The 114,577-nt window shown below is 59.2% G+C and carries 110 protein-coding genes and 1 tRNA gene (1 of these 111 running past the window's edge); 44 read left to right on the forward strand and 67 right to left on the reverse strand.

The window, feature by feature from the left end; genetic code table 11:
• Positions 1-37: 37 nt before the first annotated feature.
• Positions 38-343, forward strand: a complete 306-nt coding sequence (locus tag L8H52_RS18535; RefSeq protein WP_242208237.1) for a PepSY domain-containing protein — start codon at positions 38-40, stop codon at positions 341-343.
• Positions 344-608: 265 nt separating this feature from the next.
• Here L8H52_RS18535 and L8H52_RS18540 read toward each other — a convergent pair whose 3' ends face one another.
• Together L8H52_RS18540 and L8H52_RS18545 are read right to left on the reverse strand one after the other, a co-directional pair.
• On the reverse strand, positions 609-1,055 hold the full coding sequence (locus L8H52_RS18540; protein ID WP_242208236.1) for a hypothetical protein: 447 nt from the start codon (positions 1,053-1,055) through the stop codon (positions 609-611).
• A 110-nt stretch (positions 1,056-1,165) separates the two neighbouring features.
• Positions 1,166-2,788 (reverse strand): methyl-accepting chemotaxis protein, encoded by a 1,623-nt coding sequence (locus L8H52_RS18545; protein ID WP_242208235.1) that lies wholly within the window; start codon positions 2,786-2,788, stop codon positions 1,166-1,168.
• A 277-nt stretch (positions 2,789-3,065) separates the two neighbouring features.
• On the opposite strand from L8H52_RS18545, the gene L8H52_RS18550 reads away from it, so the two are divergent.
• Entirely contained in the window at positions 3,066-4,088 is a 1,023-nt protein-coding gene (locus L8H52_RS18550) for a transporter (RefSeq protein ID WP_064119987.1), read from the forward strand.
• A gap of 248 nt (positions 4,089-4,336) precedes the next feature.
• Positions 4,337-5,950, forward strand: a complete 1,614-nt coding sequence (locus tag L8H52_RS18555) for an inorganic phosphate transporter (RefSeq protein ID WP_242208234.1) — start codon at positions 4,337-4,339, stop codon at positions 5,948-5,950.
• Positions 5,951-6,073: 123 nt separating this feature from the next.
• Here the strand turns inward: L8H52_RS18555 and L8H52_RS18560 are convergent, their stop codons facing one another.
• Complete coding sequence (locus L8H52_RS18560; protein ID WP_242208233.1) at positions 6,074-6,970, reverse strand: LysR family transcriptional regulator; 897 nt, start codon at positions 6,968-6,970, stop codon at positions 6,074-6,076.
• Between the two features lie 125 nt (positions 6,971-7,095).
• Here L8H52_RS18560 and L8H52_RS18565 point away from each other — a divergent pair, with 125 nt between their 5' ends.
• On the forward strand, positions 7,096-7,854 hold the full coding sequence (locus tag L8H52_RS18565) for an SDR family oxidoreductase (RefSeq protein WP_242208232.1): 759 nt from the start codon (positions 7,096-7,098) through the stop codon (positions 7,852-7,854).
• A 47-nt stretch (positions 7,855-7,901) separates the two neighbouring features.
• On the opposite strand, the gene L8H52_RS18570 is transcribed toward L8H52_RS18565, so the two are convergent.
• Positions 7,902-8,339: a multidrug/biocide efflux PACE transporter gene (locus L8H52_RS18570; RefSeq protein ID WP_242208231.1), complete on the reverse strand. Its 438-nt coding sequence runs from the start codon at positions 8,337-8,339 to the stop codon at positions 7,902-7,904.
• A gap of 89 nt (positions 8,340-8,428) precedes the next feature.
• Between L8H52_RS18570 and L8H52_RS18575 the strand changes: the two genes are divergently transcribed.
• Positions 8,429-9,283: a LysR family transcriptional regulator gene (locus tag L8H52_RS18575; RefSeq protein WP_242208230.1), complete on the forward strand. Its 855-nt coding sequence runs from the start codon at positions 8,429-8,431 to the stop codon at positions 9,281-9,283.
• 228 nt (positions 9,284-9,511) lie between these two features.
• Here the strand turns inward: L8H52_RS18575 and L8H52_RS18580 are convergent, their stop codons facing one another.
• Genes L8H52_RS18580 through L8H52_RS18590 form a run of 3 tightly spaced genes read right to left on the reverse strand, consistent with a single transcriptional unit; the run spans position 9,512 to position 11,556 of the window.
• Entirely contained in the window at positions 9,512-10,753 is a 1,242-nt protein-coding gene (locus tag L8H52_RS18580; RefSeq protein WP_242208229.1) for an RNA polymerase sigma factor, read from the reverse strand.
• The gene (locus tag L8H52_RS18585; protein ID WP_242208228.1) at positions 10,746-11,090 is read right to left on the reverse strand and encodes a YciI family protein; all 345 of its coding nucleotides are present in this window, start codon (positions 11,088-11,090) and stop codon (positions 10,746-10,748) included. Before L8H52_RS18585 ends, L8H52_RS18580 begins: the two co-directional genes overlap by 8 nt.
• 40 nt (positions 11,091-11,130) lie before the next feature.
• Positions 11,131-11,556 carry an SgcJ/EcaC family oxidoreductase gene (locus L8H52_RS18590; protein ID WP_242208227.1) on the reverse strand — a complete coding sequence of 142 codons (426 nt, stop codon included), beginning with the start codon at positions 11,554-11,556 and terminating at the stop codon, positions 11,131-11,133.
• Positions 11,557-11,696: 140 nt separating this feature from the next.
• On the opposite strand from L8H52_RS18590, the gene L8H52_RS18595 reads away from it, so the two are divergent.
• On the forward strand, positions 11,697-12,182 hold the full coding sequence (locus tag L8H52_RS18595; protein ID WP_242208226.1) for a GNAT family N-acetyltransferase: 486 nt from the start codon (positions 11,697-11,699) through the stop codon (positions 12,180-12,182).
• Between the two features lie 18 nt (positions 12,183-12,200).
• Positions 12,201-12,806, forward strand: coding sequence for a pyridoxamine 5'-phosphate oxidase family protein (locus tag L8H52_RS18600; RefSeq protein ID WP_242208225.1), 606 nt, complete (start codon positions 12,201-12,203; stop codon positions 12,804-12,806).
• A 136-nt stretch (positions 12,807-12,942) separates the two neighbouring features.
• Here the strand turns inward: L8H52_RS18600 and L8H52_RS18605 are convergent, their stop codons facing one another.
• The 3 genes from L8H52_RS18605 to L8H52_RS18615 form a co-directional block, all read right to left on the reverse strand.
• Positions 12,943-13,431, reverse strand: a complete 489-nt coding sequence (locus tag L8H52_RS18605) for an N-acetyltransferase (RefSeq protein WP_064389186.1) — start codon at positions 13,429-13,431, stop codon at positions 12,943-12,945.
• 117 nt (positions 13,432-13,548) lie between these two features.
• A complete protein-coding gene (locus L8H52_RS18610; RefSeq protein ID WP_242208224.1) occupies positions 13,549-14,043 on the reverse strand; it encodes a GyrI-like domain-containing protein in 495 nt (164 codons plus the stop codon).
• A gap of 68 nt (positions 14,044-14,111) precedes the next feature.
• On the reverse strand, positions 14,112-14,774 hold the full coding sequence (locus L8H52_RS18615; RefSeq protein ID WP_242208223.1) for a LysE family transporter: 663 nt from the start codon (positions 14,772-14,774) through the stop codon (positions 14,112-14,114).
• A gap of 139 nt (positions 14,775-14,913) precedes the next feature.
• Here L8H52_RS18615 and alaC point away from each other — a divergent pair, with 139 nt between their 5' ends.
• Positions 14,914-16,131: an alanine transaminase gene (gene alaC / locus L8H52_RS18620; RefSeq protein WP_242208222.1), complete on the forward strand. Its 1,218-nt coding sequence runs from the start codon at positions 14,914-14,916 to the stop codon at positions 16,129-16,131.
• 178 nt (positions 16,132-16,309) lie between these two features.
• Here alaC and L8H52_RS18625 read toward each other — a convergent pair whose 3' ends face one another.
• Both L8H52_RS18625 and L8H52_RS18630 read right to left on the reverse strand, forming a co-directional pair.
• Positions 16,310-17,665, reverse strand: a complete 1,356-nt coding sequence (locus L8H52_RS18625) for a GntP family permease (protein ID WP_242208221.1) — start codon at positions 17,663-17,665, stop codon at positions 16,310-16,312.
• An 82-nt stretch (positions 17,666-17,747) separates the two neighbouring features.
• Positions 17,748-18,281, reverse strand: a complete 534-nt coding sequence (locus L8H52_RS18630) for a gluconokinase (RefSeq protein ID WP_007917804.1) — start codon at positions 18,279-18,281, stop codon at positions 17,748-17,750.
• A 215-nt stretch (positions 18,282-18,496) separates the two neighbouring features.
• Between L8H52_RS18630 and L8H52_RS18635 the strand changes: the two genes are divergently transcribed.
• Complete coding sequence (locus L8H52_RS18635; protein ID WP_242208220.1) at positions 18,497-19,528, forward strand: LacI family DNA-binding transcriptional regulator; 1,032 nt, start codon at positions 18,497-18,499, stop codon at positions 19,526-19,528.
• A 139-nt stretch (positions 19,529-19,667) separates the two neighbouring features.
• Here L8H52_RS18635 and L8H52_RS18640 read toward each other — a convergent pair whose 3' ends face one another.
• Positions 19,668-20,540: a LysR family transcriptional regulator gene (locus L8H52_RS18640; protein ID WP_242208219.1), complete on the reverse strand. Its 873-nt coding sequence runs from the start codon at positions 20,538-20,540 to the stop codon at positions 19,668-19,670.
• Positions 20,541-20,661: 121 nt separating this feature from the next.
• Between L8H52_RS18640 and L8H52_RS18645 the strand changes: the two genes are divergently transcribed.
• From L8H52_RS18645 to L8H52_RS18655, 3 genes are all read left to right on the forward strand, one after another.
• Positions 20,662-21,102, forward strand: a complete 441-nt coding sequence (locus tag L8H52_RS18645; RefSeq protein WP_242208218.1) for a PACE efflux transporter — start codon at positions 20,662-20,664, stop codon at positions 21,100-21,102.
• 125 nt (positions 21,103-21,227) lie between these two features.
• Positions 21,228-22,652: an MFS transporter gene (locus L8H52_RS18650; protein WP_242208217.1), complete on the forward strand. Its 1,425-nt coding sequence runs from the start codon at positions 21,228-21,230 to the stop codon at positions 22,650-22,652.
• Positions 22,653-22,805: 153 nt separating this feature from the next.
• Positions 22,806-23,357 (forward strand): hypothetical protein, encoded by a 552-nt coding sequence (locus L8H52_RS18655; protein ID WP_242208216.1) that lies wholly within the window; start codon positions 22,806-22,808, stop codon positions 23,355-23,357.
• Between the two features lie 136 nt (positions 23,358-23,493).
• Here the strand turns inward: L8H52_RS18655 and L8H52_RS30445 are convergent, their stop codons facing one another.
• The 5 genes from L8H52_RS30445 to L8H52_RS18685 form a co-directional block, all read right to left on the reverse strand.
• Positions 23,494-24,813 carry a PAS domain-containing methyl-accepting chemotaxis protein gene (locus tag L8H52_RS30445; RefSeq protein WP_277930442.1) on the reverse strand — a complete coding sequence of 440 codons (1,320 nt, stop codon included), beginning with the start codon at positions 24,811-24,813 and terminating at the stop codon, positions 23,494-23,496.
• A 566-nt stretch (positions 24,814-25,379) separates the two neighbouring features.
• Positions 25,380-26,393, reverse strand: a complete 1,014-nt coding sequence (locus tag L8H52_RS18670) for an ABC transporter substrate-binding protein (protein WP_242208215.1) — start codon at positions 26,391-26,393, stop codon at positions 25,380-25,382.
• The gene (locus L8H52_RS18675; RefSeq protein WP_242208214.1) at positions 26,390-26,917 is read right to left on the reverse strand and encodes a sigma-70 family RNA polymerase sigma factor; all 528 of its coding nucleotides are present in this window, start codon (positions 26,915-26,917) and stop codon (positions 26,390-26,392) included. Before L8H52_RS18675 ends, L8H52_RS18670 begins: the two co-directional genes overlap by 4 nt.
• 189 nt (positions 26,918-27,106) lie before the next feature.
• The gene (locus L8H52_RS18680; protein WP_242208213.1) at positions 27,107-27,898 is read right to left on the reverse strand and encodes a PhnD/SsuA/transferrin family substrate-binding protein; all 792 of its coding nucleotides are present in this window, start codon (positions 27,896-27,898) and stop codon (positions 27,107-27,109) included.
• A 142-nt stretch (positions 27,899-28,040) separates the two neighbouring features.
• A complete protein-coding gene (locus L8H52_RS18685) occupies positions 28,041-28,982 on the reverse strand; it encodes a fatty acid desaturase (RefSeq protein WP_242208212.1) in 942 nt (313 codons plus the stop codon).
• 324 nt (positions 28,983-29,306) lie between these two features.
• Between L8H52_RS18685 and L8H52_RS18690 the strand changes: the two genes are divergently transcribed.
• Positions 29,307-29,726 (forward strand): GNAT family N-acetyltransferase, encoded by a 420-nt coding sequence (locus L8H52_RS18690; RefSeq protein ID WP_242208211.1) that lies wholly within the window; start codon positions 29,307-29,309, stop codon positions 29,724-29,726.
• A gap of 129 nt (positions 29,727-29,855) precedes the next feature.
• On the opposite strand, the gene def is transcribed toward L8H52_RS18690, so the two are convergent.
• The 3 genes from def to L8H52_RS18705 form a co-directional block, all read right to left on the reverse strand.
• Positions 29,856-30,395 (reverse strand): peptide deformylase, encoded by a 540-nt coding sequence (gene def, locus L8H52_RS18695; RefSeq protein WP_242208210.1) that lies wholly within the window; start codon positions 30,393-30,395, stop codon positions 29,856-29,858.
• 2 nt (positions 30,396-30,397) lie between these two features.
• A complete protein-coding gene (locus L8H52_RS18700) occupies positions 30,398-31,348 on the reverse strand; it encodes a YihY/virulence factor BrkB family protein (RefSeq protein WP_242208209.1) in 951 nt (316 codons plus the stop codon).
• A 165-nt stretch (positions 31,349-31,513) separates the two neighbouring features.
• Positions 31,514-31,705 (reverse strand): CsbD family protein, encoded by a 192-nt coding sequence (locus L8H52_RS18705; protein WP_008082339.1) that lies wholly within the window; start codon positions 31,703-31,705, stop codon positions 31,514-31,516.
• A 197-nt stretch (positions 31,706-31,902) separates the two neighbouring features.
• On the opposite strand from L8H52_RS18705, the gene L8H52_RS18710 reads away from it, so the two are divergent.
• A complete protein-coding gene (locus tag L8H52_RS18710; protein ID WP_007917843.1) occupies positions 31,903-32,280 on the forward strand; it encodes a hypothetical protein in 378 nt (125 codons plus the stop codon).
• A gap of 175 nt (positions 32,281-32,455) precedes the next feature.
• Here the strand turns inward: L8H52_RS18710 and fadD1 are convergent, their stop codons facing one another.
• Both fadD1 and fadD2 read right to left on the reverse strand, forming a co-directional pair.
• Positions 32,456-34,153, reverse strand: coding sequence for a long-chain-fatty-acid--CoA ligase FadD1 (gene fadD1, locus L8H52_RS18715; protein WP_242208208.1), 1,698 nt, complete (start codon positions 34,151-34,153; stop codon positions 32,456-32,458).
• A 370-nt stretch (positions 34,154-34,523) separates the two neighbouring features.
• A complete protein-coding gene (gene fadD2, locus L8H52_RS18720) occupies positions 34,524-36,212 on the reverse strand; it encodes a long-chain-fatty-acid--CoA ligase FadD2 (RefSeq protein ID WP_242208207.1) in 1,689 nt (562 codons plus the stop codon).
• Between the two features lie 200 nt (positions 36,213-36,412).
• On the opposite strand from fadD2, the gene L8H52_RS18725 reads away from it, so the two are divergent.
• Positions 36,413-37,357: an alpha/beta hydrolase gene (locus L8H52_RS18725; protein ID WP_242208206.1), complete on the forward strand. Its 945-nt coding sequence runs from the start codon at positions 36,413-36,415 to the stop codon at positions 37,355-37,357.
• A gap of 42 nt (positions 37,358-37,399) precedes the next feature.
• Entirely contained in the window at positions 37,400-37,870 is a 471-nt protein-coding gene (locus L8H52_RS18730; RefSeq protein WP_242208205.1) for a MaoC family dehydratase, read from the forward strand.
• 265 nt (positions 37,871-38,135) lie between these two features.
• Here the strand turns inward: L8H52_RS18730 and L8H52_RS18735 are convergent, their stop codons facing one another.
• Positions 38,136-38,603, reverse strand: coding sequence for a PA2169 family four-helix-bundle protein (locus L8H52_RS18735; RefSeq protein ID WP_064391705.1), 468 nt, complete (start codon positions 38,601-38,603; stop codon positions 38,136-38,138).
• A 205-nt stretch (positions 38,604-38,808) separates the two neighbouring features.
• Here L8H52_RS18735 and L8H52_RS18740 point away from each other — a divergent pair, with 205 nt between their 5' ends.
• Together L8H52_RS18740 and L8H52_RS18745 are read left to right on the forward strand one after the other, a co-directional pair.
• Positions 38,809-39,045 carry a DUF3820 family protein gene (locus L8H52_RS18740; protein WP_003227425.1) on the forward strand — a complete coding sequence of 79 codons (237 nt, stop codon included), beginning with the start codon at positions 38,809-38,811 and terminating at the stop codon, positions 39,043-39,045.
• Between the two features lie 30 nt (positions 39,046-39,075).
• Positions 39,076-40,257, forward strand: coding sequence for an aminotransferase class V-fold PLP-dependent enzyme (locus L8H52_RS18745; RefSeq protein WP_242208204.1), 1,182 nt, complete (start codon positions 39,076-39,078; stop codon positions 40,255-40,257).
• On the opposite strand, the gene L8H52_RS18750 is transcribed toward L8H52_RS18745, so the two are convergent.
• The 4 genes from L8H52_RS18750 to zwf all read right to left on the reverse strand — a co-directional run bounded on the left by L8H52_RS18750 (position 40,254) and on the right by zwf (position 43,863).
• Complete coding sequence (locus L8H52_RS18750; RefSeq protein ID WP_242208203.1) at positions 40,254-40,829, reverse strand: hypothetical protein; 576 nt, start codon at positions 40,827-40,829, stop codon at positions 40,254-40,256. The genes L8H52_RS18745 and L8H52_RS18750 overlap by 4 nt on opposite strands.
• Before the next feature lie 187 nt (positions 40,830-41,016).
• The gene (locus L8H52_RS18755) at positions 41,017-41,682 is read right to left on the reverse strand and encodes a bifunctional 4-hydroxy-2-oxoglutarate aldolase/2-dehydro-3-deoxy-phosphogluconate aldolase (RefSeq protein ID WP_008082815.1); all 666 of its coding nucleotides are present in this window, start codon (positions 41,680-41,682) and stop codon (positions 41,017-41,019) included.
• A gap of 17 nt (positions 41,683-41,699) precedes the next feature.
• Entirely contained in the window at positions 41,700-42,410 is a 711-nt protein-coding gene (gene pgl / locus L8H52_RS18760; protein ID WP_242208202.1) for a 6-phosphogluconolactonase, read from the reverse strand.
• Entirely contained in the window at positions 42,397-43,863 is a 1,467-nt protein-coding gene (gene zwf, locus L8H52_RS18765) for a glucose-6-phosphate dehydrogenase (RefSeq protein ID WP_007917863.1), read from the reverse strand. Before zwf ends, pgl begins: the two co-directional genes overlap by 14 nt.
• Positions 43,864-44,089: 226 nt before the next feature.
• On the opposite strand from zwf, the gene L8H52_RS18770 reads away from it, so the two are divergent.
• Positions 44,090-44,950, forward strand: a complete 861-nt coding sequence (locus L8H52_RS18770; protein WP_169842436.1) for a MurR/RpiR family transcriptional regulator — start codon at positions 44,090-44,092, stop codon at positions 44,948-44,950.
• Positions 44,951-45,175: 225 nt separating this feature from the next.
• Here the strand turns inward: L8H52_RS18770 and L8H52_RS18775 are convergent, their stop codons facing one another.
• From L8H52_RS18775 to edd, 11 genes are all read right to left on the reverse strand, one after another.
• Positions 45,176-46,030: a D-hexose-6-phosphate mutarotase gene (locus L8H52_RS18775; RefSeq protein ID WP_242208201.1), complete on the reverse strand. Its 855-nt coding sequence runs from the start codon at positions 46,028-46,030 to the stop codon at positions 45,176-45,178.
• A gap of 112 nt (positions 46,031-46,142) precedes the next feature.
• Positions 46,143-47,492, reverse strand: a complete 1,350-nt coding sequence (locus L8H52_RS18780) for a carbohydrate porin (protein WP_242208200.1) — start codon at positions 47,490-47,492, stop codon at positions 46,143-46,145.
• A gap of 131 nt (positions 47,493-47,623) precedes the next feature.
• On the reverse strand, positions 47,624-48,784 hold the full coding sequence (locus tag L8H52_RS18785) for an ABC transporter ATP-binding protein (protein WP_242208199.1): 1,161 nt from the start codon (positions 48,782-48,784) through the stop codon (positions 47,624-47,626).
• 2 nt (positions 48,785-48,786) lie between these two features.
• Positions 48,787-49,632: a carbohydrate ABC transporter permease gene (locus L8H52_RS18790; protein WP_038369190.1), complete on the reverse strand. Its 846-nt coding sequence runs from the start codon at positions 49,630-49,632 to the stop codon at positions 48,787-48,789.
• On the reverse strand, positions 49,625-50,533 hold the full coding sequence (locus L8H52_RS18795; protein ID WP_007917874.1) for a sugar ABC transporter permease: 909 nt from the start codon (positions 50,531-50,533) through the stop codon (positions 49,625-49,627). The genes L8H52_RS18790 and L8H52_RS18795 overlap by 8 nt, the downstream gene beginning before the upstream one ends.
• A 156-nt stretch (positions 50,534-50,689) precedes the next feature.
• Positions 50,690-51,991: an ABC transporter substrate-binding protein gene (locus L8H52_RS18800; protein ID WP_242208198.1), complete on the reverse strand. Its 1,302-nt coding sequence runs from the start codon at positions 51,989-51,991 to the stop codon at positions 50,690-50,692.
• 118 nt (positions 51,992-52,109) lie between these two features.
• Positions 52,110-53,369, reverse strand: coding sequence for an AGE family epimerase/isomerase (locus tag L8H52_RS18805; RefSeq protein WP_242208197.1), 1,260 nt, complete (start codon positions 53,367-53,369; stop codon positions 52,110-52,112).
• Between the two features lie 310 nt (positions 53,370-53,679).
• Positions 53,680-55,149 (reverse strand): ATP-binding protein, encoded by a 1,470-nt coding sequence (locus L8H52_RS18810; RefSeq protein ID WP_242208196.1) that lies wholly within the window; start codon positions 55,147-55,149, stop codon positions 53,680-53,682.
• Entirely contained in the window at positions 55,139-55,870 is a 732-nt protein-coding gene (locus L8H52_RS18815) for a response regulator transcription factor (protein ID WP_242208195.1), read from the reverse strand. The genes L8H52_RS18810 and L8H52_RS18815 overlap by 11 nt, the downstream gene beginning before the upstream one ends.
• 179 nt (positions 55,871-56,049) lie before the next feature.
• Positions 56,050-57,009, reverse strand: coding sequence for a glucokinase (locus L8H52_RS18820; protein ID WP_242208194.1), 960 nt, complete (start codon positions 57,007-57,009; stop codon positions 56,050-56,052).
• Positions 57,006-58,832: a phosphogluconate dehydratase gene (gene edd / locus L8H52_RS18825; protein WP_242208193.1), complete on the reverse strand. Its 1,827-nt coding sequence runs from the start codon at positions 58,830-58,832 to the stop codon at positions 57,006-57,008. The genes L8H52_RS18820 and edd overlap by 4 nt, the downstream gene beginning before the upstream one ends.
• Before the next feature lie 220 nt (positions 58,833-59,052).
• Here edd and gap point away from each other — a divergent pair, with 220 nt between their 5' ends.
• From gap to L8H52_RS18865, 8 genes are all read left to right on the forward strand, one after another.
• On the forward strand, positions 59,053-60,054 hold the full coding sequence (gene gap, locus L8H52_RS18830) for a type I glyceraldehyde-3-phosphate dehydrogenase (RefSeq protein WP_242208192.1): 1,002 nt from the start codon (positions 59,053-59,055) through the stop codon (positions 60,052-60,054).
• Between the two features lie 199 nt (positions 60,055-60,253).
• The gene (locus L8H52_RS18835) at positions 60,254-60,772 is read left to right on the forward strand and encodes a sigma-70 family RNA polymerase sigma factor (protein WP_242208191.1); all 519 of its coding nucleotides are present in this window, start codon (positions 60,254-60,256) and stop codon (positions 60,770-60,772) included.
• Positions 60,773-60,897: 125 nt separating this feature from the next.
• The gene (locus L8H52_RS18840) at positions 60,898-61,863 is read left to right on the forward strand and encodes a FecR domain-containing protein (protein WP_242208190.1); all 966 of its coding nucleotides are present in this window, start codon (positions 60,898-60,900) and stop codon (positions 61,861-61,863) included.
• Positions 61,864-61,985: 122 nt separating this feature from the next.
• Positions 61,986-64,571, forward strand: a complete 2,586-nt coding sequence (locus L8H52_RS18845; RefSeq protein WP_242208189.1) for a TonB-dependent receptor — start codon at positions 61,986-61,988, stop codon at positions 64,569-64,571.
• A 111-nt stretch (positions 64,572-64,682) separates the two neighbouring features.
• A complete protein-coding gene (locus L8H52_RS18850) occupies positions 64,683-65,279 on the forward strand; it encodes a biliverdin-producing heme oxygenase (protein WP_242208188.1) in 597 nt (198 codons plus the stop codon).
• A gap of 163 nt (positions 65,280-65,442) precedes the next feature.
• Positions 65,443-65,838 (forward strand): YbaN family protein, encoded by a 396-nt coding sequence (locus L8H52_RS18855; protein ID WP_242208187.1) that lies wholly within the window; start codon positions 65,443-65,445, stop codon positions 65,836-65,838.
• 243 nt (positions 65,839-66,081) lie between these two features.
• Complete coding sequence (locus tag L8H52_RS18860) at positions 66,082-68,220, forward strand: methyl-accepting chemotaxis protein (protein ID WP_242208186.1); 2,139 nt, start codon at positions 66,082-66,084, stop codon at positions 68,218-68,220.
• Between the two features lie 191 nt (positions 68,221-68,411).
• Positions 68,412-69,761 carry a CoA transferase gene (locus L8H52_RS18865; RefSeq protein WP_242208185.1) on the forward strand — a complete coding sequence of 450 codons (1,350 nt, stop codon included), beginning with the start codon at positions 68,412-68,414 and terminating at the stop codon, positions 69,759-69,761.
• A gap of 330 nt (positions 69,762-70,091) precedes the next feature.
• Here L8H52_RS18865 and L8H52_RS18870 read toward each other — a convergent pair whose 3' ends face one another.
• Together L8H52_RS18870 and arcD (L8H52_RS18875) are read right to left on the reverse strand one after the other, a co-directional pair.
• The gene (locus tag L8H52_RS18870; RefSeq protein WP_242208184.1) at positions 70,092-70,955 is read right to left on the reverse strand and encodes a DNA-3-methyladenine glycosylase; all 864 of its coding nucleotides are present in this window, start codon (positions 70,953-70,955) and stop codon (positions 70,092-70,094) included.
• Positions 70,952-72,379, reverse strand: coding sequence for an arginine-ornithine antiporter (gene arcD, locus L8H52_RS18875; protein WP_242208183.1), 1,428 nt, complete (start codon positions 72,377-72,379; stop codon positions 70,952-70,954). The genes L8H52_RS18870 and arcD (L8H52_RS18875) overlap by 4 nt, the downstream gene beginning before the upstream one ends.
• 437 nt (positions 72,380-72,816) lie before the next feature.
• Between arcD (L8H52_RS18875) and arcD (L8H52_RS18880) the strand changes: the two genes are divergently transcribed.
• From arcD (L8H52_RS18880) to L8H52_RS18935, 12 genes are all read left to right on the forward strand, one after another.
• Positions 72,817-74,244, forward strand: coding sequence for an arginine-ornithine antiporter (gene arcD, locus L8H52_RS18880; RefSeq protein WP_008086807.1), 1,428 nt, complete (start codon positions 72,817-72,819; stop codon positions 74,242-74,244).
• Positions 74,245-74,277: 33 nt separating this feature from the next.
• Complete coding sequence (arcA, locus tag L8H52_RS18885) at positions 74,278-75,534, forward strand: arginine deiminase (RefSeq protein ID WP_008086806.1); 1,257 nt, start codon at positions 74,278-74,280, stop codon at positions 75,532-75,534.
• A 69-nt stretch (positions 75,535-75,603) separates the two neighbouring features.
• Positions 75,604-76,614: an ornithine carbamoyltransferase gene (locus tag L8H52_RS18890; protein ID WP_008086805.1), complete on the forward strand. Its 1,011-nt coding sequence runs from the start codon at positions 75,604-75,606 to the stop codon at positions 76,612-76,614.
• A 141-nt stretch (positions 76,615-76,755) separates the two neighbouring features.
• The gene (gene arcC, locus L8H52_RS18895; protein WP_064119120.1) at positions 76,756-77,685 is read left to right on the forward strand and encodes a carbamate kinase; all 930 of its coding nucleotides are present in this window, start codon (positions 76,756-76,758) and stop codon (positions 77,683-77,685) included.
• Between the two features lie 62 nt (positions 77,686-77,747).
• Positions 77,748-78,110 (forward strand): DUF5064 family protein, encoded by a 363-nt coding sequence (locus L8H52_RS18900; RefSeq protein WP_085689376.1) that lies wholly within the window; start codon positions 77,748-77,750, stop codon positions 78,108-78,110.
• A 261-nt stretch (positions 78,111-78,371) separates the two neighbouring features.
• Positions 78,372-79,880: a sigma-54-dependent transcriptional regulator gene (locus L8H52_RS18905; RefSeq protein ID WP_242208182.1), complete on the forward strand. Its 1,509-nt coding sequence runs from the start codon at positions 78,372-78,374 to the stop codon at positions 79,878-79,880.
• Positions 79,881-80,316: 436 nt separating this feature from the next.
• On the forward strand, positions 80,317-80,700 hold the full coding sequence (gcvH, locus tag L8H52_RS18910) for a glycine cleavage system protein GcvH (protein ID WP_242208181.1): 384 nt from the start codon (positions 80,317-80,319) through the stop codon (positions 80,698-80,700).
• A gap of 11 nt (positions 80,701-80,711) precedes the next feature.
• Entirely contained in the window at positions 80,712-83,564 is a 2,853-nt protein-coding gene (gene gcvP / locus L8H52_RS18915) for an aminomethyl-transferring glycine dehydrogenase (RefSeq protein WP_242208180.1), read from the forward strand.
• A gap of 205 nt (positions 83,565-83,769) precedes the next feature.
• Positions 83,770-85,146: an L-serine ammonia-lyase gene (locus L8H52_RS18920; protein ID WP_242208179.1), complete on the forward strand. Its 1,377-nt coding sequence runs from the start codon at positions 83,770-83,772 to the stop codon at positions 85,144-85,146.
• A 142-nt stretch (positions 85,147-85,288) separates the two neighbouring features.
• On the forward strand, positions 85,289-86,413 hold the full coding sequence (gene gcvT, locus L8H52_RS18925) for a glycine cleavage system aminomethyltransferase GcvT (protein ID WP_242208178.1): 1,125 nt from the start codon (positions 85,289-85,291) through the stop codon (positions 86,411-86,413).
• 403 nt (positions 86,414-86,816) lie between these two features.
• The gene (locus L8H52_RS18930) at positions 86,817-87,029 is read left to right on the forward strand and encodes a cold-shock protein (protein WP_003227496.1); all 213 of its coding nucleotides are present in this window, start codon (positions 86,817-86,819) and stop codon (positions 87,027-87,029) included.
• Between the two features lie 96 nt (positions 87,030-87,125).
• Positions 87,126-87,614 (forward strand): RDD family protein, encoded by a 489-nt coding sequence (locus tag L8H52_RS18935; RefSeq protein ID WP_242208177.1) that lies wholly within the window; start codon positions 87,126-87,128, stop codon positions 87,612-87,614.
• 134 nt (positions 87,615-87,748) lie between these two features.
• Here the strand turns inward: L8H52_RS18935 and nadA are convergent, their stop codons facing one another.
• The 19 genes from nadA to L8H52_RS19030 form a co-directional block, all read right to left on the reverse strand.
• The gene (gene nadA / locus L8H52_RS18940) at positions 87,749-88,807 is read right to left on the reverse strand and encodes a quinolinate synthase NadA (protein ID WP_213026402.1); all 1,059 of its coding nucleotides are present in this window, start codon (positions 88,805-88,807) and stop codon (positions 87,749-87,751) included.
• A gap of 271 nt (positions 88,808-89,078) precedes the next feature.
• Positions 89,079-89,154: transfer RNA gene (locus L8H52_RS18945), tRNA-Lys, on the reverse strand.
• A 62-nt stretch (positions 89,155-89,216) separates the two neighbouring features.
• Entirely contained in the window at positions 89,217-89,909 is a 693-nt protein-coding gene (gene queC / locus L8H52_RS18950) for a 7-cyano-7-deazaguanine synthase QueC (RefSeq protein WP_242208176.1), read from the reverse strand.
• Position 89,910: 1 nt separating this feature from the next.
• A complete protein-coding gene (queE, locus tag L8H52_RS18955) occupies positions 89,911-90,558 on the reverse strand; it encodes a 7-carboxy-7-deazaguanine synthase QueE (protein WP_007912722.1) in 648 nt (215 codons plus the stop codon).
• 165 nt (positions 90,559-90,723) lie between these two features.
• On the reverse strand, positions 90,724-91,557 hold the full coding sequence (ybgF, locus tag L8H52_RS18960) for a tol-pal system protein YbgF (RefSeq protein ID WP_242208175.1): 834 nt from the start codon (positions 91,555-91,557) through the stop codon (positions 90,724-90,726).
• Positions 91,558-91,563: 6 nt separating this feature from the next.
• A complete protein-coding gene (pal, locus tag L8H52_RS18965) occupies positions 91,564-92,061 on the reverse strand; it encodes a peptidoglycan-associated lipoprotein Pal (protein ID WP_003178634.1) in 498 nt (165 codons plus the stop codon).
• Positions 92,062-92,113: 52 nt separating this feature from the next.
• The gene (gene tolB / locus L8H52_RS18970) at positions 92,114-93,394 is read right to left on the reverse strand and encodes a Tol-Pal system beta propeller repeat protein TolB (protein WP_171057245.1); all 1,281 of its coding nucleotides are present in this window, start codon (positions 93,392-93,394) and stop codon (positions 92,114-92,116) included.
• A gap of 17 nt (positions 93,395-93,411) precedes the next feature.
• On the reverse strand, positions 93,412-94,494 hold the full coding sequence (gene tolA, locus L8H52_RS18975; RefSeq protein ID WP_242208174.1) for a cell envelope integrity protein TolA: 1,083 nt from the start codon (positions 94,492-94,494) through the stop codon (positions 93,412-93,414).
• Positions 94,494-94,946 carry a protein TolR gene (tolR, locus tag L8H52_RS18980; protein ID WP_161806672.1) on the reverse strand — a complete coding sequence of 151 codons (453 nt, stop codon included), beginning with the start codon at positions 94,944-94,946 and terminating at the stop codon, positions 94,494-94,496. Before tolR ends, tolA begins: the two co-directional genes overlap by 1 nt.
• Before the next feature lie 23 nt (positions 94,947-94,969).
• Positions 94,970-95,665 carry a protein TolQ gene (gene tolQ / locus L8H52_RS18985; RefSeq protein ID WP_008080223.1) on the reverse strand — a complete coding sequence of 232 codons (696 nt, stop codon included), beginning with the start codon at positions 95,663-95,665 and terminating at the stop codon, positions 94,970-94,972.
• Complete coding sequence (ybgC, locus tag L8H52_RS18990) at positions 95,655-96,122, reverse strand: tol-pal system-associated acyl-CoA thioesterase (protein WP_064391775.1); 468 nt, start codon at positions 96,120-96,122, stop codon at positions 95,655-95,657. Before ybgC ends, tolQ begins: the two co-directional genes overlap by 11 nt.
• A gap of 127 nt (positions 96,123-96,249) precedes the next feature.
• Positions 96,250-97,311 (reverse strand): Holliday junction branch migration DNA helicase RuvB, encoded by a 1,062-nt coding sequence (gene ruvB, locus L8H52_RS18995; protein ID WP_016983825.1) that lies wholly within the window; start codon positions 97,309-97,311, stop codon positions 96,250-96,252.
• Positions 97,312-97,920 carry a Holliday junction branch migration protein RuvA gene (gene ruvA / locus L8H52_RS19000; RefSeq protein ID WP_003227522.1) on the reverse strand — a complete coding sequence of 203 codons (609 nt, stop codon included), beginning with the start codon at positions 97,918-97,920 and terminating at the stop codon, positions 97,312-97,314. It lies immediately after the preceding gene.
• Between the two features lie 115 nt (positions 97,921-98,035).
• Positions 98,036-98,563 carry a crossover junction endodeoxyribonuclease RuvC gene (gene ruvC / locus L8H52_RS19005; protein ID WP_007962095.1) on the reverse strand — a complete coding sequence of 176 codons (528 nt, stop codon included), beginning with the start codon at positions 98,561-98,563 and terminating at the stop codon, positions 98,036-98,038.
• Positions 98,564-98,721: 158 nt separating this feature from the next.
• Complete coding sequence (locus L8H52_RS19010) at positions 98,722-99,468, reverse strand: YebC/PmpR family DNA-binding transcriptional regulator (RefSeq protein ID WP_016983823.1); 747 nt, start codon at positions 99,466-99,468, stop codon at positions 98,722-98,724.
• A gap of 129 nt (positions 99,469-99,597) precedes the next feature.
• Complete coding sequence (gene aspS, locus L8H52_RS19015) at positions 99,598-101,373, reverse strand: aspartate--tRNA ligase (RefSeq protein WP_016983822.1); 1,776 nt, start codon at positions 101,371-101,373, stop codon at positions 99,598-99,600.
• Positions 101,374-101,481: 108 nt separating this feature from the next.
• Complete coding sequence (locus tag L8H52_RS19020) at positions 101,482-101,703, reverse strand: zinc ribbon domain-containing protein (protein WP_242208173.1); 222 nt, start codon at positions 101,701-101,703, stop codon at positions 101,482-101,484.
• A gap of 131 nt (positions 101,704-101,834) precedes the next feature.
• On the reverse strand, positions 101,835-102,173 hold the full coding sequence (locus L8H52_RS19025; RefSeq protein WP_242208172.1) for a ribbon-helix-helix domain-containing protein: 339 nt from the start codon (positions 102,171-102,173) through the stop codon (positions 101,835-101,837).
• Positions 102,174-102,362: 189 nt separating this feature from the next.
• Positions 102,363-102,833 carry a Dps family protein gene (locus tag L8H52_RS19030; protein WP_187679770.1) on the reverse strand — a complete coding sequence of 157 codons (471 nt, stop codon included), beginning with the start codon at positions 102,831-102,833 and terminating at the stop codon, positions 102,363-102,365.
• Between the two features lie 312 nt (positions 102,834-103,145).
• Here L8H52_RS19030 and L8H52_RS30450 point away from each other — a divergent pair, with 312 nt between their 5' ends.
• On the forward strand, positions 103,146-103,748 hold the full coding sequence (locus L8H52_RS30450; protein ID WP_008080216.1) for a cold-shock protein: 603 nt from the start codon (positions 103,146-103,148) through the stop codon (positions 103,746-103,748).
• A 70-nt stretch (positions 103,749-103,818) separates the two neighbouring features.
• Here L8H52_RS30450 and L8H52_RS19040 read toward each other — a convergent pair whose 3' ends face one another.
• On the reverse strand, positions 103,819-104,025 hold the full coding sequence (locus tag L8H52_RS19040; protein WP_034153424.1) for a SlyX family protein: 207 nt from the start codon (positions 104,023-104,025) through the stop codon (positions 103,819-103,821).
• Between the two features lie 3 nt (positions 104,026-104,028).
• Positions 104,029-104,454 carry an HIT domain-containing protein gene (locus L8H52_RS19045; RefSeq protein ID WP_242208171.1) on the reverse strand — a complete coding sequence of 142 codons (426 nt, stop codon included), beginning with the start codon at positions 104,452-104,454 and terminating at the stop codon, positions 104,029-104,031.
• Between the two features lie 896 nt (positions 104,455-105,350).
• On the opposite strand from L8H52_RS19045, the gene L8H52_RS19050 reads away from it, so the two are divergent.
• Positions 105,351-106,709 carry an OprD family porin gene (locus tag L8H52_RS19050; protein WP_242208170.1) on the forward strand — a complete coding sequence of 453 codons (1,359 nt, stop codon included), beginning with the start codon at positions 105,351-105,353 and terminating at the stop codon, positions 106,707-106,709.
• Between the two features lie 118 nt (positions 106,710-106,827).
• On the opposite strand, the gene L8H52_RS19055 is transcribed toward L8H52_RS19050, so the two are convergent.
• Both L8H52_RS19055 and L8H52_RS19060 read right to left on the reverse strand, forming a co-directional pair.
• Positions 106,828-107,670, reverse strand: coding sequence for a mechanosensitive ion channel family protein (locus tag L8H52_RS19055; protein ID WP_034153426.1), 843 nt, complete (start codon positions 107,668-107,670; stop codon positions 106,828-106,830).
• A 181-nt stretch (positions 107,671-107,851) separates the two neighbouring features.
• Positions 107,852-108,337, reverse strand: a complete 486-nt coding sequence (locus L8H52_RS19060) for a YajQ family cyclic di-GMP-binding protein (RefSeq protein ID WP_007912755.1) — start codon at positions 108,335-108,337, stop codon at positions 107,852-107,854.
• Between the two features lie 140 nt (positions 108,338-108,477).
• On the opposite strand from L8H52_RS19060, the gene L8H52_RS19065 reads away from it, so the two are divergent.
• Genes L8H52_RS19065 through L8H52_RS19075 form a run of 3 tightly spaced genes read left to right on the forward strand, consistent with a single transcriptional unit; the run spans position 108,478 to position 112,065 of the window.
• Positions 108,478-109,395, forward strand: coding sequence for a putative 2-dehydropantoate 2-reductase (locus L8H52_RS19065; protein ID WP_242208169.1), 918 nt, complete (start codon positions 108,478-108,480; stop codon positions 109,393-109,395).
• 45 nt (positions 109,396-109,440) lie between these two features.
• Positions 109,441-111,477, forward strand: a complete 2,037-nt coding sequence (locus L8H52_RS19070; protein ID WP_242208168.1) for a HAMP domain-containing sensor histidine kinase — start codon at positions 109,441-109,443, stop codon at positions 111,475-111,477.
• Between the two features lie 3 nt (positions 111,478-111,480).
• Entirely contained in the window at positions 111,481-112,065 is a 585-nt protein-coding gene (locus tag L8H52_RS19075) for a cob(I)yrinic acid a,c-diamide adenosyltransferase (RefSeq protein ID WP_242208167.1), read from the forward strand.
• 113 nt (positions 112,066-112,178) lie between these two features.
• Here L8H52_RS19075 and L8H52_RS19080 read toward each other — a convergent pair whose 3' ends face one another.
• From L8H52_RS19080 to argJ, 3 genes are all read right to left on the reverse strand, one after another.
• The gene (locus L8H52_RS19080) at positions 112,179-113,126 is read right to left on the reverse strand and encodes a Nudix family hydrolase (protein WP_242208166.1); all 948 of its coding nucleotides are present in this window, start codon (positions 113,124-113,126) and stop codon (positions 112,179-112,181) included.
• Complete coding sequence (locus tag L8H52_RS19085) at positions 113,123-113,755, reverse strand: glutathione S-transferase family protein (protein WP_242208165.1); 633 nt, start codon at positions 113,753-113,755, stop codon at positions 113,123-113,125. The genes L8H52_RS19080 and L8H52_RS19085 overlap by 4 nt, the downstream gene beginning before the upstream one ends.
• Before the next feature lie 154 nt (positions 113,756-113,909).
• Positions 113,910-114,577 carry the 3' portion of a bifunctional glutamate N-acetyltransferase/amino-acid acetyltransferase ArgJ gene (gene argJ, locus L8H52_RS19090; RefSeq protein ID WP_242208164.1) on the reverse strand. It continues 550 nt past the right edge of the window, so the window shows 668 of its 1,218 coding nt (coding positions 551-1,218); its start codon lies beyond the right edge, outside the window; it ends in the stop codon at positions 113,910-113,912.

The following is a 114,577-nucleotide window of genomic DNA, read 5'->3' on the forward strand; positions in this document are numbered from 1 at the left end:
GAGGCCACTTAAACGAATCACCCCAAGGAACGAACCGATGAAAACTTTGACTGCCCTGTTTACCGCCGCTGCCCTGACTCTTACCGCTGGCCTGGCCCAGGCTGATGTTCGCGTTGACCAGATCCCTGAACTGGTTAAGTCGGGCAAGATCAAGTCGCTGGAGTCGATGAACGCCGAAGCGCTGAAACTGCATCCGGGTGCGACCATTACTGACACTGACCTGGATAACCACTTCAATGGTTATGAGTATGAAGTTGAGTTGAAGACGGCTGATGGTAAAGAATTTGATGTGGACTTTGATGCGACCACTGGCAAGGTGTTGAGCAACAAGCAAGACCACTGATACAGCGCACAAGCGAAAGCCGCACGATTGAAAGATCGTGCGGCTTTTTCATGTCTGGTGTTTGGCTTAGTTGATGTGTTGTCAGTGAGATTTTCTCCCCCTCACCCCAGCCCTCTCCCCCAAGGGGGCGAGGGGGAAAGGGAGCAGACCGCGGGCTATTCAAGACCTGAGCACGACTCGATATTTCAGGTCGGCGTACCTCAAATAGTCACCACGGTCAGTCCCCTCTCCCTCTGGGAGAGGGCTAGGGTGAGGGAAAAGAGCATCACGCCGAGGTGCTGACCAACGAGCCAGAAGTGCTCGAGTCGGAATCCTGCAACGCCTGCAACAATGAGGCTGTGGCGGTGGACAGCGAGGCCGAGGTGGCAGTGATCTGCGCTTGTGCGGAGGCTACTTCGGCAGCCTTGGCATCCGAACTTTCCTGCTTCGCCTGAGCCGCTTGCAACGCCTGTTGCTCTTCCTGCAATTGCTTCTGCAACTCGGCAATCTGCTTGCGCAGTTCTTTCACCGAATCCGATTCTTCGCTGCTGCTGGAACTGCTGTCACCCGCCGGAGCGGCCCCACCACCGGTGGCAACTTTACCGGTATCGGCCGTCGCGCCCGTGCTGGCGGTTGCTGAGGTAGACGTGTCGTCACCAACGTCACTGATCGACGTTTTGCTGGTGGGTGTGGTGACGGTCTGATTGATCGAGACAGAAGTGATGCTGACCATGGAAAGGCTCCAATGCCGGTTATGGATAACCGGTCATCGACCACGTCCGCATCGATTTGAGATCGACTGTGTACCGACTCGGTATCCGAACCGGTACACGTCCGATAGCGTCAGGCGCTCAGGCGAGCGGTGACTTCATTGAGTTGCCCCGACAGGCTATGCAGGTTCTGGCTGGCGCTTTCGGTGCGCTGCACGTTGTCGAGGTTGGTGCTGGCGATCGAGGTGATCTCGGTGAGGTTGCGCGAGATGTCTTCGGCAACCGAGGTCTGCTCTTCAGCAGCGGTAGCGATCTGACGGTTCATGTCGCGGATCGCCTCCACGGCGTGAGTGATGCGCTCCAACATCGCGCCGGCCTGAGTCACTTGCTCGACACTTTCATCGCTGCGCGTCTGGCCGCTGTCGATGGCTTGCGCCGCATCCACCGCACCGGTCTGCACGCTCTGAATGATCTGATTGATCTCGATGATCGACTCGGCCGTACGCTGCGCGAGGTTGCGCACTTCATCGGCGACCACGGCAAAACCACGCCCGGCTTCACCGGCGCGCGCCGCTTCGATCGCCGCGTTGAGCGCCAGCAGGTTGGTCTGTTCGGCGATACCACGAATCACCTCCAGCACTTTACCGATACGACCGCTGTCGGCTTCCAGACGACGGATCACCGTGGCGGTGTTGGCGATTTCGCCGCGCATTTGGGTGATCGAGTGGATGGTGCTCTGCATGACCTTTTCACCCTGTTGGGCGGACTGGTCGGCATCGTCGGCAGCACGTGCGGCATCGGCCGCATGACGCGCCACTTCCTGCGCGGTCGCGGACATTTCGTTCATCGCCGTGGCCACCTGATCGGTGCGGTTGAACTGTTCGTTGGTGCCGCCGGCCATGGTCGTGGCAATCGCATTCAGCTCGCCACTGGCGCTGTCCAGATCCGACGCGCTGCGTTGCAAACGGGTGAAGGTGTCGGCGAGGAAATCACGCAGGGTGTTGGCCGCTGCGGCGAGATTGCCCAGTTCATCCTGACGGTCGCTGACCACACGTTCGGCGAGTTTGCCGCGACTCAACTGCGTGACGTAATCGATCAGTTTGCGGATCGGCTCGACCAGATTGCGGTTGACCAGCCACAGGCTGAGCAGGCCGATCAGCAGGCCCGACGCAAGCATCACCAGCAGACCGAACAACACCGTGCGATCGGCTTCGGCACTGATCAGCGCCGACTGCTCTGTTCCTTGCTTGCGCAATTCGGCGACCAGTTCGCTCATCTGATCGCTGGTGGCGCGATCGACGCCTTTGACCGCTGTGTCACCCGCCGTCGGATCGCCACCGGCCGCCACGTAGGCGTCGCGGCCCTTCTGGTAAGCGGAACCGAGTTGACGATGCTCATCACGCAAACGTTCGATGCGGTTTTTCAGGCTCGGCTCGAGGCCTTTCTGGCCGGCCAGTTCGCCGAGGATGTTCTGCACGTCGCGCTGACGGTCTTCGAACTGCCCCCAATATTTGCTCAGATCCGCCGGTTGCTTGCCGCGCAGCAGGACGTTTTTCCATTCCTGCACCTGCACCTTGAATTGCAGGTTGGCCTCGTCGATCAGTTGCGAGGTGTGCAACGGGCCGGCGATCAACTGGCTGTAGCTTTGCACGCCGTTGGAGAGGAAATGAAAACAGGCCAGCGCGATCAACAGCATCGCCAGCAGGCTGCCGCTCAGCAGGGCGAGAATTTGCGCTCTCAGGGATTTTTGCAGCATCGAAAGATACTCAGGACAAGGATGAGGCACGCCCGGTAAGGCGTGAAATTGTGCCGGACATCCATGTCGGCGAGCCTTGGCTCATGGCCAAGCGCGCGCAACGTAACCTAAGCGTGATCGGCGCACCAGAGCGCTTCTTGAAGAAAATCCGACCGCCGGTAAGCTGCTGATTTGACGTCATTTTGCTGTCACACAAACGTCATGTGACATTGCGATGATGCGGCTCAGTGAACCTGCCATTTGCGCGACCGACGCCCCCTCTTCGCAGCGAGCCTTCATGAACCACAGCCTCGATATCAGTCATCGCGATCCTGATCTGTTTGGCCTGCTCTACGGCTTTCGCTTCCTGCCCGGCGAACGTGGCCGCGAAGTCGATTCGGCCACGGCATTGCGCTGTTTGCAGGACGACAGCGACACTGGCGAGTTCCTCTGGCTGCACCTCAATCTGGCGCATGCGGCGTGCGAGCGCTGGATGAAAAGTCACCTGCAATTGCCCGAAGAGTTTTTCGAGGCGCTGCACGAAGGCTCGCGGTCGACGCGCATCGAGCACGTCGACTCGGCGTTGCTGGCGGTGGTCAACGATGTGGTGTTCAACCTCAGCAGCATGGTGTCTTCGGATGTGTCGACGCTGTGGGTCTGTGTGCGCAGCAAACTGATCGTCAGTGCGCGTTTGCAACCGCTGCATTCGGTGGACAAATTGCGTTCGTCGGTGAAGGCCGGCGAGCGTTTTCGTTCACCCTCGGAACTGCTTGTGCACCTACTGCGCGATCAGGGCGAAGTGCTTACGCAGATCGTGCGCAAGACCAGCCTCAGCGTTGATCAGGTCGAGGACGAATTGCTTTCCTCGCGGCTGTCGACCAACCGCGCCGAACTCGGTGCCAACCGCCGGGTGCTGGTGCGTCTGCAACGGCTGTTGGCGCTGGAGCCGGGTTCGTTGCTGCGCCTGCTCAATCGGCCGCCGCCGTGGTTGCAGAAGGAGGACGTCAAGGAGCTGCGCAAATCCACCGAGGAGTTTGCGCTGATCATCAACGACCTCACCGCCCTCGGCGAGCGGATCAAATTGCTCCAGGAAGAGATCGCCGCCAACCTCAACGAACAGAGCAACCGCACGCTGTTTACGCTGACGGTGGTGACGGTGCTGGCGTTGCCGATCAACATCATTGCCGGTTTTTTCGGGATGAATGTGGGCGGGGTGCCGTTGTCGCAGGATCCGGAAGGGTTCTGGATTTTGGTTGCGCTGGTGGCGACGTTTACCGTGATTGCCGGGCGTTGGGCGTTTCGCAAGAGAGGCGATTACTGACCACAAAATGCGCTAGCACCGCAGTTCCAATGTGGGAGCGAGCCTGCTCGCGAAAGCGATCTGTCATTCAACAATGATGGTGACTGACACTCCCTCTTCGCGAGCAGGCTCGCTCCCACAGGGATCCTCTTCAGTCTTCGGATCAGCGGTGGAGCTAAAACCGCAAACACTGACCTGACGCAGTCTCTCTGTAACATTCTGCAATGATCATGAGCGACACTCCTTCCCTCGCTCAGGATTGTCCGCTCATGGCTACTCCCTCCCTGACCGCCAGCCCCGCGTCCGCCGCCAGCGGCAGGCCAGCCCTCGACAAGAAAACCGGCCCGTTTACCTACGTGATCTTTTTCGCCGTGCTGGCGATGGGGATGTTGTTCACCGCCTACAGCCTGATGCACGACATGCACGAACTCGGCACGGTGGTGACCACCTGGACGCCGTTCCTGCTGCTCGGCGTGGCGCTGTTGATTGCGCTGGGCTTCGAGTTCGTCAACGGTTTCCACGACACCGCCAATGCGGTCGCGACGGTGATCTACACCCACTCGCTGCCGCCGAATGTCGCGGTGGTCTGGTCGGGCTTCTTCAACTTCCTCGGCGTGCTGCTTTCGAGTGGTGCCGTGGCGTTCGGCATCATCGCCTTGCTGCCGGTAGAGCTGATTCTGCAGGTCGGTTCGTCCGCCGGTTTCGCGATGATTTTCGCCCTGCTGATCGCGGCGATTCTGTGGAACCTCGGCACCTGGTGGCTGGGTTTGCCGGCCTCGTCATCGCACACCTTGATCGGTTCGATCATCGGCGTCGGCGTGGCCAATGCCTTGATGCATGGCCGCGACGGTACCAGCGGTGTCGACTGGGCGCAGGCGACCAAGATTGGTTACGCCTTGCTGCTGTCGCCGCTGGTGGGTTTCGGTTGTGCGGCGCTGTTGCTGTTGGCACTGCGGGCGTTCGTGAAAAACCGTTCGCTGTACAAGGCACCGGAAGGCAACACCCCGCCGCCATGGTGGATTCGCGGTTTGCTGATTCTGACTTGTACCGGCGTGTCCTTCGCTCACGGTTCCAATGACGGCCAGAAAGGCATGGGCCTGATCATGTTGATTCTGGTCGGCACGCTGCCGATGGCCTACGCCTTGAACCGCACGATGCCGGAAGAACAATCGCTGCAGTTTGCCGCTGTGGCGCAGGTCACCCAGCAAGCGCTGGTGAAAAGTGCACCGCTGCCGGCACCGGCCGATCCGCGTCCCGTCCTCTCCGACTACGTACGCAGCAAGGAAGCCACACCGCAACTGATTCCCGCCCTCGCCGCCCTCACCGGGCACATTGGTGAAGAAGTCAAAGGCTACGGTTCACTGGCGAAAGTCCCGGCTGAAGCCATGGGCAACGTGCGCAATGACATGTACCTGGCCAGCGAAAGTATTCGCCTGATGGACAAGAACAAGGTCGGCAATTTCGACGCCGACACCAGCAGCAAACTGCAATTGTTCAAGCAGCAGATCGACAACGCCACGCGATTTATTCCGCTGTGGGTGAAGATCGCCGTGGCCATTGCGCTGGGCTTGGGCACCATGGTCGGCTGGAAGCGGATTGTGGTGACGGTTGGCGAGAAGATCGGCAAGACTCACCTGACGTATGCGCAAGGTGCATCGGCGGAAACCGTGGCGATGCTGACCATTGGCGCGGCGGACATGTTTGGCTTGCCGGTGTCGACGACGCATGTGTTGTCCTCCGGTGTGGCCGGGACCATGGTTGCCAATGGCGGTGGATTGCAGATGAAGACCATCCGCAATCTGCTGATGGCGTGGGTGCTGACGCTGCCGGCCGCGATCCTGCTGTCGGGCAGCCTTTACTGGCTGTTCACCCAGATCTTCTAATCAGCAAAAATCTCCTTGTGGGAGCGAGCTTGCTCGCGAAAGCGGTGGATCAGTCAACTCTGAATTGACTGACACTCCGTCTTCGCGAGCAAGCTCGCTCCCACATTGGCTTAGTGATCAGGTTCAGAGCGCAGAGCGAATCAGATCGCCGAGCCAATCCATAAACACCCGCACCCGCAACGGCAAATGCCGCTGCCTGGCATACAGCAATGAAATGCCCATCGCCGGCGCCGTAAATTGCGGCAACACCGTCAGCAGTTCGCCGTTATCCAGATGCGGTTGCATGCCGGTACGCGGCACCTGAGTCAGACCGAAGCCGCCGAGGCACGCCGACTCGTAAGCCTCAGTGCTGTTGACCGTAATGCTGCCTGCCATCGGCAAGCGCTTAACCTGCCCGCCCTCCTCGTACACAAACCCTTCCGAACGCGAACCCAGCACGCCGACATAATGCACCAGTCGATGCTGCGCGAGATCTTCCAGCGACTGCGGCACACCGTAGCGTTCGAGGTAGGCGGGGCTGGCGCAATTGACCATGGGGAAGTCACCGAGGTGTCGCGCGACCACCGATTGATCCGGTTGCGCGCCAATCCTCACCACGCAATCGAAGCCCTCGCTGAGCAGATCGACGCGGCGGTCGGTGCTGCTGATTTCCAGTTCCAGATTCGGGTGCCGATCCATGAACTGCGGCAGGTGCGGCATGACCAGGCGCCGCGCCAGAATGTTCGGCAGGTCGACACGAATGCGCCCGGTCAGCGACGCCTCATCCTGGCGGAACAAGCCTTCGATCTCGTCCATGTGCGAGAGCAGATCCTTGCTGCGTTCGTACAGCACCAGACCATCCTGAGTCGCCTGCACTTTGCGCGTGGTGCGTTGCAACAGGCGCGTGCCGAGCAGCGCTTCGAGCGCTTGCACATGCTCGGAAACGGTCGATCGCGGGAGACCGAGATTTTCCCCGGCGAGGGTAAAACTCGACAGTTCGCTGACACGGACGAAGGTGCGCAGCAGTTCCAGTTTGTTCATGGGCCACCCGTTGATTGTTCGGCTCAAGCGATCAGTGATTCCGCTTTCAGTCTGTTTATCACCACAGGGCGGACAAATAAACTTTGATCCATCACCTGATCATTCACGGCAATCGAGAAAAAACCATGAATCGCAAAATCGCATTGATCACCGGCGCCAGTCGTGGCCTGGGCAAAAATGCCGCCCTGCACCTTGCTGCGCAAGGCATCGACATCATTGGCACCTACAACAGCCGCGCTGATGAAGCCCAAGCGCTGATCACCGAAGTGCAGGCTCTCGGCGGCAAAGCCGTGATGCTGCAACTGGACGTTGGCCGCAGCGACAGCTTTGCCGATTTCGCTACACATGTTGAGCAAGCGTTACAGCAAACCTTCGACCGCCAGCGCTTTGATTTCCTGATCAACAACGCCGGGGTCGGCTTGCATGCCGGTTTCGCCGAGACCACCGTCGAGCAATTCGACCTGCTGATGAATGTGCACCTCAAAGGGCCGTTCTTCCTGACCCAACAACTGCTGCCATTGATCAACGACGGCGGGCGGATCATCAACATATCCAGCGGCCTCGCCCGCTTCACCATTGCCGGCGCCAGCGCTTATGCCGCAATGAAAGGTGCGATTGAAGTGCTGACCCGCTATCAGGCGAAAGAGTTGGGCGCACGGCAGATTGCCGTGAATACCCTGGCGCCAGGTGCGATTGAAACCGACTTTGGTGGCGGTACCGTTCGCGACAACGCGGCAGTGAATGCGGTGGTCGCCGACAACACTGCGCTGGGTCGTGCCGGTCAGCCGGATGACATTGGCGGGGCGTTGGCGCTATTGCTGTCGCCGGGTGCGCAGTGGATCAACGGTCAGCGTGTCGAGGCATCCGGCGGGATGTTTCTCTAAATACCGGGCACAAAAAATCGCAGCCTTTCGGGCTGCGATTTTTTTGTTTAGCCCTGACACGCATTACGCATCATCACGCGCTCACGCACCACGTCATAACCCCAGTGATACACATAGGTGTACGGCAGGAAAAACAGCAACACGCCGATGTCGAGCAAAAACGCCTGCCATAGGCTGACCGACAGCCACCAGGCAATCAGCGGCACACCCATCACGATCAAACCACCCTCGAACAGCAGCGCGTGCACCACCCGTACCCAGGCATTGTGCGCAACGTTCATCCGCGCCAGCAGGCGATCGAAGAAGCGGTTGAACACCACGTTCCAACCCAGCGCCAGCATGGCGATCAATACTGTCACCGCGCCCATTTCAAGCATCGGTTTTTGCATGATCCACGCCAGCAACGGGGTGCAGATCAGAATCGCCAGCAGTTCGAAACCGATGGCCTGGAAAAAACGTTCAGTGATGGATTTGTTGGCAGTCATGGCCTGAGTCCTTGAGTGAAGATGGTTGCCATGATCTATGCTCGCATCGATACTTCATAACCAATAACCATCGATCAAGGCGATAGTTGATGATTTCCCAAGAAGTGCTGCTGGCATTTGTCCAGGCTGCCACCCAAGGTTCGTTTTCAGCAGCGGCGCGCAAGCTCGGGCGCAGCCAGTCGACCATCAGCGCGGCGGTGGCCAGTCTTGAGATCGATCTGGATCTGCAGCTGTTCGATCGCAGTAGTCGCAAACCGACCCTGACCCAGGCCGGGCATGTGATGCTGCAACGCGCCGAGGCGATTCTGGCGGCCAGCAATCGCCTGGAAATGACTGCGCGGCAGTTGTCCCAAGGCGTCGAGCCGAAACTGACGGTGGCGATTTCCGATACTTATCAGTCGTACCGTTTTGAAGCGGCGCTGGTCGGGTTCGAGCAGCGTTATCCGGATCTGGAGCTGGAATGTCTGATCGCCGAATGCGATGACCTGGTCGAGTTGGTGCAGCGTGGTCGCGCGCATCTCGCGTTCGCGGAAATGCAAGAGAGCTATCCGCCGGATCTGGTCACCTCGACCGTGGCCGAGCGCACGGAGATCGCCTTGTTCGTTAATCGCAACCATGCGCTGGCCAAGCTTGATCACATTGATCAGCACATCCTCGAGCAGCATCGCGAGTTGCGTCTGGCGACGATCGTCAATCCGTATGACAGTCGTGGCAAAGGTCGGGTGTGGTCGGCGCCGAGTTACCTGATGCTGCTGGAAATGGCCGAGAAAGGTTTTGGCTGGGCGCCGTTGCCGCGCTGGCTGGCACAGCGTTATGGCAATGATTTGCTGGTGGAATTGAAGGTGCGTGGGTGGCCGAAACCGGTGTTTGTCGATGCGTTGTGGTCGCGCCTGTATCCACCGGGGCCGGCGGGCAGTTGGTTGTTGAGCAAGATGCTGGAATAGCGGTGAAGATAGAGCCACCCTCACCCCAGCCCTCTCCCCGAGGGAGAGGGGGCCGACCGAGGTGTCTTGCGTCAGACATCGACCTGAGAGACCGAGTCGATTATGGATTGATTGCTGCGGTATATATGGTCGTGAAATTTGGGTCGATTATGGATTCACCGCTGAGCGTTCAGGTCGGCGTACTTCTACAGCATCCCCCAATCGGTCCCCTCGCCCTCTGGGAGAGGGCTAGGGTGAGGGCAATTCCAGCGCCGAAAGCCGACCTTCAATAAACCGCCGCTCCGGCTCCTGCCGCGTCAATTCCAATGCTCGAAGATACGCCGACCGCGCCTCCGCCACCCGACCCAACTGCCGACAGAACTCCGCCCGCGCCGAATGCGCCAAGTGATAATCCTGCAACTCGCCGCGCGCCAAAATCCCCTCAATCAGATTCAGCCCCGCCAGCGCCCCATCACGCTTGGCCACCGCCACCGCCCGGTTCAACTCGATCACCGGCGAAGGCACTGCCCGCAACAGCACGTCATACAAGCCAACGATCTGCTCCCAATCCGTCTCCCCCGCCGACGGCGCCTCGGCATGCACCGCCGCAATCGCCGCCTGCAAACAATACGGCCCGAACCGCCGCGTGGTCAGCGCACGCTCGACCAATGCACAACCTTCGGCGATCAGATCGGCATCCCAGCGCGAGCGATCCTGATCATCCAGCAAGACCAATTCACCGTCCGGCGAAGTGCGCGCCGAGCGTCGCGATTCGTGCAACAACATCATCGCCAACAGCCCCATCACCTCCGGTTCTGGCAGCAACTCCATCAACAGTCGCCCCAGCCTGATCGCCTCACGAGTCAGGTCCTCACGGGTCAACTCAGCCCCGACCGACGCCGAATACCCCTCGTTGAACACCAGATAAATCACCCGCAACACGCTGTCGAGGCGCTCGGGCAATTCGCTCAGGCTCGGTACTTGATAAGGGATTTTCGCATCACGAATCTTGGCTTTTGCACGCACGATGCGCTGGGCAATCGCCGCTGGCGCGGAGAGAAAGGCGCGGGCGATTTCCTCGGTGGTGAGGTCGCAGACTTCACGCAAGGTCAGCGGCACTTGCGCGTCCGCCGCCAGCGCCGGGTGACAACAGGTGAAGATCAGCCGCAGGCGATCGTCTTCCACATCCTCGCCACTCCAGTCGGCCTGTTCCAGTTCTTCCAGTTGCGCCAACAACAATGGCTGCGAGGCCTTGAACCGCGCGCGGCGGCGCAATACATCAATCGCCTTGAAGCGCCCGGTCGAGACCAGCCAGGTGCGCGGATTGTCCGGCACGCCGTCGCGCTGCCAGCGTTCGACCGCGACGAAGAACGCCTCGTGCAAGGCTTCTTCGGCGAGGTCGAAATCACCGAGCAGACGAATCAGCGTCGCCAGTATCCGCCGCGAGTCTTCGCGATAGACCTGCTCGACCCGCGCCCGGACTTCAGACATTCAACTGCCGCACCGGGCGCACTTCTACGCTGCCCACCCGCGCCGCCGGAATGTTGCCGGCGACCTGAATCGCTTCGTTGAGATCCTTGGCGTCAATCAGGTAGAAACCGGCCAATTGCTCCTTGGTTTCAGCGAACGGGCCATCGGTGATCGACAGTTTGCCGTTGCGCATACGCACCGTGGTGGCAGTCTGCACCGACTCCAGTGCCTCGGCGGCAACCATCCGGCCGCTGCCCTGAATCGACTCGGCATAAGCCCAGCACTCGGCGTCTTCCGGACTGTCGGGCGATGCATGCAGCAGGCGTTCATCGCTGTAGACCAGGCATAAATACTTCATGGCGTTCTCCTGAATCGGACGGTTCAACTATGGCTGAAGATCAGGGAGTCACATCGAACAGGGTCGCGCCGCTCATCGGATCGAACGGCGCCGACCAGTGTTCGTGGGCGATTTTCCACGCCCCGCCGACCTGCCGATAGCAGGCGGTGACACGCATCCAGCAGCTCTGGGTTTCGCCCTTGTCGTTGGTGCCGCCGCAGTTGGCCACCCAATGCGCGAAAGCGATGTTGTCGGCGCTTTCGATGGCGATTTCATGGAATTCGAAGACGTGCGGGCCGGGGCACATTTCCATGCACGCCACCCAGTGCTCGCGGTAGGCGGCTTTGCCCTTGAATTGCAGGGCCTTGATCGCGTCGAAGGAGACGATGTCGTCGGCGTACAACGCCATGACTTTCTCCACGTCCTTGGTCATGACGGCTTCGCGGTAGGTGTTGATCAGGGTCTGGATTTCAGCTTGTGCACTCATGGTGTTCTCCGTGGTTTTTGTTGTGAAGACACCCTTAGTCGTCCGGCGATCGGGCAGATCGACAGAGCAAACAAAAAAATTCTACAGAAGACAAAATCGCTAGAATCGGCGACTTAACTTGTAGGAAAAAGGAAATTCCCGTGTCAGCCCAACTCGTGCCGTACGACAGCCTGAACGCCTTACAGCGTCAGCAAGTCGAGGCGATTGAAATCCATGCCGAACAGATCAAGTTCTCCGGTGATATCCACGGTGCCTTGCACACCCTGCTGTCGAAACCCGGCCCCGGCGTGAAGGGTTTTGCCCTGCTGGCGGAGGACGTGCCGGTGGCGTTTCTGCTGCTCAAGCGCCCGCCGGTATTGCCGGCCTGGGCCGATGAACACAGCGCCACCTTGCATGCGTTGCAGGTCGATCGCCGCGCGCAGGGCAAGGGTTACGGCAAGGCCTGTCTGCAAGCGCTGCCCGAGGTTGCGCGTCAGGCGTGGCCGGAGATCAAAGGTCTGGAATTGTCGGTGGACGCTGATAACGATGCCGCGATCGCGCTGTACGCCAAGCACGGCTACGTCGACAGCGGGGAAGCGTACAAAGGCCGGATCGGTTACGAGCGGCGCATGGGGCTGTTTTTCTAAGTCAGCGGGAGAGCAAGGATGATCGATTCAATCGAAGCGCTGGAAGCGATTTACGGACTGCCCCACGAGCGGGCGGTACGCAAACAGATCGGTTTTCTCAACGAAGATTATCAGGCGATGGTGCGCGTCTCGCCGCTGGTGATCGTCAGCTCGGTGGGCGCCGATGGCCTGGATAATTCGCCGCGCGGGGATGCGCCGGGCTTTGTGCGGATCATTGATCAAAACACCCTGGCCCTGCCGGATCGCCCGGGCAACAACCGCATCGATACCTTGCGCAATGTGCTGCAGGATTCGCGGGTGTCGTTGCTGTTCATCATTCCGGGGATTGGTGAAACGTTGCGGGTTAATGGCACGGCGGTGATCAGCGCAGAGCCGGCGCTGCTGGAGAGTTTTGCGGTGAATGGCAAACCGGCGAAAACCGTGTTGCTGGTGACGGTGGAAGCGGCGTTTTTTCATTGCTCGAAAGCCTTCGTCCGTTCGGATGCGTGGAATCCTGAAACCCATCTGCCGCGCTCGGCCCTGCCCTCTGCCGGCGCCTTCCACAAACGCCTGAATGACGGCGAGTTCGACGCCGACACCTACGACCGCGAAGCCCCAAAAAGAGTAAGCGACACCCTCTACTAAACGCGGATTTTCAAACGCCACAACACCCTGTGGGAGCGAGCCTGCTCGCGAAAGCGTCATATCAGTCAACAAATTGGTTGGCTGACACGGCCTCTTCGCGAGCAGGCTCGCTCCCACAGTTTTGATCAGTGTTGGGTCAGAGAGTAAGAATCATCTCGTGCCACGCCATGCCGCCGTGATCCGACTCCGACGGTTTGATGTAAGCAAAGCCAAACCCGGCATACAACGGAATGTGCTTTTCCTTGCACATCAAATGAATCGTCGCCTTATCCATCCCGCGCATACGCTCGATGAACTCGCCCATCAAGCGCTTGGCCAAACCCTGCCCCTGATAATCAGGGTGCACCACCACCGACATGATCACCACGTTCGGCCCTTTCGGATCGTGGCCGATCAGTTCCTTGAACGCCTCGTCCGACATCTGCACATCAAACGCCGCGCCGGAATTGACGAAGCCTGCCACCACGCCATCCACCTCAGCGACGATAAAACCTTCCGGCCAGGTGGCGATGCGCGTGGCGATCTTCTCGCGAGTGGCCGCTTCGTCGCCCTCGTAGGCAACGGTTTCGATGGCGTAGCAGCGATCCAGGTCGGCGGCGGTGACGTTGCGGATGACGGTGTTCATGGCAGCTCGGAAATCAGCAGAAGAAAGTGCCGAAAGCATAAAGGAATCGCGGGGGCATATCGATCCGCACACAGCGCAAACGCACGAGGCGGATCATTGATCCGCCTCATTGCTGGTTCAGCCCTTGGTATCGACCGGCACGCAGATTTCCAGTTTGCCGGTGTGCTTCTTCGGATTGAAATCCGCGCTGTAACGTTCCAGCTCCGGGGCGTTGAGTTCCACGTAATGGGAGCTCGGCAACCAGGTCTTGTAGATGTATTGCAGGGTTTGCGGCAATTGCTCGAGCGGTCCCTTGTGCTCAAACACCGCGTATTGCCGGGGCAGCACTTCGACCCACTGGTAGACCTTCTGGTCGAGGTCGTCGAGCTTGCTGATTTCCACCCCGGCGATGTAATCGAAGCCGCCCTTGCCGTCGAAATTACTGCAGACCCCGTAGGTCACTTCGTTTTTCTGCCCCTGAATCTTTCCCAGGTGCGGCAAGAACTTTTCCCACAGCGCCGGGATGTCCCTGGCCGTGTCTTGAGTAAATCGACCGCGCAAACCTGCAATCAGCAGAAAGTGTCCATGTTCGAAGCGAGGTTCAGCCACTTCGACGCGTTTTTGCTCATCCATGACTCGACTCCTGGCACAAAAAAAGGGGTTCGGCTGGGAGTATAGAAAGCCAAACCCGTTTCGCACGATTACAGCGCGTGCAACTGCTCGACGGCGCCTGAGCCGACAAATTCGTTGTAGCCAGATACGATCACGTAGACCGCGAAATAGCAGAAGATCGCTGCAGATGCCATGTAGGAATAGCGCAACAGCTTGTCGCCCAGCAGCTTGCCGCCGTGGCTCGCCGCGAAGCACAAACCCGCCGACCACAGCAGCCCGGCGCAAAGAAACCCGCCAAGAAACAGCGCCGAACTCAGTGGGCCTCCGCCACCGGAACGGGCGATCAACGTACCGCCCACTGCAGCGAACCAGAGAATCGCGCTCGGCGACGACATGGCGAGAAAAATCCCCCGGAAGAACTCCTTGCGATGCGAGTTTTGCCCCACCTCAGCGGTCGCGGCCAATTGCGCTTCGTGGTGGATCGCCGAGTAAATCATCTTCGCCGCAAAGTAGATCAGCAGCACCGAACCGCCGATCCACAGCACCCAGCGCACGCTTTCGTATTGCAGCAACACGGTCATCCCGGCCAGTGCCAGCACCGCGTAAATCAGGTCGCCAACGCAAGTGCCGAGGCCCAAAGCGAAACCCTGAAAGTAACCGCGCTGCATCGCCAGAGTGATCATGGCGATATTGGCCACGCCGATATCCAGGCACAGCGAAAGGCTCAGCAAGAAGCCGCTGGTGAATTCCATCTACCGATTTCCTTGGGCAAGATTTGTTGAAAAACGCGCTGGACAGTATGCCATCACAGCCCTTATCTTCCGCCACAGGTCACCGCAGTGACCAGCGTCGCTCGGACGGTTCCGGGCGCTTACGTTATCCGAGGCAACAATGGCTGAACAAGGTTCGCCGCGCCGCTTTGCGCGCATAGATCGACTCCCCCCTTACGTTTTCAACATCACCGCCGAGCTGAAGATGGCCGCGCGTCGTCGTGGTGAAGACATCATCGACTTGAGCATGGGCAACCCCGACGGCGCCACGCCGCCGCACATTGTCGAAAAACTTGTACAAGTTGCGCAACGCGAAGACACCCATGGTTACTCGACATCCAAGGGCATTCCGCGTCTGCGCCGGGCGATTTCCAATTGGTACAAGGATCGTTACTCGGTCGACATCGACCCGGAAAGCGAGGCCATTGTCACCATCGGTTCCAAGGAAGGCCTGGCGCACTTGATGTTGGCCACCCTGGATCAGGGCGACACCGTACTGGTGCCGAACCCGAGCTACCCGATTCACATTTACGGCGCGGTGATTGCCGGCGCGCAGGTGCGTTCGGTGCCGCTGGTGCCCGGCGTGGACTTCTTCGATGAACTGGAACGGGCGATTCGTGGCTCGATTCCGAAACCGAAAATGATGATCCTCGGCTTCCCGTCGAACCCGACCGCGCAGTGCGTGGAACTGGATTTCTTCGAACGCGTGATCGCTCTCGCCAAGCAATACGACGTGCTGGTGATTCACGATCTGGCTTACGCCGACATCGTCTACGACGGCTGGAAAGCGCCGTCGATCATGCAGGTGCCGGGCGCCAAGGACATCGCGGTGGAGTTTTTCACCCTGTCCAAGAGCTACAACATGGCCGGCTGGCGCATCGGTTTCATGGTCGGCAACCCGGAACTGGTCAACGCGCTGGCGCGGATCAAGAGCTACCACGATTACGGCACTTTCACTCCGCTGCAAGTCGCGGCGATCGCGGCGCTGGAAGGCGATCAGCAGTGCGTGCGCGACATCGCCGAGCAGTATCGCCAGCGCCGCAACGTGCTGGTGAAAGGTCTGCATGAGCTGGGCTGGATGGTCGAAAATCCGAAGGCGTCGATGTATGTCTGGGCGAAGATTCCTGAGCAGTACGCGCATCTGGGTTCGCTGGAATTCGCCAAGAAACTGCTGGCCGAGGCCAAGGTTTGCGTCTCGCCGGGGGTGGGTTTTGGTGAGTATGGCGATGATCACGTGCGCTTTGCGCTGATCGAAAACCAGGACCGCATTCGTCAGGCTGTACGCGGGATTCGCGGGATGTTCCGGGCGGATGGCCTGGCCCCGAAAACCGGTAACTGACACCTGCCCCCTGTGGGAGCGAGCCTGCTCGCGAAGGCGTCGTGTCAGCTACATCAATGTTGACTGACCCACCGCTTTCGCGAGCAGGCTCGCTCCCACATTGGTTTTGGGTGAACCACGAAATCCACGTACAAAAAAACCGCATCGCTGCGGTTTTTTTGTGTCTGCAAGAAGCTATTTAAACGAATAGCGACAACAGCAGGATAAAGCCCAACGCAACCACCGAGAGGATGGTTTCCATCGCCGTCCAGGTCTTGAACGTCTCGGCCACGGTCATGTTGAAGTATTGCTTCACCAGCCAGAAACCGGCGTCATTCACGTGCGACAAGATCAACGAACCGGCGCCGGTAGCGAGTACCAGCAACTCACGGTTAACGCCCGGAATCATCCCCACCACCGGCACCACAATGCCCGCACCAGTAATGGTTGCCACAGTCGCCGAACCGGTGGCGATACGAATCACCGCTGCCACCAGCCACGCCAGCAGGATCGGCGAGATCTGTGCACTGACCGCCATGTGGCCGATCACGTCGCCCACACCGCTGGTCACCAGCATCTGCTTGAAGCCACCGCCAGCACCGATGATCAGGATGATCGCGGCGGTTGGCGCCAGACTGGCGTCGAGCCACTTGAGCATCTGCTGGGAACCGATGCCCTGCTTGTGCCCGAAGGTGTACAGCGACAGCAGCAACGCCAGCAGCAGCGCCGAGATCGGGTGACCGATCATGTCCATCCAGGTGCGGAAGAAGTTGCCGTCCGGCAGCGCCACGTCAGCAAAGGTTTTCAGCAGCATCAGGAACACCGGCAGCAGCACGGTGATCAGGGTGATGCTGAAGCTCGGCAGCGTGGCCGAGTCATCGTTTTCACGGGCCAGTTGATCGACCAGTTCCTGATTCGGATGACCCGGAATGTGCTTGGCAATGAACGTACCGAAGATCGGACCGGCAATGATCGCGGTCGGCAACGCAACGATCAGACCGTAGAGAATGGTCTTGCCGATGTCAGCGCCGAACACGCCGATGGCCAGCAGCGGGCCCGGGTGCGGTGGCACCAGACCGTGCACGGCGGACAAACCGGCGAGCAGCGGGATACCGATCTTGATGATCGACACGCCAGTGCGGCGCGCAACGATGAACACCAGTGGAATCAGCAGGACAAAGCCGATCTCGAAGAACAACGGAATGCCCACCAGGAACGCGGCGAACATCATTGCCCACTGGACTTTGTCTTTACCGAACGCACGGATCAGGGTCTGGGCGATCTGATCCGCCCCGCCCGATTCGGCCATCATTTTGCCGAGCATGGTGCCCAGCGCAAGGATGATGCCGACGAAACCGAGCACGCCACCGAAGCCGTCCTGGAACGCTTTGATGATGGTGCCGACCGGCATACCGGAAGTCAGACCGAGGAACGCGGCGGCAATGGTCAGGGAGATAAACGGGTGTAGCTTGAACTTGGTGATCAGGACAATCAGTCCGATCACCGTGACCACTGCATCAAGCAGCAGAAACGCGTCGTGGGACATGCCAAACATTGGGGGTGTCTCCTGGATTGTTGTTGTTATTAAAGCGGGTTAAACAGAAGTCGGGAGGACCGCGCTAGCTCTTTCAACACACTCATACCGCCTGTTTCAGACCGTGGGCCTGCCACCAGACGTGAGCCTGGGACGCCAGTTCTTCAACACTGTGGATCGAGGCATTCAGGGCCAACGTCAACGGCTCGCCCTTGGGCGATTCGAGGGTGGCGAACTGGCTTTCGATCAACGTGGCCGGCATGAAGTGGCCCGGACGATGGGACACACGCTCAGCGGCGACTTCAGGGGTCAATTCAAGAAACACGAAACCCAGGCCCGGCAAGGCGCTGCGCAGCACTTCGCGATAACTGTGTTTAAGGGCCGAGCAGGTCAGCACCGGGCGTTTGCCCGACGCATCGACGCGACGCAGTTCATCGCACAGGCTGTCGAGCCAGCCGGCACGGTCGTCGTCGTTCAGGGGGATCCCCGCGCTCATCTTTTCGATGTTCGCGGCCGGATGGAAAGTATCGCCTTCAATGGCAGTGGCGCCGCTCAATTGGCACAGGGCCTCGCTGACGCACGTCTTGCCGCAACCGGCAACGCCCATGATGACCAGGGCGGTGATGGGATGACTCATATAACACCTCAGCGCGCAGACAGCGCTACCTTTGCTAGCTATGACTCTAGTGCACAGGCAGAAGTTGCCGACGCCTTCTTGTCGTTTTTTTGGGTTGCAGCAGGTTTGTTCCCAACGCCAAAAAGCGAAGATCAGGCAGGACCTCGCTTACGCATTTACAGCTGCATCAGGACAGCGCTACCTTAGTGCCTTGATTTTTGTTTGGCAAGCCGTCGATGACCCCCCCTAAAAACGATAAAAATACCCGCACCACCGGCCGTCCCACCCTGAACGAAGTTGCCCGCCTGGCCGGCGTCAGCCCGATTACCGCCTCCCGCGCCTTGCGCGGGGTCAGCACCGTGGCCACGGAACTGGTGGAAAAAGTCCAGAAAGCCGCGCTCGAACTCAACTATGTGGTGAACCCCGCCGCCCGTGCGCTGGCCTCGGCGCAGAGCCATTCAGTGGTGGTGTTAGTGCCGTCGCTGTCCAACTTGCTGTTCATCGATACGCTGGAAGCCATTCATCGGGTGCTCACGCCCAAAGGCTTTGAAGTGCTGATCGGCAACTTCCACTATTCGCGCGATGAAGAAGAAAACCTGCTGCGCAACTACATGGCCTATCAGCCGCGCGGTTTCCTGCTGACCGGGTTTGATCGCACGGAAAGTTCGCGGCGGATGATCGAGGCGAGCAATATTCCCTGCGTGTACATGATGGAGCTGGACAGTGCCGCTGGCGTGAATTGCGTGGGTTTCTCGCAGCTCAGCGCCGGTGAAACGGCGGCGGAGCATTTGCTTTCTCGTGGACGCAAGCGTCTCGCTTACATTGGCGCGCAGCTCGATCAACGTACGTTGCTGCGCGGTGAAGGTTTCCGCAAAGCGTTGCAGAAGGCCGGGCGTTACGACCCGGATCTGGAAGTGCTGACACCGCGTGCCTCGTCGGTGGGCCTAGGCGGTGAGTTGTTCCTGCAGTTGCTGGCGGCGCATCCGGATGTTGATGCGATCTTCTTTGGCAACGACGACCTGGCGCAGGGTGCCTTGCTGGAAGCGTTGCGCCACGGCATCAAGATTCCCGAACAAGTGGCGATTCTCGGTTTCAACGACTTGCCGATGTCCGAGCACATGGTGCCGCGCCTGAGCAGCATCAACACCCCGCGTGAAGCGATTGGCCGGCGCGCGGCGGAGCAGATGCTGACATTGATGGCGGGTAACAGCGTGGCGCGGCCGGTGGAAGACATGGGCTTCGAACTGAAGATTCGCGAAAGTACCTGACCGCCACAGATTCAAGGTTGAAACACAATCCCTGTGGGAGCGAGCCTGCTCGCGAAAGCGTCGTGTCAGATAAGCATGTGCCGACTGACACGACGCTTTCGCGAGCAGGCTCGCTCCCACAGTTGGATCTGCACAATGTTCAATGGCTGAGCAGGTCGACGAGGGCCAGTGCGCCTTTTTGTAAGGGCTGGCTCTTGAGCCACACCGCATGCACCGGCATCACCAGTCCGTTTTCGATATTGCGGAAATTCAGGCGTTTCAGCCGTCCGCTGTCCAACCGCGCCTGCACCACCGACAGCGGAAAATTGCCCCAGCCCATTCCCGCTTCGACCATTTCCATCGCCGTCTCAAGGCTGTCGGTGCGCCAATACGATTGCGCCACCAATGGCCGCGTTTCGCTGATCGGCAAGTCGCGACTGGCAACGATGATCTGCCGCACCTGCACCAGGTCTTCAAGAAACACATCCTGCCCCTGCAACAGCGGGCTGTCCGCTGCCAGCGTGGCGATCATCCGTTCGCTGCCGACAAACTGAAAACGCTCCAGCACGTTCATGCTCAGCCCGGCGAACGCCAGGCACACGCTGACCCGGCCGCTGTGCAGCATCGCCAGCACGTCATCCTGCGGTGCGGTCAGCACTTCGATGTCGAGCAGCGGATGCCGCTCGGCGATCACCTTGATCGCCGCCAGCAAACGACGGCGGTCGATGTCCGCGACCACGCCGATCGACAACTTGCTCTCCAGCCCCAGCGACAATTCCACCGCGTGCACTTGCAGGTGTTTGAGTTGCTCGGCGATCAATCGCGCGTGGGGCACCAGCGACAGCGCCATCGCCGTCGGTTGCGGTTCGCGGTGGCTGCGGTCGAACAGCAGATAACCCAGTTCGGCTTCAAGATTGCCGATGCCCATGCTCACCGCCGATGGGACTTTGCCCAGCGCCCGCGCTGCCGCCGAAAACGAGCCGCGTTCGATCACGGCAAGAAACAGCTCGATGCTGTCGCTGTTGAAATTCACTTTTCACACCTATCAACAAAACTGAAAGCTACCGACTTTTTCTGTCAGCCCTATTGAAGCTATCTTTCGCCGCCTTCGCCAGCCCCGCTGGCCAACAAATGGCAAGAATGAGGCAAACCCCATGCAAGGCGTCAAACGCAAACTGGTCTACGTGTCGCTCTACGAAGTAATCGGCATGACCTTCTCGGCCCTCGGTCTGGCACTGTTGTCCGGCACCTCGCCGGGCAGCACCGGGCCGCTGGCGGTGATCATTACCACCATCGCCGTGACCTGGAATTTCATCTACACCTCGATGTTCGAACACTGGGAAAGCCGTCAGCGCTCGCGCACTCGCACAGTGAAACGGCGCATCGCTCACGCGGTCGGTTTTCAACTGACGTTGATCGTGTTCCTGATTCCGTTGATCGCCTGGTGGATGAACATCAGCCTGGTGCAGGCGTTTCTGCTGGATCTGGCGCTGATCATTTTCATTCCGTGCTACACGTTCGCCTTCAACTGGCTGTTCGACCGGATCTTCGGGCTGCCTGCCTCGGCATTGCCGGATTCGCCGGCTGCGGCATAAATCGTTAATTCGTAAGCGGATATTGCGAGAAATCAGCGATTTACCGGGATAAACCGCCGATATTCACAATCCGTTAACTCCGATAGCAGGCTAAGCTTTTCCATCAATAAAAAATGGATCAGCCCATGACTGCTCACGCCCCCGCCGCCGCGCAAAGCGACGGCATCGACCCGATCCGCGCCGCCCAGGTGTCCGCCCGCATCGATCGCCTTCCGGCGGTCGCAACGATCTGGCGGCTGGTGGCGCTACTGTCGATCGGTGGTTTTTTCGAACTCTACGATCTGTTCCAGACCGCCTACATCAGCCCCGGTCTGATCCGCGACGGCATCTTCGCCACCGGCAATCAGGGCGTGTTCGGTTTCTCCGATCAAGCGGCGTTTGCTTCGGCAACATTCCTCGGCCTGTTCCTCGGCGCCAGCCTGCTCAGCCCGCTGGCGGATCGCTTTGGCCGCCGCGCGATCTTCACCTTCGCCCTGGTCTGGTACACGGTGGCGACGGTGTTGATGGGCATTCAGAGTTCGGCGCTGGGCATCATCTGCATGCGTTTTCTGGTCGGCATCGGTTTGGGCATCGAACTGGTGACCATCGACGCCTACCTCTCCGAACTGGTACCCAAACGCATGCGCAGTTCGGCGTTTGCCTTCGCGTTTTTCGTGCAGTTCCTGTCGGTACCGGCGGTGGCGCTGATGTCGTGGTGGCTGGTGCCGCAAGCGCCATTCGGTATCAGCGGCTGGCGTTGGGTGGTGTTGGCCAGCGCGGTGTTTGCGCTGTTTATCTGGTGGTTGCGCAAACGCCTGCCGGAGTCGCCGCGCTGGTTGGCACAGCATGGCCGCTTTGACGAAGCCAACCGGATTCTCGATGGCATCGAAGCACGCTGCGAGAAAGATCACGGCAAACCGTTGGATACGCCGGAAACGGTCCCGGTCGACGTCGAAGGCAAGGGCCGCTTCGCCGATATCTGGCAACCGCCCTATCGCCGTCGCGCGTTGATGTTGATCGTCTTCCACATCTTCCAGGCCATCGGGTTCTTCGGTTTCGGCAACTGGTTGCCAGCGCTGCTGTCCGGCCAGGGTGTCAGCGTTACGCACAGTTTGATGTACGCGTTCATCATCACCCTCGCCTACCCGCTCGGGCCGTTGCTGTTCGTCAAGTTTGCCAACCGTTTCGAGAACAAATGGCAGATCGTCGGCTCGGCCCTCGGCGCGATGACCTTCGGCACCTTGTTCGCGCTACAGACCAGTGCGTTCGGGCTGATCTTCTGCGGGGTGATGATCACCTTCTGCAATGCCTGGTTGAGCTTCAGCTATCACTCGTACCAGAGCGAACTGTTCCCGACCAACATCCGCGCCCGCGCGGTGGGTTTCTGCTATTCGTTCAGTCGTTTGTCGACGGTGTTCAGCAGTTTGTTGATCGGTCTGTTTCTCGACAACTTCGGCACACCGGGCGTACTGGCGTTCATCGTCAGCAGCATGCTGATCGTGATGCTGACCATCGGCTGGTTCGGTCCGCGCACGCGCAATCTGGCGCTGGAGAACATTGCCCATCGCTGAGAGGCAACGGTCATCCTCTGCCGCTTATCGGCAAGGGATGACCGCCGCCAACACCTGACCAATGATCAACTTATTGAAATAAAAGGATTTATTCAGAAGGCACGGTAATTGCTCCACTACGCCAGTCAGCAATTACCTACAGGTCCGCACATCATGTTGATCAGTGCCAAACAACAGCAAATCATTCACTTGCCCAAAGCGCTGAATGACGATGCGACGTCCACCGCCGCAGCCGGTCTGCAAGGTGGCCTGCACGGCGCCATGCTGCAAACCCTGCAAAACCAGACTCAGGCGCAAACCGCTGAAGCCACCGCCAAAGTGCAGGACTCGGCCACGCAGATCGCCACCCAGCAAGTCAGTGAAGCCTCGCGCATCAGCGACAATGTCGACGAAGCGTTCGCCAAAACGCGCGTGGGCCTGCAATCGACCGATGCCACGTCGACCACGAGCACCGGCACCTCGGCTACCGACGAGTTCAAGGACTACATGAGCAAAACGCCGGAACAGCGTCTGCGCGACAGTATCCTGCAGTCGATGGGGCTGACCGAAGACGACATCAAAGCCATGCCGCCGGAGAAACAACTGGCCATCGGCAAAGAGATCGCCGAGCGTTTGCAGGACAAGATGAAGCTGGCGCAGGCTGAGAAAGACAACGATGTGAAGGACAGCGACAAGCAGGCGGACAAGTTTCTCGCTGCGCTTTGATCTCCAGGTCGCTTGAAATCAAATGTGGGAGCGAGCCTTCTCGCGAAGGCGGTGAACCAATCAACGTAGATGTTGAATGTTCCGCCGCCTTCGCGAGCAGGCTCGCTCCCACAGTTTTTTGTGTGTTCAGGAAAAATCAGTTCAGTTGCAGGGTTTCGTTGAACTGACTGATCGCATCCACCACATGCCGCGATCCTTGCTGGATCTCCAGAATCACCTCCCCCGCTTCATTCGCCAGCTCAACCCCGAGCCCGGTACGGCTCAAACTCGACTGCATACTCGACACCGCACTCAGCGACAGGTCGTGGTTCTTGCGCACCACATCGACAATTTCCAGGGTCGCCTGGCTTGTCCTTGCCGCGAGGCTGCGCACTTCATCGGCGACCACCGCAAAACCCCGTCCGTGTTCCCCGGCCCGCGCCGCTTCAATCGCAGCATTAAGCGCCAGCAAATTGGTCTGGTCGGCAATGCCGCGAATGGTCTGAACGATGGTGCCGATGATGTCTGACTGTTTGCTCACCGCATCGATACTCGCCGCTGCTTCGTTGAGGTCGCGGGAAATGTCCTGAATGATCTGCACCGTCTGCTGCACGACCTGTGAGCCTTTTTGCGCGCAGGCGTCATTTTGTACCGAAGTGCTGTGGGCCGATTCGGCAGCGTTCTGCAACGTAGTCATCTGATGGGTGATGTCGCTGGCGAACTTGACCACTTTGTACAGGCGGCCCTTGGCGTCGAACAGTGGGTTGTACGACGCTTCCAGATAGACCATGTGCCCGGACTTGTTCTTGCGCTCGAAACGATGCGAGTGATATTCGCCGCGATTGAGCGAGGCCCAGAATGCCTTGTATTGCGAGGATTCCGCTTCACTGCGATGGCAGAACATGCTGTGGTGATGCCCGACGATTTCGTTGAGCGAGTACTGCATGGTCTTCAGAAAGTTGTCGTTGGCGGCGATGACATTGCCTTCCGGGGTGAACTCGATCACCGCCATCGAGCGGCTGATCGCGGCCAGCATGCTTTCTTCTTCATGTTCCTTGTTGATCCGCGCGGTAATGTCCGCCGCTACTTTGATCACGCTTCTGACTTGCTTGTCCGGGCCATACACCGGCATGTAACTGGCTTCGAGCCAGACTTCTTTGCCGGCCTTGTTCAAGCGCAGAAAAGTGCCGCTGATGGGTTCACCGCGAGCCAGATCACGCCACAACCTGGCGTACTCCTCACTGCGATAAAACGCTTCCTCACAAAAGATCCGGTGATGCTTACCGCGCACTTCATCGGCGCTGTAACCCATGGTCTTGCAGAAGTTTTCGTTGGCATCCAGGACGATGCCCTCAGGGGTGAACTCGATCATTGCCATCGAACGGCTGATCGCTTCCAGTTTGGCGTTGGCCTCGGTCAAGGCGCAGCTGAATCGCTCGATCTGCTGCAGGTCAGCCTTGTGATGTAGGTTGAACATGGTTGTATCACCTTCCGCGCGGACTTTTGATTTGATGAAAGTTCAGTTCTTTCACGATCCACCACTACGTTCCACAGAACAGGCACACGCATTCCTCCACGGGAGGAAGTTGTCAGGTGATAAATGATGATCAATCGGAGAGTCCATGCAGCGACGCTCTAATCAAGACATCCTTCTCTTGATAGCCCGCACGCGGGCCAGCCCTAACGCGTTGAAGAACTTCCATGTAAGCGACGCTCCTTGTTGGTTCAGTGTCGGTGCCTTGGCTTGCGCACTCTGGCAGCATGAATTCACGGACCAACGCTGTGCATCCGGCATGTTTTTGCATGACGGTCGACATAGTTAGTTACAGGAAGCATAGCCAGCGGCAGGCCTTGCGCAAGGCCACTAGTCGGCCAGTATCTGGCACTTTTTGCACAAGAAACGGTTCAGCGCGGGGAGAATTGTTGCCGGAGCGGACGCTTTCGCGAGCAGGCTCGCTCCCACATTGGAATGCATATCTCCTGTGGGAGCGAGCCAGCTCGCGAAGGCGCCGTAAGAAGCACTACAAAAACAACAGAAACGACTTACAGACTTCCAGACGCTTTGGCCGCCACATCCGCAGGCACCCAAGGCTTCCAGACCTGCGGCTGATCACGCAAAAACGCCTCTGCCACCACCCTCGGCTGCAAACGTTTTTCGCTCATCCCGGCCAAGGTCTGGTTCAACAGATCAATCGGCAAATCGACCTTTTCAAAGAACGTCACCAGTTCTGGATACTGCGCCTTGAACGGCGCCGACACGCCAATCGCCAGGCGCGCCGGCATTGAACGGGTGCCCTTGGGGTTCGGGTTATTGGCATCGGCCAGGGTCTTCCAGGCCTCAGCATCGAACGGCGGCTCCTCCAGTTTCACCAGTTTGAACCGGCCGAGCAGCGGTGTCGGTGACCAGTAGTAGAACAACACCGGTTTACCGCGTTTGAACGACGAGGCCACCTCGGCATCCAGCGCCGCGCCGGAACCGGTGCGGAAGTTGACGAAACTGTCGTTCAACGCATAAGCCTTGAGCTTCTGGCTGTTGACGATTTCCGAGGTCCAACCGGTCGGGCTGTTGAGGAAGCGCCCGCGAGACGGATCTTCCGGGTCACGGAAGACATCCTTGTAGCGCGGCAGGTCAGCCACCGATTTCAGCTCCGGTGCCAGCGCTTTGATCCCGCGCGCAGGGTCGCCCTTGATCACGTATTCCGGCACCCACCAGCCTTCGGTGGCGCCTTTGACCGTGTCGCCGAGGCCAAATACCTTGCCCTCGGCTGCGGCCTTGACCCACGCCGGACTGCGCCCGGCCCATTCCTCGCCGATCACTTGAATGTCATTTTTCGCCAGCGCGGCCTCAAGGCTGACCGTGCTGCCGGGCAAGGTGTCGGTCGGGTAGCCGTAACCTTTTTCAACGATCAGGCGCAGCACTTCGGTGATGAAACTGCCGCTTTCCCAAGTGATGTCGCCGAAGTGGATCGGCGCGGTTTTCTCCGCCGCCGAAACAGCGCCGACACTCAGGCTCAACGCCAGCAGCGAAGTGCCGAGCAGGGTTTTGATCGATCTCATGCGGACCTCTTGTCTTGCAGGTATGGATTGGCGCTGTGGCGATTGCACAGCGCTTGGGAACGGCTCATATACTCGCTGACCGAGCGCTGGGAGATGCCCAGTTCGGCAGCGATTTGCGGGTAAGTCAGGCCGTCGATGCGCGCGAGCAGAAACGTCGTGCGGACCTTGTCGGGCAAGCGTTGCAAGCTGTGATCGAGGCGATTGAGGGTTTGCGTCAGCTGGACGAGTTCTTCCGCTGATGCGGCGTAATCGACGTCGATCTGCTGACGATGGCGACGCTCCAGATCACCACGCCGCCAGCGTTGATAGAGCAGGCGTTGGGCGATGGTTGTCAGCAAGGCGCGAGGTTCGCGAATGGCCCTAAGTGCCGGGGCTTCAAGCAATTGCGCGAAGGTTTCGGCGGCGATGTCTTCGCTGCCGGCCGCGTCGTGCAGATGACCGCGCAGGTAAGCACAGAGCCAGCGATAGTGGGCGCGAAACAGATCGTCCACGGTGTTGCGATGGGAAAGCTCGGCGCCGGACATAGGGGCTCCTTGATGAGGGGTCGCTGAATGTCCGGTGTTCCGGTGGCGCGATCGTAGCAAGGCGCCTTATTCGTTAAAAATACTTAAAACGAATTTTTATATTCCATTTACAAATAAAAGATCAAAAGATCGCAGCCTTCGGCATCTCCTGCACCGATCCCCTGTAGAGCTGCCGAAGGCTGCGATCTTTTAGCGCAAGCGGCCATAGCCAAGTTCTTCAGCCTCACGCTGATAGTCGAGGAGGATCTGATAATCGCGCTCACTGGCCGCAAACACCTCAGGCAATCCCAAGGTCTCCACGACATCAGGGAGTTCGCGCAAGGTTTCATTCATTAACTGTCGGAGCTGCTCGATCTGTTCATCCGTGGCGCTGGCGACGGTAATGAACGGCAAGGTCGGGCTCAGGGCACTGCGCGCAATCACCCGCAAGGCACGGACGTCTTCCGGCGCATGTTGCGCCAGATAGGCGTAAGTGACGCTGTCGATGGCGGCTAGATCGGCGCGGTGTTCGCGCAACCAGCGCAGGCTCTCGCGATGGCCGCCGCTGATGCCGACAGAGGCAAAGAATTGTCCGTCCTGATTCAGTGGCGCCAAGCGCTGGCGCAACAGGTTCATGCCGCTATTGGAGTCTTCGCTGTTGATCACCCCGCGACTGTTGTGAAAGTCCGCCAGGGTTTTGCGTGGGTCGTCAACTCGGCTGAGGATCAGGCTGCAATGGTTGCCGGCGCTGGCGTCAGGCAGTTCGTAGCGAGGACGCCCGACGATGCGCACGTGTCCGCGCAATGCAGTCATCAGCGGATAGCCGCAGGTTTGTGTGAGCAGCAGATCGGGGGATAGCCAGAGTTCGGGCAATGACAGGCCTTCAGCATTCAGGCGAGTGTGGCCAAGTTGCTCGAGAATGCGCGCAATCCAGCGCTCATTCGCCACGCGGATTGGCTCGGGGGCGACGTACATCAGGAGTTCGGTGTGGTGTTGGGTCATACACATTTTTCCCGAGTTACAAATATCCAATGTGGGAGCGAGCCTGCTCGCGAAAGCGCTGGGTCAGACAACAGATCCATCAACTGACACGACGCCTTCGCGAGCAAGCTCGCTCCCACAGGGGACGGTAGTGTTCATGAGATCAGTGGAAGGGATATTGCGGACTGTCGATGGGCTTGAAGCCATTGCGCCGCCAGAACGCGCCATACCCTTGCACGAGAAACCCGCCACTGCGCGCAATCCATTGCTCGCGATGCATCCGGTAAACCGTGGGCAAGTCGTACCACGCCAGCTTGGGCAAGTCGTGATGCACCAGATGAAAGTTCAGATTCAGGAACAACCAGCGCCACGGCCAACCCGCTTCGTTCAACACCGTGCGCTGTTCCGGTTGCGCATGCGGGCGATGTTCATAGTAGGAGCGGATCATCGCGACCGACAGCGCCGGCACACTGATCAACAGCAGGTAATGCCAGACCGGCAGCACACTGAAACGGGCGATGAACCACAGCATCAATAATGTGAATGCAGCATGCGTCAACCACATCATCCACGCCTGGCGTTCGCCATTCTTCAGCCGCAGCAACTCTTCCTGGGCCAGCGCCATCAGCGCCAGCGGTGCGCCGATCACGAAGCGGCCGAGCACGGTTTTGTTCAACCAGTGCAAGCTGCGTTCTAACAGCGAACTGCCCTGCCAGCCAGCGCGGGTCAGGTAACGGCTTTCCGGATCGACGCCGGGCACGGTGAGATCCTCATCGCGGTGATGCAACAAATGGCTGTCGCGATACAGCGTATACGGATACCACACGGCAAAAGGCGCATAGCCAAGGATCTTGTTGAGGCGCACCCAGCGCGTCGGATGCCCGTGTAGCAACTCGTGCTGCACCGACAGCCACAACACCAGCAGCGGGATCAGCAACAGCGTGCTCAAGGCACGGCCCAGCCAGTGAATGTTGAGAACAATGGCAAACCAGCCGGCATAGACACCGATCAGCAACAGCCAGGTCGGCCATTCAGTGCGGGCGGTAAAGCGTTGGCGCAGGGTGTCGATCTGCTGACGATGGGCGGCGTCGAAGTAATGGGGCATGGCGTTGCTCAAACGGGAGTCTTGCCCTTCTGTGCAACGACGATGCTGGATCTTGCAGTTTATTTTCAGGTCAAGGCAGGAGCCCGAGAACCGGGCTCCGGAAAGGTGTGATCAATGACCGAAGATGTCGACTTTCTTGGCTTTTTTCTCTGCGCGTTTTTCAATCGCGGTCTTGGCCGGTTTCTTCTTCGCGGCTTTCTTTGAATCCATACCTTTGGACATGATGCGTACTCCACTCACAGGGGATGTGAGGTCAGGTATACACCTATCCAGAGCCGTGCGTTCTTTTATAATCGCCGCTTTGCCCACCGACAGTCCGAACCCATGCCTGACACCCAATACACCTTGCTCGACGAGTCGTTATGGCCGTTGATGAACAAGTTTTACCGCAGCCACCAGTCCTCGATGAAAGCGGTTCGCGATGCGCAATTGTGGGTCGCGCGGCGGGGAGAGATTGTTGCCGCGCTGTGCTTGCGGCCGGTGTCTGGCGGGCATTGGTTGACCGGGCTGTTTGTTGAGCCGGGGTGCCGGGATCAGGGGATTGCGGCGCAGTTGATTGCGGCTGCGGTGAAGGGTGTGAGCGAGCCGGTGTGGCTGTTCTGTCATCCGGATTTGCGCGAGTTTTATGAGCGACGCGGGTTCACGTTCGACCCGGCGCTGCCCCAGGCGATGGCGGAGCGCTTGAGCCGGTATGCACGGAGCAAGCCGATGATTGCGATGGAGCTGATTTCTGCTCAATCCTGATGTGCAATGTAAAACCAATGTGGGAGCGAGCCTGCTCGCGAAAGCTGTGTGTCAGTCACAGAATCTGTCACTGACATTGCGCATTCGCGAGCAGGCTCGCTCCCACAGGGATATGTGCTGGGTCTTGGATCAATCGTCGGCTGCGGGATCGAGATCCGGAAACATCACTTCGGTAAAACCGAACTTGCTGAAGTCGGTGATGCGCGACGGGTACAGCCGGCCGATCAGGTGATCGCATTCATGCTGCACAACGCGTGCGTGGAAGCCTGACGCGACACGCACAATCGGTTCACCCTTCGGATCAAACCCTTCATAGCGAATCTGCTGATAACGCTCCACCGCGCCACGCAAACCCGGTACCGACAGACAGCCTTCAAAGCCCTCCTCCGTCAACGGACTCAGCGGCGTGATCAGCGGGTTGATCAGGATCGTCTGCGGCACCGCTTCAGCGTCCGGGTAACGTTCGCTGTGTTCGAATCCAAAGATCACCAGTTGCAGGTCGACACCGACCTGCGGCGCCGCCAGGCCGACGCCGCCGACGCTTTCCATGGTCTGGAACATGTCGTCGATCAGTTGCCACAACTCAGGGCTGTCGAACATTTCGGCCGGCACTGGCGGGGCGATGCGCAGCAGGCGCTCGTCGCCCATTTTCAGAATTTCACGGATCATGATCAGACTTCGTCAGTGTCCGGCTTGAGCGAATGATCGCGGCCCAGGCCCGAGACATGTTGTTTGGGTTGTTCATCGAGTTCGCCGGGGACTTTCTCACCCGCATCCTTGCCCTCGCTGGACATGTGTTCGATCACCGCGTTCATCTCGGCGCCGAGCAGTAACACAGCGGCAGAAATGTAGAAGTACAGCAACAGCACGATGATCGCCCCGATGCTGCCATACATCGCGTTGTAGTTGGCGAAGGTTTTTACGTAGAAGGCGAAACCCAGCGAGGCGATGATCCACACCACCACGGCCAGCACCGAGCCGGGTGTGATGAAGCGGAATTCCTGTTTGACGTCTGGCATGACGTAGTAAATCAGGGCGACGGCGACCATCATCAGAATCACGATCACCGGCCAGCGCGCGATGGTCCACACGGTGACGATGAAGTCTTCAAGCCCCACCTGCGCGGCAATCCAGCCCATGACTTGCGGCCCGAGCACCATCAGCGCGGCAGCCACCAGCAGCATCCCGGCAATGCCGACGGTGTAGAAAATCGACAACGGGAAGCGCTTCCAGACCGGTCGGCCTTCGACCACGTCGTACGCCGCGTTCATCGCACTCATCATCAAGCGCACACCGGCGGAAGCGGTGTAGAGGGCAATCACGATACCGACTGAAAGCAGGCCACCCTTGGACTGCTGCAACTGGTCGATCACCGGATTGACCTGCTCCAGCGCCTGCGGTGGCAGGACCAGTTCCGATTGCAGGCGCAGCCAGGAAAAGAAGTCCGGCAGGTGCAGGAAACCGATCAAGGCAATCAGAAACAGAATGAACGGGAACAGCGAGAACAGCATCTGGTAGGCCAGTGCCGAGGCGTAGGTCGACATTTCGTCGTCGACGAATTCAGTGACCGTGCGCATCATCACCCGATGCAGGGGCAGACCTTTCATGTCTGGAAATATCATTCGCGTCTCCTTTCGCCGCAGTACAGGTTTGAAGTCGTGGCGACTCAGGGGCCGTTTTTTACATCAAGGTAGCCTGTTTGGCGAACCTTGCCCGGTGTCAGCAGGATTTCGACACAAAAACGGCCATCCTTGGATGGCCGTTCGTGTCTTTCGTTCAAGGCTGGATTACGCCTTGTCGACACCTTTTTTCACAGCGTCTTTGGCTTTGCCGACCGCTTGCTGGGCTTCGCCTTTTTTCTCTTGAATCTTGCCTTCGGCCTGCAGCTTGGTGTTGTCGGTGGCTTTGCCGACGCCTTGCTTGACGTTGCCGACCGCTTCGTTGGCCATGCCTTTTACTTTATCGCCTGTGCTACTCATGGTGTTTCTCCTTGGTGCATTAAGGGGGAAAAGTCAGTACGTAATGATTGACTGGCCGGGTTTGCGCCAAGTTTCATTTATTTTCAGCGGTTCATTTCGTCGCGACGAGCAGGTTGGGCTTTATGTTTGCTGCCCAACCCACGAGAATGCCCACCATATGGGCGCCACGCGCCAGGAACCGATCCCGCAGGAATGTTATGAAACTCGATAAAACGCAGGCCATCGCCCGTCGCAACAAGGAACTGGGCGGCGCCGTGCTCGGCACCAACAACTGCCACTTCGCCGAACTGAACCGTAACCGCAACATCTGGTGGTTCGACCTGCCGGTGTCGCGTCTGGCCATCGGTCAGTACGAGTGGATTCACCTGCTGATGCACACGCCAGCCACCGACGAACTGCTGCACCTGAAAGTGCCGACGGTGTTTCTGCGTGAAAAGCTTGAAGGGCTGGTGATTCGTAATGAAGGCAAGCGTAAAGCGGCGTTGAGCCTGGAACTGAGTGCGGACAAGGATTCGTATCTGCAGGACATGCGTCCGGCGGGGACTAACGTGAATTTTGCGCCGTTTCGTCAGTAGGGTTTGTACGCTGATCGTTCCCACGCTCCGCGTGGGAATGCCGCCCCGGACGCTCCGCGTCCAGTACTTCAGGGACGCAGAGCGTCCCGGGATGCGTTACCACGCAGAGCGTGGGAACGATCAAAGCCCTGCTCCGCGCCAACAAAAAAGCCCCGCATCTGCGGGGCTTGGTGTTTCAAGCGGCGGACTTCGCCTTGATCTTCTTCAGCTCTTCATCCCGCAGCTCACGACGCAGGATCTTGCCGACGTTGGTGGTCGGCAGCGCATCGCGGAACTCCACCGAACGCGGCACCTTGTAGCCGGTGACGTTGGCGCGCATGTGCTCCATCACCGTTTCCTTGGTCAGTGTCACGCCCGGCTTGGCGACGATGAAAATCTTGATCGCCTCACCCGACTTCTCGTCCGGCACGCCGATGGCCGCGCACTGCAACACGCCCGGCAAGGTCGCCAGCACGTCTTCCAGTTCGTTCGGGTAGACGTTGAAACCGGAGACCAGAATCATGTCTTTCTTGCGATCGACGATGCGCATGTAGCCGTCCGGCTGGATCAGCGCGATATCGCCAGTCTTCAACCAGCCTTCGCTGTCGAGCATTTCATCTGTGGCTTCCTGACGCTGCCAATAGCCCTTCATCACTTGCGGGCCCTTGACGCACAGTTCGCCGATTTCACCCAGCGGCTGCTCGACACCAGCATCGTCGATGACTTTGCACAGGGTCGATGGCACTGGAATGCCGATGGTGCCGATCTGGATGTTCTGAATCGGGTTGACCGTGGCCACCGGGCTGGTTTCGGTCATGCCGTAACCTTCGCAGATGGCGCAACCGGTAACCGCTTTCCAGCGCTCGGCAGCGGCCAGTTGCAGGGCCATGCCGCCGGACAAGGTGACTTTCAGCGCGGAGAAATCCAGCTTGCGGAAACCTTCGTTGTTGCACAGCGCCACAAACAAGGTGTTCAGGCCAACGAAACCGCTGAACTTCCACTTCGACAGTTCCTTGACCATCGCCGGCAGGTCGCGCGGGTTGCTGATCAGGATGTTGTGGTTGCCGATCAGCATCATTGCCATGCAATGAAAGGTGAACGCATAGATGTGGTACAGCGGCAGCGGCGTGATCAGGATTTCGCAACCTTCGTTGAGGTTGGAGCCCATCAGCGCTTTGCATTGCAGCATGTTGGAGACGAGGTTGCGATGGGTCAGCATCGCGCCCTTGGCCACGCCAGTGGTGCCGCCGGTGTATTGCAGCACCGCCACATCGCCACTGTCGGGATTGGCTTCGGCCACCGGTTGGCCCTGGCCTTTGCTCAGCACGTCGTTGAACTTGACGGCTTTAGGCAAGTGATAGGCCGGCACCATCTTCTTCACGTACTTGATGACGCTGTTGATCAGCAGGCGCTTGATCGGCGGCAGCAGGTCGGCAACTTCGGTGACGATGACGTGTTTGACGCCGGTTTTCGGCACCACGGCTTCGGCCAGATGCGCCATGTTTGCCAGGCAAACCAGGGCTTTGGCGCCGGAGTCGTTGAATTGGTGTTCCATTTCCCGCGCGGTGTACAGCGGGTTGGTGTTGACCACGATCAGCCCGGCGCGAATCGCACCGAAGACGGCCACCGGGTACTGCAGGACGTTGGGCAGTTGCACGGCGATTCGATCGCCGGGCTGCAAATCGGTATGCTGTTGCAGATACGCGGCAAACGCACCGGACAATTCGTACAATTCACCGTAGGTGATTGTCTTGCCCAGGTTGCTGAAAGCCGGTTTGTTGGCGAAGCGTTGGCAGGATTGCTTCAACACTGCCTGAATGTTCGGATACTCGTCCGGATTGATGTCGGCAGCAATTCCAGCCGGGTATTTATCCTTCCAAAAGTCTTCGATCATGGAAGCCCACTCCTCAGCAACGCGAATTCTTCACCGCATTTGATGCGATTATTATTGGTGTGTGTTTGGTATTGGTGAATCTGGCTTTTACATAGGCCGAGAAGTCACAAAGCGCGCCGAGAGTAGCAGCTTTGCCAAGGGTCGACTAGAGCCAAAAGCGGCCCCTACAGTCATATTCATGACTCAAGACTATCTAGCAGTCATTTTAGAGCAAAAATCCTAGATCGCCTTGAAAGCCCCGGTTTTCGGGGACATCGGCCAAAAAAATTCGCGAGCAGGCTCGCTCCCACAAGGATCACGTCTTTCCCTGTGGGAGCGAGCCTGCTCCGGGCGGCGTTCCGACGAATGCGCGAAGCGCAGCGGTTAAGGGCTACGCGATATCGCGCAACTCACGCCGCAGAATTTTCCCGACAGGCGTCATCGGCAATGACTCACGCAACACGATGTGTTTCGGCACTTTGTACGCGGTGAAATTCTCTTTGCAGTAGGCCTTGAGTTCTTCGAGGCTGACCCCGGTTTCCCGCGCCACCACAAACAGCTTCACCGCCTCTCCCGAACGCTCGTCCGGCACCCCGATCACCGCGCAGTTGGCGACTTTCGGATGGGCCATGACCACGTCTTCGATTTCGTTGGGGTACACGTTGAAACCGGAGACGATGATCATGTCTTTCTTGCGATCGACGATGCGCACGAAACCGTCCGGATCGATCACCGCAATATCGCCGGACTTGAACCAGCCCTCGGCATCCAGCACTTCGGCCGTGGCCTCAGGCTTGTGCCAGTAGCCCTTCATGATCTGCGGGCCCTTGATGCACAACTCGCCACGCTCGCCCATCGGCTGCTCGACACCGTCATCGTTGATGACTTTGAGCAGCGTGCCCGGCACCGGCAAACCGACGGTGCCCAGCCGCGACTGATCGCCGTACGGGTTGGTGCAGGCCACCGGCGACGTTTCGGTGAGGCCGTAACCTTCGGTGATGCGGCATCCGGTCATCTGCTCCCAGCGCTCGGCGGTAGCCTTGACCAGCGCGGTGCCACCGGAGTTGGTGAGCTTCAGGCTGGAGAAATCGAGGGTCTTGAAATCCGGGTGATCCATCAGCGCCACGAACAAGGTGTTCAAGCCCAACAACGCCGAGAAGCGCCAGTTCTTCAGCTCCTTGATGAAGCCGGCAATGTCGCGCGGGTTGCTGATCAGCACGTTGTGATTGCCGGAGACCATCATGCACATGCAGTTCGCGGTGAAGGCATAGATGTGGTACAGCGGCAGCGGCGCGATCATCACTTCCTGGCCTTCGCGCAGCAGCGGCTGGCCGTCCGGGCCGAGTTGGGCGAGACAGGCGCGCACTTGCTGCATGTTCGCCACCAGATTGCCGTGGGTCAGCATCGCGCCCTTGGCCAGCCCGGTGGTGCCACCGGTGTATTGCAGCACGGCGATGTCGTCGAGGCTGACCTTCAGCGGCTTGACCCCCAGCCCTCGGCCCATGCGCAGCGCACTCTTGAAGGAAATCGCCTGCGGCAGCGAATACGCCGGGACCATTTTCTTCACTTTGCTGACCACGGTGTTGACCAGCCAGCCTTTGGCGGTGGGCATCAAGTCGCCCATCTTCGCTTCGATCAGGTATTGAATGTCGGTGTCGGGCAGCACTTCCTCGACTTTCTGGCCGAACATATTCAGGTACACCAGCGCCCGTGCGCCGGAATCCTTGAACTGGTGGCGCATCTCCCGTGCGGTGTACAGCGGGTTGGTGTTGACCACGATCAACCCGGCGCGCAAGGCACCGAACACGGCAATCGGGTAATGCAGGACGTTGGGCATCTGCACCGCGATGCGATCGCCCGGCACCAGATCGGTATGCGCTTGCAGGTAACCGGCGAACGCAGCGCTCTGGCGTTCGAGTTCGGCGTAGGTCAGGGTGATGCCCATGTTGCTGAATGCCGGGCGGTCGGCGAACTTCTTGCAGGAACGCTCGAACACCTCGATCACCGACTTGAACTCACCCATGTCGATGTCCAGCGGTACGCCGGCCGGGCGTTTGTCGTTCCAGAAATCAGGTTGCATTGTTCTTGTCCTCTTTACCTGAGCCGATCCGGGGCCGCTTTCTGTCATTTCTGAAAAAGCGGAGCTTCACGGACACTAGCAGTTATGGCCATTGAGGCAAATATGGACAAAGCCGTCATTGATCGTGTGAATCTTCCTGCCGTGGCGTGGGCTGATCAGACGCGCTATACAATGTTCCGACTCTGAGCAAAGGAAGCGCCATGATCCACGACACCCTATGGCTGGACGCGAGTGACCGCAGCCGCCTCTTCGTCAATCAATGGCTGCCGGCGGCACCGTTGAAAGCGCTGATCCTGCTGGCCCATGGCATGGCCGAACACAGCGGCCGCTATGCGCGACTGGCCGAAACCTTTTGCGACAAAGGATATGGCGTGTATGCCCCGGATTTGCGCGGACATGGCAAAACCGCCAATCACGGCACCCTCGGCCACTTCGCCGATAACGATGGCTGGTGCAAAGTGCTCGGCGATCTGGCTACCCTCAATCAGCAAATCGGTCAGCAGCACCCCGGTGTGCCGATCATTTTGCTCGGGCACAGCATGGGCAGTTACATCGCCCAAGGTTATTTGCTGCATCACAGCGCCAGTCTGCACGGAGCGATTCTCAGTGGTTCAAACTTTCAGCCCGTTGCGCTATACGGCGCCGCGCGGCAGATTGCCCGGCTGGAAAAACTGCGTCAGGGTGGCAAGGGTCGTAGTGCGCTGATCGAGTGGCTGTCATTCGGCTCTTTCAATAACAAATTCAAACCGGTGCGCACTCGCTTCGACTGGCTGAGCCGCGACCCGGTCGAGGTCGACAAGTATGCTGCCGATCCACTGTGCGGCTTTCGCTGCACCAATCAACTGTGGATCGACCTGCTCGGCGGCTTGCAGCAGATCAGCAAAGCGTCCAATCTCGCGCAGATCGACCCGGGCCTGCCGCTGCTGGTAATCGGCGGTGAATGTGATCCGGTGAGTGAAGGCAAGCGTCTGACAGATCTGGCCAATGCCTTGCGCAGCGCCGGCAGCCAGAACCTGCAACTGCAGATTTACCCGCAGGCGCGGCACGAATTGTTCAACGAAACCAACCGCGATGAAGTGATCGCTGATGTGCTGGCCTGGATCGATCAGGCCCTGAGCCATCCGCGCCCGCATCGCAGCGAATAATTTTTTGTGGATTCATTGAATCCGTTACAGGAATCGAGACCGATGACCCAGGTTACCAACATCCCTTACGAAGCCCTCGAAGTCGGCCAGACCGCCAGCTACAGCAAGACCGTCGAAGAGCGCGACATTCAACTGTTTGCCGCGATGTCGGGCGACCACAACCCGGTGCACCTGGACGCCGAATTTGCCGCCGCCAGCATGTTCAAGGAGCGTATCGCTCATGGCATGTTCAGTGGTGCACTGATCAGTGCTGCGGTGGCCTGCGAATTGCCTGGACCGGGCACCATTTATATCGGTCAGCAGATGAGTTTTCAGAAGCCGGTGAAGATTGGCGACACGTTGACCGTGCGTCTGGAAATTCTCGAGAAGCTGCCGAAGTTTCGAGTGCGCATTGCCACTCGTGTGTTCAACCAGAAGGATGAACTGGTGGTGGATGGCGAGGCTGAAATCCTCGCGCCGCGCAAGCAGCAGACGGTGACGTTGCCGACTTTGCCGACGATCAGCATTGGCTGATTGACTGGTGGTGTGTCAGGTACAGCTTTTCCCCCTCACCCCAGCCCTCTCCCCCAGGGGGGCGAGGGGGAAAGGGAGCCGATCTTTGTGCTTTTCAAAACCTGAGTTCACTTCAGATCGCTCACGTCGGTGTATCTCCAACATCCACCTCGGTCAGTCCCCTCTCCCTCCGGGAGAGGGCTAGGGTGAGGGGCTCTTGCTTTGGCTTTTCCCCCAGACATAAAAAACGCCAGACTAGCTGGCGTTTTTTGTAACCGGCAAACGCTTACGAACGAGCGCGAGCCTGGTTACGCAGGGCTTTCACCTGGTCGTGGTTGCGTTGCACGCCGTGGTACTGGCGTTCAACCAGATCACGAATACCCACCAGGTTATGCTTGTTGATCTTCTCGATGGCTTCACGATAAGCCTTCAGCGCATGGTCTTCACCGCGCTCGGCTTCGTTCAGCACAGCCTCTTCGTCTTTGCCGGTGAACATGGCTTTGACGTCGACCCAGCGACGGTGCAGGTCACCGCTGACACTGGTAGAGGTTTCCGGATCGCCGCCCAGCTTGCGAACTTCGGCTTGCAGTTCAGCGGCGGCAGTCGCGCAATCAGCAGAGCGAGTGACAAAAAGGGTTTTCAGTTCTGGATGCTTGATGTCTTCAGCGCAAGTCTTGAACCCTTCCTGACCGTCCTTGCAGGTTTCAATCAGGTCATTGAGTACAGAGATGGCTTCTTTATTCATGTCGGTCATTTTTCAATTCCTTGCGATTGGTTGAAGATGCAAGGGATATTGCAGTGTGCGTGCCAGCTTTTTTATTTCTAATAAACTGTTTTAAATCAATAACTTAAATATAAGTGAACTATCTGCATCACGGTTATTTGCATGATCTGTCATTTGGCCTGCATGCAGAATGCCTGTATTTTCCTGACTGTTTTGAAGCCAGACGAAAACCCTGATGAATCCCGAAAAACTCGAACTGCTGATCACCCGCGAAATGCCCTTCGGCAAATACAAGGGCCGAATCATTGCCGACCTGCCAGGCCCGTACCTGAACTGGTTTGCCCGCGAAGGTTTCCCGCATGGCGAACTCGGTGGTTTGCTCGCGCTGATGCAGGAGATCGACCATAACGGCCTCTCGGACCTGCTCGAACCGCTGCGCGCCAAACATGGCAAACCTGCCCCGCGCCACTGAAGCGCCCTCCTCTCTCAGAGTCAGCCGACCATGCCCGATAACACCCGCCGCGCCCGTGACGAAGCCTTCTGGCAAACGTTCGCCGACCGCTATGACGTTCAACCCGGCCCCGTGAACCTGGAAAACGGTTACTTCGGGCGCATGTCGCGCACGGTGATCGAGGAGTACCAACGCAATATCGAGCTGATCAATACGAGTAATTCGGTGTACGTGCGCCAGCGTTTCGAACAGCACGACAATCTCGATATCCGCGCACAACTGGCCGAGCTGATCGGCGTGCGCGCGCAAAGCGTGGCGTTCACCCGCAACGCCACCGAAGGCCTGCAGTCGCTGATCCGCAACTACAACCGCTTGCAGCCGGGCGATCAGGTGCTGATCAGTGATCTGGAGTACGACACGGTCAAAGGCGCCATGCGCTGGCTGGCCAGACATCGCGGCGCCGAGGTCATAGAGATTGCCCACGCGCACCCGGCGAGCTACGACAGCCTGCTGGAGACTTACCGCGAAGCCTTCGTCGGTCATCCGAAGATCAAGCTGATGGCCCTGACTCACGTCACTCACCGCACCGGACTGGTCATGCCGGTGCAAGCCATCGCTGCGCTCGCCAAAGAGCACGGCGTCGATGTCATCCTCGACGGCGCCCATGCGCTGGGTCAGGTCGAGTTCAATCTTGAAGCGCTGGGGATCGCTTTCGCCGGCTACAACCTGCACAAGTGGATCGGTGCGCCGCTCACCCTCGGCTTTCTCTATATCGCGCCGCAACGTTTGGCCGACATTGATCCGGACATGGGGGAAATGCATTACCCGGCTAATGACATCCGTGCGCGCACCTCGTACAGCACGCCCAACATTCCAGCACTGATGACCTTGCCGCTGGTGTTCGAGGAGCACCGTTCCCTCGGTGGCGCACCGGCCAAGGGCGCTCGCCTGAATTACCTGCGCAACCTGTGGGTCAGCGCCGTGCGGAACTTGCCGGGTATCGAGGTGATGACGCCCGACGATCCACGACTGTATTGCGGCATCACCTCGCTGCGCTTCAGCAGGCACGACGATCAACAGGCGATGGCCGAGCGTCTGCTCAACGACTACAACCTGTTCACCGTGGTGCGCAACGGTGCCGCCAGCGGGCCGAGCATCCGTATCACACCGGGGCTGACCACCACCGCTGGCGACATGCAGTTGCTGGTGCGCGCGCTGAGCGAGCTGCGCTAAAACACTGTGATCAGGTATTTGTCGTAGCCCGCCACGCCGATCTGCGATGACAGTGCAAAGGTGTCGACGCCGATCGTCAGGTTGCCGAAGTAGCCGTCCTCCGGGCCATCGTCCGTGATCGGGCGCAACGCCAGCCGAACGGCATCGTCATCAACGGCTGTGCAATTGCAGGCACAGGGCAAATGCAGGCGCCCGACCCAGGCCTCCTGGTACAGCTGCGGCTGTTGATCGTCATTGGCGATGGCGACATTCAGAGCGATGCACGTAAAGGCCGAGTGCCGATCCGGGTAAAGGCTGGTGAAACGAACGATGCCTTTGCTGTCGGTCGACTGGCTGCCACACAGCATGTCGGTGCCAATGTGTTGCTCGATGCGGACCACGGCGCCGCTGACCGGCTCGCCGGTCATGGCATCGACCAGGGTCAGACGCAATAAAAGGGGCAAGCCTTCGATGCCCGCGCTAATGTTGCGCACCTTGCCCTGGCTGTTGTGCCAATCGAAACCGCCAACCACGGGCAACTGCCCCGTGCGCAGAGCGTTGTTTGATAAAGCGACAGATTGATGGTCGTCCATGAGGCGTTCTCTTTTCCGTAAGATGAACGCAGATTAGCGCCACGCAAACGCAGCTGTGCGGTAACTATGTATCGCTTGATGTCCCGGCACTTTTTTCCGGGCAAAAAAAAACGGTGCACCGACCAAGCGCACCGTAAAGCCGTAGAACACACAACGAAGTGTCAGGTAACAATTGAATCCAGCGGCATCAGTCGAGCAGCGCCAACGCCTCAGCGGTGCATTCCTGAATGCGCGCCCAGTCGCCGTTCTTGATCCACTCCGGATCAAGCATCCAGCTACCGCCCACGCACATGACGTTTTTCAACGCCATGTAGCTCTTGATGTTGGCCGGGCCGACGCCGCCAGTCGGGCAGAATTTCACTTCGCCGAACGGGCCGCCAAGGGCCTTGATTGCAGCCACGCCACCGCTGACTTCAGCCGGGAACAGCTTGAAGCGGCGATAACCCAGACCGTAGCCTTCCATGATGCCGGAAGCGTTGCTGATGCCCGGCAACAGCGGAATCGGGCTGTCGACGCTGGCTTCGAGCAAATCACGGGTGATGCCCGGGGTGACGATGAATTGCGAACCGGCCGCTTCTGCCGCCGCGAGCATGTTGCGATCGAGCACGGTGCCGGCACCGGTCATCAGTTCCGGACGCTGGTCGCGCAGGATCTGAATGGCCTTGAGGCCGAACTGCGAACGCAGGGTCACTTCCAGCGCGGTCAGGCCACCGGCAGCCAGAGCGTCAGCCAGTGGCAGCACGTCCTGTTCGCGAGCGATGGTGATCACCGGCAGGATCCGCGCCTTGGCGCAGAGGCTGTCGATCAGGGCAACTTTGTCCGCCATGGAAACGGTCGGGGATGGGGTTGTCATAGCGGCTGTTCCTTGGCTCATGGGCACCAGTAAATCTCTAACGTAGGTTGCAGAAACGCGCGCACCGGCATGGCGGCGACGTCGGATGCCAGTGCGGCATTCAGGGTGGTCAGTTTCGACTGACCGGAAATCGACAGAATCTTGTGCTTCGCCGAGGCCAGCAGCGCGCGGCTCATGGTCAGGCGCTGACGCGGCACGCTCGGCGCCAGCATCGGCCAGCAACGGCGCGTGCCATCAGCCTGCAAGGCTTCGGCGAGGTTCGGGCTGTCGGGGAACAGCGACGCGGTGTGGCCGTCATCGCCCATGCCCAGTACCAGCACGTCAATCGGCGGCAGTTCGGCGAGCAAGCGGTCAGCCTGTTCAGCAGCCTGCTCGACGTTCGCTGCAGCGCTATAAAGACTGAGGAACTGCGCTTTCGCCGCCGGGCCTTTGAGCAGGTATTGCTTGAGCAGGCCGGCATTGCTGTCGGCGTGTTCAACCGGTACCCAGCGCTCGTCGGCGAGGGTCACGACGACCTTCGACCAGTCCAGGTCCTGCTTGGCCAAATGCTGGAAAAACGCCACCGGGCTACGACCGCCCGACACCACCAGCACCGCGTTGCCACGCGCCGCAATGGCCTCGCTCAATTGCTTGGCAACGTTCAGCGCCAGACCTTCGGCCAACAGCACCGGGCTCTTGAATTCATGAGCGTTCACGCCCGCAGGCAGTTGCACATCAGATATCGCCATACCACGACCTCCCGTCCCGCGTGATCAATGCAATGGAGCTCATCGGCCCCCACGACCCGGCCGCATACGGCTTGGGCGCGTCACCGGATTTTTTCCACCCGGCGATCAGCTGGTCACACCACTTCCACGCGGCTTCGATTTCATCTTTACGGACAAACAGGTTCTGATTGCCGTTCATCACTTCCAGCAACAACCGCTCGTAGGCATCGGGGATCCGCGCGCTACGCCAGGTGTCGGAGAAATTCAGTTGCAGCGGCCCGCTGCGCAGTTGCATGCCTTTGTCCAGGCCCTGCTCTTTGGTCATCACGCGCAAGGAAATGCCTTCGTCCGGTTGCAGGCGGATGATCAGTTTGTTGCTGATCTGCAGGCGCTGCTCCGGGGCGAAGATGTAGTGCGACGGTTCCTTGAAGTGGATGACGATCTGCGACAGTTTCTGCGGCATGCGCTTGCCGGTACGCAGGTAGAACGGCACGCCCGCCCAGCGCCAGTTGCGGATGTCGGCACGCAGGGCGACGAAAGTTTCGGTGTCGCTCTGGGTGTTGGAATTCGGTTCTTCGAGGTAACCCGGTACGGACTTGCCTTCGCTGTGACCGGCAATGTACTGGCCGCGCACCACTTGCGTGGTCAGGCCTTCCGGGCTGATCGGCGCCAGCGCCTTGAGCACTTTTACCTTTTCGTCACGGATGCTGTCGGCAGACAGGTCGGCCGGCGGGTCCATGGCTATCAGGCAGAGCAACTGCAACAGGTGATTCTGGATCATGTCGCGCAGTTGGCCGGCCTTGTCGAAGTAACCCCAACGGCCTTCGATGCCGACCTTCTCGGCCACGGTGATTTCCACGTGGGAGATGTAATTCTGGTTCCACTGGGTTTCGAACAGGCTGTTGGCGAAACGCAGGGCGATCAGGTTCTGAACGGTTTCTTTGCCCAGGTAGTGGTCGATGCGGTAGGTGCGGTTCTCCGGGAAGAACTGCGCCACGGCGTCATTCACTTTGCGCGACGATTCGAGGTCAGAGCCGATCGGTTTTTCCAGCACCACGCGGGTATTTTCTGCCAGACCGACTTTCGCCAGGTTCTCGCAGATCGCACCGTACACCGCGGCGGGCGTGGCGAAGTAGGCAATCATGCGTTGCGTGCTGCCGGCCAGTTCGGCCAGCGCCACATAATCTTCAGATCTGAGGAAGTCGACGTGCAGGTAGGTCAGGCGTGCGAGAAAACGCTCGGCTACGGCCTCGTCCAGCTCTTTGCCTACATAGCGGCGCAGTTCGGCGGCGATGAACGCCATGTGCTGCTGCTCGGAACCTTCTTCACGGGCCAGCGCGATGATGCGCGTGTCCTCGTGCAACAGATCGGCGCCATCGAGGTGATAAAGGGCAGGAAACAGCTTGCGCAGAGCCAGATCGCCAAGCGCGCCGAACAAGGCAAAGGTGCACGGTTCAACCGTAATCGAAGGCATGATGTTTGTTCTTTTATCAAGTTAAGCTACAAATACCTTTTTTCAAGGCATCACTCAAGGGAAAATGTAGTAATAACCACAACATTTTCGCAAAATACAGATTCCGAGTGGTGGTCGCTCGGACGCATCAGTAGGATAGGCCACCGTTACGGGCCATATCAAAGGCCCAATTTGCATAGCCCGGCGCACCTTTGCGTCGGTGAATCAGGAATTCCATATGGACCGCGTGCGAAATTTACTGGAACAGATCCAGAGTCGCCTTGAAGAGCTGAACAAGGCCGAACGTAAGGTCGCCGAGGTGATCCTGCTCAACCCGCAGCAGGCCACCCGCTTCAGCATCGCCGCCCTCGCCCAGGCGGCCTCGGTGAGCGAACCGACGGTCAACCGTTTCTGCCGTTCGTTCGGTGTCAGCGGCTACCCGGAACTCAAGCTGCAACTGGCGCAGAGCCTGGCCAGTGGCGCGGCGTATGTCAGCCGCGCGGTCGAGGCCGACGACAATCCCGAGGCGTACACGCAGAAGATTTTCGGCAGCGCCATTGCCTCCCTGGACAGTGCTTGCCAGGCGCTCGATCCGAACCTGATCAGCCGTGCTGTCGACCTGTTGATTCAGGCGCGGCAGATCCACTTTTTCGGCCTCGGGGCTTCGGCGCCCGTGGCTTTGGATGCGCAGCACAAGTTCTTCCGCTTCAACCTGGCGGTCACTGCGCATGCCGATGTGCTGATGCAGCGGATGATTGCGTCGGTGGCGCATACCGGTGAGTTGTTCGTGATTATTTCCTACACCGGGCGCACCCGTGAGCTGGTCGAAGTGGCGCGCATTGCACGCGAGAACGGTGCTTCGGTGTTGGGTTTGACGGCGGAGAATTCGCCGCTGGCCAAGGCGAGTACCTTGAGCCTGAATATTCCGTTGCCGGAAGACACCGACATTTATATGCCGATGACGTCGCGGATCATTCAGTTGACGGTGCTGGATGTGCTGGCGACCGGGATGACCTTGCGTCGCGGGGTGGATTTCCAGCCGCATTTGCGCAAGATCAAAGAGAGTTTGAATGCGAGCCGGTATCCGGTTGGGGATGAATTCAACTAAAGATCAAAAGCACCCTCACCCCAGCCCTCTCCCGGAGGGAGAGGGGGCCGACCGAGGTGCTCTCAGGGGTTACATCGACCTGAACGTTCAAACCGACCTCAGGTTTGGCCAAGCCAAGATCACCGTTATAGTCGCAAGTCGGTGGACATAGCCAATCCAACTCGGTAAGTCCCCTCTCCCACCGGGAGAGGGCTAGGGTGAGGGGCTACGATGTGACTGGCACACTCAAGCCGCCGCCCACGCCTGCAAACTCAAATGCGCCTTCTCCCCCGGCGCCAGATGCAGGCTGTCCGTCCCACCCGCCGCCGCTTCCACACAGACAAACTCCGAAATCTCATCCCACGTCACGCCCAACAACGGCCGTGCCCCCGGATGCCAGACCACCGTATCCGCACTGTCACCGGTATCAATGCACAACTCGCGCTGCCAGGCATGATCCTTCAGCTGCAATTCACCGTCATGCTGAAACACTCGCTGACATCCGCCATCCACCCGCAACTCGCCTTCCTGCTGGCAAACCTGGCGATTCAACTGGTCATAACCCTGCGCCCCTTCGAGCCCAGACAGCGCTATCTCACCAACATCGCCAATACGCCAGTAAGCGTGCAAAGCCTGGCTCAACTGGCAGGGCATGTCGTCCTGATGCTCGGTGCTCAGGCGTAATTCCATGCGTTCGCCCAGATGTGCATGCAGGTCAACCTGCCAGTCACACAGCTGCAATTGCCAGTGCAGGCGCACGCCGTCGTCGGTGCTGCTGCTGTCGAGCAACTTCCAGTCGAGCAACCGTGCCCAGCCATGGGACGGCCAGGCGTTTTCGCTGGGATGACGGCCATACCAAGGCCAGCACACCGGCACGCCACCGCGAATGGCACCCACGTGCGGCCACTTCGCCGCACACCACAACCACGGCTTTTGCCCGCGCGGTTGAAAGTGCAACAACTGCGCGCCCTGACGACTGAACACCGCCTGACACAGCGGATGATCGATCACCAACACGTCGCGCATCTGATAGCGCTCCCAGGCGAACACCGGTTGTTCACGCAGGGATTTGAAGAAGCGTTGTAGCGGATGCTCATGCATTTGCCACGGTTCCGAATTCACTGTAACGGGCTGCGCGAACCCTCAAAAAAAAGCGGACAGCCAGGGCTGTCCGCAAATATGCGCACATAGAGAGGAGCTTATCGCAGACGCGTTAGAACGTAGACTGAATTTTCAGGCCAGCGACCAATGCGTTGTCCACTTCATCCACCCCACCCGGGTGAGTGATGTACTGCAGGTTAGGACGTACGGTCAGCCAGTTGGTGACGTGGAAGCCGTAGTTGATCTCGTAGTTGTATTCGGTTTCACGAATCGGCGAGAACACCGGATTGTCGTAGTCCGAAACACCGTTGGAAGCGTTCAGCAGCTCGGCGTTTTTCTTCACGTCATCGTTGACGTGGATACGCGCCGCGCCGATACCGACGTCATCCTTCGGACGCGCGTCGAATGGGCCTTTGTAGACAAACATCACCGACTGGTAGTTATCGATGAAGTTGGTGTCCTTGTCGTGGAAGGTGGCGTTGGCGGCGATGTTCAGACCGCGAGAAGCATCACCGTTGTGGCTGGTGAGCTGCTGTTGCGCGACGAACCAGTAGCCGTGCTTGCTGCTGTGGGTTTTGTAGGCATCGCCAGTGGTTGCAGCGTCGAAACCGTTGACGTCTTCACGGACGTCGCTGGCATCAGCGGTGCTCTTGTAGTAACCGACGCGGTATTCGCCCGGCAGGCTGTTGACCTTCGGCGACCAGACCAACTCGACCGGCAACACAGTACCGGCGGTGCCGCTGCCGCTGAGCTTGAAGCCGTTGCCGTGTTCCAGCTGCGACGGGTTCTGGTTGTACGCACCGATCTGCGCGTAGAGCTCGTCGTTGATGTTGTACTTGACGCGGATCGCGGCCTGGCTGACGGGCCAGTTGTACCAGATGTTGGTTGCCCAGTTACCCACTTGCGAACCGCAGAACGCGAGGTTCTGGAAGTCGCACGGGAAGGTGTTGAAGTCTTCGCCTTCACCGAAGTAACCGGCCTTGACGTCGAGTTTGTTGTCGAAGAACTGGTGCTGAATCCACAATTGGGTCAGACGCACCATGTGGCCACGGCCGTAGACTTCTTGCGAGGAGCTGAGGGTGCCGGCACGCGGATCGCCAACGCGATCGTTGGAGATGTTGTAGCCGTTACGGTTGGTCAGCTGGATCTTCGCCTGGGTGTTATCCCAGCCCCACAGCTTTTGCAGATCGAGTGCCACGCCCAGACCGAACTGGTCAGCGTAACGCGCGGTCTTGTCGTCGTTGTAGCCACCGTGCAGGTTGCCACCGACTTCCCCAACGTAGTCAGCCTTGATGTCGATACCCTGCTCGATCAGCTTGGTACGCTCGCCACCCCAGTCGCCGGTCATCCATTTCGAATCGGAACTGAAGGCGTCCGCCGCCATGGCGTTACCGGCCAGCACCAATGCCGCCGCAGCTGACACTTGGCAGATCAACCGGACATTGACGTGTTTCTTTTTCATCCCTACATCCTCGTCTTTATTGTTATTAACTGTTTTTATCTAACGCGGTTTACATAAAGTGCGATGGATTACAGGCAATCCACCGCGTGCTCCTTTGTGGGAGCGAGCAGGCTCGCTCCCACATTTGTTCTTCAGCGGCCTTTGAACTGCGCCACGTTCGCAGACCGCGCATCGGTCTGCGGTTGACCGGCAGTGCCGAGGCGCTCACCGGTGTTGGCATCAAACAACAACACTTTCGACGGATCGAATTGCAGCGTCAGGCTTTCGCCCACCTGCGGTGCCACGTCCGGCGCCAGACGGCAGCAGACTTTGGTTTCATTGAGGTTGACGAACACCAGAGTGTCCGGGCCGGTCGGCTCGGTGACCTGCACTTCGGCACGAATGCTTGGCAGGCCATTGCCCTCGCCGTTCGCCAACACGATTTGTTCCGGGCGCAGACCGAGGATCACTTCGCGATCTTCAAGGCCGGCGTCCTGCATGCACATCGGCAACTCGCAACGCGCCTGACCGCTGTCGAGCAGCGCCAGCAGACTACCGTCCTTTCGTTGCAGACGCAGGGGAATGAAGTTCATCGGCGGCGAACCGATGAAGCTCGCCACGAACAGGTTGGCCGGGTCGTTGTAGATCTCTTTTGGCGTGCCGAACTGCTGAATGATGCCGTCCTTCATCACCGCCACCTTGTCGCCCAGCGTCATCGCTTCGATCTGGTCGTGGGTCACGTAGACCGTGGTGGTTTTCAGGCGCTGGTGCATCAGTTTCATTTCGGTGCGCATCTCGACACGCAGTTTGGCGTCGAGGTTGGACAGCGGTTCGTCGAACAGATAAATCTTCGGCCGACGCGCCAGTGCGCGGCCCATAGCCACACGCTGTTGCTGGCCACCGGAAAGCTGACCCGGTTTACGGTTCAGCAAATGTTCGATCTGCAGAAGTTTGGCGACGCGCGCGACTTCTTCGTCGATCGCCGACTGCGGCATCTTGCGGATCTTCAGACCGAATTCGATGTTCTCGCGCACGCTCATGGTCGGGTACAGCGCGTACGACTGGAACACCATGGCGATGTCGCGATCCTTCGGGCTCATGCCGCTGACGTCCTGATCACCGATCATGATCGCGCCGCCGGTGATGGTTTCCAGACCGGCGATGCAGTTCATCAACGTCGATTTGCCGCAGCCCGACGGGCCAACAAGGATCAGGAATTCGCCTTCCTTGATCGACAGTTCGATGTTCTTCAGGGTGTCCGGCAGGCCGGCACCGTAGGTCTTGTTTACGTTGCGAAGTTCGAGCGTTGCCATGATTACCCCTTGACTGCGCCGGCCGTCAGCCCGCGCACGAAATACTTGCCTGCGACCACATAGACCAGCAGGGTCGGCAGGCCGGCGATCATCGCCGCTGCCATATCAACGTTGTATTCCTTGGCGCCGGTGCTGGTGTTGACCAGGTTGTTCAGCGCTACCGTAATCGGCTGCGAATCACCGCTGGAGAACACCACACCGAACAGGAAGTCGTTCCAGATCTGGGTGAACTGCCAGATCAGGCAGACCATGATGATCGGCGTCGACATCGGCAGAATGATGCGCCGGAAAATCGTGAAGAAACCCGCACCGTCCAGGCGTGCAGCTTTCACCAGCGCATCCGGAATGCTTACGTAGTAGTTACGGAAGAACAGCGTGGTGAACGCCAGACCGTAAACCACATGAATAAACACCAGGCCGGTGGTGGTGCTCGCCAGGCCCATTTTGCCGAGGGTGAACGAGGCCGGCAGCAGCACGGTCTGGAACGGCAGGAAGCAGCCGAACAACAACAGACCGAAGAACAACTGCGAACCGCGGAAGCGCCAGAACGACAGCACATAACCGTTCAATGCGCCGATGCCGGTAGAGATGATCACAGCCGGGACGGTGATCTTGATCGAGTTCCAGAAGTAACCGTCAACCGTGGCCCAGGCCTTGACCCAGCCGATGCCGCTGACCACGGTCGGCCAGCTCAGCAGGTTGCCGGTGCTGATGTCTTCCGGGGTCTTGAAGCTGGTCAGCAACATCACCACCAGCGGCACCAGATAAAGCAGAACGGCGATGATCAGCACTGCGTAGATCGCGATGCGACTCAGGCTGATAGCGGGTTTGGCAGCGAGACTAGTCATTGCGCTTGGTCCTCAGCTCGGAATACAGGTAAGGCACGATGATCGCGAGGATCGCACCGAGCATCAGAATCGCACTGGCCGAGCCCATGCCCATCTGGCCGCGACTGAAGGTGAAGGAATACATGAACATTGCGGGCAGGTCGGAGGAATAACCCGGGCCACCGGCAGTCATCGCCGCAACCAGGTCGAAGCTCTTGATCGCGATGTGCGCAAGGATCATCACCGCACTGAAGAACACCGGACGCAGGCTTGGCAGAACCACTTTCCAGTAGATCGTCGGCATGCTTGCGCCATCGATCTGCGCGGCGCGGATGATCGATTGATCAACGCCACGCAGACCGGCCAAAAACATCGCCATGATGAAGCCCGAGGCTTGCCAGACAGCGGCGATCACCAGGCAGTAGACCACGCGATCAGGGTCGATCAGCCAGTCGAGACGGAAGCCTTCCCAGCCCCAGTCACGCAACAATTTGTCCAGGCCCATGCCCGGGTTGAGCAGCCATTTCCAGGCGGTACCGGTAACGATCATCGAGAGCGCCATCGGGTACAGGTAAATGGTGCGGATAAAGCCTTCGCGACGAATGCGCTGGTCGAGGAACACCGCCAGCAACACACCGATCACCAAAGTGATGCCGATGAACATACCGCCGAACACTGCGAGGTTTTTGCTCGCGACCCACCAGCGGTCGTTGTCGAACAAACGCGCGTATTGCGCCAGACCCGCCCACTTGTAGTTAGGCAGAAAAGTCGAGGTGGTGAACGACAGCACGAACGTCCACAGGATGTAGCCATAGAAGCCCACCAGTACGATGAACATGCTCGGCGCCAGCACCAGTTTGGGTAGCCAGCGTTGCAATGCATCGAACGGCGAGGCCTTGCTGAACACAGCAACAGAACTCATGGGGAAATCCAGTACAGGGAATAAAAACTACAGTGAGATCCCTTGTGGGAGCGAGCCTGCTCGCGAATGCGGAGTGTCAGTCGACGGATGGAGCAACTGACACAACGCCTTCGCGAGCAGGCTCGCTCCCACAGGAGAAGCCTGCGCTACCGACGCTTATTTGGACGACTTGATCGCAGCGCCGAGTTTCTTGGCGGTGTCGGCCGGGTCGGCTTTCGGGTCGTTGATGTAGTTGGTCACGACATCAAAGAACGCGCCTTGCACCGCCAGCGTGGTCGCCATGTTGTGCGCCATGCTTGGTTGCAGGCCGCCGGACTTGGCGTCCGCCAGAAAGTCCTTGGCAGCAGTCTGTGCGCAGGAGTCGAAGCCCAACGATTCCATGTTGTTCAACATGTCGTTGCGAACCGGGATCGAGCCTTTGTTGATGCTGAAGACTTTCTGGAAGTTTTCACCCAACACGACTTTGGCGATGTCTTTCTGACCGGCCGCAGTGCCTGCGTCTTTCTGCTTGAACACAGCCAGCGAGTCGATGTTGTAGGTGAACGCCTTGTCTGTGCCCGGGAAGGCTACGCACTCGTAATCCTTGCCAGCGACTTTCTTGGCGGCGGTCCATTCGGACTTGGCCCAGTCACCCATGATCTGCATGCCGGCCTTGCCATTGATGACTTTGGCCGCTTCCAGGTTCCAGTCCTGACCTTTGCCGTCAGCGTCCATGTAGGTCGCGACTTTCTTCAGCTCGGTCAGTGCCTTGACCATTTCCGGGCCGGTCAGCGCGGCGTTGTCCAGGTCAACCAGGGCTTTCTTGTAACCATCGACACCCATGACCGAAAGCACCACGGCTTCGAACACGGTGCTGTCCTGCCAAGGCTGACCGCCGTGAGCCAGCGGAATGAAGCCCGCAGCCTTGAGCTTGTCGCCAGCGGCGTAGAATTCTTCGAGGGTGGTAGGGTTCTTGGTGATCCCGGCTTTCTTGAACACTTCCGGGTTGATCCACAGCCAGTTCACGCGGTGAATGTTCACCGGTACGGCCACGTAATCACCGTCGTACTTCACGGTATCGGAGACTTTCTTGTCGAGCAGGCTGTCCCACTTTTCCGACTTGGCGACGTCTTTCAACACGTCGGTGTCGAGCAGACCGGTCGATGCCCATTCCTGAATGTCCGGGCCTTTGATCTGAGCAACGCCAGGCGGGTTGCCGGCGACTGCACGGCTTTTCAGCACGGTCATGGCAGTGGCACCGCCACCACCGGCGACAGCGCCGTCTTTCCAGGTGAAACCGTCTTTTTCGACTTGCGCCTTGAGCACATCAACAGCGGCTTTTTCGCCACCGGACGTCCACCAGTGCACGACTTCGACCGAACCTTTGGATTCGGCAGCGGAAACACTGAGAGGCAGAATTGCGAGCGGGAACAGGGAGGCGACAGAAATGACAGTAGCGAGGCGAGAAATCGCATTCATCTGAGATGTACCTTTCTTGTTGTTATGCATGCAAGTCTGGTGCTTGCGCTGCACAGGAGTTTAAACAGGACGTTTCCCCTCGCAGGTAACGAAGGGACGCGCGAATGTCACCACATGGTTACACAGGAATGCTCTGGGACGGCTGCGCCAGCGCGGTGGCCATACTGGGTGACAAGGGTAGACGAGGAATCAGCACCGCCTGCCAGGCGTGATACAGATCGGGCTTGCCCGCCCAGATATCGGCGCTCGGGATGTTTTGCGGATTGAGTTCGTGGTGCCAACTGCCGTCGCAACGGTCGATGAAATTCATCTCGCAGAATTCCCAGAACAGTCGGTACCACGCCTCGTATTGCTCATCGCCGGTGCGTTTGAGCAAGGCGCTGGCAGCGGCGCTGGCCTCGGCGTGCGTCCAGTGCAGGCGATGGCGGACCACGGCTTTGTTGTCCCAGTCGAGGGTGTAGACGATGCCCGGCAAACCATCGACGTCCCAGCCGTTACGGCAGTTGTTCTCGAAGAGTTTTGCCGCGTCAGTGGCGAGCCAGCCGGGGGTGAGCATACCGGCCTGCACCCGCGCCGCTTCGAGGTGCAGCAACAGCCGCGCCCACTCGAAACCGTGACCGGGTGTGGTGCCGTAAGGGCGGAAACCGTCAGCAGGATTGTCGTGGTTGTATTCGCGCAGCGGCTGCCAATCGCGATCGAAGTGCTCGATGACCATGTAACCGTTGCCGGCGGCGTGACCGTGGATCACCCGCTCGACGATGCGTTGCGCGCGAATCAGCCAGCGCGGATCTTCGGTGACATCGGCCAGCGCGAGGAACGCCTCGGTCGCGTGCATGTTGCTGTTGGCGCCGCGATAGGCTTCTTCTTCGCTCCAGTCGCGATTGAAGAATTCGCGCATGGCGCCCTCTTCTTCGCTCCAGAAATACGTGTCGATGATATCGATGGCGTCATCCAGCAGCGCTTGGGCGCCGGGGCGCTTTGCAACCACAGCGGAACTGGCGGCCAGTGCGACAAAGGCATGCAGATAGGCGTTCTTGCCGGTGTTGTCGTCGCGGTGTTCGGCGACGGCGAACCAGCCGCCGTGCAACGCATCACGCAACGGCCCGCGCAGGGCGGCGATGCCGTGATCGACCAGCTCGGCGAAACCCGGCAGGCCCTGAATGTGGGCCATGGCGAAGCTGTGGGTCATGCGCGCGGTGTTCATGGTTTCGGCTTGCGCGTTCGCTGGCAGACGGCCGCGTTCGTCGAGGTTGCCGAAGCCTTCGGGCAGTTTCGATGCCTTGGCGAAATCCAGCAGACGCAGGCCTTCGGCGGCGAGCCATTGCTGGTGGGCAGGGGCGTTCAGCCAACTGCTGAAGCCGGGTTGGAAGATATCCATGGGTGGCCTTTTTTGTTGTTATGACTGCGGGGAGTCTAAACAACGGGCCGGGGTGGGCTTGTAACGAAGGGGGCGGGGTTTGTCACCGGATCGTGACAAAAGAACCACCCTCACCCCAGCCCTCCCGAAACGTCGGACCGCCCGTAGGGAGAGGGGGCCGACCGAGTGGTGCTGAGTTATCCGCCGACCTGACACATCGAGTCGATTATGGATTCGCTACCGGACTTCCAGGTCGGCGTATCTCTGCAGCATTCCCCGATCAGTCCCCTCTCCCTCTGGGAGAGGGCTAGGGTGAGGGAAAGCTTTTGACCTAATCCACCGAACGCGGCAATTGCAGGGTCACCCGCAATCCACCCTCACGCAGATTCTGCAACGTCACTTCCCCACCATGGCTGTGGGCAATATTGCGCGCGATGCCCAACCCAAGCCCATACCCCTGCTGCTGCCCCGCCAACCGAAAGTGCGGCTCAAACACCTGCTCCAAGCGCTGCTCCGGCACGCCCGGGCCTTCATCATCAACGTGCAAGACAAACGCGCTGTCATCGTCATCGATATGCAGATGCGCGTTCTGCCCATACTTCAACGCGTTGTCGATCAGATTGCCAATGCAGCGTTTCAACGCCAAAGGCTTGCCCGGATACGCCGCCAGCGCGCGACCATGCTGCGTCACGCGACCGTTGCCATTCGGCGCCAGATAAGGCTCGACCAGACAATCCAGCACATGATTGAGATCCACCGGTTCGATGTTCTCGTGGATGTCGGTGTCTTTCACGCATTGCAGCGCGCCTTTGACCAGCAGTTCCAGCTCATCCAGATCGCGGCCGAACTTGGCCTGCAGCTTCTCGTCTTCTAGCAATTCGACGCGCAAACGCAAACGCGTGATCGGTGTACGCAGATCATGGGAGATCGCGCTGAACAACTGGCTGCGTTCGGTCAGGTAACGGCTGATGCGCTCGCGCATGGTGTTGAATGCACGGCCCACTTCGACCACTTCGCTGCCGCCGCCCTCGGCCACTGGCTCGACATCGGCGCCCAGCGACAAATCCCGTGCCGCCCGTGCCAGACGTTTGAGCGGCCGGCTTTGCCAGTGCACCAGCAGGCCGATGAACAGCAGCAGGAATCCGCTGGTGAGGACGATGAACCACACCTGTTGCGAGGGCAGGCCTTGTTCTTCAAGACTGGTGTACGGCTCGGGCAACAGCGAGGCGATGTACAGCCATTCGCCCGGCGCCATCTGAATCTGCGTGACCAGAACGGGCGGATTGACCGGTTCCAGCGTCAGCGCGTAATGCGCCCACGAGCGCGGCAATTCATCGAGTTTCAGCCCGGCGTTGAAGATCCGCAGATCTTCGGGGCTGACAAAGGTCACCGAAATATCCGTGTCATTGCCGAGCGTCTGGCGCAGCACTTCGTCGACCGCTTTCATCACCGCCGCTTTACGCGGCGTCACCGGCAGCACGTCCATGCCCAGCGGTTTGTCGTTGAGCGTCACCACGAAGCGGGTGCCGCCCATGCTGCGCAATTGGTCGAGCACCAACGGCCGATAAGCCACCGGCAACGAGCGGAAATAGCTGACGCTGGCGGTCATAGAATGGGCAAGGCTGCGGGCGCTGGTGACCAGGCCTTCGAGCTGCGTAGCGCGCAGTTGCGAGACCCAGATCACGCTCGACAATGTTTGCGCGAACAGCACCGCCAACAGCGTCAGCAGCAACATCCGCCCGAGCAACGAGCGCGGCACCGGGACCTTGGCGGCGAGTTTACGCAGCGAGTCAGTGACCATTGCCGGCAACCACGTTGGCTGCCAATTGGTAGCCGCTGCCCCGTACGGTGCGAATCAGTCGTGGCGGTTTCTCGGTGTCGCGCAGACGCTGGCGCAAGCGGCTGACGGCCATGTCGACGATGCGATCGAGCGGCATCAGGTCGCGGCCACGGGTGGCGTTGCCGATGGTGTCGCGGTCGAGGATTTCCTGCGGGTGATCGAGGAACAGCTTCAGCAGGGCGAAGTCGGCGCCGGAGAGAATCACTTCCTCGCCGTCGGTGTGAAACAGCCGATGGCTGACCATGTCCAGCCGCCACTCGTCGAAGGACAGCACATCACTGCCACTGCGCTCCTGACCGAATTGCGCACGCCGCAGCAGGGCTTTGATCCGTGCTTGCAGTTCGCGGGGGCTGAAGGGTTTGCCGAGGTAATCGTCGGCGCCGAGTTCCAGACCGATCACGCGGTCGGCTTCGTCGGAACTGGCGGTGAGCATGATGATCGGCACCTGCGCCTGACGCGGATGCTGACGCACCCAACGACAGAGGCTGAAGCCGTCTTCGTCGGGCAGCATGACATCGAGGATCACCAGATCGCTCGGCGCCTCGTTGAGGGCCTGACGGAAACTGGCGCCATCGGCGGTGGCACGTACCTGAAACCCGGCGCGGGTCAGGTAGGTTTCCAGCAACTCGCGTATTTCCTGATCGTCATCGACCAACAATATCGACTTGTTGACTGAGCTCACTTCGAAGGCATCCTTGTTGTTGGAATTGGGGCGGATTATGCCTTAAGCATCGAACTTGCAAACACCACAGAACCAATGTGGGAGCGAGCCTGCTCGCGAATCGGTTTAAACATTCAACAGATCTGTTGACTGACACACCGCTTTCGCGAGCAGGCTCGCTCCCACAACTGGATTGCATTTCAGGTTGGGGTTGATTGATCCAAGGCCACACCGGCACCGACAAGCCCGGAATACGGCGCTGTCACCAGCCACACCGGAATGCCTTTGAAGTAATCACTCATGCAACCTTTGTCCGCAAAGCTGCGGGCAAAACCGCTTTCAAGGAAGAAATCGGCAAAGCGTGGAACCACCCCGCCGACGATATACACCCCGCCACGCCCGCCCGTGGTCAGCACGTTGTTGCCGGCGACACGGCCGAGCCAGCAGCAGAACTGCTCGAGCACTTCCAGCGCAATCGGATCACCTGCCAGACCGGCTGCCGTGATCGCTTCCGGCGTATCCAGCTTAGGTTCATGGCCGTCCACCGCGCAGATCGCCCGGTAAACCCGTGGCAGACCGCCGCCGCTCAACGCCGTTTCCGCGCTGACATGGCCAATCTCGTTGTGGATGTGCTGCCACAGCTGGGTTTCACGCGGGCTGCTCAGCGGCAGATCGACGTGACCGCCCTCGCCCGGCAATGCCGCAAAACGACCGTCACCCAGATCAAGCAAGGTGCCAACTCCAAGGCCAGTGCCCGGACCGATCACCACCGCCGGGCGCAACGGCTCCGGCGTGCCCTCGCAGACCACGCGGAATTCGCCGGGCTGCAAACGGGTCATGCCCAGCGCCATCGCCGAGAAGTCGTTGACCAGCAACAACTGCTCGACCTGCAAGGTTTTGCAGAACGCCGTGCGGCTCAGGCGCCAGTGGTTGTTGGTGAACTTGAATTCATCCCCACTGACCGGGCCGGCCACCGACAGGCACACCGAACCGATCGAGCCCGGCGCCAGACCGAGCCCGCTCAGGTAGAGGCTGATCGCCTCTTCCGGGCTGGCGTGGTCGGCGGTGGCCAGAACCTGAACCGATTCCAGTTGCTGGTTTTTCCACAACGCGAACCGTGCGTTGGTGCCTCCGATGTCACCGACCAAAGCCAGTTTCAATTAAGCGTCTCCAGGGCAGAAGTGAAGGCGCTGGCGCCCTGCTCCGCCGAGCTGAAGGCCAAACGCATAAAGCCAAACAGTTCGCGACCGCTGCCGATGTTGTTGCCCAACAGGCCTTTGGCGGGTTCGCGCGCTGCAAATTCTGCGGCGTCGACCTTGAGTTGCAAAGTGCCTTTGACGCCATCGACGCGGATGATATCGCCCTCTTGCACGCGCGCCAAAGCGCCACCGACATAAGCTTCGGGGCTGACGTGAATCGCTGCGGGGATTTTCCCCGAGGCGCCGGACATGCGCCCGTCAGTCACCAACGCCACTTTAAAGCCGCGATCCTGCAGCACGCCGAGGAACGGCGTCATCTTGTGCAGTTCCGGCATGCCGTTGGAACGCGGGCCCTGGAAGCGCATCACTGCGACAAAATCTTTTTCCAGCAGACCAGCCTTGAACGCATCGGCCAGATCCTGCTGATCCTGGAACACCATGGCCGGCGCTTCGACGATCTGGTTTTCCAACGCGACGGCGGACACTTTCATCACACCGCGACCGAGGTTGCCTTCCATCACGCGCAAACCGCCTTCCTGCGAGAATGCACGGGCGACCGGGCGCAGGATGTTTTCGTCGAGGCTGTCGACCGGGCCTTCGCGCCAGACCAGTTCACCGTTATCAAGGAACGGTTCTTTGGTGTATTTGCTCAAGCCATGACCGAGCACAGTGTTGACGTCTTCGTGCAGCAGACCGGCGCCAAGCAGTTCGCGGATCAGGAACGACATGCCGCCCGCCGCCTGGAAATGGTTGATGTCGGCTTTGCCATTCGGGTAGACGTGGCTCAGGGTCGGCACGACTTCGGAGAGGTCGGCCATGTCCTGCCAGGTCAGTTGAATGCCCGCCGCCATGGCGATCGCCGGCATATGCAGGGTGTGGTTGGTCGAGCCGCCGGTGGCGTGCAACGCGACGATCGAGTTGACCAGCGACTTCTCGTCGACGATTTCGCCGATCGGCATGAAGTTGCCGTTCTGCTTGGTCAGACGCGTGACTTGATGCGCGGCTTCGCGGGTCAGCGCGTCACGCAGCGGCGTGTTCGGGTTGACGAAAGAAGCGCCCGGCAAGTGCAGGCCCATGACTTCCATCAGCAACTGGTTGGTGTTGGCGGTGCCGTAGAAGGTGCAGGTGCCCGGGCTGTGGTAGGACTTCATCTCCGATTCCAGCAGCTCTTCGCGGGTGGCTTTGCCTTCGGCGTACTTCTGCCGCACGTCGGCTTTTTCCTTGTTGGAAATCCCCGAGACCATCGGCCCGCCCGGGACGAAAATCGTCGGCAGGTGGCCAAAGCGCAGCGAGCCCATCATCAGGCCCGGCACGATCTTGTCGCAGATGCCGAGCATCAGCGCGCCGTCGAACATGTTGTGCGACAGCGCCACAGCGGTCGACATGGCAATCACTTCGCGACTCGGCAGGCTCAGTTCCATGCCCGGCTCACCTTGGGTGACGCCGTCGCACATCGCCGGAGTACCGCCGGCAAACTGGCCAACCGAGCCGATTTCGCGCAGGGCGTTCTTGATCTGTTCCGGGAACACCTCGTACGGCTGGTGCGCCGAGAGCATGTCGTTATACGAAGACACAATGGCGATGTTCGCCGAGTTCATCATCCGCAGGCTGTGCTTGTCTTCGCTGCCGCACCCGGCCACGCCGTGGGCGAAGTTGGCGCATTGCAGCTTGCCGCGCATCGGCCCGTCAGTGGCGGCGCCGCGAATCAGTGCAAGGTAAGCCTGACGCGTGGCGCGGCTGCGGGCGATAAGCCGTTCGGTGACCTCAAGGACGCGGGGATGCATGTGTAGAACTCCAGGCTAACGGATGTGGCGACCTGATTGTCTATGCTGATCAAACGCCGTTGTTGTTGGAATGACAGACGGCTTTTTTGACCATTCGGACCAGTTGATTCAGGTCACTCGTTGTAGATAAAACAAAATATTGCCACTAAAAAGGCTTGTTTTCTATTTTTATGCGAATAATCTTGTAATTCCAACAACAAAACGACGGCGGCGCTGTTCAATGACTCTTCGAATCGCAATCAATGGTTTTGGCCGCATCGGCCGTAATGTCCTGCGCGCACTGTATACCCAAGGCTATCGACAGGATTTGCAGATCGTCGCCATCAACGATCTGGGCGACAGCTCGATCAATGCTCATCTGCTCAAATACGACACCGTTCACGGCACATTCGATGCTCAAGTCGAGCATGACAACGAAAGTCTGACCGTCAACGGCGACCGCATCGCGGTCAGCGCGATTCGCAACCCGGCCGAACTGCCATGGGCGGCGGAAAAGATTGATGTGGTGTTCGAATGCACAGGTCTCTTTACCGATCGCGCCAAAGCGGCCGCGCATCTTACTGCCGGCGCGCGCAAAGTGATCATCTCGGCCCCGGCCAAGGGCGCCGACGCCACCGTCGTTTACGGTGTGAACCACGACATTCTGCGCCAGTCGCACCAGATCATCTCCAACGCTTCGTGCACCACCAACTGCCTGGCGCCCGTGGCGCAAGTGCTGCACCGCGAGCTGGGAATCGAAAGCGGTCTGATGACCACCATTCATGCCTACACCAACGATCAAAACCTCACCGACGTCTATCACACCGACCCCTACCGCGCGCGTTCGGCCACGCAGAACATGATCCCGAGCAAGACCGGCGCTGCTGAAGCAGTGGGCCTGGTGCTGCCGGAACTGGCCGGCAAACTGACCGGCATGGCCGTGCGCGTGCCGGTGATCAATGTGTCGCTGGTGGACCTGACCGTACAGCTGAAAAAAGAAGCCAGCGCCGAAGAAGTCAACGCGCTGATGAAGTCCGCGAGCCAGCATTCGAAGATTCTCGGTTTCAACACCCTGCCGCTGGTGTCCAGCGACTTCAACCACAACCCGCTGTCGTCGATCTTCGACGCCAACCACACCAAAGCCAGCGGCAAACTGCTGAAAGTGCTGGCCTGGTATGACAACGAGTGGGGCTTCTCCAACCGCATGCTGGATAACTGCCTGGCGCTGTGTAACGCCGAGTAATCCCAGGTTATCCCCTGCCCCTGTGGGAGCGAGCCTGCTCGCGAATACGATGTGTCATTCAACATTTATGTTGGCTGATACACCGCTTTCGCGAGCAGGCTCGCTCCCACAAGGTTTTTCGTTCTATTCAAAATCAGGGCTTGACCATACAGGCAGATGATAAGCATTATCATTCGCTGGAAATCGATCAGGTCCTCCCGTGAGTCAATCGCGCTTCAACCACGTCTTCCTCACCCAGCGCACGTCCTTGCTACGCACGCTGGAACGGATGGTCAACAATCACAGCACCGCTGAAGACCTGTTGCAGGAGACCTACCTGCGCGTGACGCGGGCGTTGAGCGAGCGGGCCATCGATCACCTCGAACCCTTTGTCTTCCAGACCGCGCGCAATCTGGCGCTGGATCATTTGCGCGCGCGCAAGATCCACTCGCGAACCATGGTCGATGATGTGCCGCAAGATATCGTGCACAGCGTCGCCGCCCCCGCCAGCAGCGCCGAAGATGCCGCACACGCCGAACAGATGCTGGAGCGCCTGAATGTGAGCCTCAGTCAACTCAGCCCCCGCCAGCAGCAGATTTTCATCCTCAGCCGTTTGCACGGGAACAGTTATCAGGAAATCGCTGATGAACTGAACGTCTCCCTCAGCACCGTACAAAAAGAATTGAAGCTGATCATGAGCATTTGCATCGGCGTCGCTGAACGTCTGAATGGCGACTGATACTGTAGGCCCTTTCTGTAAGTGCGCGGATCGACTGCACGGATCATCGGGCTTTGTTACCCTTGCCCGACTTTTACGCTTCACTTAGAAAAACAGCCGTGCGCAGACACTGCCGAGGAACCACCGTGACGGACACCCACCGCTCGCCTTCGCCGGATTCGGTGCAGGACGCTGCAAACGCAATGGACCAGGCACTGGACTGGCTCATCGTGCTCGGCAGCCCGGACGAGGAGCAGACCCGGCAATTTCACGCCTGGCTGGCGGCCGATCCGCTGAATGCCGAAGCGTTCGCCAAGGCCCAAGCGATCTGGGACGGCCCGCAAATCGCCCAGTGCGCGCAATCCCTCGCGGCCAAACCTGCGAAAGTCACCTTCCTCAAGCGTCTGCGTCCGCACTGGAAACCGCTGGCCACCGCCGCGGTGCTGGTGCTCGGTCTGTTCAGTTTCAGCAATTTGCCGATGCGCATTCAGGCCGATCATTTGACTGTGGTTGGCGAGCGCCAACGTCTGCAATTGGAGGACGGCTCGAAAGTCCTGCTCAATACCAACTCGGCATTCTCCAGCACCATCAACGATCAGCAGCGCGTTGCCCGGTTATTTCAGGGCGAGGCGTTTTTCGAGATTGCCAGCGGCCGCAGTCAACCGCTGGAAATCGATGCCGGCCCGGTCACTGCCAGCGTGCGCGATACCGCGTTCGCCGTGCGTTATCTCGATGGCGTCGCGCAGGTCAATGTGCAACGCGGCGATGTCGATCTGCGCGCCACCCACAACGATGCCCGTGTGCGCCTGACGGCCGGCGAGAGCATCCGCATCGGTCCCAACGGTTTTGACCGCCCGGCCAAACTCGATGCCAACACCGATCTGGCGTGGGTGCAGGGCCGGCTGGTGTTCGAGAACTGCCCGCTGAATCAGGTGCTGGCCGAATTGCGCCGCTACTATCCAGGCTGGATCATCAACACCAACGAGCAATTGGCCGACGTCGCCGTGACTGGCAATTACCGTCTCGATCAGCCGCTCGACGTGGTTCGCTCCCTCGCGCACATCACCTCGGCGCAACTGAAAGAATTCCCCGCCGTGGTCATCCTGAACTAAATGAGAATTATTTTTACTCGATAGCCAACGTCAGTACGTCTCGTTATAGCCAATGCAATTGATTCGCAACACGCGAAGCCAATCAGCCCCTATAAAGATTCGTGCGACACGGAGCGCTATCGATGTCCTCACGCCTTACCCGCCAGACTTCCTCCCCTTCCCGCGTGCTGTCGCTGCTGACCGCTGCCATCCTGATGGCCGGTGCTGCACCGCTGATGGCGGCCACCGAGCAACCGACGCGCAACATGGGCGATTACTCGTTCGCCATTGGTCAGCAGCCGCTGGTGTCGGCGCTCAATGCCTTCACCGCCGTGACCGGTTGGCAGGTCGGTTTGCCGGCAGAATTGGGTCAGGGCGTGTCGTCGCCGGGCGTGCGTGGCTCGCTGCCACCGGAAAAGGCCCTGGAGCGTCTGTTGGTGGGGACCAATCTGAGCTTCCGCAAAATCAGCAACAACAATGTCGTGCTGGAAAAGCGCAACGCCAGCGGCACGCTCAATCTGGATCAGGTGACCATCAGCGCCACCCGTCAGGAGCAGTCGGTCAATAGCGTGCCGGCCACTGTCACCGTGCAGACCCGTCAGGACCTGGACCGCAACAACGTCAACACCATCAAGGATCTGGTGCGTTATGAGCCGGGCGTTTCCGTCGGCGGCGCCGGCACCCGTGGCGGCATCAGCGGCTACAACATCCGTGGTATCGACGGCGACCGCATCCTGACGCAAGTCGACGGCGTGGAAGTCCCGGACGGTTTCTTCAACGGCCCGTATGCCAAGACCCAGCGCAACTACGTCGATCCGGAAATCGTCAAACGCGTGGAAATCCTCCGTGGCCCGGCCTCGGTGCTGTACGGCAGCAACGCCATTGGCGGCGCCGTCAGCTACTACACCCTCGATGCCGACGACATCATCAAGCCGGGCAAAGACGTCGGTGCTCGTCTGAAAACCGGTTACAGCTCGGCCGATGACAGCTGGTTGAAGTCCGCCACCGTGGCCGGCCGTGCCGAGCAGTTCGATGGATTGCTGCACTACAGCCAGCGCGACGGCCACGAAACCGATTCCTACGGCAGCAACAACGGCACCGGTCTGGAACGCACTGCGGCCAACCCGGAAGACGTCAACGCCTACAACGTGCTGGCCAAGATCGGCTGGAACTACAACGAAGATTCGCGTCTGGGTCTGACCTACGAAAAGTACAAGGATGATCGCGACACCGATCAGAAAAGTGCTTACGGCGGCCCATACTTCAACGGCGCGCCGACCATTCCGGACAGCGTGCTGCCCGGCGGCATGTACCAGTGGCGCACCGGCAACGACACCATCACCCGTGAGCGCTTCGGTATCGAACACCGCTTCGCCCTCGACAGCCTGCTGGTCGACAACGTGAAGTGGAGCCTCAACCACCAGATCGCCAAGACCGACCAGAGCACCACCGAGTTCTACTACCCGATCACCCGTAAAGTGCTGCGTACTCGCGACACCATTTACGAAGAAAAGCAGTGGGTCTTCGATGCGCAACTGGACAAGGCGTTCGCCATCGGCGACACCGATCACGTGCTGACCTACGGCACCACCATCAAGCAACAGAAAGTCACCGGCTCGCGCAGCGGCGACGGTACCTGCCTGGCCGTTGGCCGTGGCTGCACCGCCATCGGCGCAACCAGTACCGCTGACGTGTTGGCCAAAGCCACCGACTTCCCGGACCCGACCATCAACACCTACAGCGTGTTCGCTCAGGATCAGATCAGCTGGAACAACTGGACCTTCCTGCCGGGCCTGCGCTACGACTACACCCAGCTCAAGCCGCACATCACTCAGGAATTCCTCAACACCGTGGCAGCGGATGGCCAAGGCACAGTCAGCGACGAGAACAAGACCTGGCACAAAGTCTCACCGAAATTCGGCCTGACCTACGCCCTGACCGAGAACTACACCTGGTACGGTCAATACGCCGAAGGCTTCCGCACGCCGACCGCGAAAGCCCTGTACGGCCGCTTCGAAAACACCACCACCGGTTATAGCGTGGCGCCGAACCCGGACCTCGAACCGGAAAAAAGCAAAAGCTATGAGACCGGTCTGCGCGGCAACTTCGAGCAAGGCTCGTTCGACGTAGCGGTGTTCTATAACAAGTATCGCGATTTCATCAACGAAGACGCTGTGACCCCGGGCCGCAACGAACTGACCTTCCAGTCGGCCAATATCAAGCACGCCACCATCAAAGGCGCGGAAGTCAAAGGTCGTCTGAATCTGGATGCGTTCGGCGCCCCACAAGGCCTCTACACCCAGGGCTCGATCGCCTACGCCTACGGTCGCAACAACGACAACGGCGAGCCGCTCAACAGTGTTAACCCGCTGACCGGCGTGTTCGGTTTGGGCTACGACCAGGACAACTACGGCGGCCTGCTGAGCTGGACCGTGGTGAAGAAAAAGGATCGCGTCGACGACAGCAACTTCAAATCGCCGGATGGCGTCAGCAGTCAGTTCAAGACGCCGGGCTTCGGCATTCTGGATCTGGCCGGTTATTACAAAGTCACCGACGACGTCACCGTCAGCGGCGGCATCTACAACCTGACCGACAAGAAATACTGGCTGTGGGATGACGTGCGCGGTTACGACAGCGTCGGCGAAGCTTCGGTGACGCAACCGGCCAATCTCGATCGCCTGACCCAACCGGGCCGCAACTTCGCGATCAACCTGATCTGGGATATCTGATCCGGTCGACCTCACTGCGCGTTTTCACACATCGCGCCGTGAGGTTTTTTTACGCTTGCACGTCTTGTCGTTCGTCTCGTTATCAAGCGCCTCTTTTATCAAGGACATGTCATGACCACTTCGGAAAAAGCCCTGCGTTCACAACGCTTGAACCAGATCACCAACGAACCGCACACCAGGCTCGATGCACTGGTGAAGGCGCATGCGCCGTTCGAGACCCGCGCCAACTTCGCCCGCTTCGTCGTTGCGCAATACCTGTTCCAGTCGGAACTGGTCGAGCTGTACAACGATGCCGAACTGACTGCCATTGTCCCTGACCTGCCAGCGCGTTGCCGCGCCGAAGCGGCCAAGGCTGACCTGGCTGATCTGGACACCGAAGTGCCGGCGCCGGTTGCGGGCGCGGTGAAGAACCCGAGCAAGGCTCGTGCGCTGGGCTGGATCTTTGTTTCCGAAGGTTCGAAGCTCGGCGCGGCGTTCCTGATCAAACGCGCCGTGGCGCTGGAGCTGAGCGAAACCTTTGGTGCCCGTCACCTCGGCGAGCCAGAAGGTGGCCGTGCCGAGGGCTGGAAGAGCTTCGTGCGTACCCTCGATTCGCTGCAGTTCAGTGCTGAAGAAGAGGCCGAAGTGGAGCAAGGCGCAATCGACGCGTTCAACCGCTTTACCGTGCTGCTGGAACAGGCTTACGCCACTGAAGCCGAATTGGCCTGACACAACACTGATTCCTTGTGGGAGCGAGCCTGCTCGCGAAGACGGCAGCACATTCAACATTAATGTGACTGGTCCACCGCTTTCGCGAGCAGGCTCGCTCCCACATAGGAACTGCGTAAGCCTGTAAGATCTCCATTCCGCTTCAGAAGCCACCGCTGAGCCCATGCCGCAACCCGCCTCCTCGAAACTCGCCCGTCTGCTGTTCGGACTGCTGGCCTACGTCAGCCTCGGCATCGGCCTGATCGCCATTGTCGTGCCGGGCCTGCCGACCACCGAGTTCATCCTCCTCGCCGCCTGGGCCGCGACCCGCAGCTCGCCGCGCCTGAGTGCCTGGCTGGAAAATCACCGCTTGTTCGGGCCGATCCTCAGCAACTGGCGCAACGGCAAGATCATTGCGCGCAAGGCCAAGGTCAGCGCCACGGTGAGCATGTTGCTGTGCGCCACCTTGATGCTGCTGATGCTCGATCACGGCTGGCCGGTTTATCTGGCGATTACCGGGATGAGCCTGGGCAATCTGTGGATCTGGTCGCGCCCGGAATCTCTGGCAAAAACTGTCTGATCACGCTCGCCACAAGTCTCTCCCGCCCGTGACAAGCGCCGTCACCGTCCTGAAACATCCCTGTAATTAATCGCTTTTTCAGCACTTTCCCCTGCGCAAACGTTTAGCGCTGACCGTTCGTCGGCAGCCGCCTCATGCGCTCTCGTTCCACGCCGATGAGCATTGAATGGCGCTGAATGGATTTGGCGAACCGGATAGTTCATATCCGCCTGCCACCCGTTTATTCATTCGCGAGATCGCCCCATGTTCGACTCTCTGTCCATTCGCCTGAAAATCGTTCTGCTCTCCGGCCTGTGCCTGCTCGGTGTGGTCGCGCTGATCGTCGGCATGAACATTTACCAGACCAACCGGAACGACGAACTGGTCAGTGACTCCAGCAACAAGCTGCTCACCGCCAGTGTCGAGAATCTGCTGCAAGCCAAAGCCGCCGAACAAGCGGTGCGGGTGCAGAAGACCTTCGGCGAAAGCCTGACGGTGATCACTGCCGTAGCGGATCAGATCAAGGACATGCGGGTGATGGCCGCCAAGCGTGCGCTGGACGCCGGCGCCTTGCGCGAAGAGTTGAACCTGAGCCTGAAAACCGCCTTCGAGCGCAACGACAAAGTGCTCGGCATCTGGCTCGCCTTTGAACCCAACGGCCTCGACGGCAAGGACAGCGAGTTCGTCAACGACGCCGCCCGCCAATCCAACGAAGCCGGGCGCTTCGCCACCTATTGGAGTCGCGCCGCCGGGGCCTCGCTGAACACCATCATGGTCGAAGAAGACCTGACCAAAACCACCCTCAGCGTCAGCGGCACGCCCTACAACAGCTGGTACACCTGCCCTCGCGACAACAAGCGTACCTGCCTGCTCGACCCGTATGCCGACACCGTGGGCAACAAGGAAATGCTCATGACGACCATTTCCGTGCCGTTGATCGTCGACGGCAAAGCCATCGGCGTGGTCGGTGTCGACATCGCCCTCGACGCCCTGCAAGCAGCGGCCGTCGACTCCCAGCGCAACCTGTTCAACAACGCCGGGCATATGCTGATCGTCTCTGTCAGTGGCGTGCTCGGCGCCGACAGTTCCGATGCGACCAAGGTCGGCAAGAAAATCAGCGACACCCTCGGCGCCGATGGCAAGGATGTGCTGCAACTGCTGACCTCCGGCACACCGAAGATTCTTGAACAGGGCGACCTGATTCGCGCCGTTTACCCAGTCGATCCGATTGGCAATTCACGCGCCTGGGGCGTGGTCATCGACCTGCCGAAACAAGTGCTGCTGGCTGACTCGGTCAAGCTGCAAGCGGTGCTCGATGATGCTCAGGAAACCGGCGTGATCACGGCGCTGCTGGTTGCCGTGGTCGCTGGTCTGGTCGGTCTGTTGCTGATCTGGCTGACCGCATCCGGCGTCACCCGGCCGATCAACAGCGTTGCCGAGATGCTGAAAAATATTGCCAGCGGCGAAGGCGATCTGACCCAACGCCTGAACTACAGCAAAAAAGATGAACTGGGCGAACTGGTCAACTGGTTCAACCGCTTCCTCGACAAGCTGCAACCGACTATCGCGCAGATCAAACAGAGCATCACCGAAGCACGCGGCACCGCCGACCAGTCTTCGGAAATTGCCCGTCAGACCAGCGAAGGCATGCAGGTGCAGTTCCGCGAGATCGACCAGGTCGCCACTGCCTCCAACGAAATGAGCGCCACCGCCCACGACGTCGCCAACAGTGCATCCAACGCGGCCAATGCGGCGAAAGGTGCCGATCAGTCGGCCAGGGACGGCATGTCGATCATCGAGCGTAGCACCCGCGACATCAACCAACTGGCCGATGAAGTCAGCAAAGCGGTGACCGAGGTTGAAGCGCTGGCAGTCAACAGCGAACAGATCGGCTCGGTGCTGGAAGTGATCCGCAGCATCGCCGAACAGACCAACCTGCTGGCCCTCAACGCCGCCATCGAAGCCGCCCGTGCCGGTGAGAGCGGTCGTGGTTTCGCGGTGGTTGCCGACGAAGTGCGCAACCTCGCCAAGCGCACGCAGGATTCGGTGGAAGAAATTCGCATCGTGATCGAGCGCATTCAGACCGGCACCCGTGGCGTGGTCGCGACCATGCATTCGAGCCAGACCCAGGCGCACAACAACGCCGGGCAGATTCGTCAGGCGGTGGATGCACTGGGCAAGATCAGCGATGCGGTAACGGTGATCAGCGACATGAACCTGCAGATTGCCAGTGCGGCTGAGCAGCAGAGTGCGGTGGCGGAAGAAGTGAACCGCAACGTGTCGGCGATTCGTACCGTCACCGAAACATTGACTGAACAAGCCACTGAGTCAGCAGCAATCAGCAGCCAGCTCAATGCCTTGGCCAGCCAGCAGATGAAATTGATGGATCAGTTCCGCGTCTAGCAAACCTGCAAAAATCCATGTGGGAGCGAGCCTGCTCGCGAAGACGGCAGCACATTCAACATTAATGTGACTGATTCACCGCTTTCGCGAGCAGGCTCGCTCCCACAGGGGAGAGTGTTCATTCGCTGGGCTTTCATCTAATCCGATAATGTTTTGCACTATCATCGCCCTCTCGCTCCGGAGGGCCTTCGATGACTGATTTACTCACGTCCATTCAAGCCGCACTCGGCTTGCCACACACGCCGGTTCCGTTCACCGACCGCGGCGCCCTGCCCTCGGCGTTCGCCGTCACTGACCTTGCCTGCGCCAGCATGGCCGCGGCCGGTCAGGCCGTCAGCCAATTGATCGAGCAACAGACCGGTCACCTGCCCAGCGTGGAAGTTGACCGACGTCTCGCCTCGTTCTGGTTCTCGACCTCGCTGCGCCCGATGGGCTGGCAAGTACCACCGCTGTGGGACCCGGTCGCCGGCGATTACCCCACGCAAGACGGCTGGATCCGCCTGCACACCAACGCCCCGCATCACCGCGCCGCCGCTGAACGCGTGCTGGGTGCCTGCGCCGATCGTGCCGCGATGGCGGCAAAAGTCGCGCAGTGGACGAGCACGGATCTGGAGCAAGCGGTCGTCGAGGCCAAGGGCTGCGCGGCCGAGATGCGCAGTTGGGCGCAGTGGCAAAAGCATCCGCAGGGATTGGCGGTAAATGCCGAACCGCTGGTGCATTTCTTCGATTCGCCGGATGAACACGGTCAACCGTGGCAAGGTTCGGTGGCGCAACCATTGGCCGGGCTCAAGGTGCTGGACCTGACGCGCGTGCTTGCCGGTCCCACCGCCAGCCGTTTTCTCGCCGGGCTTGGCGCCGATGTATTGCGCATCGACTCACCGACCTGGAACGAGCCCGGCGTCGTCCCGGAAATGACCCTCGGCAAACGCTGCGCGCGGCTGAACTTGCAGGATCCAGTGGATCGCGCGGTGTTCGAGGGTTTGTTGAAAGAAACCGATATTCTGCTGCACGGATACCGCGCCGATGCCTTGGAAAATCTCGGATTCGGCGTTGAGCGCCGTCGCCAGCTCGCGCCGGGCCTGATCGATGTCGGCCTCAACGCCTATGGCTGGAGCGGCCCGTGGCAGAACCGCCGCGGCTTCGACAGTCTGGTGCAGATGAGCAGCGGCATCGCCGAGGCCGGGCAGCAATGGCTGCAGGCAGACAAACCGACGCCGTTGCCGGTGCAGGCGCTGGATCATGCGACCGGGTATTTGATGGCGGCGAGTGCGCTCCGACTGTTGACCGAGCGTTTTAAGACGGGTCGCGGTGGCTCGGCGCGATTGTCACTGGCGCGGACGGCGAAACTGTTGATCGAGTCTGGGCCAGGGACGAGTGAAGCAATGCGGGCGGAAGATGAGCGGGATCAGGGTTCATTTCTGGAACAGACCCCGTGGGGCCCGGCGCATCGCTTGCAGGTGCCAGTGAAGATCAGCGGCACGCCGATTCAATGGGCGTTGCCGGCTACAGAGTTGGGTTCTCATCGACCACGGTGGGCTTAAAAAAGCCCCTCACCCTAACCCTCTCCCAGAGGGAGAGGGGACTGATTGGGGGATGCTTCGGAGTTACGCCGACCTGACCCTGCATCACTGAATCCATTATCGACTCGATTTAACAGGTCGACGTATAGCGCCAGAGCCGCCTCTCCTTCGGGCAAAGGGGGACTGATTGGGGGATATTCGAGAGATTCACCGACTTGAACGCTTGGAGCTGAATCCATAATCGACTCGGTCTTTCAGGTCGATGGACAACGCAACGCACCTCGGTCGGCCCCCTCTCCCTCCGGGAGAGGGCTGGGGTGAGGGCTGCAATTTCAGGCCGGGCGATGATGATCAATCTGCGCGGCTCAAAGAGGTCCACAAAAGCTGCGCCGCATACCCTCGACAAGGCCGCCAGGCCTCAGCGCGCAAAGCCAGATCCCGCGCTGTCGGCCGCTCGCCTTCGAGCACCTCCAACGCGCGCAACAACCCGACATCGCCATGGGGAAACCCATCCAAATCCCGCAACTGCCGCAACGCAATGTACTGCGCCGTCCACTCACCTATCCCGTGCAACGCCAGTAGCCGTGCCACGCCGCCCTTGCGATTCGGCTCGAACAATGAAGGTTCTTCCAGCAACGCCTGCGCCACCCCCGACAGCGTCCGCCCGCGACTTTTCGGCATGCCCAGCGCCGCCAGATCTGCCACTGCCAACACGTGCGCCTCGGGAAACACATGCGTCAATCCGGGCATGGTGGAATCCAGCGGCGCGCCATATTGCGCCACCAGTTTTCCCGCCAGACGAATCGCCGCCACCACGGTAATCTGCTGCCCGAGCACCGCGCGAAAGGCCAGTTCCAAGCCATCCCACGCTCCGGGAATCCGCAATCCCGGCCGCTCGGCAATCAGCCGCGCCAGCAACGGATCATTCGCCAGATGCCCATGCATCACCGCCAGATCCGCATCCAGATCAAACATCCGCCGCAACCTGATAACGATCTCGGGCACCGCTGCCGGATCAGCAAAGTCCAGCTCGACCTCCAGCGCATCCGCTGCCCCAAGCCACACCGAAACCGTGCCGTGAACACCGTTCAATCCAATCGCGCGCGAATACACACCATCGACCACGGTCTCCATCCCGACCACAGCCCGTGCCGCCAGAAACCCCAACATCGCCTCCCAGTCATACGGCGGCGCATACACAAGCGGCAACCTCACAACGACAGCACACCGCTGTACAAACCGTAAGCCGCCAGCCCCGCACCGATGACCACGCAGGTGAAAATGCCTTTCTCGACATGGGTGAACAACGGCTCGCCCGCCTCATGCTTGGCCTTGGCAAACAGAATCACCCCCGGCGCATACAACAGCGCCGACAGCAGCAAATACTTCACCCCGCCGGCGTACAACAGCCACACCGCATAACCGAGGGCAATACCGCCGATCAGCAGGTCCTTGGTGCGCTCTGCCGAGGCGTGTTCATAGGTTTCGCCGCGCCCGCTCAACAGCACTGCGTACGCCGCCGACCACAGGTACGGCACCAGAATCATCGACGAGGCCAGATAAATCAGGCTGGTGTAAGTCCCTGCCGAAAACAGCGTGATCAACAGGAAAATCTGGATCATCGCGTTGGTCAGCCACAGCGCGTTGACCGGCACATGGTTCTTGTTTTCCTTTTTCAGGAACGCCGGCATGGTCTTGTCCTTGGCCGTGGCGAAGAGAATCTCCGCACACAGCAACGCCCACGACAACAACGCGCCGAGCAGGGAAATCGCCAGACCAACGCTGATCAACAGCGCCCCCCACGGCCCGACGATGTGCTCGAGTACCGCCGCCAGTGACGGGTTCTGCAGATTCGCCAGTTCCGGCTGGCTCATGATCCCCAGCGACAGCACGTTCACCAGCACCAGCAGCGCCAGCACGCCGACAAAACCGATCACCGTGGCGCGACCGACATCGCTGCGTTTCTCCGCCCGCGCCGAGTACACGCTGGCGCCTTCGATGCCGATGAACACGAACACCGTGACCAGCATCATGTTGCGCACCTGATCCATCACCCCGCCGAAATTCGGGTTGCTGGTACCCCAGATGTCGCGGGTAAAAATGTCAGCCTTGAAGGCGACGGCAGCGATGACGATGAACATGATCAGCGGTACGACTTTGGCCACCGTGGTCAGCTGATTGATCAGCGCCGCCTCCTTGATCCCGCGCATCACCAGAAAATGCACGGCCCACAGCAGCACCGAGGCGCAGCCGATGGCGATCGGCGTATTGCCCTGGCCAAACACCGGAAAGAAATAGCCGAGGGTGCTGAACAGCAGGACGAAATAACCGACGTTGCCCAGCCACGCACTGATCCAGTAACCCCAGGCGGACGAGAAGCCCATGTAGTCGCCAAACCCGGCCTTGGCGTAGGCATAGACACCCGAGTCCAGTTCCGGCTTGCGATTGGCCAGAGTCTGGAACACGAATGCCAGGGTCAACATGCCGATCGCGGTAATCCCCCAACCGATCAGAATCGCCCCGGCATCCGCGCGCGCCGCCATGTTTTGCGGCAGCGAAAAAATCCCCCCGCCAATCATCGAACCCACCACCAGGGCGATCAACGCGCCAAGGCGCAGCTTTTGCGTCGGTTGCGACATTTCATTTTCCCTTTGAAGTGTGGTGAGAGTTTATTTGTAACAACTATTAACTAAACGGATAAAGGTAGATGACGTTTATCAGGTAACGCCAATTAACGCCCATTTATATATAGCTGATGACGCTAACGCCTAGCACGTTAAGACAGTTTTGTGCGCTGATCCTGATAAATCAATTCTGTACTGAAAACAGAGCCGGAAAATTTGCCAAACGCTGAAAAAGAACTAGCGTGATAATTCGAAAGTAATAATAGCCATTCCCAAAAATGTAGCCACAACGCCTCTAGGACGGGCCTTGCGGGCAGGATATTTATGCCTTCAGTCGAAGCCTAAGTCATTCATTAACAATGGAATGTGACCATGCACTGATCTAAGTCAGCTGTTTGAACAGACAACAGAACTACGCTGTGATCTCTTCTCTCCTGCAATGGAGTCATGCAATGTCTGAAGCTCCCGGAAAACTACGACTAGGTGCACTGGTTGCATTGGTAGTCGGCTCAATGATCGGTGGCGGGATATTCTCCTTGCCGCAAAACATGGCCGCCAGCGCCGACGTCGGTGCAGTGCTGATCGGTTGGGCCATCACCGCTGTCGGCATGCTCACACTCGCTTTTGTCTTTCAAACCCTCGCCAATCGCAAGCCTGACCTGGACGGTGGTGTCTACGCCTACGCCAAGGCCGGTTTCGGCGATTACATGGGTTTCTCGTCCGCCTGGGGTTACTGGATCAGTGCCTGGCTGGGCAACGTCGGTTACTTCGTTCTGCTGTTCAGCACCCTCGGCTATTTCTTTCCGGTTTTCGGCGAGGGCAATACCGTCGCAGCCGTGATTGGCGCCTCGGTGCTGCTGTGGGCCGTACACTTTCTGGTGCTGCGCGGGATCAAGGAAGCGGCGTTCATCAACCTGGTGACCACGGTCGCCAAAGTCGTGCCGCTGCTGCTGTTCGTGCTGATCGCGGTGTTCGCCTTCAAACTGGACATCTTCACCGCCGACATCTGGGGCATCAAAAACCCGGATCTGGGCAGCGTGATGAATCAGGTGCGCAACATGATGCTGGTCACCGTGTGGGTGTTCATCGGCATAGAGGGCGCGAGCATCTTCTCGGCCCGCGCCGAGAAACGTTCAGACGTGGGTAAAGCCACCGTGATCGGTTTCATCACCGTGCTGCTGTTTCTGGTGCTGGTGAACGTGCTGTCGCTGGGCATCATGACCCAACCGGAACTGGCGAAACTGCAGAACCCGTCGATGGCCGCCGTGCTTGAGCACGTGGTCGGTCACTGGGGTGCGGTGCTGATCAGCGTCGGTCTGATCATCTCGCTGCTGGGGGCGCTGCTGTCGTGGGTGCTGCTGTGTGCGGAGATCATGTTCGCCGCCGCCAAAGACCACACCATGCCGGAGTTCCTGCGCAAGGAAAACGCCAACCACGTACCGGTCAACGCCCTGTGGCTGACCAACGCGATGGTGCAGATTTTCCTGATCATCACGCTGTTTTCGGCCAGTACTTACCTTTCGCTGATCTACCTCGCCACCTCGATGATTCTGGTGCCCTACCTGTGGTCGGCGGCCTATGCCCTGCTACTGGCGGTGCGCGGCGAAAGCTACGAAGGCTTCGCGGCCGAACGCCGTAAGGATCTGATTATCGGCGGCATCGCGCTGATCTACGCGGTGTGGCTGCTGTATGCCGGCGGGGTCAAGTATCTGCTGCTCTCGGCCCTGCTCTACGCACCTGGCGCGATCCTGTTCGCCAAAGCCAAGCTGGAACTCAAACAACCGATTTTCACTAACGTCGAGAAGCTGATTTTCGCCGCAGTGGTCGTGGGTGCCCTGGTGGCTGCCTACGGTCTCTACGACGGCTTCCTGACTCTGTAACCCCTGATTGTTTTGTTATCTGGAGGATCTGAAATGACCACGGAAAAAGTTAAGTACGGCGTCCATTCCGAAGCCGGCAAACTGCGCAAAGTCATGGTGTGCTCCCCAGGTCTGGCCCATCAGCGGCTGACCCCGAACAACTGCGATGAGCTGCTGTTCGATGACGTGCTCTGGGTGGCCCAGGCCAAGCGCGACCACTTCGACTTCGTCACCAAAATGCGCGAGCGCGGCATCGACGTGCTGGAAATGCACAACCTGCTGACCGACATCGTCGCTATCCCGGAAGCGCTGGACTGGATTCTCGAACGCAAGGTCACCGCCGATTCGGTGGGCTTGGGCCTGATCAACGAAGTGAAATCCTGGCTGAAAAGCCTGGAGCCACGGCACATCGCCGAATTCCTGATTGGCGGCGTGTCTGCCGATGATCTGCCGGACAGCTTCGGTGGCAAAACCATCCAGATGTTCCGCGACTTCCTCGGCCACTCCAGCTTCATTCTGCCGCCGCTGCCGAATACCCAGTTCACCCGCGACACCACCTGCTGGATTTACGGTGGCGTGACGTTGAACCCGATGTACTGGCCAGCGCGCCGTCAGGAAACCCTGCTGGCCACCGCCATCTACAAATTCCACCCGCAGTTCACCAACGCCGAATTCGAAATCTGGTACGGCGATCCGGACAAGGAACACGGCAGCTCCACCCTTGAAGGCGGCGACGTCATGCCAATCGGCAACGGCGTGGTGCTGATCGGTATGGGCGAACGCTCATCCCGCCAGGCCATCGGCCAACTGGCGCTGAATCTGTTCAAGAACAAAGCCGTGGAAAAAGTCATCGTCGCCGGCCTGCCGAAATCCCGCGCGGCGATGCACCTCGACACTGTATTCAGCTTCTGCGACCGCGACCTCGTGACGATTTTCCCTGAGGTGGTTAATCAGATTGTCGCGTTCACCCTGCGCCCTGACGAAAGCAAACAGGGCGGCATCGACATCCGCCGCGAAGAAGGCACCTTCCTCGACACCGTGGCCAAAGCCCTCAACCTGCCGAAGCTGCGCGTGGTGGAAACCGGCGGCAACAGCTTCGCAGCCGAACGCGAGCAATGGGACGACGGCAACAACGTGGTGGCCGTGGAGCCGGGCGTGGTCATCGGCTACGACCGCAACACTTACACCAACACCCTGCTGCGCAAGGCAGGCGTGGAAGTTATCACCATCAGCGCCGGTGAGCTGGGCCGAGGCCGTGGCGGTGGCCACTGCATGACCTGCCCGATCATCCGCGACCCAATCGATTACTAAACGACCATCTCCCCGGCCGCACCTACCCCGTAGCGGCCGGGCCGATTACCGAATCCAAGGAGAATCATCATGGCGTTCAACATCCACAACCGTAACCTGCTCAGCCTGGAACACCACACCCCACGTGAGCTGCGTTACCTGCTCGACCTGTCCCGCGATCTGAAACGCGCCAAGTACACCGGCACCGAGCAACAACACCTGAAGGGCAACAACATCGCCCTGATCTTCGAAAAAACTTCGACCCGTACCCGCTGCGCCTTCGAAGTGGCGGCCTATGACCAAGGCGCCAACGTCACCTACATCGACCCGAACTCGTCGCAGATCGGCCACAAGGAAAGCATGAAAGACACCGCACGCGTGCTGGGTCGTATGTACGACGCCATCGAGTACCGTGGCTTCAAACAGGAAATCGTCGAAGAGCTGGCCAAGTTCGCCGGTGTGCCGGTGTTCAACGGTCTGACCGATGAATATCACCCGACTCAGATGATCGCCGACGTGCTGACCATGCGTGAACACGCCGACAAGCCGATCCATGAGATCAGCTACGCCTACTTGGGCGACGCGCGCAACAACATGGGCAACTCGCTGCTGCTGGTCGGCGCCAAACTCGGCATGGACGTGCGCATCTGCGCGCCGAAAGCGCTGTGGCCACTGGATGATCTGGTCGAGCGTTGCCACAAATATGCCGAAGAAAGCGGTGCGCGCATCACCCTGACTGAAGACCCGAAAGCGGCGGTCAAAGGCGTCGACTTCATTCACACCGACGTTTGGGTATCGATGGGCGAGCCAGTGGAAGCCTGGGCCGAGCGTATCCAGCAACTGCTGCCGTATCAGGTCAATGCCGAACTGATGAAAGCCAGCGGCAACCCGCGCACCAAGTTCATGCACTGCCTGCCGGCATTCCACAACAGCGATACCAAGGTCGGCAAACAGATTGCCGAGCAGTATCCGCACCTGAAAAACGGCATCGAAGTGACCGACGACGTGTTCGAGTCGCCGGCCTGCATCGCCTTCGAGCAAGCGGAAAACCGCATGCACACGATCAAGGCGATTCTGGTCTCGACCCTGGCTGATCTGTAACCACTGCTGATCCATGATCGTTCCCACGCTCCCGCGTAGGAATGCATCCCGTGACGCTCTGCGTCACAGCGGACGCGGAGCGTCCGTGGCGGCATTCCCACGCAGAGCGTGGGAACGATCACTACGAAAAGGACATGCACCATGCGTATCGTCGTAGCTCTGGGCGGTAACGCCCTGCTCCGCCGTGGTGAACCGATGACCGCTGACAATCAGCGCGCCAACATCCGCATCGCCACCGAGCAAATCGCCAAGATCCATCCCGGCAACCAACTGGTCATCGCCCACGGCAATGGCCCGCAAGTCGGCCTGCTGTCGCTGCAAGCAGCGGCCTACACCTCGGTCACCCCTTATCCGCTGGACGTGCTCGGTGCGGAAACCGAAGGCATGATCGGCTACATCATCGAACAGGAACTGGGCAACCTGCTCGACTTCGAAGTGCCGTTCGCCACCCTGCTGACCCAAGTTGAAGTCGACGCCAACGACCCCGCGTTCAAGAACCCGACCAAACCGATTGGCCCGGTTTACGACAAGGCCGAAGCGGAAAAACTCGCCGCCGATAAAGGCTGGGCGATTGCTCCGGACGGCGACAAGTTCCGCCGTGTGGTGGCCAGCCCTCGGCCAAAACGCATCTTCGAAATCCGCCCGATCAAGTGGTTGCTGGACAAGGGCAGCATCGTGATTTGCGCCGGTGGCGGCGGGATTCCGACCATGTACGACGAGAACCGCAACCTCAAAGGCATTGAGGCGGTGATCGACAAGGATCTGTGCTCGTCGCTGCTTGCCGAGCAACTGGAAGCCGACCTGCTGGTGATCGCCACGGACGTCAATGCGGCGTTCATCGACTACGGTAAACCGACGCAGAAAGCTATTGCCGAAGCGCACCCGGACGAACTCGAACGCCTCGGTTTCGCCGCCGGCTCGATGGGGCCGAAGGTACAGGCAGCCTGCGAATTTGCGCGCCATACTGGCAAGGTCGCGGTGATCGGTTCGCTGGCGGATATCGAAGCCATCGTTCAGGGCACTGCCGGTACGCGTGTGACTACCGCCAAGCCCGGCATCACTTACCGATAATTAGAAACTGCGGGGGCAGGCCCGAGGTCTGCCCTTCTCCCATGCCTTGAAAGGAGAAAACCATGGCCCAGTTTGAACCCGGTCATTTGCACATCGAGCGACACGCGTTGACCGACGATGACGTCAATTACAACGTGCACCTCGACTATGAAGTGTTCACCGACCCGCAGAAAGGCAAAGGGATTCAGTTCACCCTGCATGGCAGCATGCAGGGCAAAGACATGAAGGAAACGTTTTTCCTGCCCAAGGAAGAGGCTTACAACTTCGCCCGTGACGTGACCCGGATCGCCGAGAAATACGGGATTCCCAAGGCTCATAGCCAGATCGGTTCGGTGCACAAGCATTACGATTTGATGTTTGAAGACATCCGCAAGCAGTTGAATATGCAATCCGGGGACCCGGTCAATCCCGAGCATTTCGAATAACCCGAAAAGCCCCTCACCCTAATCCTCTCCCAAAGGGAGAGGGGACTGATGGGGGGATGCTGCAGAGTTACGCCGACCTGATCCTGTATCACTGAATCCATAATCGACTCGATTTAACAGGTCGACGTATAGCGCCAGACACCTCGGTCAGCCCCCTCTCCCTCCGGGAGAGGGCTGGGGTGAGGGTGCTTTTGCTTTCACCTCTCTCCAAGCCCAAGGCATACTTGCCACCCTCCGCTCTGCAGATCACTGAACCGCCCCATGCGTATCCACGTCAGCTTCATCGACCGCGTCGGCATCACCCAGGAAGTCCTGGCTATCCTCGGTGGGCGCAATCTCAATCTGGATGCGGTGGAGATGATCCCCCCCAACGTCTACATCGACGCGCCGACCCTCAGCCCACAAGTGCTCGAAGAACTGAAAGATGCGCTGTTCCGCGTTCTCGGTGTAGAGGCTGTGACCGTGGTCGACATCCTCCCCGGCCAGCGTCGGCACTTGCAACTCGACGCGTTGCTGGCTGCGATGACCGACCCGGTGCTCGCCCTCGACAGCGCCGGCAAAGTGCTGCTGGCCAACCCGGCATTGATCGCGTTGTACGGTCGTGAACCGGCCGGGGAAGGTGTCGCTGAACTGTTCAACGATCCCGCCCTGCTCGACACCTTGCTCGAGCACGGCTTTCGTCTGCCGCTGCGTGAAATCACCGTCAACGGTCAGACCCTGCTGCTCGACGCTACGCCGATCACCGACGCCGGCGCCCTGCTGACCTTGTACCAACCGAACCGCATTGGCGAACAACTCTCGGCGCTGCACCACGACCACGCCGAAGGTTTCGACGCGCTGCTCGGCGAATCCCCGGCAATCCGCACCCTCAAGGCTCGTGCGCAACGGGTCGCCGCCCTCGACGCGCCGCTGCTGATTCAAGGCGAAACAGGCACCGGTAAAGAACTGGTCGCCCGCGCCTGCCACGCCATCAGCGCGCGACACACTGCACCGTTTCTGGCCCTCAACTGCGCAGCGTTGCCAGAGAACCTCGCCGAAAGCGAACTGTTCGGCTACGCCCCCGGCGCCTTCACCGGCGCGGCGCGTGGCGGCAAACCGGGGCTGATGGAACTGGCCAACCAAGGCACGGTGTTTCTCGATGAGATCGGCGAGATGTCGCCGTACTTGCAGGCCAAGCTGCTGCGTTTCTTGAACGACGGCAGCTTCCGCCGCGTCGGCGGTGATCGCGAAGTGAAGGTCAACGTGCGCATCCTCAGCGCGACCCACCGCGATCTGGAAAAAATGGTCAGCGAAGGCTTGTTCCGCGAAGATCTGTTTTATCGCCTCAACGTGCTCAACGTTGAAGTGCCGCCACTGCGTGAACGCGGCCAGGATATTCTGCTGTTGGCGCGCTATTTCATGCAGCAGGCCTGCGCGCAGATTCAGCGTCCGGTCTGCCGCCTGGCCCCGGGGACTTACCCGGCCCTGCTCGGCAATCGCTGGCCGGGCAACGTGCGGCAATTGCAGAACGTGATCTTCCGCGCCGCAGCGATTTGCGAGAGCAGCCTGGTGGATATCGGCGATCTCGACATCGCCGGCACCTCAGTGGCGCGTCAGGCCGACAGCGATGTCGACAGCCTCGAACAAGCGGTCGAAGCCTTTGAGCGATCGCTGCTGGAAAAGCTCTACGTCAGCTACCCCTCGACCCGACAACTGGCCAGCCGCCTGCAAACCTCGCACACCGCGATCGCCCATCGCCTGCGCAAATACGGCATCCCCAACAAATCCTGAAAACACCACAAATCCCCCCTGTGGGAGCGAGCCTGCTCGCGAAAGCGGTATATCAGCAGAATCATTGATGACTGACACACCCTCTTCGCGAGCAGGCTCGCTCCCACAGGAGTTAGAGGGTGGATTCGAAGTCGCATCAAAAACGACCTCCAGCTGTACTGAAAGCGCTACAGCGGAACGATATCGATACACCCTCCCCCAATCACCGCTGTGCAAGGCTTTGATCCCGTTCAGCTTTTATCCCTGCGCCCACCTGTAGCGATTTCGCTACACACACCGAATCAAGTGAGTTCACGCAAACACGCAACCAATTGATTTATAACAACAAATCAACTTTGGCCGCATTCTTGCTAATCAACCCCTCATAAATAAGGGCCTTCGCGCCCGACTATTCCACCGCGTCCACCAGACGAGTCTGGCCCCCTGAGGAGTTTCCATGAGCGAGTTGCGTTTTACTGAAGATCACGAATGGCTGCGCACCGAAGCTGACGGCAGCGTTACTGTCGGCATCACCGCTTTCGCGCAGAACGCCCTCGGCGACGTGGTGTTCGTGCAACTGCCTGAATTGCAGGCTTACGACAAAGGCGCCGAAGCCGCCACCGTGGAATCGGTGAAAGCCGCCAGCGGCGTGTACATGCCTCTGGACGGTGAAGTATTGGCGATCAACCCGGCACTGGAAGACAGCCCGGAGCTGGTCAACGAAGATCCGCTGGGCGAAGGCTGGTTCTTCCGCTTCAAGCCAAGCGATGCATCGGCCGTGGCCAAACTGCTCGACCAGGACGCGTACGACCGTCTGATCAAAGCCCAAGCCGAAGCCTGAGGAGTAGTGACATGAGCCAAATCAACCTCGGCACCGCCAACGAATTCATTGCCCGTCACATCGGCCCGCGCGCCGGTGACGAGCAAGCCATGCTCAACAGCCTCGGCTTCGATTCGCTCGAAGCGTTGAGCGCCAGCGTCATCCCGGAAAGCATCAAGGGCACCAGCGTGCTCGGCATGGACGACGGCCTCAGCGAAGCCGATGCCCTGGCGATGATCAAAGGCATCGCCGGGAAGAATCAGCTGTTCAAGACCTACATCGGCCAGGGCTACTACAACTGCCACACGCCGTCGCCGATCCTCCGTAACCTGCTGGAAAACCCGGCCTGGTACACCGCTTACACGCCGTACCAGCCGGAAATTTCCCAGGGCCGTCTCGAAGCGCTGCTGAACTTCCAGACCATGATCAGCGACCTCACCGGTCTGCCGATTGCCAACGCCTCTTTGCTCGACGAAGCCACCGCTGCTGCCGAAGCCATGACCTTCTGCAAACGCCTGAGCAAGAACAAGGGCAGCCACCAATTCTTCGCCTCGATCCACAGCCACCCGCAAACCCTCGACGTGCTGCGCACCCGTGCCGAGCCGTTGGGCATCGACGTTGTAGTGGGCGATGAACGTGAACTGACCGACGTGACGCCGTTCTTCGGCGCACTGCTGCAATACCCGGCGAGCAACGGTGACGTGTTCGACTACCGCGAACTGACCGAACGCTTCCACGCCGCCAACGCTTTGGTCGCCGTCGCCGCTGACCTGCTGGCTCTGACGCTGTTGACCGCCCCGGGCGAGTTCGGCGCGGACGTCGCCATCGGTTCGGCGCAACGCTTCGGCGTGCCGCTGGGCTTCGGTGGCCCGCACGCCGCTTACTTCTCCACCAAAGATGCGTTCAAGCGTGATATGCCGGGTCGTCTGGTCGGTGTCTCGGTTGACCGTTTCGGTAAGCCGGCCCTGCGTCTGGCCATGCAAACCCGCGAACAACACATCCGTCGCGAGAAGGCCACCTCGAACATCTGCACCGCGCAGGTACTGCTGGCCAACATCGCCAGCATGTACGCCGTCTACCACGGCCCGAAAGGCCTGACGCAAATCGCCAACCGCATACATCACCTGACCGCGATTCTGGCCAAGGGCCTGACCGCGCTCGGCGCGAAAGTCGAACAAGCCAGCTTCTTCGACACCCTGACCGTGGCCACCGGCGCACAAACCGCCGCACTGCACGACAAGGCACACGCTGCACAGATCAACCTGCGCGTGATCGACGCTCAGCGTCTGGGCTTGTCGGTCGACGAAACCACCACCCAGGCTGATATCGAAACCTTGTGGGGTCTGTTCGCCGACGGCAAGACCCTGCCGGACTTCGCTGCCCTCGCCGCGTCCGTGCAGAGCACCATCCCTGCATCGCTGGTACGCCAGTCGCCAATCCTCAGCCATCCGGTATTCAACCGTTATCACTCGGAAACCGAGCTGATGCGCTACCTGCGCAAACTGGCCGACAAGGACCTGGCACTGGATCGCACCATGATCCCGCTGGGCTCGTGCACCATGAAACTCAACGCCGCCAGCGAAATGATCCCGGTGACCTGGGCTGAATTCGGTGCCCTGCACCCGTTCGCCCCGGCCGCACAAAGTGCCGGCTACCAGCAACTGACCGACGAGCTGGAAGCGATGCTCTGTGCCGCTACCGGTTACGACGCGATCTCGCTGCAACCGAACGCCGGTTCGCAAGGTGAATACGCAGGCCTGCTGGCCATCCGTGCCTACCACCAGAGCCGTGGCGATGAGCGCCGCGACATCTGCCTGATTCCCTCGTCCGCTCACGGCACCAACCCGGCTACCGCCAACATGGCCGGCATGCGCGTGGTCGTGACCGCGTGCGATGCGCGTGGCAACGTCGACATTGAAGACCTGCGCGCCAAAGCCATCGAGCACCGCGAACACCTCGCCGCGCTGATGATCACTTACCCGTCGACCCATGGCGTGTTCGAAGAAGGCATCCGTGAAATCTGCGGGATCATTCATGACAACGGCGGCCAGGTGTACATCGACGGCGCCAACATGAACGCGATGGTCGGCCTCTGCGCACCGGGCAAGTTCGGCGGCGACGTCTCGCACCTGAACCTGCACAAAACCTTCTGCATCCCCCACGGCGGTGGCGGCCCGGGCGTTGGCCCGATTGGCGTCAAGTCGCACCTGACGCCGTTCCTGCCGGGCCACGGCCAGATGGAACGCAAGGAAGGCGCGGTCTGCGCGGCACCATTCGGCAGCGCGAGCATTCTGCCGATCACCTGGATGTACATTCGCATGATGGGTGGCGCCGGCCTGAAGCGCGCATCGCAACTGGCGATCCTCAACGCCAACTACATTTCCCGTCGTCTCGAAGAGCACTACCCCGTGCTGTACACCGGCAGCAATGGTCTGGTGGCGCACGAATGCATCCTCGATCTGCGTCCATTGAAAGACAGCAGCGGCATCAGCGTTGATGACGTCGCCAAGCGCCTGATCGACTTCGGCTTCCACGCCCCGACCATGTCGTTCCCGGTCGCTGGCACGCTGATGATCGAACCGACCGAAAGCGAATCCAAGGAAGAACTGGATCGCTTCTGTGACGCCATGATCCGCATCCGCGAAGAAATCCGCGCTGTGGAAAACGGCACGCTGGACAAGGACGACAACCCACTGAAAAACGCTCCGCACACAGCGGCTGAGTTGGTTGGCGAGTGGACTCACCCGTACAGCCGCGAGCAGGCCGTTTATCCGGTTGCTTCGTTGATCGAAGGCAAATACTGGCCACCGGTCGGTCGCGTCGACAACGTCTTCGGCGATCGCAACCTGGTCTGTGCCTGCCCGTCGATCGAAAGCTACGCTTAAACGAATGAGGGGCGTTTTAATCGCCCCGATTTCTGCAACACCACAGATCCCCCTGTGGGAGCGAGCCTGCTCGCGAAAGCGTAGTGTCAGTTAATGAAAGGTTGTCTGACCCAGCGCTTTCGCGAGCAGGCTCGCTCCCACAAGGAATCTGCGACCGATTTCGGACTTCCGCCAATTCCTATAACAAGAAACCGGAGAACCACTCATGTCGTTAAGCGTGTTCGACCTGTTCAAGATTGGCATCGGCCCCTCCAGTTCCCACACCGTCGGCCCGATGCGTGCAGCTGCGCGTTTCGCCGAAGGTTTGCGCCGTGAAAACCTGCTGACGGCCACCGCCAGCGTCCGCGTCGAGTTGTACGGTTCCCTCGGCGCCACCGGTAAAGGTCACGGCAGCGACAAAGCCGTGCTGCTCGGCCTCGAAGGCGAACACCCGGACACCGTCGATACCGAAACCGTTGCCGCCCGCCTGCAAGAAATTCGCGGCAACGGCCGGCTTAACCTGCTCGGTGAACACAGCATTGCGTTCAACGAGAAAGAACACCTGGCGATGATTCGCAAGCCACTGGCCTATCACCCCAACGGCATGATCTTCCGCGCCTTCGATGCGGCAGGCCTGCAGATTCGCAGCCGCGAGTACTACTCGGTTGGTGGCGGCTTTGTCGTCGATGAAGACGCCGCTGGTGCCGACCGCATCGTCGAAGACGCCACACCACTGACCTTCCCGTTCAAAAGTGCCAAGGATTTACTCGGTCATTGCGCCACTTACGGTCTGTCGATCAGTCAGGTGATGCTGACCAACGAAAGCGCCTGGCGCCCCGAAGCGGAGACCCGCGCCGGGCTGCTGAACATCTGGCAGGTGATGCAGGATTGCGTTGCCGCCGGTTGCCGTAACGAAGGCATTCTGCCGGGCGGTTTGAAGGTCAAACGCCGGGCGGCGGCGCTGCATCGGCAACTGTGCAAAAACCCGGAATCAGCGCTGCGCGATCCGTTGTCGGTGCTCGACTGGGTCAACCTGTACGCCTTGGCGGTCAACGAAGAAAACGCCAACGGCGGCCGCGTGGTCACCGCACCCACTAACGGTGCGGCGGGGATCATTCCGGCGGTGCTGCATTACTACATGCGTTTTATCCCCGGTGCGAATGACGACGGCGTCGTACGGTTTCTGCTTACGGCGGCGGCCATCGGCATTCTCTACAAGGAAAATGCCTCGATCTCCGGCGCCGAAGTCGGCTGTCAGGGCGAAGTCGGCGTCGCTTGTTCAATGGCCGCCGGCGCGTTGTGTGAAGTGCTCGGCGGCAGTGTTCAGCAAGTCGAAAACGCGGCGGAAATCGGCATGGAACATAACCTCGGCCTGACCTGTGACCCGATTGGCGGACTGGTGCAAGTGCCGTGCATCGAGCGCAATGCGATGGGCTCGGTGAAAGCCATCAACGCGGTGCGCATGGCCCTGCGTGGCGACGGCCAGCATTTCGTCTCCCTCGACAAAGTCATCCGCACCATGCGCCAGACCGGCGCCGACATGAAAAGCAAATACAAAGAGACCGCCCGCGGCGGTCTGGCGGTCAACATTATCGAATGCTGATCACGAACCGGAACTAGCCCCCTCTCCCTCTGGGAGATAACCGTACCTAACTCCCTCTCCCTCCGGGAGAGGGCTGGGGTGAGGGGCTTTTGATCTTGATCTAGCCCTATACCCCAAAACTCAAATTTTCAAGGAGCCACGCATGTCCACCGAACAACTGTCGAAAACCCCGCTGCACGCTCTGCACCTCGAACTCGGCGCCCGCATGGTGCCGTTCGCCGGCTACGACATGCCGGTGCAATACCCGCTCGGCGTGATGAAAGAACACCAGCACACCCGTGAGCAGGCCGGGCTATTCGATGTCTCGCACATGGGCCAGATCCGCCTGACCGGCGCCAACGCCGCCAAAGCGCTGGAAACCCTCGTGCCGGTGGACATCATTGACCTGCCAGTGGGCATGCAGCGCTACGCGATGTTCACCAACGAGACCGGTGGCATTCTCGACGACCTGATGGTCGCCAATCTCGGCAACGACGAACTGTTCCTGGTGGTCAACGCCGCGTGCAAGGATCAGGATCTGGCTCACTTGCAAAAACACATCGGCGATCAGTGCACCATTACGGCGCTGTTCGAAGAGCGTGCGCTGTTGGCATTGCAAGGTCCGGCGGCGGTCACCGTGCTGGCGCGACTGGCACCTTCCGTTGAAAAAATGACTTTTATGCAGTTCGCCCGTGTGGGTCTGCTGGGTGTCGACTGCTTCGTCAGCCGCTCGGGCTACACCGGTGAAGACGGTTTCGAAATCTCGGTACCTGCCGCCGACGCGGAAAAACTCGCCCGCGCCCTGCTCGCTGAACCGGAAGTCCAGGCCATCGGCCTCGGTGCCCGCGATTCGCTGCGCCTGGAAGCCGGCCTGTGCCTGTATGGCCACGACATGAACACCGAGACCACGCCGATCGAAGCCAGCCTGTTGTGGGCGATTTCCAAGCCACGTCGCGCGGATGGCGCGCGGGCTGGCGGTTTCCCGGGCGCGGAGAATATTTTCGCCCAGCAACAGAATGGCGTCGCACGCAAACGTGTCGGCCTGCTGCCACAAGAACGTACGCCGGTGCGTGAAGGCGCAGAAATCGTCAACGAAGCTGGCGAAATCATCGGCAGCGTGTGCAGCGGTGGCTTCGGCCCAACCTTGGGTGGACCGTTGGCAATGGGTTACCTCGACAGTGCTTATGTCACGCTCGATACAGCGGTCTGGGCAATCGTACGTGGGAAAAAGGTGCAAATGCTTGTAAGCAAAATGCCATTTGTTCCACAACGCTACTATCGTGGTTGATTGACTGTTTCTATAAGTAACGCGATTGCGTAATACGTGCACTAATGTGTCACGCAATCGCCACAAAAAAGTGCATTTTCTAACAATCGATTCGAATATGAACTTTGCTTATAACGTTCGAAAACAATTGAACAAGCGAATCGTCTAAGCCGCACTAGTGGAATGACTAACTGCCAGCAAGCGCAGCAAATCCGGGGCCTTCACGGGGCTTGTTTTTTCTCCCGTAGTTGGCGTAGAGTTTGTCCACTGTGTTTGCATGGGTCAGCTTGGAATCGTGACCTGGGCAGTAGCCTACAAGTTAGCTACATCCCGTTCGACGTCTTCTTACTCTCCTGCAACCAGCCCCAGTACTCTTTCATGAGAAAGAGACTGTCATCAATTTTTGCGTCAAAGGAAATAAGAAATGTCCACACGTCAGAGCGGTACCGTCAAGTGGTTTAACGACGAGAAAGGTTTTGGTTTTATCACTCCAGAAAGCGGTCCGGATCTGTTCGTGCATTTCCGCGCCATTCAGGGCAACGGCTTCAAAAGCCTGAAAGAAGGCCAGAAAGTGACTTTCGTTGCTGTGCAAGGCCAGAAAGGCATGCAGGCTGACGAAGTACAAGCAGAAGCCTGATTTCTGTTACTAAAAAGCCCCTGATATTGATATCAGGGGCTTTTTTGTGCGCGCGAATCCGTAAAATGGCGCTTCACTTTGCGTCCAGAGGCTGCCATGTCGAAAAACCTGCTCACCCCACAGGGCGATTTTCCTGCCGTTGGCCTGGGCCGTCGTCTGGCCGCGATGTTCTATGACTTTCTGTTGTGCACAGCGCTGCTGATCGTCACCGGTTTCGTTTACAAACTGATCCAGGCCGCGATCATTGGCGAAGAACGCCTGCGTGTGCTGACTGATGCCGGAAAAATGGACGGCGACCCGCTCTACTCCACCATGCTGCTGCTGGTGTTGTTCGCATTCTTCGCCAAGTTCTGGACCCACGGCGGGCAGACGCTGGGCATGCAGGTGTGGGGCATTCGCGTGCAGAACAAGGACGGCACAGCGATCAGCCTGTGGCAGGCGCTGTTGCGCTTCATGGTGTCGATTGCGTCGTGGTTGTGCGTCGGTCTGGGATTCTTCTGGTCGCTGTACGACAAGCAGAAGCGCACGTGGCATGACATCTATTCCGATACTCGCGTCGTGCGGATCCCGAAAAAGACCCAATAATTTCCAGACTCTGAAAACCACTGTGGGAGCGAGCCTGCTCGCGAAGGCGGCGTATCAGTCGATTTCAATGGTGACTGATACACCGCTTTCGCGAGCAGGCTCGCTCCCACAGGTTTTGTGGCGCTTTTCAGAGTTTAGGCGTTACCGGCCAGCTTCATCCGTGCTGCCTGGGTGAAGTCGAGCATGCGCTTCAGCGGCCGGATCGCCTGCGGGATCAACGCCGGATCAACAAAGATCTCGTTCGTGCCTTCCTTCAAGCTCTTGAGCGTGCGCTCAAGGGTGTTCATGGCCATCCACGGGCAATGCGCGCAACTGCGGCAGGCTGCGCCGTTACCGGCAGTTGGCGCCTCGATAAAGACCTTGTCCGGGCACAACTGCTGCATCTTGTAGAAGATGCCGCGGTCGGTCGCGACGATCAGCGTCTTGTTCGGCAACGACTGTGCAGCGGCAATCAGCTGACTGGTCGAGCCAACGGCATCTGCCAGTTCGATCACCGACGTCGGCGACTCCGGGTGCACCAGAATCGCGGCGTCCGGATACAGCGCTTTCATGTCTTCGAGCTGCTTGGACTTGAACTCTTCGTGAACGATGCAGGCACCGTCCCAGAGCAGCATGTCGGCGCCGGTCTTGCGCTGAATGTAGGTGCCCAGGTGCTTGTCAGGGCCCCAAATGATCGTCTCGCCGTTGTCCATCAGGCTTTCGACGATCTCCAACGCGCAACTCGATGTCACCACCCAGTCGGCCCGTGCTTTCACAGCAGCGGAAGTGTTGGCATACACCACCACTGTGCGTTCCGGGTGCTGATCACAGAACGCCGAAAACTCATCGACCGGGCAACCCAGGTCCAGCGAGCAGGTCGCCTCCAGGGTTGGCATCAGTACGCGTTTTTCCGGGTTGAGAATCTTCGCGGTCTCGCCCATGAACTTCACGCCGGCCACCACGACGGTCTTCGCCGGGTGAGCGTTGCCGAAGCGGGCCATTTCCAGGGAATCGGAGACACAGCCACCGGTTTCTTCGGCCAGGGCCTGAATCACCGGATCGCAATAAAAGTGGGCCACCAGCACCGCGTCCTGAGCCTTGAGCTCGGCGGCGATGGCGGAACGGTAATAAGCCTCTTCCTCGACCGTCAGCGGTTTGGGCTGTTTGGCATCGAGGTGGGCTTGAACCAGAAGGCGTTCGGAAATCTGCGTCATGTTCGCAAGACCTGCAGGCGCGTTCGCGCGAAAGTCGAGTATACACCCGGCTCCGGACCGCTTGAGGGTACCGCCGGGAGAGTGAGTATTATCAGGCACGGACAGCATTGAAGCTGCGCAAGGCTACAGAATATCCCGTTGATACAAAAGATGATTCTGACCTGCGTCAGCACTGCCGGTATTGAAAAAACGCATAGCGAAATTGCAGGCAAAAAAAAACCCGGAAATCCTCACTTTCGTGGGCCTTCCGGATTTTCTAAACCGCCAAATATGGTGGGTCGTGTGGGATTCGAACCTACGACCAATTGGTTAAAAGCCAACTGCTCTACCAACTGAGCTAACGACCCGCTGTGTGGTGGCGCGTATAATACTGATTTTTAAGGACTATTCAACACCTTTTTGAAAATAATCAAAAATAAGGTGTTGGATCGTCCACACCAGCGGCCGCAAAGCCCTCTGCGCGCAGGCGGCAGCTGTCGCATTTGCCGCACGCGCGGCCTTCATCGTCGGCCTGATAGCAGGAAACGGTGAGGCCATAATCAACGCCAAGCTTCACGCCGGCCTGGACGATCTGCGCCTTGCTCAGGTTCTGCAACGGCGCCTGGATGCGGAAGCCATTGCCTTCCACGCCAGCCTTGGTCGCCAGATTGGCCATGCGCTCGAACGACTCGATGAACTCGGGACGGCAATCCGGGTAACCGGAATAGTCCACTGCGTTGACACCAATGAAGATGTCGCGCGCGCCGAGCACTTCTGCCCAGCCCAACGCCAGCGACAAGAACACCGTGTTACGCGCTGGCACGTACGTCACCGGAATGCCTTCGCCCAACTCTTCAGGGATGTCGATGCTGGTGTCGGTCAGTGCCGAGCCGCCCATACCATTCAGGTTGAGACCAATCACCTTGTGCTCGATCACACCCAGGTCGCGGGCGACGCGTGCGGCGGCGTGCAATTCGGCATGGGAACGCTGGCCGTAATCGAAGCTCATGGTGTAGCAGCTGTAGCCTTGTGCGCGAGCCATGGCTACAACGGTTGCCGAATCCAGGCCACCTGACAGCAGGATGACCGCGCGTTTTTCGAGAGTGTTCAGTTGTTCGCTCATATCAGCGCCCCGGCTCGTCGTTCCAAAGATATTTATGCAACTGCAATTGCAACCGCACCGGCAGGTTGTCCGCCACCACCCAATCCGCCAGATCGCGGGCATTGAGGTCATGGTGACTTGGAGAAAACAGCACTTCGCCGGCACGTCGATCAAGACCGTACTGAATCAGTTTGGAGACGGCCCAGTCATAGTCGTCCCGCGAGCAGATGACAAACTTCACCTGATCGTTGGGCGTCAGCAGTTCGATGTTCTCGTAACGGTTGCGATGGGCTTCTTTCGAATCCGGCGTCTTCAGGTCGACAACGCGACTGACGCGCGGATCGACCGCCGAGACGTCGAGGGCGCCGCTGGTTTCCAGTGAGACCTCATAACCGGCATCACACAACTGTTTGAGCAAAGGAATGGCATTGGGCTGTGCCAGCGGTTCACCGCCGGTAACGCAGACGTAGCGCGGACGAAATCCGGCCACTTGCTCAAGGATATCGTCGAGGGTGCGCACAGTGCCGCCACTGAATGCATAGGCGCTGTCGCAGTATTGGCAACGCAATGGGCAACCGGTCAGGCGCACAAAAACCGTGGGCAGCCCGGCAGTCCGCGTTTCCCCCTGCAACGAGTAGAAAACTTCGGTGATTCTCAATGTGTCTTGCATAGTCGCCACGGGCGTAACAGCTAAACAGGCTGTCCGCCTCCGTCAGGCACTTCAGGTAATCCCGCCAACGCGTAGACCACAAGAAGCGTGTTCAGAAAAAGGGCGTGAATTCTAACGAAAAAACCCGCGACAAGCGCGGGTTTCTTCCAAACGGGTCAAGCGTGCTTACATGCGTTGCAGATCGCGTTGAGCCAACTGAGCGGCGGACGTGCCCGGGTATTGGGCCACCACCTGCTGCAGAATGCCTTTGACCTTGTCGGTATGACCGAGGCGGCGCTCTACATCAGCCAGCTTGTACAGCGAATCCGGCACTTTGGCGTGCTTGGGATACAGCTGCGAAACCTTGGCAAAAGCCTGACCTGCACCTTGCAGATCGCCTTTGGCCAGATTCACTTCACCCAACCAGTACTGCGCGTTGCCCGCGTATTGGCTGTTCGGGTATTTGCGCAGGAAAGCGGCAAAAGCCTGACTGGCCTTGTCGAAATCCTTGGCTTTGATCAGGTCGAAAGCGGCATCGTAATACAGCTTTTCCTTGGCCGGATCACCCGGTTCGCTGCTCGCAGCAGGTGCCTGGGCAGCAGCCCCGGCGCCAGCGGCAGCACCGGCAGCAGCACTTGCATCGCCACCGGCAGAAGAATTCTCAGGAGTCGCGGCAGGTGCAGCACCGGATCCTATGCGCCGATCAAGATCCTGGTATCGCTCCAGGGATTCCTGCTTCATGCGCGCAACCTGATTCTGCAGTTCTTCAATCACACCTTGCTGGCGCGAAATCTGATCCTGCATTTGTTGCAGTTGGTTGAACAGCATGCCTTGTGCCGAGGCAGGGGCCGAAGCCGCTCCCCCGGCATAGGCGCCGTTCGTACCGTAACCTGCAGGCGGATAACTGCTCCCGCTATTGTTATAACCGGAGTTGTCATCGACCACAGGAACCGCAGCCCACACCGCAAGCGGCGCGAGGCTGAGAGCCAGAACAGTTACAGCACGACGGCACGTTCGCATATCGAATTACTTACGCAGTTCGACGCGACGGTTTTGAGCCCAGGACTGCTCGTCGTTGCCGGTAGCAACTGGACGCTCTTCGCCGTAGGAAACCAGTTCCAGCTGAGCTGGGGAAACACCTTGCAGTACCAGGTAGCGTTGAACGGCTTTCGCACGACGCTCGCCCAGTGCCATGTTGTACTCACGAGTACCACGTTCGTCGGTGTTGCCTTCCAGAACAACGCGAGCGCCGTTTGCTTTCAGGTCTTTGGCGTGAACGTCCAGAGCGCGCATGGCTTCTGGCTTCAGGTCCGAGCTGTCGTATTCGAAGTAGAAGGTGGTGATTGCGCGCAGAGCAGCTTCTTCGCTCAGGGAACCGTCAACGGCACCAGTGTTTGCGCCGTAACCAGCGTTTGGATCAACAGCGCCTTCACCGGCGTTGTCGCCGCCTTTGGACGAGCAACCTACAGCTACAGCCATGGCCAGAGCCAGCGCAGCAAATTTACCAAACTTCAGCATTTCCATCGTGAAACTCCTAATGAACCCCAGTGTGTTAAGTAAAACGTGTAGCGCCGCGTCAGTTCAGGTAAGGGGACCAGGACGGTTCTCTGACTTCGCCTTGAGCGGTAGGAAGCGGGAGCCTCACGCGTCCATTAATGGACACGAGCATCAAGACTCCCCGGCCCTGCTGGCGGGTGGCGTAGATTACCATGGTGCCGTTGGGCGCAACAGTAGGTGACTCGTCCAGAGTGCTATCAGTGAGGATCTTTACACTACCTCGCTGCAAATCCTGGGCCGCCACCTTGAAATTGGTGAAGCCATCCTGACGATGGATCATCACCAGAGTCTTTTCATCAGCCGACAGTTTCGGGTTGGCGTTGTAGTTGCCAATGAACGTCACACGCTCGGCACCGCCGCCACTGGCGCTGGTTTTGTAGATCTGTGGCTTGCCGCCACGGTCGGACGTGAAGTAGATGGTCGAACCATCCTTGCCCCAATACGGTTCGGTGTTGATGCCAGGACCCGCAGTTACGCGAGTGATCTGACGCGAACCGAGGTTCATCACATAGATGTCCGGGTTACCGTCTTTCGAGAGTACGAACGCCAGGCGATTGCCATCCGGCGACCAGGCTGGCGCGCCATTCAGGCCTTCGAAGTTGGTGATCTGCTCGCGGCGACCGGTGTCGATGTTCTGCATGAAGATCCGTGGACGCTTCTGCTCGAACGATACGTAGGCGATACGCTTGCCATCCGGCGCAAAACGCGGCGACAGAATTGGTTCGCGCGATTGCAGCAGAGTCACCGCGCGGGCACCGTCATAGTCCGAACGTTGCAGGGTGTAACGCGTGTTCTTCTCGGAGAAGCGCTCGGCCGTCACGTACAGCAGACGGGTCGAAAACGCACCTTTGATACCGGTGAGTTTTTCGAACGACTGGTCAGAGATGTAGTGCGCCATGTCGCGCAGTTGCTCGGTAGTACCGGAAACACTGCCGTCAGCCACTTTCTGTTCGGTGGCCACGTTGAACAATGCCCACTGCACCTGCAGACGACCGCCCGCGGGAACAATGCTGCCGACCATCATGTATTGAGCGCCCACCGCCTTCCAGTCACGGAAGATGATTTCGCTCGGCTGACTTGGCTGGCTGATCATGTTTTGCTTTGGAATCGGCGAGTAGTAGCCCGAGTTGCGCAAATCGTTACCAATGATTTCAGCCATGTCGTCCGGCAGTACTGCACCGCCCTGGAAACCGAACGGTACAACGGCGATCGGGGTAGCCCGATCGCTGCCGCTGGTAACCAGAATGTTCTTTTCATCCGCCATCGCGATCCCTGCCATGCAGCAGATCACGACCAGCATTCCTCGAAGAAGGTTTCTCACAAGGCTAGATCCTCAGGTGTGAATGTCATCTTGAATGAACGATACGGAGCGAAATCGCTCGGCTTCATTCCCTGCATTTCTGTCAAACGTCCAATATTCTTCACTGCCGCGACTGCCGACGCATCGAACGGACCATCACCGCTGGACTTGGCCACGCTGACCGAAGTCACCGTACCGTCCGGCAACATGCCGATTTGCAGCACGACCGTCATGCCTTTGCGTGCCGAAGGTGGACGGGCCCAACCCTCTGCTGCTCGCGCACGAATCAGGTCATCGAAACTGCCCGCGACTTCGTCACCCTGCTCATCGGCCAAGGCTTGCTGACGCTGCGGCGTATCGGAAAGCAGATCGGCCAAGGCCTGAGCCTTTTTGTCTTCGGTCGATTTACGTGCCGCATCCTGCGCTTTCTTCTTCGCAGCATCGGCAGCAGCTTTCTTCTTCGCTTCGTCGGCGATTTTCTTCTTCGCCTCTTCAGCTTCAGCTTTTTTCTTGGCGTCTTCGGCGGCTTTCTTCTTCGCGTCTTCGACGATCTTCTTCTTGGCTTCTTCAGCGGCGGCTTTCTTGGCCTCTTCTTCAGCAGCCTTTTTCGCTTCTTCTTCAGATTTCTTCTTGGCTATATCAGCCAATTGTTTCTCTTCGGCCTTCTTGGCTTCGGCGGTCTTCTTCGCTTCATCGGCTTTTTTGGCTTCATCAGCCTTTTTCGCCTCGTCTGCTTTCTTCGACTCGTCGGCCTTCTTGGCTTCCTCGGCTTTTTGATCCGCTTCTTCTTTCTTTTGTTCCGCAGCGGCCTTGATCTCTTCCTGCTCGACCTTCTTCTGTTCCATTTGCTCGACTTCGGTCTGGCGCGCGGCGGATTTCTTCGCCTCACCCGCAATCTTCTGATTGGTCTGGGTGGTTGCCTGACTTTTCGATTTCAGCTGGTACAGGGTCGCCTGGACGATCGGTTTGGCCGGCGGCAGTTCCGGTGTGAAGGCAAAACTGACGAACAGCATGCCGAACACCAGCACGTGCAGGACAATTGCCAGAACACTAGGCCAGAAGTAGCTTTCCGAGGCGGACGGCTCTCGCTGTTGCTGCATCAGGGGGCCTCGGTAATCAAACCAACATTACCGACCCCGGCTTTCTGCAACCCGCCCATGGCGCCCATGACGGAACCATAGTCGACGGTCTTGTCACCGCGGATAAAGACCTGTGTACGCTTGCCGCCTTCAGTGCCGGCACGAATGATCTTGGTCACCGCGTCGGTCATTTGCGGCAGGGTCATGGCCCTGTCCTGTTGCTTCTCGGTATCGACTTCGCTGCCAAGGTTCCAGTAGTAGGTCTTGTCAGCCTTGATCGAAATGGTCAGGACCTGAGTGTTGTTGTCCTGCGGCAAGGCTTCGCTGGAAACCTTGGGCAGATCAACTTTCACGCCCTGATTGAGCATCGGCGCGGTCACCATGAAGATGACCAGCAGCACCAACATCACGTCGATGTAGGGCACCACGTTCATCTCGGCGACCGGCTTGCGCTTTTTGCGAGCTCGAGCGATTAAAGCCATTGGAAATTACCTGCTTATTCTTCGCTGGTGTGCACTTTGCGGTGCAGGATCGCCTGGAATTCATCGGCGAAGGTGTAGTAGCGGCCCAGCAAGGTTTCGCTGCGAGCGGCGAAACGGTTGTAAGCGATGACCGCAGGGATCGCGGCGAACAGACCGATCGCGGTAGCGATCAGGGCTTCGGCGATACCCGGGGCTACGGTGGCCAGGGTCGCTTGCTGGGCGCTGGCCAGACCGCGGAAGGAGTTCATGATGCCCCATACGGTACCGAACAGACCGATGTACGGGCTGACCGAACCGACGGTGGCGAGAAACGGCAGGCTCTGCTCAAGCTTCTCTTCTTCGCGGGAGATGGCCACGCGCATGGCACGGGCCACGCCTTCCATTACCGCTTCAGGATCGACACCAGGCTGCTGACGCAGACGGGAAAACTCCTTGAAACCGGCACGGAAGATCTGCTCAACGCCCGAATCCGGATCCGGGTTGCTACCGGCCTGACGGTACAGTTTGGACAGATCGATACCCGACCAGAAGCGCTCTTCGAAGCTCTCCAGGGCGCGTCGACCGGCACGCAGCAGATTGCTGCGCTGAAAGATCATGATCCATGAGGTCACCGATGCGGCCACCAGAGTCAACATTACCAACTGCACCACGATGCTGGCATTGCTGACCAGGCTCCACATGGAGGAATGGTCGACGACGTTAGCTTCCACGCTTTATCTCCTGCTTTGAGTGTGTACCCGGGCCGACCGCGTCGGCGAAGGCCGCACGCAAGTCTTCGGGAAGGGCCCGGGGTTTCAAACTGTTAGTGCGCACACAGGCCACCAAAAACTGCCCCTCACAGAGCAGCACATTATCCGTTGCCCGCCTGACCTGCTGTTTGAAGCGCAGGCTGACCCGGTTCAATTCGATTACTTCAGCGCTTACCAGCAGTTCGTCGTCCAGTCGCGCCGGCGCGTGGTAACGCGCTTCGCTGGAGTGCACGACGAACAACAGATCCTCCCCTGCCAGCTGCGATTGGGCAAAGCCCAGCTCGCGAAGCCGCTCGGTTCGAGCCCGTTCCATAAACTTGAGGTAATTAACGTAATACACGATGCCGCCCGCATCGGTGTCCTCGTAATAAACGCGACAACGATGTGCGAACGGCTCAAGCCCGTTTTGCGCGCGCATACTCTAGTGCTTACTCCTCAGGTTGCCAATCCGGCCAGGCAACTGTTTTTCATGGTTTCAGAGCTTTACCGTAAAAGTACCGTCCTCTGACAGTACAAACCCTGAATAAATCGACAACAAATGTGTATTAGTCGTCCACGGCATCGAGAAACTCGTCTGCCACGGGCATTTCACCCATTCGTGACGGAATGTTTAAACCGAAATGCAGATACGCATGCCGCGTCACCACCCTGCCCCGTGGCGTGCGCATGATGTAACCCTGCTGGATAAGATACGGTTCCAGCACATCCTCAATGGTGTGCCGCTCTTCACTGATCGCAGCGGCGAGGCTGTCGATACCGACCGGACCACCGTCAAACTTCTCGATCATGGTCAGCAGCAGACGCCGGTCCTGATGATCGAAACCGTGTTCGTCGACATCCAGCAGGTTCAGCGCCAGATCCGCCACCGCTTTGGTGATGTGCCCTTTGGCACGCACTTCGGCGAAGTCGCGCACGCGGCGCAACAGACGGTTGGCGATTCGCGGCGTGCCACGGGCGCGACGAGCGATTTCGAAAGAGCCTTCCGGATCCAGTGGCAAACCGAGAATGGCCGCCGAACGGCTGACAATCGTCGCCAGATCGGCCGTGCTGTAGAACTCGAGACGCTGGACAATACCGAAGCGATCACGCAAGGGATTGGTCAGCATGCCCGCGCGGGTCGTTGCACCGACCAGCGTGAACGGCGGCAGATCGAGTTTGATCGAGCGCGCTGCCGGCCCTTCACCAATCATGATGTCGAGCTGGAAATCTTCCATCGCCGGGTACAGCACTTCCTCAACGATCGGCGACAGGCGATGGATTTCGTCGATAAACAGTACGTCGTGCGGCTCAAGATTGGTCAGCAATGCGGCCAGATCACCCGGGCGCTCCAGCACCGGGCCGGACGTGCTCTTGATCGACACGCCCATTTCCTGGGCAATGATATTGGCCAGCGTGGTCTTGCCCAGACCCGGCGGGCCGAAGATCAGCGTGTGGTCGAGGGATTCACTACGGCCACGGGCGGCCTGGATGAACAGTTCCATCTGCTCGCGCACCGTCGGCTGGCCAATATAGTCGGCCAGACTGACCGGACGAATCGCGCGGTCCTGGACTTCTTCGCGCTCGCGCGGACTGTGCGCGGCGGCGATCAGACGATCAGCTTCAATCACTTAAATCATTCCCTTCAGGGCGCGGCGGATCAGGTCTTCACTGCTCAAATTCTTGTCCTTGATGGCGGTAATCGCCTTGCTCGCTTCCTGCGGTTTGTAGCCCAGGGAAATCAGCGCGCTGACCGCATCGTTCTCGGCGGTATTGACCGGCGCCGGCCCGTCCGGCTGATTCGGCACCAGCGCGAACATGGCCGGCGAGGTTTCCCAGGCTTTGAAGCGGTCCTTCAACTCGACCAGCAGACGCTCAGCGGTTTTCTTGCCGACACCCGGCACCTTGGTCAGCGCCGAAGTGTCCTGGGATTGCACGCAGCGGATCAGTTCGTCGACTTCCAGACTCGACATCAACGCCAGGGCCAATTTCGGCCCGACACCATTGAGACGGATCAACTCGCGAAAAAAGTCTCGCTCACGCTTGCCGGCAAAACCATAGAGTAATTGCGCGTCTTCGCGTACGACCAAATGGGTGTGCAGGGTCAGCGGTTCACCGACCGACGGCAGGCGATAAAGGGTGGTCATGGGCACTTCCAGCTCATACCCGAGGCCGTTTACATCCAGAATCAGGTGCGGCGGCTGTTTCTCAGCCAGGGTGCCGCGCAAGCGTCCAATCACGTTTCAGATCCTTGAGCGTTGGCCAGCCGTGGGCTGGCGACTGTCGAAAGGCGGATTCCGGGCCGACGACCCAGGCGCAGGAACTCCGCTTTCAGGAAAATTGATGCTGATGCTATCAGAGACGCAGGCGCCCGCCACGACTGCGTGCCGTTCCCAAGCCGTGCGGCAGCAGACTGGAACGGGTGTGTGCATGGCAAATGGCGATGGCGAGGGCGTCCGAGGCATCGATTTGCGGTTTGCTGGTCAGCTTGAGCATATGCATGACCATCATCTGCACCTGCTCTTTATTGGCGGCGCCAGTGCCGACCACCGCCTGCTTGACCTGAGTGGCCGTGTACTCGGCGATCTCCAGACACTCTTCGGCGCCGGCAACAATCGCTGCGCCGCGCGCCTGCCCGAGCTTCAACGCCGAGTCGGCGTTCTTCGCCATGAACACCTTTTCGATGCCCATCGTCACCGGACCGTAAGTCTGGATGATTTCGCGCACGCCGCGATAGACAATCTGCAGACGCTCATGCAATTCGCCAGCACCTGTGCGAATACAGCCCGAGGCCACATAAATGCAGCCACCGCGCCCGGTATCGCGAACAATCCCGTAACCGGTGATACGCGAACCGGGGTCGATACCAAGAATTAAAGTCATAACGCCTGCAGATTCGGTAAAAGCACGATTTTCAAATCAACCCATAACAAATATGGGAGCGAGCCTGCTCGCGAAAGCGGTTTCATCATCAGCAACGATGTTGCCTGAAAATCCGCCTTCGCGAGCAGGCTCGCTCCCACATTGAATCGTAGTCGCTCTTAACCGAGCTGAGCGGCCACGTCTTCCGGAATGTCCGCGTTGGAGTAGACGTTCTGCACGTCATCCAGATCCTCAAGCATGTCGATCAGCTTGAGCACCTTTTCCGCGCCTTCCAGATCCAGCTCGGCGCTGGTGGTTGGCTGCATGACGATTTCCGCATCATCACCTTTGAAACCCGCAGCTTCCAGCGCGTTTCGCACCGCATAGAAACTGGTGAACGAAGTGAACACGTCGATCGAACCGTCTTCGTGTGCAACCACGTCATCGGCATCGGCTTCCAGCGCCGCTTCGGTCAGTGCGTCTTCATCGACGCCCGGCGCGAAGCTGATCTGGCCTTTGCGCTCGAACAGGTACGCCACCGAACCGTCGGTGCCGAGGTTGCCACCGCACTTGCTGAACGCATGGCGCACGGCTGCAGCGGTACGGTTGCGGTTGTCGGTCATGCACTCGACCAACACCGCTACGCCGCCCGGGCCGTAACCTTCGTAGGTCAGTTCTTCAACGTTGTCCGCTTCGGTGGCACCGGCGCCACGCGCGACGGCGCGGTCGATGATGTCGCGACTCATGTTCGCGCTCAGCGCTTTATCCAGCGCCAGACGCAAACGCGGGTTGGAGCCCGGATCACCGCCGCCCTGACGGGCCGCAACGGTCAGTTCGCGGATCCACTTGGTGAAGATCTTGCCCCTTTTGGCATCCTGACGTTCTTTGCGGTGCTTGATGTTCGCCCACTTGGAATGACCAGCCATAACTCGCTCCGAATTCTCTTTGAAACGTTGCCCGCCCTGCTCATGCAGCGGCCAGCAAACAAAAAAATCTCGACCTGCTCTCTATAGATAGAAAAAAGGCGCATCCGAAGATGCGCCTTCAGGCCCGTCTTACTCAGCCTTTGGCGTTTCGCGCAAACGAATGTGCAGCTCGCGCAGAGCCTTGGCATCCACCACACCCGGCGCTTGCGTCATCACGTCAGCAGCACTCTGGGTTTTCGGGAAAGCGATCACTTCACGGATCGACTGGGCGCCGGTCATCAGCATGACCAGACGGTCCAGACCGAAGGCCAGGCCACCGTGCGGCGGTGCACCGTACTTCAGGGCGTCGAGCAGGAAGCCGAACTTCTCTTCCTGTTCTGCTTCATTGATACCCAGAAGACGGAATACCGACTGTTGCATCTCTTTGCGGTGGATACGGATCGAACCGCCACCCAGCTCGGTACCGTTCAGCACCATGTCGTACGCGCGGGACAGAGCGCCGGCCGGGTTGGCTTCGAGCTCTTGCGGCGTGCACTTCGGCGCGGTGAACGGGTGGTGCAGCGCCGAGAAGCTGCCGTCATCGTTCTCTTCGAACATCGGGAAGTCGACAACCCACATTGGTGCCCACTCGCAGGTCAGCAGCTTGAGGTCGTGACCGAGCTTGATACGCAGCGCGCCCAGGGCTTCGCTGACGATCTTGGCCTTGTCGGCGCCGAAGAACACGATGTCGCCGTCAACTGCACCCACGCGATCGAGGATGGCGTTGAGGTTTTCCAGCGGGATGTTTTTCACGATCGGCGATTGCAGACCGTCAACACCGGCAGCGCGCTCGTTGACCTTGATGTACGCCAGGCCCTTGGCACCGTAGATGCCGACGAACTTGGTGTAATCGTCGATCTGCTTGCGTGGCATGCTCGCCCCGCCTGGAACGCGCAGAGCAGCGATACGGCATTTCGGATCGTTGGCCGGGCCGCTGAACACTTTGAAATCGACTTCTTTGAGTTGATCGGCAACGTCGACCAGTTCCAGCGGGTTACGCAGGTCAGGCTTGTCGGAACCGTAGCGGCGCATGGCTTCTTCGAAGGTCATGTGCGGGAAGTCACCGAATTCCAGACCCAGCACTTCCTTGAACAGGTTGCGGATCATTTCTTCGGTCAGGCCCATGATCTCTTTTTCATCGAGGAAGCTGGTCTCGATGTCGATCTGGGTGAATTCCGGCTGGCGGTCAGCGCGCAGGTCTTCGTCGCGGAAGCACTTGGCGATCTGGTAGTAACGGTCGAAACCGGCCACCATCAGCAGTTGCTTGAACAGCTGCGGCGATTGCGGCAGGGCAAAGAACGAACCGGCGTGGGTACGGCTCGGCACCAGATAGTCACGCGCACCTTCTGGGGTGGCACGGGTCAGAATTGGTGTTTCGACGTCGAGGAAGCCGTTTTCGTCGAGGAAGCGACGGATGCTGGTGGTCATGCGCGAACGCAGACGCAGCTTCTCGGCCATTTCCGGACGACGCAGGTCGAGGAAGCGATAACGCAGACGGGTTTCTTCGCCGACGTCGGAGAACTCGTTCAACGGGAACGGCGGAGTTTCCGACTCGTTCAGCACTTCCAGTTCGTAGCCCAGCACTTCGATCATGCCCGACGCCATGTTGGCGTTGGTGGCACCGGCCGGACGCAGACGCACCTTACCGGTGATCTTCACGACGTATTCGCTGCGCACGCGGTCGGCAGCGGCGAAGCTCTCGGCGCGATCCGGATCGAAAACCACCTGAGCGAGACCGTCACGATCACGGATATCGAGGAAAATCACCCCGCCGTGGTCGCGACGACGGTGAACCCATCCGCAAAGGGTAATTTCCTGACCTTCCAGGCTTTCGTTAAGTTGGCCGCAATAGTGGCTGCGCATCATGGTAGTGGTTCGCTTCTCGTAATTCGAAATTCGGTAGAGATCCCGTCGCACTCAAGCTGGGTGCGGCATCGGAAAACTCACGCGTGTCGTTCGACCTGGGCCTGAACCCTAGTCAGATTTGTCGCCACCGGCCAGGTTCTTCTTGGCGCCGGTCTTGAAATCGGTTTCGTACCAGCCGCCGCCGCTGAGGCGAAAACCCGGCATGGACAGCTGTTTCTTGAGCTCTGGCGCCTGGCAGGCAGGGCAGTCGACCAGCGGTGCAGCGCTGATCTTTTGAATGGCTTCCAACTGATGACCACAGGAAGCACATTGATAATCGTACATCGGCATGGGGGTGTCTCGGCGATCAGATTGCCACCGCGCGCAGGGCTTTGCGGCGAAAGAGCGGGATTATATCGATTAAATGCGGCCTGTGCAGCCGTAAGACTGCACAGGCCGCGACCTCGGTTGCAAACGCCGATTCAGAGCGAATCGGTCGTTGCCGCTTCCTTGATGCCGTTCATGACGCACACCACCCGCACAAGCGCGCTGAAATTCTTCACCCCGCCATGCCGCAGATGCACTTCACGATCGACGTGGGACAACAGCGAACTGACCGAACAGCAATTTTGCGCGGCCATCGTGCCGAGGATGTTCCAGTAAACCTGCTCAAGCCGCAGGCAGGTTGCATAACCGTTCAGACGTACGGATCGCGACGATGGCTGAACCAGCGCCATGTCAAATTCGTCGACGAACGGATCGACTTTCAATTCATGCGGCAAGCCGACAATCCTGTCGCCTCGCCTGTCTCCCTCTACCATATCGGTGACACTCCTTTGCCATCTCTGCTTGTTTGAAAAGTCACATCCTGTGGCTTTCATAAAAGCGCAGACACAAAGTTATATCCAGACGACTTATTGACCGTCACCGTAGGATAAGCCAACGACACAAGTAAGATTTCGGACAGCGCGCGAACCTCGACCTACCGACTGGCTCGCGCGCCCGGACGATTACGCTTCCAGCAACGCGCGCAGCATCCACGCGGTTTTCTCGTGAACCTGCATGCGCTGGGTCAGCAGGTCGGCGGTCGGTTCATCGCTGACCTTGTCGAGCAGCGGAAAAATGCCGCGCGCCGTGCGGGTCACGGCTTCCTGACCAGCGACCAGTTGCTTGATCATGTCTTCGGCACTTGGCACCCCGACCTCCTCCTTGATGGAAGAAAGGCGAGCGTACGTGGCATAGGCGCCCGGTGCCGGAAAGCCCAGTGCACGAATACGCTCGGCGATCGAGTCCACGGCCAGCGCCAGCTCGTTGTATTGCTCTTCGAACATCAAGTGCAGCGTGCGAAACATCGGGCCGGTGACGTTCCAGTGGAAGTTGTGGGTTTTCAGATACAGCACGTAGGTGTCCGACAACAGACGGGATAGTCCTTCGACGATGGACTTGCGATCTTCTTCACTGATACCGATATCGATTGCCATGTTTACCCCCTAACGGCGATTGAATTCATCCAACAGGTGCAGACCCACTCTAGCAAGGCAACCGACACCCCGCAGCCCTGATTGGCTGCAAACGCTGCGACAAATCGACCGAGGCCATGCCGCCGGCCGGGCTGATTTGAGTAGCCGCAGGCTTTGCTGTTAAATAGGCAGTGTGTCGCCATGCCCCATTTTTCGGGGCGTTGCGCATAGGCTGATGCCGTGAACGTGTCCACCGCCTCTTATTTTGTTCCGAAGCGAACCGTGCGCCTTCAGCTCTTCCTTGTGAGCCGTCATAAACGTGAGCCAATCAAAATGTTGAAAATCGTCCACCTGCTAATGGGCGCAGCGGCCTTGCTGCTGTCGTTCATACCCAGCTTGAAATCCGAAGCCGTTCCCTACCTGCAACAACCCGACGCACTTTACCTGGCCTTTTTCGGCCTGCTGAACCTGGTGATTGCCCCAGTGATTCCTTACTGGAACAAAGGCCCTCGTCAGCATCTGCAAAACCTCGTCAGCGCTCTTCTGGTGCTGACCGTCGTCCTGCAAACCCTGACCCTGATCGCGCCGATGCCCGTCATCGCCGGCCAGCCAGCCGTGTTGTTCACCCTGGTGATCGCACTGGTTGCCGTGGTTCTGCACCTGGCCGTCAGCTTCTATCGTTCTTCGCCTGCTGCCGCTCCAACCAGCTATGACATGACCAATCGTGATACCGGCACCGTCAAGTGGTTCAACACCTCCAAAGGCTTCGGCTTTATCTCCCGGGATTCCGGCGATGATATTTTCGTGCACTTTCGTGCGATCCGTGGCGAAGGCCACCGTGTACTGGTCGAAGGCCAGCGCGTGGAGTTCTCGGTAATGAACCGCGACAAAGGCCTGCAAGCCGAGGACGTGATCGCCGCTCTGCCGCGACGCTGATCCAGGCATAAAAAAACCGCGAGCAGTCTGCTGTTCGCGGTTTTTTTACGCCTGATGAAAAGTGTCCGCCTCAGTAATGAGGCGGTGGCGCCTCATCCTCAAAGGATTCGAACTGGCCGACCATTTCTTCCTGGCGCTTGAGCAGTGCGGCCATCTGCAATTGCAGGCGCTCGACTACGCGCTGTTGGGCCACCAGTACGTCGTTCAACGCCTGAATGGTGTCATCCTGAAACGCCAGACGGCTTTCCAGATCGGTAACGCGATCTTCCAGGCTCATGACTCAGCCCTCCAAAAAAGTGAAATGCTCAGTCAGGACCAGACGCAACCGTTCGCGAATGGTGGCGACCTGCTCGGCACTGTAAGGCCTGGCCGGGTGTTTGCCCCAGACCGGCGCAGGCCAGGCCGCGTCATCGCGCTTACGCACAATCACATGCATGTGCATCTGGCTGACAACGTTACCCAAGGTCGCGACGTTCATCTTGTCAGCGTCAAACAAATCCTTGAGCAACTCAGCCAGCGCGGTGGTTTCCTGCCACAACTGCTGTTGATCGGCGACATCCAACTGAAACAACTCACTGATATCGTCGCGACGAGGCACCAGGATAAACCACGGGTAGTTGGCGTCATTGGACAGCAGCAGTCGGCAGAGAGGGAAATCACCGATGGTCAGCGTGTCCTGTTGAAGTCGTGAATCTAAAGCAAACACTACGCGCACTCCCGGCTGATCTTCATTATTCAGCTTAGCGACGATCCTTTATGGACAGCGCACCAAGCGACAGGACGGCAGCATACCTGCGAATGCGTCAGCCTTCACGACGACGGTCAACCCCGTCGCCCTGCCAACGCCCCGAGATGTGACATTTGCGAGCGCGACGCACCAGCACGGAACCAACATCGATGTTCAGCTCGACAAAATGACCGATAGCCTCAGCGACGCTCAGCGACATGGCCCGTGCAAGCTGTATGAATTCAGAACAGCTGTAAATTTTTTTGCACCAAAACCGCACAGTGCGTCTACGCTCACTGCGTCGGGCATCCGCCAAATACTCACTGGAGGGGTGAACCGGTAACGTTTTTGGTTGTCACGCGCGCTTTTCTGCGAGGCAACACCATAGGAGAAATGGCGTCAAGCACTGAAAAAATCAGGCTTGAAGCCCAGCTTTCACGAGGTTTTCACAAGCGCAGGCGGGTGTTCAGAAAAATAACCGCAACGAAATTGCGGTTTGTGCACGCTTGTTGCATTCGTACCCATATGGACTATAAGCGCACCACTGGAAGTGGATGCCTTAAGCCCCATAAGAACAGTGGCAGGGTTGCCCGATGGAGATTCAAGTGTTTTGCCAGGGACTCTTTTTTACCGATGCAAAAAGGCCCAGAAACAGCGATAAAGTTGTCAGTCCGGCTGCATTGGTACTGTGAATTTGCGACCTCCACCACGCCATTTGCGACACTGTCGTAAAGAAGCTGAAAGGTTGGATTAGCAAGTATCGCCAACATTGTCGGCGTGATATAAGTTTGCGCCGACACAAAAAGAAAGAGCCGCCCAGATAATAAAACAGGTGGGACGGCAGTACTCTTCTAAAACCAAAGGAGCAAATCACGATGCGCGTGATGAAGTGGAGCATGATCGCACTGGCAGTTGCTGCAGCCGCCAGTACTCAAGTGGCTACGGCCGCCCCGTTTGTAAGTGACCAGTCTGAAGCCAAAGGTTTTGTTGAAGACGCGAAACTCACCGAGACGTTGAAGAACTACTACTTCAACCGCGACAACAAGAACGGCGGCCATGACCAGAAAGACTGGACTCAGGGCTTCCTGGGCAACTTCACCTCCGGGTACACCCAAGGTACCGTTGGTGTTGGTATTGATGCATTCGGTTACCTGGCCTTGAAACTCGATGGCGGTGACGGCACTTCCGGTTCGGGCAACATGAGCCGTAGCGACACCATCAAGGCCAACGGTTATTCCCGCGACGTCAATGACAGTCAGGGCAAAGCCGGCGCAGCCATCAAGTTCCGCGTATCCAAAACCGAGTTGAAAGTCGGCGATATGCAGCCAAGCACTGCACCAGTTTTCGCTGTTGGCGGTTCCCGCATCCTTCCACAAACTGCCAGTGGCTTCCAACTGCAAAGCAGCGAAGTCAAAGACCTCGACCTCGAGGCGGGTCACTTCTACTCGGCTACCAGCCAGGACAAAAACGCCCGTGATGGCGAGCTGTGGGCCACTTATGCTGGCGTCAAGGCTGACTCCATCGACTACTTCGGCGGCAAGTACGGCATCACTGACAATCTTTCCGCTTCGCTGTATGGCGCCAAGCTGGAAGACATCTGGAACCAGTACTACGCCAACCTGAACTACACCATCCCGATGGGTGGCGACGAGTCTTTGAACCTGGACGGTAACATCTACCGCACCACCGACACCGGTCGTGCTGAAGCAGGCGAGATCAGCAACACTGCGTTCTCCCTGGCTGCTGCGTTCTCGTTCCTGAAAGCTCACACCTTCACCCTCGCCTTCCAGAAGGTCAACGGTGACACTCCGTTTGACTACATCGGTGTCGGCGGCCACGGTCCTTCGAACCGCGGTGGTGACTCGATCTTCCTCGCCAACTCCATCCAGTACTCTGACTTCAACGGTCCTGGCGAGAAATCCGTTCAAGCCCGTTACGACCTGAAAATGGCTGAGTATGGCGTTCCTGGCCTGAGCTTCATGGTCCGTTACGTCAATGGCTGGAACATCGACGGCACCAATACTCCGACCGTCAGTTCTTATACCGGCGCTTACGGTGAAGACGGCAAACATCACGAAACCAACTTTGAAGCCAAGTACGTTGTTCAAAGCGGCCCGGCAAAAGACCTGTCTTTCCGTATTCGCCAAGCGTGGCACACAGCTAACGCTGACGAAGGCGAAGGCGATGTCAAAGAGTTCCGTCTGATCACCGAATACCCACTGAACATCTTGTAATCGTCAGTGGTTAGTTTGGAAGCATAAAAAAAGGCCCATCTTGCGATGGGCCTTTTTTATTGCCTGTCACTTGCAATAGTTGCCTGACCGACAAGTCAGGCAACTAATTAGCAACCTATCATTGTGTGGCCGATTCCTGCACCACACGAATCACCCGCTGTGGGAAAGGGATATCAATCCCTGCAGTCTTTAAACGATCACGCGACTGTTCGTTAAACATGAACATCACGTCCCAGTAATCTGCAGTTTTGACCCATACACGCAGGGAAACAGTGATCGAACTGTCGCCCAAGGTCGAAATCACGGCCTGTGGCGCCGGATCCTGCAACACACGCTCATCCTTGGCCAGATCCAGCAGCACCTGACGGGCCTTCTGCAGATCGGCTTCGTAATCAACGCCTACATCAAACACAACCTTGCGAGTCGGCTGACGGTTGGTGTTGGTAATGATGCCGTTCGACAGGTTGCCGTTTGGCACGATGATGGTTTTGTTGTCGCCAGTACGCAGCACGGTGTGGAAAATCTGGATGCTGTCGACTGTACCCGACACACCTTGCGCTTCGATCCAGTCACCGATACGGAACGGACGGAACAGCAGAATCAACACGCCGCCGGCGAAGTTCGCCAGGCTGCCTTGCAAGGCCAGACCGATCGCCAGACCGGCAGCACCGATCGCAGCAACAAACGAGGTAGTTTCAACACCGATCATCGACGCGACGCTGACGATCAGCAACACCTTGAGAATGATGTTCGCCAGGCTGCTGATAAAGCCTTGCAGCGCCAGATCGGCGTTGCGCAGGGCCAGCAGACCACCGAGCTTTTGCGTGACCTTGTTGATCAACCACCAGCCGATGGCCAGGGTAATCACTGCCAGCAGCACACGGCTGCCGTACTCCATGATCATCGGGATCCACGCCTGGGATGCCTTGACCAGGTTGTCCACCTCAGCATTCAAATCCATGTTCTATCTCCTGATTTCCGGCCATTCGGCACGCGAAAAATAAGCGGCAGAAACCCGCCGGATGTACACAAAACAATGTGGGAGCGAGCCTGCTCGCGAAGGCGCCGTGTCATTCAGCAATGAGTTGACTGACACACCGCCTTCGCGAGCAGGCTCGCTCCCACAGGTCATCTGACCGAGTTTAGTCGCGGAAGTTGTTGAACTGCAGTGGCATGCCGAACTCTTTGGCCCGCAGTGCCGCGATGGCCTCTTGCAGGTCATCACGCTTCTTGCCGGTCACGCGCACTTGCTCGCCCTGAATGGCGGCCTGTACTTTGAGTTTGGCGTCCTTGATGTGGCCGACGATCTTCTTCGCCAGCTCCTTGTCGATGCCTTCCTTGAGCACGGCGTCCTGCTTCATCAGCTTGCCCGAAGCGTACGCGTCTTTGACTTCAAGGCACTGTACGTCGATCTTGCGCTTGACCAGTGCCAGCTTGAGGATTTCGATCATCGCTTCGAGCTGGAACCCGGCTTCAGCGGTGAGGCTGACGGTCAGGTCTTTTTCCTTGAACTCGAAGCTGCCTTTGCCTTTCAGGTCATAACGACGATCGAGTTCCTTCACGGCGTTCTCGACCGCGTTGGTGAGTTCGTGTTTGTCCAGTTCGGATACCACGTCGAACGACGGCATGTAATCTCTCCAATAAAAAGGCGCGCTCGATGTGGATGGAGCGCGCTTGGCTTGCGGTTAAAATCGGGCTCATTATAACGGGTCTTTTCCCACCGACACGGCGAGCCGCACATGCCTGTACGCAATCGAGCAAAAAACTGATGTCCACCCCCTGGCATGTTCTCGGCGCCGGCAGTCTCGGCACACTGTGGGCCACACGTCTGGCTCGCGCCGGCCTGCCGGTCAGACTGATCGTGCGTGATGCCGAACGCTTGCAAAGCTATCAGGCTGCGGGCGGCTTGACGCTGGTGGAGCAAGGTGTGGCGAGCAGCTATGCGGTTTCCGGCGAAACGCCCGACAGCCCTGAGCCGATCCGCCGTTTGCTGGTGGCGTGCAAGGCCTACGACGCCGAAAGCGCCGTCGCCCGCCTCGCCCCACGGCTGACTGCGGACGCCGAACTGATCCTCCTGCAAAACGGCCTCGGCAGTCAGGACGCCGTCGCCAACCGTGTGCCGCTGGCACGCTGCATCAGCGCTTCGAGTACCGAGGGTGCCTTCCGCGATGGCGACTGGCGTGTGGTGTTCGCCGGTCACGGTTTTACCTGGCTGGGCGATGCCGGGCATCCGGTCGCGCCGATCTGGCTGGATGATCTCGACGCCGCGAAAATCCCCCACGAGTGGAGCACCGATATCCTCACCCGGTTATGGCGAAAACTCGCGCTCAACTGTGCGATCAATCCGCTGACCGTGCTGCACAACTGCCGCAACGGCGGATTGCAGGAACATCACTGCGAAGTCGCCACGCTGTGCGACGAGCTGGCCGAACTGCTGGAGCGCTGCGGCCAACCGGCTGCAGCAGAAAACCTGCAACAGGAAGTCCAAAGGGTCATCCATGCTACCGCCGCCAATTACTCATCGATGTATCAGGACGTCGCCAATCAACGCCGCACGGAAATCAGCTATCTATTGGGCCACGCCTGCAAAGTCGCCGCGCGCCATCAGCTGAACCTGCCGCACCTCAAGCAATTGCAGCAACGACTGATCACGCATCTGCACAGCCTCGGATTGCCCAGCGACTGAGCAGCGGCTACGCTGGCCACTTGTTCCTTTGCTGCGATAAACCTGATGCCATTGCGCCAGCGTCTCGAAAACCTGCCGGTCGGCCAGAAACTGCTGGCCGCCCTGCTGGTGCTGTTGACCACTGTTCTGCTGGTCGCCAACCTGACCTTTATCAGCGCCGCCTATTACATCTCTCAGGAAAGCATGGCACCGCAGGCCTTGCAGACCATCGGCCGGCTGATTTCCAACCCGAGTCTGGTCAGCGAAGCCCTGCAGTCACCGCAAAGCGCCGAGCGCCTGCTGAAAGAACTCGACAGTTATTCACCACTGCGCGCCGCCGCGTTGTATGACGGCAAGGGTGAACGCCTGGCGCAAGTCCAGCGCGGCGACAAACTCAACCTGCCGGAACGCTATCGGCATATCGAAGCCTGGCAACTGACCGAATTTCGCAGTAACCAGTTGATCACCCTGCCCCGCCCCGGCACGGCGCCGGGCCATCTGTTGCTGGTCGCCAGCAGCGAGCTGCCAATGGCGTTCTACACCGGCACGTTGACTGCTAGCCTCGGCATTCTGATTTTCAGTGTGTTGCTGTGGCTGGTGATTGCCCGGCAGATCAAACGCCTGATTACCCGGCCGATCCATCAACTGGAAGAGCTGTCGCGTCAGGTGACCCGGGAAGAAAACTACGCACTGCGTGCCTCGCGCGGCAATCACGACGAAATCGGCAGTCTCGCCGAGGCGTTCAACACCATGCTGTCGCGCATCGAAGCCCGCGAGCAGCAACTCAAGCGTGCCCGCGACGACTCGCAAGCCGCTTACGATCAGGCGCAGGGTCTGGCCGAGGAAACCCGCCACACCAACCGCAAACTGGAACTGGAAGTACAGGTGCGCAGCAAGATCGAAAAGAAGCTCACCGGTTTCCAGAACTACCTCAACAGCATCATCGACTCGATGCCCTCGGCGCTGATCGCCCTCGACGAGCAACTTTACGTCACCCAATGGAACCAGGAGGCCAGCGCCCTTTCCGGCACGCGGCTGGACGAAGCGCTGAACCAGCCGATTTTCCTCGCCTTCGAACCGCTCAAGCCATTCCTGCCGCAACTCAAGCAGACCGTCGAACAACACACGGTGGCGAAAATCGAGCGAGTAACGTGGTTCAAGGATGAAGAACCGAAGCATTACGCGCTGACCTTCTATCCATTGATGGGCGGTGCCGGGCGCGGCGTGGTAATCCGCATCGACGACATCACCCAACGACTGTCGCTGGAAGAAATGATGGTGCAGTCGGAAAAAATGCTTTCGGTCGGTGGCCTTGCCGCCGGCATGGCTCATGAAATCAACAACCCGTTAGGGGCGATCCTGCACAACGTGCAGAATATCCGGCGACGCCTGTCCGCCGATCTGCCGAAGAACCTCGAAACCGCCGAGCAACTGGGCATCGAACTGGACACGGTGAACCGCTACCTGCAGGGCCGCGAAGTGCCGCAACTGCTCGACGGCATCCAACAGGCCGGCGCCCGCGCGGCGAAAATCGTCACGCACATGCTCAGCTTCAGCCGTCGCAGCACCCGACAAATGGCGCCGTGCGACTTACCGGCACTGATCGACCAAGCCGTGGACATCGCCGGCAACGACTTCGATCTGGCCATCGGCTTCGACTTCAAGGGCCAGGCGATTATTCGCCAGTTCGACCCGGCGCTAGGGCCGGTGCCGGGCACCGCCAACGAACTCGAGCAAGTACTGCTCAACCTGTTAAAAAATGCCGCCCAAGCCATTCACCAGCGTGAAGGCGATAGCGAGCCGGGCCGGATCATCCTGCGCACCAGGCTCAATCCGCCGTGGGCTGAAATTCAGGTCGAGGACAACGGCATCGGCATGAGCGAGAGCGTGCGCAAACGCACCTTCGAGCCGTTCTTCACCACCAAGGAAATCGGCCAGGGCACCGGGCTTGGCTTGTCGGTGTCGTACTTCATCATCACCAACAATCACAAAGGACAGATGGAGGTGCAGTCAGCACCGGGCCAAGGCACCTGTTTCACCTTGCGCCTGCCGTTGACGCAACCGCTGCCCATCGCTGCCGAAACCAATCAATTATCGAGGTAAACCATGGGCTTTCGCCTGTCGAAAATCTACACCCGCACCGGTGACAAAGGCGAAACCGGCCTGGGCGATGGCCGCCGTGTGCCCAAGGATCACCCCCGCATCGAGGCCATTGGCGAGGTCGATACGCTGAACAGTCAGGTCGGCGTGTTGCTGGCCGGGCTGATAGCCGAACGCGAGACCTATCCGGGACTGAATGAACTGATCGAGGTGTTGGCGCCTTGTCAGCATCGCTTGTTTGATTTGGGTGGCGAGTTGGCGATGCCGGAGTATCAGGCGTTGAACGCGGCGGAAATCGAACGGCTGGAAGCGGCGATCGATGTGTGGAATGAAGAACTGGGGCCGCTGGAGAATTTCATTCTTCCGGGCGGGTCGATGCTGATTGCGCAGGCGCATGTGTGCCGCAGCCTCGCGAGAAGTGCCGAGCGGCGTTGTCAGCATTTGAATGCGCTGGAACCGTTGGCCGGGGTTGGGCTGGCGTATATCAATCGGTTGTCGGATTTGTTGTTTGTCGCGGCGCGGTTGATTGCGCGGCGGCAGGGGATTGCGGAGATTCTCTGGCAGCCGGCGGCAAAGCCTGCAGAAATCTAGCGCCTGACAGATCGCCTTCGCGAGCAGGCTCGCTCCCACATTTGATTGCATTCCAACTGAAGAAATCCGATCAACTGTGGGAGCGAGCCTGCTCGCGAAGAGGTCAGCAGCCTTTACAGAGAATCAGGCCAGAACGCGCGGATCCCCGCCACACCTTGAGCCCCGCACTTCCAGGCTTTTTCGCACTCCGCCGGACCAACCCCGCCCAACAGAAACACCGGTTTGCTGAAGCTTTCAATCAACGCCCCAGCCTGTTCCCAGCCAAGCGGCTGCGCATCCGGGTGCGTCAAGGTCGGCTGCACCGGCGACAGGGTCACAAAATCCACGCCCATCTGTTCCGCCAGCGCCAGTTCTTCAGCGTTGTGGCACGACGCCGCCAACCAGCGCTCCGCCGGTAACGGCCGCCCCGCCGCCGCGTATTTGCGCAGCTGAGCAGCGGTGATGTGCCAACCGGCAGACGGGAAATCGCCGAGCCACTCGAACGGCCCTTTGATCATCAACTGCGCCTTGCCCGCGCACAGCCCGGCCGCATCGACAGCCAGATCGCGATACTTGGGGTCATAGCCGTTCGGCGCGCGCAACTGGATCAGTTTGATCCCACCGGCAATCGCCTTCTGGATACCGCGCAGTAGAGCCGGGGTTTCCAGATCCTCAGGGGTAATCAGGTACTCCGCCGGCAAACGCGCCGCCGCAACGATCGGCTGGTTGGCGGCCGGGAACTCGTAGCTCACCAGTTCCTTCGCCGTGACCCAGGCCAACGGCTGCCCTTCGGCACCGTGCGGCTCGCCAGTGAAGGCCGAGACTTCCCAGACATCCAGCAACACCTGTTTGTCGGGATAATCGTGACGCACTTTGATCAGCGGCCGGGCTGAGCCAACGACGATGCCCAACTCTTCTTGCAGCTCACGGGCCAGTGCGCTTTCGACCGACTCGTCGGCCTCGACCTTGCCGCCGGGAAACTCCCACAGACCACCCTGATGCTGGGTGTCGGCGCGGCGGGCGATGAGGATTTTGCCACTGTCGTCACGAATGACCGCAGCGGCGACGTGTACACGTTTCACGGATTCAACTCCTCCAGTCCAGCCTTTTGCCACGCTTTGAAGGCGGGCCATTGGTAGACGGTTTCAACATAGGCTTCGTCGGCGGCCGGCAACTGCACCTGGTAAGTGCGCAGACGCACGGCAATCGGTGCGAAGAAGGCATCGGCCAGACTTACCCGACCGAACAGGTACGGCCCGCTCTCGGTCGCGGCGGCGCGGCATTCGGCCCACAGCGCGAGCATGCGCTCGATGTCGACCTTCACTTCTGGCGGCACCGGGTTCAGCGGTGCGTCATGGTTGAGGTTGAAGGGCATGTGATTGCGCATGGCGAAGAAGCCGCTGTGCATTTGTGCGCAAGCGGATCGGGCCTGGGCGCGGGCGTAAATATCGCTCGGCCAGAGTTGCTCGGACGGGAACTGCTCGGCGAGGTATTCGGCGATGGCTAATGAGTCAGCGATGGTCCCGCGCGAGGTTTGCAGCAGCGGCACCTTGGCGGTCGGCGAGTGCTTGAGCAGCAGTTCGCGGGTGTCGGGCTTACCGAGTTTGATCAGCTCTTCGCTGTAGGGTGCGCCGGTCAGCTCAACGGCCAGTGCGGCACGCAGGGACCAGGAGGAAAGCAGTTTGTCGCCGATGATCAGGTGCAGGGACATGGGTGTGGCGCCTTTTCGTCAGTGGAGAAACCTGGAGACTTGCATTCTTTGAGCTGCCGCCTTCGCGAGCAGGCTCGCTCCCACATTGGATCGTGTTGTCACAAATCCCCTGTGGGAGCGAGCCTGCTCGCGAAAGAAGCGACCCGGTCTTGGATCAGGTGCGGTATTCGGCGTTGATCTTCACATATTCATGCGAAAGGTCAGTGGTCCAGATGGTTTCGCTGCAATCGCCGCGACCCAGTTCGATGCGGATAGTGATCTCTTCCTGCTGCATCACCGCCGAGCCTTGGGCTTCAGTGTAGGTCGCCGCACGGGCGCCACGGCTGGCAATGCACACGTCGCCGAGGAATACGTCGATCTTGCTCACGTCCAGATTCGGCACGCCGGCACGGCCGACAGCAGCCAGGATGCGGCCCCAGTTCGGGTCGGAGGCGAACAGCGCGGTTTTGATCAGCGGCGAGTGCGCCACGGTGTAGCCGACGTCGAGGCATTCCTGATGGTTGCCGCCGCCATTCACTTCAACAGTGACGAACTTGGTTGCGCCTTCGCCGTCACGCACGATGGCCTGGGCCACGTCCATGCACACTTCGAACACCGCTTGCTTCAACTTGGCGAACAACTCGCCTTCGGCGCGGGTGATTTCCGGCAGTGCAGCCTTACCGGTGGCAATCAGCATGCAGCAGTCGTTGGTCGAGGTGTCGCCGTCGATGGTGATGCGGTTGAACGACTTGTTGGCACCGTCGAGCATCAAGTTGTGCAGCACTTCGCGGGAGACTTTGGCGTCAGTGGCGATGTAACCGAGCATGGTCGCCATGTTCGGGC

Source organism: Pseudomonas sp. CROZ-RG-20F-R04-15, from assembly GCF_022662375.1.
Classification (GTDB): Bacteria; Pseudomonadota; Gammaproteobacteria; order Pseudomonadales; family Pseudomonadaceae; genus Aquipseudomonas.

Coding starts and splice junctions, on each gene's coding strand:
- L8H52_RS18535 (WP_242208237.1), top strand. CDS start 38: ATGAAAACTTTGACTGCCCTGTTTACCGCCGCTGCCCTGACTCTTACC.
- L8H52_RS18540 (WP_242208236.1), bottom strand. CDS start 1,055: ATGGTCAGCATCACTTCTGTCTCGATCAATCAGACCGTCACCACACCC.
- L8H52_RS18545 (WP_242208235.1), bottom strand. CDS start 2,788: ATGCTGCAAAAATCCCTGAGAGCGCAAATTCTCGCCCTGCTGAGCGGC.
- L8H52_RS18550 (WP_064119987.1), top strand. CDS start 3,066: ATGAACCACAGCCTCGATATCAGTCATCGCGATCCTGATCTGTTTGGC.
- L8H52_RS18555 (WP_242208234.1), top strand. CDS start 4,337: ATGGCTACTCCCTCCCTGACCGCCAGCCCCGCGTCCGCCGCCAGCGGC.
- L8H52_RS18560 (WP_242208233.1), bottom strand. CDS start 6,970: ATGAACAAACTGGAACTGCTGCGCACCTTCGTCCGTGTCAGCGAACTG.
- L8H52_RS18565 (WP_242208232.1), top strand. CDS start 7,096: ATGAATCGCAAAATCGCATTGATCACCGGCGCCAGTCGTGGCCTGGGC.
- L8H52_RS18570 (WP_242208231.1), bottom strand. CDS start 8,339: ATGACTGCCAACAAATCCATCACTGAACGTTTTTTCCAGGCCATCGGT.
- L8H52_RS18575 (WP_242208230.1), top strand. CDS start 8,429: ATGATTTCCCAAGAAGTGCTGCTGGCATTTGTCCAGGCTGCCACCCAA.
- L8H52_RS18580 (WP_242208229.1), bottom strand. CDS start 10,753: ATGTCTGAAGTCCGGGCGCGGGTCGAGCAGGTCTATCGCGAAGACTCG.
- L8H52_RS18585 (WP_242208228.1), bottom strand. CDS start 11,090: ATGAAGTATTTATGCCTGGTCTACAGCGATGAACGCCTGCTGCATGCA.
- L8H52_RS18590 (WP_242208227.1), bottom strand. CDS start 11,556: ATGAGTGCACAAGCTGAAATCCAGACCCTGATCAACACCTACCGCGAA.
- L8H52_RS18600 (WP_242208225.1), top strand. CDS start 12,201: ATGATCGATTCAATCGAAGCGCTGGAAGCGATTTACGGACTGCCCCAC.
- L8H52_RS18605 (WP_064389186.1), bottom strand. CDS start 13,431: ATGAACACCGTCATCCGCAACGTCACCGCCGCCGACCTGGATCGCTGC.
- L8H52_RS18610 (WP_242208224.1), bottom strand. CDS start 14,043: ATGGATGAGCAAAAACGCGTCGAAGTGGCTGAACCTCGCTTCGAACAT.
- L8H52_RS18615 (WP_242208223.1), bottom strand. CDS start 14,774: ATGGAATTCACCAGCGGCTTCTTGCTGAGCCTTTCGCTGTGCCTGGAT.
- alaC (WP_242208222.1), top strand. CDS start 14,914: ATGGCTGAACAAGGTTCGCCGCGCCGCTTTGCGCGCATAGATCGACTC.
- L8H52_RS18625 (WP_242208221.1), bottom strand. CDS start 17,665: ATGTTTGGCATGTCCCACGACGCGTTTCTGCTGCTTGATGCAGTGGTC.
- L8H52_RS18630 (WP_007917804.1), bottom strand. CDS start 18,281: ATGAGTCATCCCATCACCGCCCTGGTCATCATGGGCGTTGCCGGTTGC.
- L8H52_RS18635 (WP_242208220.1), top strand. CDS start 18,497: ATGACCCCCCCTAAAAACGATAAAAATACCCGCACCACCGGCCGTCCC.
- L8H52_RS18645 (WP_242208218.1), top strand. CDS start 20,662: ATGCAAGGCGTCAAACGCAAACTGGTCTACGTGTCGCTCTACGAAGTA.
- L8H52_RS18650 (WP_242208217.1), top strand. CDS start 21,228: ATGACTGCTCACGCCCCCGCCGCCGCGCAAAGCGACGGCATCGACCCG.
- L8H52_RS18655 (WP_242208216.1), top strand. CDS start 22,806: ATGTTGATCAGTGCCAAACAACAGCAAATCATTCACTTGCCCAAAGCG.
- L8H52_RS30445 (WP_277930442.1), bottom strand. CDS start 24,813: ATGTTCAACCTACATCACAAGGCTGACCTGCAGCAGATCGAGCGATTC.
- L8H52_RS18670 (WP_242208215.1), bottom strand. CDS start 26,393: ATGAGATCGATCAAAACCCTGCTCGGCACTTCGCTGCTGGCGTTGAGC.
- L8H52_RS18675 (WP_242208214.1), bottom strand. CDS start 26,917: ATGTCCGGCGCCGAGCTTTCCCATCGCAACACCGTGGACGATCTGTTT.
- L8H52_RS18680 (WP_242208213.1), bottom strand. CDS start 27,898: ATGACCCAACACCACACCGAACTCCTGATGTACGTCGCCCCCGAGCCA.
- L8H52_RS18685 (WP_242208212.1), bottom strand. CDS start 28,982: ATGCCCCATTACTTCGACGCCGCCCATCGTCAGCAGATCGACACCCTG.
- L8H52_RS18690 (WP_242208211.1), top strand. CDS start 29,307: ATGCCTGACACCCAATACACCTTGCTCGACGAGTCGTTATGGCCGTTG.
- def (WP_242208210.1), bottom strand. CDS start 30,395: ATGATCCGTGAAATTCTGAAAATGGGCGACGAGCGCCTGCTGCGCATC.
- L8H52_RS18700 (WP_242208209.1), bottom strand. CDS start 31,348: ATGATATTTCCAGACATGAAAGGTCTGCCCCTGCATCGGGTGATGATG.
- L8H52_RS18705 (WP_008082339.1), bottom strand. CDS start 31,705: ATGAGTAGCACAGGCGATAAAGTAAAAGGCATGGCCAACGAAGCGGTC.
- L8H52_RS18710 (WP_007917843.1), top strand. CDS start 31,903: ATGAAACTCGATAAAACGCAGGCCATCGCCCGTCGCAACAAGGAACTG.
- fadD1 (WP_242208208.1), bottom strand. CDS start 34,153: ATGATCGAAGACTTTTGGAAGGATAAATACCCGGCTGGAATTGCTGCC.
- fadD2 (WP_242208207.1), bottom strand. CDS start 36,212: ATGCAACCTGATTTCTGGAACGACAAACGCCCGGCCGGCGTACCGCTG.
- L8H52_RS18725 (WP_242208206.1), top strand. CDS start 36,413: ATGATCCACGACACCCTATGGCTGGACGCGAGTGACCGCAGCCGCCTC.
- L8H52_RS18730 (WP_242208205.1), top strand. CDS start 37,400: ATGACCCAGGTTACCAACATCCCTTACGAAGCCCTCGAAGTCGGCCAG.
- L8H52_RS18735 (WP_064391705.1), bottom strand. CDS start 38,603: ATGACCGACATGAATAAAGAAGCCATCTCTGTACTCAATGACCTGATT.
- L8H52_RS18740 (WP_003227425.1), top strand. CDS start 38,809: ATGAATCCCGAAAAACTCGAACTGCTGATCACCCGCGAAATGCCCTTC.
- L8H52_RS18745 (WP_242208204.1), top strand. CDS start 39,076: ATGCCCGATAACACCCGCCGCGCCCGTGACGAAGCCTTCTGGCAAACG.
- L8H52_RS18750 (WP_242208203.1), bottom strand. CDS start 40,829: ATGGACGACCATCAATCTGTCGCTTTATCAAACAACGCTCTGCGCACG.
- L8H52_RS18755 (WP_008082815.1), bottom strand. CDS start 41,682: ATGACAACCCCATCCCCGACCGTTTCCATGGCGGACAAAGTTGCCCTG.
- pgl (WP_242208202.1), bottom strand. CDS start 42,410: ATGGCGATATCTGATGTGCAACTGCCTGCGGGCGTGAACGCTCATGAA.
- zwf (WP_007917863.1), bottom strand. CDS start 43,863: ATGCCTTCGATTACGGTTGAACCGTGCACCTTTGCCTTGTTCGGCGCG.
- L8H52_RS18775 (WP_242208201.1), bottom strand. CDS start 46,030: ATGCATGAGCATCCGCTACAACGCTTCTTCAAATCCCTGCGTGAACAA.
- L8H52_RS18780 (WP_242208200.1), bottom strand. CDS start 47,492: ATGAAAAAGAAACACGTCAATGTCCGGTTGATCTGCCAAGTGTCAGCT.
- L8H52_RS18785 (WP_242208199.1), bottom strand. CDS start 48,784: ATGGCAACGCTCGAACTTCGCAACGTAAACAAGACCTACGGTGCCGGC.
- L8H52_RS18790 (WP_038369190.1), bottom strand. CDS start 49,632: ATGACTAGTCTCGCTGCCAAACCCGCTATCAGCCTGAGTCGCATCGCG.
- L8H52_RS18795 (WP_007917874.1), bottom strand. CDS start 50,533: ATGAGTTCTGTTGCTGTGTTCAGCAAGGCCTCGCCGTTCGATGCATTG.
- L8H52_RS18800 (WP_242208198.1), bottom strand. CDS start 51,991: ATGAATGCGATTTCTCGCCTCGCTACTGTCATTTCTGTCGCCTCCCTG.
- L8H52_RS18805 (WP_242208197.1), bottom strand. CDS start 53,369: ATGGATATCTTCCAACCCGGCTTCAGCAGTTGGCTGAACGCCCCTGCC.
- L8H52_RS18810 (WP_242208196.1), bottom strand. CDS start 55,149: ATGGTCACTGACTCGCTGCGTAAACTCGCCGCCAAGGTCCCGGTGCCG.
- edd (WP_242208193.1), bottom strand. CDS start 58,832: ATGCATCCCCGCGTCCTTGAGGTCACCGAACGGCTTATCGCCCGCAGC.
- gap (WP_242208192.1), top strand. CDS start 59,053: ATGACTCTTCGAATCGCAATCAATGGTTTTGGCCGCATCGGCCGTAAT.
- L8H52_RS18845 (WP_242208189.1), top strand. CDS start 61,986: ATGTCCTCACGCCTTACCCGCCAGACTTCCTCCCCTTCCCGCGTGCTG.
- L8H52_RS18850 (WP_242208188.1), top strand. CDS start 64,683: ATGACCACTTCGGAAAAAGCCCTGCGTTCACAACGCTTGAACCAGATC.
- L8H52_RS18855 (WP_242208187.1), top strand. CDS start 65,443: ATGCCGCAACCCGCCTCCTCGAAACTCGCCCGTCTGCTGTTCGGACTG.
- L8H52_RS18860 (WP_242208186.1), top strand. CDS start 66,082: ATGTTCGACTCTCTGTCCATTCGCCTGAAAATCGTTCTGCTCTCCGGC.
- L8H52_RS18865 (WP_242208185.1), top strand. CDS start 68,412: ATGACTGATTTACTCACGTCCATTCAAGCCGCACTCGGCTTGCCACAC.
- arcD (WP_242208183.1), bottom strand. CDS start 72,379: ATGTCGCAACCGACGCAAAAGCTGCGCCTTGGCGCGTTGATCGCCCTG.
- arcD (WP_008086807.1), top strand. CDS start 72,817: ATGTCTGAAGCTCCCGGAAAACTACGACTAGGTGCACTGGTTGCATTG.
- arcA (WP_008086806.1), top strand. CDS start 74,278: ATGACCACGGAAAAAGTTAAGTACGGCGTCCATTCCGAAGCCGGCAAA.
- L8H52_RS18890 (WP_008086805.1), top strand. CDS start 75,604: ATGGCGTTCAACATCCACAACCGTAACCTGCTCAGCCTGGAACACCAC.
- arcC (WP_064119120.1), top strand. CDS start 76,756: ATGCGTATCGTCGTAGCTCTGGGCGGTAACGCCCTGCTCCGCCGTGGT.
- L8H52_RS18900 (WP_085689376.1), top strand. CDS start 77,748: ATGGCCCAGTTTGAACCCGGTCATTTGCACATCGAGCGACACGCGTTG.
- L8H52_RS18905 (WP_242208182.1), top strand. CDS start 78,372: ATGCGTATCCACGTCAGCTTCATCGACCGCGTCGGCATCACCCAGGAA.
- gcvH (WP_242208181.1), top strand. CDS start 80,317: ATGAGCGAGTTGCGTTTTACTGAAGATCACGAATGGCTGCGCACCGAA.
- gcvP (WP_242208180.1), top strand. CDS start 80,712: ATGAGCCAAATCAACCTCGGCACCGCCAACGAATTCATTGCCCGTCAC.
- L8H52_RS18920 (WP_242208179.1), top strand. CDS start 83,770: ATGTCGTTAAGCGTGTTCGACCTGTTCAAGATTGGCATCGGCCCCTCC.
- gcvT (WP_242208178.1), top strand. CDS start 85,289: ATGTCCACCGAACAACTGTCGAAAACCCCGCTGCACGCTCTGCACCTC.
- L8H52_RS18930 (WP_003227496.1), top strand. CDS start 86,817: ATGTCCACACGTCAGAGCGGTACCGTCAAGTGGTTTAACGACGAGAAA.
- L8H52_RS18935 (WP_242208177.1), top strand. CDS start 87,126: ATGTCGAAAAACCTGCTCACCCCACAGGGCGATTTTCCTGCCGTTGGC.
- nadA (WP_213026402.1), bottom strand. CDS start 88,807: ATGACGCAGATTTCCGAACGCCTTCTGGTTCAAGCCCACCTCGATGCC.
- queC (WP_242208176.1), bottom strand. CDS start 89,909: ATGAGCGAACAACTGAACACTCTCGAAAAACGCGCGGTCATCCTGCTG.
- queE (WP_007912722.1), bottom strand. CDS start 90,558: ATGCAAGACACATTGAGAATCACCGAAGTTTTCTACTCGTTGCAGGGG.
- ybgF (WP_242208175.1), bottom strand. CDS start 91,557: ATGCGAACGTGCCGTCGTGCTGTAACTGTTCTGGCTCTCAGCCTCGCG.
- pal (WP_003178634.1), bottom strand. CDS start 92,061: ATGGAAATGCTGAAGTTTGGTAAATTTGCTGCGCTGGCTCTGGCCATG.
- tolB (WP_171057245.1), bottom strand. CDS start 93,394: ATGCTGGTCGTGATCTGCTGCATGGCAGGGATCGCGATGGCGGATGAA.
- tolA (WP_242208174.1), bottom strand. CDS start 94,494: ATGCAGCAACAGCGAGAGCCGTCCGCCTCGGAAAGCTACTTCTGGCCT.
- ybgC (WP_064391775.1), bottom strand. CDS start 96,122: ATGCGCGCGCAAAACGGGCTTGAGCCGTTCGCACATCGTTGTCGCGTT.
- ruvC (WP_007962095.1), bottom strand. CDS start 98,563: ATGACTTTAATTCTTGGTATCGACCCCGGTTCGCGTATCACCGGTTAC.
- L8H52_RS19010 (WP_016983823.1), bottom strand. CDS start 99,468: ATGGCTGGTCATTCCAAGTGGGCGAACATCAAGCACCGCAAAGAACGT.
- aspS (WP_016983822.1), bottom strand. CDS start 101,373: ATGATGCGCAGCCACTATTGCGGCCAACTTAACGAAAGCCTGGAAGGT.
- L8H52_RS19020 (WP_242208173.1), bottom strand. CDS start 101,703: ATGCCGATGTACGATTATCAATGTGCTTCCTGTGGTCATCAGTTGGAA.
- L8H52_RS19025 (WP_242208172.1), bottom strand. CDS start 102,173: ATGGTAGAGGGAGACAGGCGAGGCGACAGGATTGTCGGCTTGCCGCAT.
- L8H52_RS19030 (WP_187679770.1), bottom strand. CDS start 102,833: ATGGCAATCGATATCGGTATCAGTGAAGAAGATCGCAAGTCCATCGTC.
- L8H52_RS30450 (WP_008080216.1), top strand. CDS start 103,146: ATGTTGAAAATCGTCCACCTGCTAATGGGCGCAGCGGCCTTGCTGCTG.
- L8H52_RS19040 (WP_034153424.1), bottom strand. CDS start 104,025: ATGAGCCTGGAAGATCGCGTTACCGATCTGGAAAGCCGTCTGGCGTTT.
- L8H52_RS19050 (WP_242208170.1), top strand. CDS start 105,351: ATGCGCGTGATGAAGTGGAGCATGATCGCACTGGCAGTTGCTGCAGCC.
- L8H52_RS19055 (WP_034153426.1), bottom strand. CDS start 107,670: ATGGATTTGAATGCTGAGGTGGACAACCTGGTCAAGGCATCCCAGGCG.
- L8H52_RS19060 (WP_007912755.1), bottom strand. CDS start 108,337: ATGCCGTCGTTCGACGTGGTATCCGAACTGGACAAACACGAACTCACC.
- L8H52_RS19065 (WP_242208169.1), top strand. CDS start 108,478: ATGTCCACCCCCTGGCATGTTCTCGGCGCCGGCAGTCTCGGCACACTG.
- L8H52_RS19070 (WP_242208168.1), top strand. CDS start 109,441: ATGCCATTGCGCCAGCGTCTCGAAAACCTGCCGGTCGGCCAGAAACTG.
- L8H52_RS19075 (WP_242208167.1), top strand. CDS start 111,481: ATGGGCTTTCGCCTGTCGAAAATCTACACCCGCACCGGTGACAAAGGC.
- L8H52_RS19085 (WP_242208165.1), bottom strand. CDS start 113,755: ATGTCCCTGCACCTGATCATCGGCGACAAACTGCTTTCCTCCTGGTCC.